The 114,964-nt window shown below is 68.4% G+C and carries 108 protein-coding genes (1 of these 108 cut by a window edge); 20 read left to right on the top strand and 88 right to left on the bottom strand.

All coding sequences use genetic code 11. The annotated features are described in order from the left end of the window. On the bottom strand, positions 1-480 hold the 5' end (the start) of the coding sequence (locus tag Strain318_RS04105) for a hypothetical protein (protein WP_367887261.1). It extends 699 nt beyond the left edge of the window; 480 of the gene's 1,179 nt are visible here — the first part of the coding sequence; it begins with the start codon at positions 478-480; the stop codon falls past the left edge of the window. A gap of 109 nt (positions 481-589) precedes the next feature. Here Strain318_RS04105 and Strain318_RS04100 point away from each other — a divergent pair, with 109 nt between their 5' ends. From Strain318_RS04100 to Strain318_RS04080, 5 genes are read left to right on the top strand one after another with little or no spacing between them, the layout of a single operon-like run. After that, complete coding sequence (locus Strain318_RS04100) at positions 590-889, top strand: helix-turn-helix transcriptional regulator (protein ID WP_367887260.1); 300 nt, start codon at positions 590-592, stop codon at positions 887-889. Next, on the top strand, positions 886-1,368 hold the full coding sequence (locus Strain318_RS04095; protein WP_367887259.1) for a hypothetical protein: 483 nt from the start codon (positions 886-888) through the stop codon (positions 1,366-1,368). Before Strain318_RS04100 ends, Strain318_RS04095 begins: the two co-directional genes overlap by 4 nt. After that, positions 1,361-2,722, top strand: a complete 1,362-nt coding sequence (locus Strain318_RS04090; protein ID WP_367887258.1) for a S41 family peptidase — start codon at positions 1,361-1,363, stop codon at positions 2,720-2,722. The genes Strain318_RS04095 and Strain318_RS04090 overlap by 8 nt, the downstream gene beginning before the upstream one ends. A 42-nt stretch (positions 2,723-2,764) precedes the next feature. Further along, entirely contained in the window at positions 2,765-3,508 is a 744-nt protein-coding gene (locus Strain318_RS04085) for a hypothetical protein (RefSeq protein WP_367887257.1), read from the top strand. A gap of 2 nt (positions 3,509-3,510) precedes the next feature. Beyond that, a complete protein-coding gene (locus tag Strain318_RS04080) occupies positions 3,511-4,467 on the top strand; it encodes an alpha/beta hydrolase family protein (RefSeq protein ID WP_367887256.1) in 957 nt (318 codons plus the stop codon). Here the strand turns inward: Strain318_RS04080 and Strain318_RS04075 are convergent. The 9 genes from Strain318_RS04075 to Strain318_RS04035 all read right to left on the bottom strand — a co-directional run bounded on the left by Strain318_RS04075 (position 4,427) and on the right by Strain318_RS04035 (position 14,265). Continuing rightward, positions 4,427-5,401 (bottom strand): threonine ammonia-lyase, encoded by a 975-nt coding sequence (locus tag Strain318_RS04075; RefSeq protein ID WP_367887255.1) that lies wholly within the window; start codon positions 5,399-5,401, stop codon positions 4,427-4,429. The two genes, Strain318_RS04080 and Strain318_RS04075, sit on opposite strands and share 41 nt — an antisense overlap. Positions 5,402-5,405: 4 nt before the next feature. Further along, entirely contained in the window at positions 5,406-7,139 is a 1,734-nt protein-coding gene (locus tag Strain318_RS04070) for a DUF885 family protein (RefSeq protein WP_367887254.1), read from the bottom strand. Positions 7,140-7,157: 18 nt separating this feature from the next. Beyond that, positions 7,158-7,595, bottom strand: a complete 438-nt coding sequence (locus Strain318_RS04065) for a c-type cytochrome (RefSeq protein ID WP_367887253.1) — start codon at positions 7,593-7,595, stop codon at positions 7,158-7,160. A gap of 81 nt (positions 7,596-7,676) precedes the next feature. Then, a complete protein-coding gene (locus Strain318_RS04060) occupies positions 7,677-8,372 on the bottom strand; it encodes an ABC transporter ATP-binding protein (RefSeq protein WP_367887252.1) in 696 nt (231 codons plus the stop codon). A gap of 7 nt (positions 8,373-8,379) precedes the next feature. Then, positions 8,380-9,624, bottom strand: coding sequence for an efflux RND transporter periplasmic adaptor subunit (locus Strain318_RS04055; RefSeq protein WP_367887251.1), 1,245 nt, complete (start codon positions 9,622-9,624; stop codon positions 8,380-8,382). A 7-nt stretch (positions 9,625-9,631) separates the two neighbouring features. Further along, positions 9,632-12,139: an ABC transporter permease gene (locus Strain318_RS04050; protein ID WP_367887250.1), complete on the bottom strand. Its 2,508-nt coding sequence runs from the start codon at positions 12,137-12,139 to the stop codon at positions 9,632-9,634. Between the two features lie 140 nt (positions 12,140-12,279). Continuing rightward, positions 12,280-13,341: a hypothetical protein gene (locus Strain318_RS04045; protein WP_367887249.1), complete on the bottom strand. Its 1,062-nt coding sequence runs from the start codon at positions 13,339-13,341 to the stop codon at positions 12,280-12,282. 125 nt (positions 13,342-13,466) lie between these two features. Beyond that, positions 13,467-13,709, bottom strand: coding sequence for a DUF4342 domain-containing protein (locus tag Strain318_RS04040; RefSeq protein WP_367887248.1), 243 nt, complete (start codon positions 13,707-13,709; stop codon positions 13,467-13,469). 58 nt (positions 13,710-13,767) lie between these two features. Beyond that, positions 13,768-14,265 (bottom strand): hypothetical protein, encoded by a 498-nt coding sequence (locus Strain318_RS04035; RefSeq protein ID WP_367887247.1) that lies wholly within the window; start codon positions 14,263-14,265, stop codon positions 13,768-13,770. Between the two features lie 275 nt (positions 14,266-14,540). Here Strain318_RS04035 and Strain318_RS04030 point away from each other — a divergent pair, with 275 nt between their 5' ends. Both Strain318_RS04030 and Strain318_RS04025 read left to right on the top strand, forming a co-directional pair. Further along, positions 14,541-15,896, top strand: a complete 1,356-nt coding sequence (locus Strain318_RS04030; protein WP_367887246.1) for a DUF3300 domain-containing protein — start codon at positions 14,541-14,543, stop codon at positions 15,894-15,896. A 93-nt stretch (positions 15,897-15,989) separates the two neighbouring features. After that, positions 15,990-17,150, top strand: a complete 1,161-nt coding sequence (locus Strain318_RS04025; RefSeq protein WP_367887245.1) for a PQQ-dependent sugar dehydrogenase — start codon at positions 15,990-15,992, stop codon at positions 17,148-17,150. Between the two features lie 31 nt (positions 17,151-17,181). Here Strain318_RS04025 and Strain318_RS04020 read toward each other — a convergent pair whose 3' ends face one another. From Strain318_RS04020 to dcm, 10 genes are all read right to left on the bottom strand, one after another. After that, positions 17,182-17,970 carry a rhomboid family protein gene (locus Strain318_RS04020; RefSeq protein ID WP_367887244.1) on the bottom strand — a complete coding sequence of 263 codons (789 nt, stop codon included), beginning with the start codon at positions 17,968-17,970 and terminating at the stop codon, positions 17,182-17,184. 13 nt (positions 17,971-17,983) lie between these two features. Further along, positions 17,984-20,062 (bottom strand): prolyl oligopeptidase family serine peptidase, encoded by a 2,079-nt coding sequence (locus Strain318_RS04015; RefSeq protein ID WP_367887243.1) that lies wholly within the window; start codon positions 20,060-20,062, stop codon positions 17,984-17,986. 88 nt (positions 20,063-20,150) lie between these two features. Continuing rightward, complete coding sequence (locus Strain318_RS04010) at positions 20,151-22,868, bottom strand: hybrid sensor histidine kinase/response regulator (RefSeq protein ID WP_367887242.1); 2,718 nt, start codon at positions 22,866-22,868, stop codon at positions 20,151-20,153. Beyond that, positions 22,865-23,257: a response regulator gene (locus Strain318_RS04005; protein ID WP_367887241.1), complete on the bottom strand. Its 393-nt coding sequence runs from the start codon at positions 23,255-23,257 to the stop codon at positions 22,865-22,867. The genes Strain318_RS04010 and Strain318_RS04005 overlap by 4 nt, the downstream gene beginning before the upstream one ends. 2 nt (positions 23,258-23,259) lie before the next feature. After that, on the bottom strand, positions 23,260-25,620 hold the full coding sequence (locus tag Strain318_RS04000) for a PAS domain-containing protein (protein ID WP_367887240.1): 2,361 nt from the start codon (positions 25,618-25,620) through the stop codon (positions 23,260-23,262). After that, positions 25,617-26,471, bottom strand: coding sequence for a PP2C family protein-serine/threonine phosphatase (locus Strain318_RS03995; RefSeq protein ID WP_367887239.1), 855 nt, complete (start codon positions 26,469-26,471; stop codon positions 25,617-25,619). The genes Strain318_RS04000 and Strain318_RS03995 overlap by 4 nt, the downstream gene beginning before the upstream one ends. Before the next feature lie 120 nt (positions 26,472-26,591). Continuing rightward, a complete protein-coding gene (locus Strain318_RS03990) occupies positions 26,592-27,224 on the bottom strand; it encodes a DUF4382 domain-containing protein (RefSeq protein ID WP_367887238.1) in 633 nt (210 codons plus the stop codon). Between the two features lie 89 nt (positions 27,225-27,313). Next, positions 27,314-27,844 carry a dihydrofolate reductase family protein gene (locus tag Strain318_RS03985; RefSeq protein WP_367887237.1) on the bottom strand — a complete coding sequence of 177 codons (531 nt, stop codon included), beginning with the start codon at positions 27,842-27,844 and terminating at the stop codon, positions 27,314-27,316. Between the two features lie 16 nt (positions 27,845-27,860). Continuing rightward, the gene (locus Strain318_RS03980) at positions 27,861-28,274 is read right to left on the bottom strand and encodes a very short patch repair endonuclease (protein ID WP_367887236.1); all 414 of its coding nucleotides are present in this window, start codon (positions 28,272-28,274) and stop codon (positions 27,861-27,863) included. A 75-nt stretch (positions 28,275-28,349) separates the two neighbouring features. Then, the gene (dcm, locus tag Strain318_RS03975) at positions 28,350-29,612 is read right to left on the bottom strand and encodes a DNA (cytosine-5-)-methyltransferase (RefSeq protein WP_367887235.1); all 1,263 of its coding nucleotides are present in this window, start codon (positions 29,610-29,612) and stop codon (positions 28,350-28,352) included. 54 nt (positions 29,613-29,666) lie between these two features. Here dcm and Strain318_RS03970 point away from each other — a divergent pair, with 54 nt between their 5' ends. Continuing rightward, complete coding sequence (locus Strain318_RS03970) at positions 29,667-31,004, top strand: MvaI/BcnI family restriction endonuclease (protein ID WP_367887234.1); 1,338 nt, start codon at positions 29,667-29,669, stop codon at positions 31,002-31,004. An 84-nt stretch (positions 31,005-31,088) separates the two neighbouring features. Here Strain318_RS03970 and Strain318_RS03965 read toward each other — a convergent pair whose 3' ends face one another. The 5 genes from Strain318_RS03965 to Strain318_RS03945 all read right to left on the bottom strand — a co-directional run bounded on the left by Strain318_RS03965 (position 31,089) and on the right by Strain318_RS03945 (position 37,672). Next, positions 31,089-32,234 (bottom strand): DUF262 domain-containing protein, encoded by a 1,146-nt coding sequence (locus Strain318_RS03965; protein WP_367887233.1) that lies wholly within the window; start codon positions 32,232-32,234, stop codon positions 31,089-31,091. A gap of 11 nt (positions 32,235-32,245) precedes the next feature. After that, complete coding sequence (locus Strain318_RS03960; RefSeq protein WP_367887232.1) at positions 32,246-32,995, bottom strand: FRG domain-containing protein; 750 nt, start codon at positions 32,993-32,995, stop codon at positions 32,246-32,248. A gap of 27 nt (positions 32,996-33,022) precedes the next feature. Then, positions 33,023-34,186, bottom strand: coding sequence for a DNA cytosine methyltransferase (locus Strain318_RS03955; protein ID WP_367887231.1), 1,164 nt, complete (start codon positions 34,184-34,186; stop codon positions 33,023-33,025). 105 nt (positions 34,187-34,291) lie between these two features. Continuing rightward, positions 34,292-36,784 carry a vitamin B12-dependent ribonucleotide reductase gene (locus Strain318_RS03950; protein ID WP_367887230.1) on the bottom strand — a complete coding sequence of 831 codons (2,493 nt, stop codon included), beginning with the start codon at positions 36,782-36,784 and terminating at the stop codon, positions 34,292-34,294. Positions 36,785-37,213: 429 nt separating this feature from the next. After that, on the bottom strand, positions 37,214-37,672 hold the full coding sequence (locus Strain318_RS03945) for a gamma carbonic anhydrase family protein (RefSeq protein WP_367887229.1): 459 nt from the start codon (positions 37,670-37,672) through the stop codon (positions 37,214-37,216). A 233-nt stretch (positions 37,673-37,905) separates the two neighbouring features. Between Strain318_RS03945 and Strain318_RS03940 the strand changes: the two genes are divergently transcribed. From Strain318_RS03940 to Strain318_RS03925, 4 genes are all read left to right on the top strand, one after another. Beyond that, positions 37,906-38,997 carry an FHA domain-containing protein gene (locus Strain318_RS03940; RefSeq protein ID WP_367887228.1) on the top strand — a complete coding sequence of 364 codons (1,092 nt, stop codon included), beginning with the start codon at positions 37,906-37,908 and terminating at the stop codon, positions 38,995-38,997. Beyond that, positions 38,994-40,823, top strand: coding sequence for a serine/threonine-protein kinase (locus tag Strain318_RS03935; RefSeq protein WP_367887227.1), 1,830 nt, complete (start codon positions 38,994-38,996; stop codon positions 40,821-40,823). The genes Strain318_RS03940 and Strain318_RS03935 overlap by 4 nt, the downstream gene beginning before the upstream one ends. Positions 40,824-40,923: 100 nt before the next feature. After that, positions 40,924-42,114: a Stp1/IreP family PP2C-type Ser/Thr phosphatase gene (locus Strain318_RS03930; protein WP_367887226.1), complete on the top strand. Its 1,191-nt coding sequence runs from the start codon at positions 40,924-40,926 to the stop codon at positions 42,112-42,114. Further along, positions 42,114-43,493, top strand: a complete 1,380-nt coding sequence (locus Strain318_RS03925; RefSeq protein WP_367887225.1) for a trypsin-like peptidase domain-containing protein — start codon at positions 42,114-42,116, stop codon at positions 43,491-43,493. Before Strain318_RS03930 ends, Strain318_RS03925 begins: the two co-directional genes overlap by 1 nt. Here Strain318_RS03925 and Strain318_RS03920 read toward each other — a convergent pair. From Strain318_RS03920 to murQ, 4 genes are all read right to left on the bottom strand, one after another. Continuing rightward, positions 43,490-45,295 (bottom strand): serine/threonine-protein kinase, encoded by a 1,806-nt coding sequence (locus Strain318_RS03920; RefSeq protein WP_367887224.1) that lies wholly within the window; start codon positions 45,293-45,295, stop codon positions 43,490-43,492. The genes Strain318_RS03925 and Strain318_RS03920 overlap by 4 nt on opposite strands. A gap of 68 nt (positions 45,296-45,363) precedes the next feature. Further along, positions 45,364-46,818 carry a glycoside hydrolase family 3 N-terminal domain-containing protein gene (locus tag Strain318_RS03915; RefSeq protein ID WP_367887223.1) on the bottom strand — a complete coding sequence of 485 codons (1,455 nt, stop codon included), beginning with the start codon at positions 46,816-46,818 and terminating at the stop codon, positions 45,364-45,366. Further along, complete coding sequence (locus tag Strain318_RS03910) at positions 46,818-47,960, bottom strand: anhydro-N-acetylmuramic acid kinase (protein WP_367887222.1); 1,143 nt, start codon at positions 47,958-47,960, stop codon at positions 46,818-46,820. The genes Strain318_RS03915 and Strain318_RS03910 overlap by 1 nt, the downstream gene beginning before the upstream one ends. Continuing rightward, on the bottom strand, positions 47,957-48,874 hold the full coding sequence (gene murQ / locus Strain318_RS03905) for an N-acetylmuramic acid 6-phosphate etherase (protein ID WP_367887221.1): 918 nt from the start codon (positions 48,872-48,874) through the stop codon (positions 47,957-47,959). Before murQ ends, Strain318_RS03910 begins: the two co-directional genes overlap by 4 nt. Before the next feature lie 18 nt (positions 48,875-48,892). On the opposite strand from murQ, the gene Strain318_RS03900 reads away from it, so the two are divergent. Both Strain318_RS03900 and ggt read left to right on the top strand, forming a co-directional pair. Beyond that, positions 48,893-49,567: a hypothetical protein gene (locus Strain318_RS03900; protein ID WP_367887220.1), complete on the top strand. Its 675-nt coding sequence runs from the start codon at positions 48,893-48,895 to the stop codon at positions 49,565-49,567. Continuing rightward, a complete protein-coding gene (ggt, locus tag Strain318_RS03895) occupies positions 49,567-51,291 on the top strand; it encodes a gamma-glutamyltransferase (RefSeq protein ID WP_367887219.1) in 1,725 nt (574 codons plus the stop codon). The genes Strain318_RS03900 and ggt overlap by 1 nt, the downstream gene beginning before the upstream one ends. A 57-nt stretch (positions 51,292-51,348) precedes the next feature. Here ggt and Strain318_RS03890 read toward each other — a convergent pair whose 3' ends face one another. Continuing rightward, positions 51,349-52,128, bottom strand: coding sequence for a hypothetical protein (locus Strain318_RS03890; protein ID WP_367887218.1), 780 nt, complete (start codon positions 52,126-52,128; stop codon positions 51,349-51,351). Positions 52,129-52,232: 104 nt separating this feature from the next. On the opposite strand from Strain318_RS03890, the gene Strain318_RS03885 reads away from it, so the two are divergent. After that, a complete protein-coding gene (locus Strain318_RS03885; protein WP_367887217.1) occupies positions 52,233-54,014 on the top strand; it encodes an ABC transporter ATP-binding protein in 1,782 nt (593 codons plus the stop codon). On the opposite strand, the gene Strain318_RS03880 is transcribed toward Strain318_RS03885, so the two are convergent. The 19 genes from Strain318_RS03880 to Strain318_RS03790 all read right to left on the bottom strand — a co-directional run bounded on the left by Strain318_RS03880 (position 54,001) and on the right by Strain318_RS03790 (position 73,085). After that, entirely contained in the window at positions 54,001-54,729 is a 729-nt protein-coding gene (locus Strain318_RS03880; RefSeq protein WP_367887216.1) for a cytochrome c biogenesis CcdA family protein, read from the bottom strand. The genes Strain318_RS03885 and Strain318_RS03880 overlap by 14 nt on opposite strands. 2 nt (positions 54,730-54,731) lie before the next feature. Then, positions 54,732-55,208: a Fur family transcriptional regulator gene (locus Strain318_RS03875; RefSeq protein ID WP_367887215.1), complete on the bottom strand. Its 477-nt coding sequence runs from the start codon at positions 55,206-55,208 to the stop codon at positions 54,732-54,734. Beyond that, positions 55,190-55,690, bottom strand: a complete 501-nt coding sequence (locus Strain318_RS03870) for a hypothetical protein (RefSeq protein ID WP_367887214.1) — start codon at positions 55,688-55,690, stop codon at positions 55,190-55,192. Before Strain318_RS03870 ends, Strain318_RS03875 begins: the two co-directional genes overlap by 19 nt. Before the next feature lie 60 nt (positions 55,691-55,750). Beyond that, positions 55,751-58,012 carry a replication restart helicase PriA gene (gene priA / locus Strain318_RS03865; protein WP_367887213.1) on the bottom strand — a complete coding sequence of 754 codons (2,262 nt, stop codon included), beginning with the start codon at positions 58,010-58,012 and terminating at the stop codon, positions 55,751-55,753. Then, entirely contained in the window at positions 58,009-58,989 is a 981-nt protein-coding gene (locus Strain318_RS03860; protein ID WP_367887212.1) for a serine/threonine-protein kinase, read from the bottom strand. Before Strain318_RS03860 ends, priA begins: the two co-directional genes overlap by 4 nt. Before the next feature lie 9 nt (positions 58,990-58,998). After that, a complete protein-coding gene (gene corA / locus Strain318_RS03855) occupies positions 58,999-60,048 on the bottom strand; it encodes a magnesium/cobalt transporter CorA (protein ID WP_367887211.1) in 1,050 nt (349 codons plus the stop codon). A gap of 41 nt (positions 60,049-60,089) precedes the next feature. Next, a complete protein-coding gene (locus Strain318_RS03850) occupies positions 60,090-61,013 on the bottom strand; it encodes a histone deacetylase family protein (RefSeq protein ID WP_367887210.1) in 924 nt (307 codons plus the stop codon). Next, a complete protein-coding gene (locus tag Strain318_RS03845; protein WP_367887209.1) occupies positions 61,010-62,128 on the bottom strand; it encodes a hypothetical protein in 1,119 nt (372 codons plus the stop codon). Before Strain318_RS03845 ends, Strain318_RS03850 begins: the two co-directional genes overlap by 4 nt. Further along, a complete protein-coding gene (locus Strain318_RS03840; protein WP_367887208.1) occupies positions 62,112-62,723 on the bottom strand; it encodes a DUF4159 domain-containing protein in 612 nt (203 codons plus the stop codon). The genes Strain318_RS03845 and Strain318_RS03840 overlap by 17 nt, the downstream gene beginning before the upstream one ends. Then, positions 62,723-64,786: a hypothetical protein gene (locus Strain318_RS03835; protein WP_367887207.1), complete on the bottom strand. Its 2,064-nt coding sequence runs from the start codon at positions 64,784-64,786 to the stop codon at positions 62,723-62,725. Before Strain318_RS03835 ends, Strain318_RS03840 begins: the two co-directional genes overlap by 1 nt. Next, on the bottom strand, positions 64,773-66,089 hold the full coding sequence (locus Strain318_RS03830) for a BatA domain-containing protein (protein WP_367887206.1): 1,317 nt from the start codon (positions 66,087-66,089) through the stop codon (positions 64,773-64,775). The genes Strain318_RS03835 and Strain318_RS03830 overlap by 14 nt, the downstream gene beginning before the upstream one ends. Further along, positions 66,086-66,949: a DUF58 domain-containing protein gene (locus tag Strain318_RS03825; protein ID WP_367887205.1), complete on the bottom strand. Its 864-nt coding sequence runs from the start codon at positions 66,947-66,949 to the stop codon at positions 66,086-66,088. Before Strain318_RS03825 ends, Strain318_RS03830 begins: the two co-directional genes overlap by 4 nt. A 2-nt stretch (positions 66,950-66,951) precedes the next feature. Then, a complete protein-coding gene (locus Strain318_RS03820) occupies positions 66,952-67,971 on the bottom strand; it encodes an AAA family ATPase (protein WP_437436322.1) in 1,020 nt (339 codons plus the stop codon). Further along, entirely contained in the window at positions 67,968-68,291 is a 324-nt protein-coding gene (locus Strain318_RS03815; RefSeq protein WP_367887204.1) for a hypothetical protein, read from the bottom strand. Before Strain318_RS03815 ends, Strain318_RS03820 begins: the two co-directional genes overlap by 4 nt. Further along, on the bottom strand, positions 68,288-68,545 hold the full coding sequence (locus Strain318_RS03810) for a hypothetical protein (protein WP_367887977.1): 258 nt from the start codon (positions 68,543-68,545) through the stop codon (positions 68,288-68,290). The genes Strain318_RS03815 and Strain318_RS03810 overlap by 4 nt, the downstream gene beginning before the upstream one ends. 95 nt (positions 68,546-68,640) lie before the next feature. Then, complete coding sequence (locus tag Strain318_RS03805) at positions 68,641-69,285, bottom strand: GAF domain-containing protein (RefSeq protein WP_367887202.1); 645 nt, start codon at positions 69,283-69,285, stop codon at positions 68,641-68,643. A 40-nt stretch (positions 69,286-69,325) separates the two neighbouring features. Next, positions 69,326-70,171, bottom strand: coding sequence for an aminotransferase class IV (locus Strain318_RS03800; protein WP_367887201.1), 846 nt, complete (start codon positions 70,169-70,171; stop codon positions 69,326-69,328). A gap of 3 nt (positions 70,172-70,174) precedes the next feature. Beyond that, a complete protein-coding gene (locus Strain318_RS03795) occupies positions 70,175-71,701 on the bottom strand; it encodes a hypothetical protein (protein WP_367887200.1) in 1,527 nt (508 codons plus the stop codon). 10 nt (positions 71,702-71,711) lie between these two features. After that, on the bottom strand, positions 71,712-73,085 hold the full coding sequence (locus tag Strain318_RS03790) for a glycine--tRNA ligase (RefSeq protein ID WP_367887199.1): 1,374 nt from the start codon (positions 73,083-73,085) through the stop codon (positions 71,712-71,714). A gap of 126 nt (positions 73,086-73,211) precedes the next feature. On the opposite strand from Strain318_RS03790, the gene Strain318_RS03785 reads away from it, so the two are divergent. Then, positions 73,212-73,970, top strand: coding sequence for an EAL domain-containing protein (locus tag Strain318_RS03785; RefSeq protein ID WP_367887198.1), 759 nt, complete (start codon positions 73,212-73,214; stop codon positions 73,968-73,970). A gap of 15 nt (positions 73,971-73,985) precedes the next feature. Here the strand turns inward: Strain318_RS03785 and Strain318_RS03780 are convergent, their stop codons facing one another. The 13 genes from Strain318_RS03780 to trpS form a co-directional block, all read right to left on the bottom strand. Further along, a complete protein-coding gene (locus Strain318_RS03780; protein ID WP_367887197.1) occupies positions 73,986-77,120 on the bottom strand; it encodes an AAA family ATPase in 3,135 nt (1,044 codons plus the stop codon). A gap of 68 nt (positions 77,121-77,188) precedes the next feature. Then, the gene (locus tag Strain318_RS03775; RefSeq protein WP_367887196.1) at positions 77,189-78,151 is read right to left on the bottom strand and encodes a DUF4384 domain-containing protein; all 963 of its coding nucleotides are present in this window, start codon (positions 78,149-78,151) and stop codon (positions 77,189-77,191) included. Further along, positions 78,138-79,010 carry a DUF4384 domain-containing protein gene (locus tag Strain318_RS03770; RefSeq protein WP_367887195.1) on the bottom strand — a complete coding sequence of 291 codons (873 nt, stop codon included), beginning with the start codon at positions 79,008-79,010 and terminating at the stop codon, positions 78,138-78,140. The genes Strain318_RS03775 and Strain318_RS03770 overlap by 14 nt, the downstream gene beginning before the upstream one ends. After that, positions 79,007-81,862, bottom strand: a complete 2,856-nt coding sequence (locus Strain318_RS03765; protein WP_367887194.1) for an Ig-like domain-containing protein — start codon at positions 81,860-81,862, stop codon at positions 79,007-79,009. Before Strain318_RS03765 ends, Strain318_RS03770 begins: the two co-directional genes overlap by 4 nt. Next, complete coding sequence (locus tag Strain318_RS03760) at positions 81,862-84,399, bottom strand: caspase family protein (RefSeq protein WP_367887193.1); 2,538 nt, start codon at positions 84,397-84,399, stop codon at positions 81,862-81,864. The genes Strain318_RS03765 and Strain318_RS03760 overlap by 1 nt, the downstream gene beginning before the upstream one ends. A gap of 21 nt (positions 84,400-84,420) precedes the next feature. Next, positions 84,421-85,110 carry a hypothetical protein gene (locus Strain318_RS03755; protein WP_367887192.1) on the bottom strand — a complete coding sequence of 230 codons (690 nt, stop codon included), beginning with the start codon at positions 85,108-85,110 and terminating at the stop codon, positions 84,421-84,423. 130 nt (positions 85,111-85,240) lie between these two features. Next, positions 85,241-85,807, bottom strand: coding sequence for a hypothetical protein (locus Strain318_RS03750; RefSeq protein WP_367887191.1), 567 nt, complete (start codon positions 85,805-85,807; stop codon positions 85,241-85,243). 253 nt (positions 85,808-86,060) lie between these two features. Next, complete coding sequence (locus Strain318_RS03745; RefSeq protein WP_367887190.1) at positions 86,061-87,341, bottom strand: adenylosuccinate synthase; 1,281 nt, start codon at positions 87,339-87,341, stop codon at positions 86,061-86,063. 197 nt (positions 87,342-87,538) lie between these two features. After that, positions 87,539-88,414 carry a dihydrodipicolinate synthase family protein gene (locus Strain318_RS03740; protein WP_367887878.1) on the bottom strand — a complete coding sequence of 292 codons (876 nt, stop codon included), beginning with the start codon at positions 88,412-88,414 and terminating at the stop codon, positions 87,539-87,541. A 1-nt stretch (position 88,415) separates the two neighbouring features. After that, the gene (locus tag Strain318_RS03735; RefSeq protein ID WP_367887189.1) at positions 88,416-89,480 is read right to left on the bottom strand and encodes a type IV pilus twitching motility protein PilT; all 1,065 of its coding nucleotides are present in this window, start codon (positions 89,478-89,480) and stop codon (positions 88,416-88,418) included. Between the two features lie 25 nt (positions 89,481-89,505). Beyond that, complete coding sequence (locus tag Strain318_RS03730; RefSeq protein ID WP_367887188.1) at positions 89,506-90,546, bottom strand: D-2-hydroxyacid dehydrogenase; 1,041 nt, start codon at positions 90,544-90,546, stop codon at positions 89,506-89,508. After that, on the bottom strand, positions 90,543-91,109 hold the full coding sequence (locus Strain318_RS03725; RefSeq protein ID WP_367887187.1) for an MgtC/SapB family protein: 567 nt from the start codon (positions 91,107-91,109) through the stop codon (positions 90,543-90,545). The genes Strain318_RS03730 and Strain318_RS03725 overlap by 4 nt, the downstream gene beginning before the upstream one ends. Next, positions 91,102-92,094, bottom strand: coding sequence for a tryptophan--tRNA ligase (gene trpS, locus Strain318_RS03720; RefSeq protein WP_367887186.1), 993 nt, complete (start codon positions 92,092-92,094; stop codon positions 91,102-91,104). The genes Strain318_RS03725 and trpS overlap by 8 nt, the downstream gene beginning before the upstream one ends. 23 nt (positions 92,095-92,117) lie before the next feature. Here trpS and Strain318_RS03715 point away from each other — a divergent pair, with 23 nt between their 5' ends. The 4 genes from Strain318_RS03715 (at position 92,118) to Strain318_RS03700 (ending at position 98,521) form a co-directional block, all read left to right on the top strand. Continuing rightward, positions 92,118-92,942 carry an inositol monophosphatase family protein gene (locus Strain318_RS03715; RefSeq protein WP_367887185.1) on the top strand — a complete coding sequence of 275 codons (825 nt, stop codon included), beginning with the start codon at positions 92,118-92,120 and terminating at the stop codon, positions 92,940-92,942. A gap of 165 nt (positions 92,943-93,107) precedes the next feature. Beyond that, positions 93,108-96,398 (top strand): type ISP restriction/modification enzyme, encoded by a 3,291-nt coding sequence (locus tag Strain318_RS03710; RefSeq protein ID WP_367887184.1) that lies wholly within the window; start codon positions 93,108-93,110, stop codon positions 96,396-96,398. A gap of 48 nt (positions 96,399-96,446) precedes the next feature. Next, positions 96,447-97,964: a glutamate formimidoyltransferase gene (gene ftcD / locus Strain318_RS03705; RefSeq protein ID WP_367887183.1), complete on the top strand. Its 1,518-nt coding sequence runs from the start codon at positions 96,447-96,449 to the stop codon at positions 97,962-97,964. Beyond that, positions 97,961-98,521, top strand: a complete 561-nt coding sequence (locus tag Strain318_RS03700) for a hypothetical protein (RefSeq protein ID WP_367887182.1) — start codon at positions 97,961-97,963, stop codon at positions 98,519-98,521. The genes ftcD and Strain318_RS03700 overlap by 4 nt, the downstream gene beginning before the upstream one ends. Before the next feature lie 46 nt (positions 98,522-98,567). Here the strand turns inward: Strain318_RS03700 and map are convergent, their stop codons facing one another. The 26 genes from map to fusA form a co-directional block, all read right to left on the bottom strand. Beyond that, positions 98,568-99,320: a type I methionyl aminopeptidase gene (map, locus tag Strain318_RS03695; RefSeq protein ID WP_367887181.1), complete on the bottom strand. Its 753-nt coding sequence runs from the start codon at positions 99,318-99,320 to the stop codon at positions 98,568-98,570. A 17-nt stretch (positions 99,321-99,337) separates the two neighbouring features. Beyond that, the gene (locus tag Strain318_RS03690; protein WP_367887180.1) at positions 99,338-99,976 is read right to left on the bottom strand and encodes an adenylate kinase; all 639 of its coding nucleotides are present in this window, start codon (positions 99,974-99,976) and stop codon (positions 99,338-99,340) included. Next, positions 99,977-101,308, bottom strand: a complete 1,332-nt coding sequence (gene secY, locus Strain318_RS03685) for a preprotein translocase subunit SecY (RefSeq protein WP_367887179.1) — start codon at positions 101,306-101,308, stop codon at positions 99,977-99,979. It lies immediately after the preceding gene. 3 nt (positions 101,309-101,311) lie between these two features. Beyond that, complete coding sequence (rplO, locus tag Strain318_RS03680) at positions 101,312-101,758, bottom strand: 50S ribosomal protein L15 (RefSeq protein WP_367887877.1); 447 nt, start codon at positions 101,756-101,758, stop codon at positions 101,312-101,314. Between the two features lie 19 nt (positions 101,759-101,777). Further along, the gene (gene rpmD, locus Strain318_RS03675; RefSeq protein WP_367887178.1) at positions 101,778-102,029 is read right to left on the bottom strand and encodes a 50S ribosomal protein L30; all 252 of its coding nucleotides are present in this window, start codon (positions 102,027-102,029) and stop codon (positions 101,778-101,780) included. Continuing rightward, positions 102,030-102,755, bottom strand: a complete 726-nt coding sequence (gene rpsE, locus Strain318_RS03670; RefSeq protein ID WP_367887177.1) for a 30S ribosomal protein S5 — start codon at positions 102,753-102,755, stop codon at positions 102,030-102,032. Beyond that, a complete protein-coding gene (gene rplR / locus Strain318_RS03665; protein ID WP_367887176.1) occupies positions 102,756-103,112 on the bottom strand; it encodes a 50S ribosomal protein L18 in 357 nt (118 codons plus the stop codon). Then, positions 103,112-103,651 (bottom strand): 50S ribosomal protein L6, encoded by a 540-nt coding sequence (gene rplF / locus Strain318_RS03660; protein WP_367887175.1) that lies wholly within the window; start codon positions 103,649-103,651, stop codon positions 103,112-103,114. Before rplF ends, rplR begins: the two co-directional genes overlap by 1 nt. 13 nt (positions 103,652-103,664) lie before the next feature. Then, positions 103,665-104,063 carry a 30S ribosomal protein S8 gene (gene rpsH, locus Strain318_RS03655; RefSeq protein WP_367887174.1) on the bottom strand — a complete coding sequence of 133 codons (399 nt, stop codon included), beginning with the start codon at positions 104,061-104,063 and terminating at the stop codon, positions 103,665-103,667. A 190-nt stretch (positions 104,064-104,253) separates the two neighbouring features. Further along, on the bottom strand, positions 104,254-104,559 hold the full coding sequence (gene rpsN, locus Strain318_RS03650) for a 30S ribosomal protein S14 (protein ID WP_367887173.1): 306 nt from the start codon (positions 104,557-104,559) through the stop codon (positions 104,254-104,256). A 7-nt stretch (positions 104,560-104,566) separates the two neighbouring features. Continuing rightward, complete coding sequence (gene rplE / locus Strain318_RS03645; RefSeq protein ID WP_437436321.1) at positions 104,567-105,175, bottom strand: 50S ribosomal protein L5; 609 nt, start codon at positions 105,173-105,175, stop codon at positions 104,567-104,569. A gap of 74 nt (positions 105,176-105,249) precedes the next feature. Next, a complete protein-coding gene (rplX, locus tag Strain318_RS03640) occupies positions 105,250-105,648 on the bottom strand; it encodes a 50S ribosomal protein L24 (RefSeq protein WP_367887171.1) in 399 nt (132 codons plus the stop codon). 2 nt (positions 105,649-105,650) lie between these two features. Then, a complete protein-coding gene (gene rplN / locus Strain318_RS03635) occupies positions 105,651-106,019 on the bottom strand; it encodes a 50S ribosomal protein L14 (protein ID WP_367887170.1) in 369 nt (122 codons plus the stop codon). A 13-nt stretch (positions 106,020-106,032) separates the two neighbouring features. Next, positions 106,033-106,314 carry a 30S ribosomal protein S17 gene (gene rpsQ / locus Strain318_RS03630; protein ID WP_367887169.1) on the bottom strand — a complete coding sequence of 94 codons (282 nt, stop codon included), beginning with the start codon at positions 106,312-106,314 and terminating at the stop codon, positions 106,033-106,035. Between the two features lie 20 nt (positions 106,315-106,334). Then, on the bottom strand, positions 106,335-106,541 hold the full coding sequence (gene rpmC / locus Strain318_RS03625) for a 50S ribosomal protein L29 (protein WP_367887168.1): 207 nt from the start codon (positions 106,539-106,541) through the stop codon (positions 106,335-106,337). Next, the gene (gene rplP, locus Strain318_RS03620; protein ID WP_367887167.1) at positions 106,531-106,959 is read right to left on the bottom strand and encodes a 50S ribosomal protein L16; all 429 of its coding nucleotides are present in this window, start codon (positions 106,957-106,959) and stop codon (positions 106,531-106,533) included. The genes rpmC and rplP overlap by 11 nt, the downstream gene beginning before the upstream one ends. A 12-nt stretch (positions 106,960-106,971) precedes the next feature. Beyond that, positions 106,972-107,634: a 30S ribosomal protein S3 gene (rpsC, locus tag Strain318_RS03615; protein ID WP_367887166.1), complete on the bottom strand. Its 663-nt coding sequence runs from the start codon at positions 107,632-107,634 to the stop codon at positions 106,972-106,974. Further along, entirely contained in the window at positions 107,634-107,993 is a 360-nt protein-coding gene (rplV, locus tag Strain318_RS03610) for a 50S ribosomal protein L22 (RefSeq protein WP_367887165.1), read from the bottom strand. The genes rpsC and rplV overlap by 1 nt, the downstream gene beginning before the upstream one ends. A gap of 3 nt (positions 107,994-107,996) precedes the next feature. Beyond that, positions 107,997-108,317: a 30S ribosomal protein S19 gene (gene rpsS, locus Strain318_RS03605; RefSeq protein ID WP_367887164.1), complete on the bottom strand. Its 321-nt coding sequence runs from the start codon at positions 108,315-108,317 to the stop codon at positions 107,997-107,999. A 15-nt stretch (positions 108,318-108,332) separates the two neighbouring features. Further along, positions 108,333-109,166 carry a 50S ribosomal protein L2 gene (gene rplB / locus Strain318_RS03600; protein ID WP_367887163.1) on the bottom strand — a complete coding sequence of 278 codons (834 nt, stop codon included), beginning with the start codon at positions 109,164-109,166 and terminating at the stop codon, positions 108,333-108,335. Positions 109,167-109,171: 5 nt separating this feature from the next. After that, the gene (rplW, locus tag Strain318_RS03595; RefSeq protein ID WP_367887162.1) at positions 109,172-109,459 is read right to left on the bottom strand and encodes a 50S ribosomal protein L23; all 288 of its coding nucleotides are present in this window, start codon (positions 109,457-109,459) and stop codon (positions 109,172-109,174) included. 3 nt (positions 109,460-109,462) lie between these two features. Beyond that, complete coding sequence (gene rplD, locus Strain318_RS03590) at positions 109,463-110,332, bottom strand: 50S ribosomal protein L4 (RefSeq protein WP_367887161.1); 870 nt, start codon at positions 110,330-110,332, stop codon at positions 109,463-109,465. 3 nt (positions 110,333-110,335) lie between these two features. Next, entirely contained in the window at positions 110,336-111,019 is a 684-nt protein-coding gene (gene rplC, locus Strain318_RS03585; protein ID WP_367887160.1) for a 50S ribosomal protein L3, read from the bottom strand. A gap of 161 nt (positions 111,020-111,180) precedes the next feature. Next, positions 111,181-111,489: a 30S ribosomal protein S10 gene (gene rpsJ, locus Strain318_RS03580; RefSeq protein WP_367887159.1), complete on the bottom strand. Its 309-nt coding sequence runs from the start codon at positions 111,487-111,489 to the stop codon at positions 111,181-111,183. 60 nt (positions 111,490-111,549) lie between these two features. Then, positions 111,550-112,752 (bottom strand): elongation factor Tu, encoded by a 1,203-nt coding sequence (gene tuf, locus Strain318_RS03575; protein ID WP_367887158.1) that lies wholly within the window; start codon positions 112,750-112,752, stop codon positions 111,550-111,552. A gap of 79 nt (positions 112,753-112,831) precedes the next feature. After that, complete coding sequence (gene fusA / locus Strain318_RS03570; protein ID WP_367887157.1) at positions 112,832-114,949, bottom strand: elongation factor G; 2,118 nt, start codon at positions 114,947-114,949, stop codon at positions 112,832-112,834. Between the last annotated feature and the right edge of the window lie 15 nt (positions 114,950-114,964).

Below are 114,964 nucleotides of genomic sequence, written 5' to 3'. Positions count from 1 at the left end.
GCGGCCGTGTCCGAGATCCTGCCCCGTCGTGATATGGATACCCGCGGTCCGCTCGCAGTCGGCCAAGCATTCCGCCGCCCAGGCCAGCATCTCGGCGTCGCGGGGATTGCCGACGCGCGATTCCGGCGTCGGCGCGAGCACGCACTTGCCGCCCACCACCCGCGTGAGGTCGCGCAACGCCAACGGCCCGCCGACGCGAATCACGCGTGACCAGTGGACCTTCTCCTCCATACCCATCGCGAGGGCGATGCTCTCGCGGTCGGTCGTGAACCCCGGCGACTCCGTGCGTTCCAGCGGCGCGATGCGGAATCCGCCCAACGAGAGCTTGCCGGAACCCGGCGGCGCGTGCGTCGCAATCGAGAGCGTCCACCCGGCCTGCGGGTGCGAATAGCGATAGACCCAGACGTTTGGGTTGCGGGTCTCGAGCAGCTCGGGCACGAGCGCGGCGCAGTCGGCGGGGGGGAGAACGGTGTGCGTCACGCCCTAAAGGTAGCAGACACAACGACTTCCGTTCATGCAGTAGTTGTTACAATACCTTCCATCCAATAATGTTGACATTTTGTTGTATGTATACAACATTACGTGCACCATGAAGACATCAAGCGCATCCAACGAAGGTCCGCGCATCCATAACCGGCTCGCGGTCCTCCGCGCCGAACGGGACCTCACGCGCCAGCAACTCGCGGAAGCCCTCGGTGTGAACTACCAGACGATCGGTTACCTCGAGCGCGGCGAGTACAACCCATCGCTCGATCTCGCGCTCCGCATCGCCGAGCTCTTCGCGCTGCCGGTCGAGGCGATCTTCTCGCGCCAGCCGTTCGCCCCGCTCTCGCAAATGGTCTACGCCCGCCCTGACGCCCTTCCCTCGGACCGAGGTACCCGTCCATGACCACGACGACCGCGACCATTCCGCCACTGCACGTCCGCCGCCGCAACATCCTGATCTTCGCGACGAGCTATCCGCTGCTCTCGGTGCTGCTGTGGATCACGATGCGCGACTCGAACTTCTTCGCGCTCACTCACCTGGCGATGACCATCCTGATCCTCTGGCAGTTCGCCATCGAACGCGTGGGCCGCGTCGGCAAGGCGATCGGCGATGACATCGACAGCCGGCTCGACGAGCGGCAGCTCGCCTTGCGCAACGCTGCATACCTGGACGCGTACCGAATCGCGTCCGGCATTGTCCTGCTCGGCGTCATCTGGATCGCACTCGGCATTGACCTCAAGCTGTGGTGGGTCCCCTCGACGTATGATGAGTGGAACATCATTTTCTCGGGGCTGTTCATCTACCTGCTCACCCTACCGAGCGCGATCCTCGCGTGGCGCGAGCCCGATCGCCACGACGACCCGGAGTTGCTGCGTGCCTGAGTCCATGCCGTTAGGGTCGCGCCACGCGCGCGTCGGAGTGCTCACCCTCGTGTGCGCGTTCGCGCTCACGGGCACGTCGCGCCTCGCGGCGCAGGAGATCGCACCGCTGGCGGTCTTCGACTCGGCGTGGAGTGCGATGGCCCGCACCTACTTCGACACCGCGTTGGTGAACGGTCGGTGGCGGGCTGCGCACGACTCGCTGCGCCGTGCCCTCGGCGCGTCGCCCACGCTCGACGAGGCGAGGACGGCGATACGCACGCTCATTCGCGTGCCGGGCCAGTCACACTTCGTGCTCATTCCGGCCGACGCGATTCCCAGCGCAACCAATACGCGTACGCCCGCGAGCGCGACACCCGGCACCGCGGGCATCGTCCCTCGCCTCGCCGGCGACACGCTGGTCGCGTGGCGCGTCGTGCCGGGCAGCGCGGCCGCGCAGGCGGGCGTGCGACCCGGGGACGCCCTCGTGTCCGTCGATGGCCTCGAGGTCGACTCCGTCCGCGTGCGTCTGCGGCGGGCCTTCGACAGCGGCGTACACGAAGCGAATACGTTGTTCCTGCAAGTGATGACGAGCCGACTCGACGGGCCGAGCGGCGATAGCGTCACGCTCGCCGTGCGCGGCCTCGACGGCGGTATGCGCCGCTACACGCTCGTGCGTGCGGCAGCGCCGGGCCGTCTCTCGCGATACGGCAACCTGCCGCCGATGATGGTGCGCGCCGCGCTGGACAGCACACCCGTGGCGACCCCGCGCGGTGCAGTCACGATTCCGATCATCAGCTTCAGCGGCTGGTTCCCCGTCGTCATCCAGGATTTGGACCGCTTTGCCTTCGCCGCGCGCACGGCACCAGCCGTGATCATCGACCTGCGCGGGAACGGCGGCGGCGCGGTAGGAATGATCGGCGGATTCGCTGGACATTTCTCGGACTCGACCTGGTCCTTGGGCTCCATGCGCGGGCGCGGCGCGGACCTGCGCCTCACCGCGAACCCACGCCGCGCGACGCCGGCCGGCGAACGCGTCGGCGTCATCTCTGCGCCCGTCGCCATCTTGGTGGATGGCATGACCGCCAGCGCGTCGGAGTTCTTCGCTGCGGGGATGCAGTCGCTCGGACGGGCCCGCGTGTTCGGTGAGACGTCGGCGGGACAATCCCTGCCGGCCGCCATGCTCCGCCTGCCGTCCGGCGACGTGCTGATGCACCCCATCGCCGATCACGTTGACGCCTCCGGGCGCCGAATCGAAGGCGTCGGGGTAGTACCTGACACTCGCGCGCCGCTGGTCCGTAAGGAACTCGCCGAGGGACGCGACGCCGCCCTCGAAGCCGCGCGAGCGTGGCTCGCCGAGTCGCTGTCGCGTCCGTAAACCCCGCACATCGCGTAGAACCCCACCTCCACAGGAGTACCGATGTCCCGCCGTATCCTCCGTTCCGCCCTTGCCGCCCTCGTGGCCGTCGCGGCCGCCGCGCCGACCCTCACCGCGCAGACGCCGACCGCCATCCTCGACCGCTACAACAAGGCGGTCGATCCCAGCGGCGCGCTGGCGTCGATCCAGGGCATGAAGTCCACCGTCAACATGGAAGCGCCGGCGATGGGCATGTCGATGACCATCAACGCCGTGGCCGCGCGCCCGAACCTCCTCGTCGTGGTCACGGAGATCCCGGGCCTCGGCACCATCAAGCAGGGGCATGACGGCAGCACCGCGTGGTCCACCGATCCGATGCAGGGCCCGCGCGTCCTCGGCGGGCTCGAGGCGGCGGCCCTCATCGAAGGCTCGACGCTCAACAGCATCGCGCGCAGTCCCGACCAGTTCTCCGCCATGGAGCCCGCCGGCACCTACGACGCGGCCGGTGACATGACGACCTGCGTGAAGTTCACGTGGAAGTCAGGCCGTGAGTCCACCGACTGCTTCTCCAACGCCTCGGGCCTGCTCGTGCGCTCGGTCACGAAGCAGATGTCGCAGGCCGGCGAGATCGAAGTCGAGATGTTCATGCGCGACTACAAGACGGTCAGCGGCCTCCTGATGCCGCATCGCATCGAGTCGAACATGATGGGCATGCAGATGACCATGACCACCACGTCGATGGAGTTCGGCCCGCAGGACGCGAAGCTCTTCGAGCTCCCGGCCGAGGTCAAGGCGCTCAAGCCCTGAGCGTGCGGCGCATCTGGCGTTGGATCGCTGGAAGCATCGCGGTGGCGCTGATCGGCGCCGCCGCGATGCTTGCATGGCTCCTGCGCGATCCCGTCCCGTACTTCGAGGCGCGGCGGGGCCAGGTCACGGCCATCGAGGAAGAGTCCACGACCGACTCCGCCGGTACGCGAGAGATTCACCTGCGCCTCACCTCGAACACCGGCCAGCGCATCGCGCTGGCCATCCGCCGCCCGATTCCCGCCGCGACCGAGCGGGATTCGACGCGGCGTCCGCTGTTCCTGATCCTCGGCGGCCACGAACGCGGCCGCGGCGCCGGCGCGCTGATCGGTGATACGCGGGGCGCCGTCTTTGCCTCGCTCGAGTACCCCTTCGAGGGCAACCACCGGGCCAAGGGCCTCGAGATCGTCGCGCAGGTACCGCTCATCAGGCGCGCGCTCTACGACACGCCGCCCGCGGTGCATCTCGCGCTCGACTATCTCCTGGCGCGTGCCGACGTGGACAGCACGCGCGTCGAGTTGGTCGGCGCAAGCTTCGGTGCGCCGTTTGCCACCATCGCCGCCGCACGTGACCCACGCGTCACGCGGCTCTGGCTCGCGCACGGCGGCGGCGACACGCACGCGATGATCGATCGCGGGCTGGAGAAGGAGATCCCGAATCGCTGGCTGCGCGCCCCGGTCTCGCACCTCGCGAACGTGCTGGCGTCTGGCCCGCGCTTCACGCCCGAACGCTGGATCGCGCAGGTCGCGCCGCGCCCGGTCGTGATGCTCAACGCCGAGGCGGACGAGAAGATCCCCCGGCGCTCGGTGGAGATCCTCTACGCGGCCGCGTTGGCGCCCAAGGAACTCGTGTGGCTGCCCGGCAACCACATGCAGGGCAATCGCCCCGACGTGCTCCGCCAGCTGGTCGACGCGATGATGGTCAGGGCGTATCCATCGTCCGCCGCAACTCCGCCAGACTGAGATTGCCACCGCACATCACGATGCCGACGCGCTGACCGGCGAGCTGTGGCGCCAGCACGCGCAGCCCCGCGAGCCCAGCCGCGCCGGCCCCCTCGGCGAGATTCCCCGTGTAGCGGAGCAGGTCGCGGATTGCCGCGCGCATGGCCTCGTCCGTCACTTGCACGAAACCCGCGAGTCCCTCGCGCAGCGCGTCGAAGGTGAACGCATACGCCGACCCCGTCGCGATGCCTTCCGCAAAGGTGTCGGACGCCTGACCCTCGAGGCGTTCGCCGCGGCGCCAGCTCTCGTACTGCGCCGGCGCGCCGGTCGCCCCCACGGCGTACACCTTGAGGGACGGCCGCAGCGCCGCGGCCACCGTGAGCGCCCCGACGGACTGCGAGCCTCCGCCGAGCGCCAGGATCAGCGCATCCAGCTCGGGCGCCTGCCGCAGATACTCGAGCGTCATGGTGCCGGCGCCGGCCACGACGAGCGGATCGTTCGTCGAGTGCAGCAGCGCGAGCCCTTGGGCCTCCTGGAGACGCCGGCACTCGGCGATCGTCTCGTCGTAGCGCGCCCCCGCCTCGATGAGCGTCGCGCCGAGCGCCCGGATCGCCGCGTTCTTCTCGGGATTGTTGCCCACCGGTACACAGACCGTGATGGGCGTTCCCGTCAGCCGCCCGGCGTACGCGATGCCGAGCCCGTGGTTGCCGGTGCTCGCCCCGATGCAGCCACGCGCGCGCTCCGGCGCGCTGCGTCCGAGCACCGCGTTGAGCCCGTTGCGGATCTTGAAGCTCTGCGTCGGGTGGTGGTTCTCATGTTTCACGAACACCGTGATGCCGTGGCCGATGTCGGCGTCGAGGCGCGGGTACTGCCGCACCGGCGTCGGCGTGAGGTGGGGGGCGAGCCGCGCGACGGCGGCCTCGACGTCGGCGAGACTGATGGGCGAATGGCGCATCACGTCAATTGTAGAAACGCCACGCCGGCTTCCAGTCGCGCGTAAGCGGCAGGTTCAGCATCCGCGCCCGCACCATCTCGACGGGCATCCGCCCACCCTGCAGGATAGCGTCGTGGAACTCCTTGTTCGTCATGCGCCCGCTCTTCACGAGCTCCGTATGCAACGCGCGGAACTGCAGGCCGCCGAGCATGTAGGCCGCCTGGTACATCGGCGAGTACGTGCCGTTGAACGAGCGCCGCACCTCTGCCTCGGCGTTCGCGCGTTCGTGGCCCACGCGATTCACCAGGAAGTCCACGGCTTCCTGCGGCGTCATCTGGCCCATCTGGAATCGCAGCGAGAAGATGATCCGCGCGGCGCGGTGCGAACGCCAGAACAACATGCCCATGCGGTCCTCGGGCGTCGGCGCAAACTGGTTGTCCCACAGCAGCATCTCCCACCACAGCGCCCAGCCCTCCCCCCAGAACGGCGTGCTGAACATCTGGCGGTGCGCATTGTAGCGCTGCGTCATGAAGCCCTGCAGGTGATGCCCGGGAATCAGCTCGTGGTGCACGGTCGCCAACGAGAAGTGCGGATTGTTGCCGCGCATCGCCATCAACTTGTCGTCGTGCTGCATCGAGTCGGTTGGATACGCGACCTGGATGATCTCGCCCCCGAGGAAGAACGGCGACACCAGCTGCTGCCGGGGCGGCATCATCTCCATACGCCACACCTCGTCGGCGAGCGGCGGCACGGTCACGAGGTCGCGGTCGGTGATGAACTTCACCGCCGAGCGCGCGAGGTCGCGCACCATGGCCGGCTGGTCGCCCGGCGGCACGAAGGCCTGCTTCACCTTCTCGAGCGCACCTCGCCAGTCGTCGCCGAAGCCCATCTCGCGCGCCGCCTTCCGCTGCTCGGCTTCGATCCACGCGAACTCCTTCTCGGCCAGCGCCAGCAGTTCCTGCGGCGTGTAGGCAATCATCTCGAACGCGAGGTCGGCGTTCACGCCGGCCACGCCGATCGGGTCGCCGATGATCGGCTCCTCCTCGCCCTGCTTCTGCCCAATCACGACTTCGCGGATGGCGCGCTGGTAGCCCGTGATGCCGTCATTCACGCGCCGGAACGGATCGGCCGTCCACCACGTGAACTCCGGATCGTAGCCCGACGAGAAGCGGTTCCAGTTGCGCAGCTGGGTCTGCAGGTCGCCGAGGTACTCGACCGTGCGCAGGCCGGTGATGCGCTCGGCGCGCGGGATCTGCGCGCTCTGCGGCGCGCGGGCGCGCACGGCTTTGGTCAGCGAGTCGATCTGCTTCGCCATGTCGGCCAGCGCACGACCGGCCAGCTGACCATTGGGCGTCTCGAGGCGACGGCGCGCCTCTTCGAATCCCGCGATGGTCGAAGCGAACGGCACGTAGGACTTCATCTCGGCGGCGAGACGGTCGTCGCGCTGGAGTTGATCGAGCTCCTGGCGAAGGCGGTTGTCGAGCAGGAGGTAGTCGATCCTGCCTTCCTGCGAGAGCCGCGCGAAGTCAATGCGTTGGAGTCGCGCGCGCCACTCCGTATAGAACGTGCGCATGCGCGCGGCGCGATCTACCGAGTACGGGACCGTCCAGCGCCGCAGCAGCGCGCCGCGGTCCTGGCCGTAGACGAGGATGGTGTCCCGCAGCTCGCTGATGGCGTTGGGCGACGGCGCGGCGAGCCGCTGGGCTTGCAGCGGCGCGATGGCGAGCAGCAGCGCGAACAGGGCCAGGGGCTTCGACATCGGGATGGAGTCCAAGGGTTAGCGCGCGGACTTGGCGCGTGAGATCGAAACGACGTAGGCGGCGAGGTCCTGCACCTGGGCGTCGGTGAGGTTCATCGGGCCGCCACGGGGCCGCATCGCAAACGGGCGCTCGCTGTTCTTGAACTCCTCACGCGGCACGCCGCGGGTGATCAGCGCCGCAATCTGCGCCTTCGAGCCGTCGACGTGCAGCCACGGACCGGCCACGAGACTCGGCCCGTTCTGGGCGCCCACACCCTTCTGGCCATGGCAGCGTTGGCACCCGCCACCGTTGAAGAGCGAGTCGCCGCGGGCGATGGCCGCGAGCTCTTCGGGGCTGGGCCCTCGGGCGGCTGCGGGCGCGGCCCCGGCGCTTGCGCTGCCGGACGTACCGGCGGCGCCGCCGCAGGCCGCGAGAAACAGGATCACCGGAACCAGCCGCAGCATGCCAGCACGCATACACGAACCTCGGGGTGAGCGTAGAGGGGACCCGCCGTTGCGCCCTCTACGCTGCACCCGCGCCGAGCGTTTGGCGAGGGGCTACGCGGCGCCCATCATCGCCGGCTGCACCACCTTACCGTCGAACAGATGCACCTCGCGCGAGGCATGCTGCGCGTAGCGATGGTCGTGCGTCACCATGCAGATCGTGCTGCCCTGCCCGTGCAGCTCCTGCAGCAGCGCCATCACGGCCTCGCCGTTTTTCGAGTCGAGGTTACCCGTCGGCTCGTCGGCGAGCAGGATCGCCGGGTCGCCGGCCACCGCGCGGGCCACGGCCACACGCTGCTGCTGACCGCCCGAGAGCTGCGCCGGGAAATGCTTGGCGCGATGGCTCATGCCCACGCGCTCGAGCGCGCGCGCCACGCGGTCCTTGCGCTCGCTGGCGCTCATGTCTTCGCGGTAGGTCAGCGGCAGTTCGACGTTCTCCGCCACCGTCAGGTCGCCGATGAGATTGAAGGCCTGGAAGATGAAGCCGATCTGCCGGTTGCGGACGCGCGCGCGGTCGGCCGGCGAGAGCGTCTCGACGCGGTGGCCCGCGAGTTCGTAGACGCCGCCGCTCGGGGCATCGAGCAGTCCGAGGATCGAGAGCAGCGTCGTCTTGCCGCAACCCGACGGGCCGGAGATGGCCACGTACTCGCCCTTGGTGATCGAGAAGTGGATGTCGGACAGCGCGTGCGTCTCGACCTCATCCGTCGTGAAGACCTTCTTGATGCCTTCCATGCGGATCAACGTCGTCATTCCAGCCTCACTTGATGCGTACGCGATCGACATTCGCGTACTGGGTCATGTCCGACAGCACTACGCGGTCTCCGGGCTCGAGGCCGCGGAGGATCTCGATCGTATTCACGGAACTGCGGCCCAGCTCCACCTGCACCCGTACGGCATGCACGCCGTCCGGTTCCAGCTTGAACATCGTGACCGAGCCGCTCGCGGCGCCAACCGCGGGGCGACCCGTGTAGAGAATGCCATTCATCTGGGCCACTTGGATCGTGCCATCGACCGAGAGGTCAGGCACTGCGCCCGCCGGCAGCGGCCCCTCGAGGGCGATGTCCACGAGCACTGATCCCCCCACCGCCGACGGGTCCTTGCGGGCGACGCGACCGCGGACGATGCCGTTGCGCGTATCCACGCTGGCTGGCTGGCCGATCGCCACATCCTTGGCCTGTGATTCGGGGATGCGCAGTTCGGCCTTCAGGCGGCCCGGCTGCACCACCTTCGCGAGCGCGGTCCCCTCGGGCACCCATTGCCCGAGCTCGAGATCGAGCTCCTGCAGCACGCCCGCATCGGGCGCGCGCACCGTCAGCGAGCGCAGCCGCGCCTGCTGGTTCGCCGCAATGGCGCGCAGCTGCTCCACCTGCCCCGCCTGCACGGCAATCTGGCTGTCGATGGCACCGGCCATCAGCTGCAGCCGCTCCTGCTCCAGGCGCAGGCGCGTGGTCATCTCCTCGGCCTGGGCGCGGCGGTTCCGCAGGTCGAACTCGCTCACCAGGTTGCGCTTGATGAGCGAATCGGCAGCGGCCGCCTCCTGCAAGGCGCTCACGTACTGCGTGCGCGTCGTCGCGACCACACCTTCCTGCGTGAGCAGCGCGCTCCGGAGGTTCGTCCGCAGGTTGAGCAGGTCGATCTCCGCCTGCCGCACCTGCTGCTCGGCCTGCATGGTCTGGATCTGCAGGTCGGGGTTCGACAGCTCGAGGATGAGCTGGCCCGCACCCATCGCCGCGCCGGACTGCACGTAGAGCCGCTCGACGCGCGCCGACGCTTGGGCCGTGATCCATCGGATCTGCTCGGGCACCAGCGACCCTGGTCCGCGCACCTCGCGCGTCACGTCGCCGCGCCGCACGGAGTCGATGATCACACCCGCGCGGGCCACGGTGGGCACCGCGGGGTCGAGCCTCGCGACGGCGATGGTCAGGAGCAGCACGGCCGCGATGCCGCCGCCGATGGCGACCTTGCGGCCCGTGCGCTTGGGGGGAGTTCGGACAATGTCCATTCAGGCGTCAGTCGTAACGGAGGGCATGCATCGGATCCACGCGCGAGGCGCGGCGGGCCGGCAGGTAACCGGCACCCAACGCCACTACGGCGAGGAGGGCCGTAGAGATTCCAAGCGCCACGGGATCGTAGGGCTGTATCTCGAACAAAAGAGACTGCGCCGCCCGACCCAGCGCAAATGCCGCCGCCAGCCCCACCGCGCCGCCGATCGCCAACATCCACGCGACCTGGCGCAGCACCAACGCCTGCACGCGGTCCGCGTCGGCGCCGAGTGCCATCCGCACGCCGATCTCGCGGGTCCGCTGCGTGACTGAGTACGCCATCACGCCGTAGAGCCCCACCGCCGCCAGCAGCGTCGCCAGCACGGCGAACGCGCTCGCCAAGATGCTGATCATGCGATCGAGGAACACATTCTCGCGAATCTGCTGCGGCATCGTCTTGAGGTCCTCCACCGGCAGCGACGCATCCAAGCGCTTCACCAGGGCCGGGATCTGCGGCAGCAACTGCTCCGGAGGCAGCGAGCTCCGCACGTACCAGTTCATGAAGGTCGTGCGTGCGTTCTGCCTCCACGGGATGTAGAACACCGGCAGCGGCTCGTCCTGGCGCACGTTGTTATACGCGATGTTCGGCACCAGGCCGACGATCAGGATGCGCAACGAATCGCCGTCGGCTCCGGCACGCCCCATGAACTTGCCCACGGCATCGCTGCCCAGACCGAACTTCTCGGCGAAGCGCTGGTTCACCACCGCGACCTGCGTGGCGCCCGCGATGTCCGATTCGGTGAAATCGCGCCCCGCGACCATGCGCACGCCCAACGTCGTGAAGAACTCCGGACCGACCTCGCTGTACACGGCATTGCAGTCCGTATCCGGCCCGCATTCGAAGCCCTGCACACGTACGTCGTTGCCCCAGTCATTGCCCGCGAGCAGGCCCACCATCGACGAGGTCACGCCCGTGACGCCCGGCAGGCTCTTCAACTCCTCCTCGAGCCGCCGATTGAACACCCCCGAGCGCAGCGTATCGTAGCCCACGCGGGCCGGCGACGTCGAGAAGGTGATGGCATCCTCGATCGTGATGCCGAGGTCGACCTTCGACACCTGACTCAAGGACTTCACGAACAGGCTGGCCGAGGCCAAGAGCGCCATCGACAGGGCGATCTGCACCGTCACCAGCGCGTTGCGGAGCCGCGCCGAGCCCTGCGCGCCGGCGATCTGTCCCGCGCCGGCACGGATGGCCGAGATGAGGTCGGCGCGGGTGCCCTGCAGCGCCGGATAGAGGCCGAAGACGAAGCCGGTGGCGACTGCGAGGATCGCCGCGAAGGCCATCACGCGCCAATCCACGGCAAAGGTCATCGATGCGGCGGCCTCGGGCGGCAGCAAGCTGCCGATCCCCGCGAGCGTCCAGCGCGCCACGAACAGGCTCACGACGCCACCGAGCGCTGACAGGAGGAGCGACTCCGTCATCAGCTGGCGCAGCAACGTCCCGCGTGAAGCGCCCAGTGCGAGGCGGACGCCCATCTCGGTGGCACGACCGGCGCCGCGGGCGAGCAAGAGGTTCGCGACGTTGGCGCAGGCGATCAGCAGCACCGTCCCCGTGATGGCGAAGAGCAGCAGGAGCGGGGTACGCGCCTCGGCGTGGATGCGGCTCTGGCCGCGGGCGCCCGGTTCGAGTTCAATGCGCCGCGCCTTGAAGCGCTCCAACGTCGCGTCGCTCATCCCGTCCTGCAGCGGCGCCTCGATTTCCGTCAGGATCGGCTGGTACAGCGTGTTGAGTGCGGCCTGCGCCTCCGCGAGCGTGCCGCCGGGCTTCAGCCGGCCGAACACGTACAGCGAGTAGTCCCGGCGATTCTCGTAGCCCTTGTATCCCGACGTCGAGAAGGCCCAGCGCATGGCCAGCGGGATGTACACCAGCGGACGCGAGCCCGCGGTGGTCCCGGTGAACGACTCCGGCAGCACGCCGACGATCTCCATGGAGCGTCCGTTGACGATCATGGACTTGCCCACGACATCCGCCCGCGACGCGAACCGGTCGCGCCACAGGGTGTGGCTGATTACCATGAGATCGTGGCCGTCGGGAATCCGGTCGTCGTCGGGGCCGAGGAGGCGGCCGAGCGCTGGCTGCACGCCAAGCGTCGGGAAGTAGCTGCCCGAGACCCACGCGCCTTCGCCGACGCTCGGCTCGTTATCGACGGAGAGGCTGGCCCCGAAGATCCGGCTCGCGGCGATGCCCGCCAACGCCGACTGTTTCTCGGCGAGGTCGCGGTACATCGGATACGAGAACGTCGCCGAGCACTCGCCCTGCTGGTTGCACGAGGTGCTGCCGGGCTTGGGACCTGGCGATGCCAAGCTCACCAACTCATGGGCGTTCGGCACCGGCAGCGCGCGCAGCAAGAGTTGGTCGAACATCGAGTAGATCGCCGCATTCGCCCCGATGCCGAGGGCGAGCGAGAGCACTGCGACCGCCGTGACGAACGGCGTCTTGCGCAGCATGCGCAGGGCGAGAGACAACTGGCGCATCGGGAGCCGGGGGTGGGAGAAAAACACTCAGGGGACCGCAGGGCGTCAGGTATCTGACAGCCCCGGTCCCCTGAGGGTTTGTTCGGAGGACATCCGGGCCTACGCCCCCGGCAGAACGGGGGTTTCGGCCCTCGGTCCGATCATTCCACGCCCAGCGCCGCGTAGACGGGATCGAGCAGCGCGTTGGACCACGTCAGGGACGACTGGAACCATTCGAAGATCAGTTCGAGCGTCGCCTCCTCCTCGGGCGTCAGCGGCTGGCCCTCGGCATTCGTGATGGCGACGCCGCCCGCGCCATCGAGCACCATGCGGGCGAACGTCCGGTCCCCGACCTTGACGGTCAACTGGCCGCCGAACTCGGTGTTGAACGAACCGCTGATCTCGACGCGTCGCAGGCCTCGTTGCATGACGCCGCGCAGCGTGATGGCGCCCGTGTTGGGATTGATGCCGAGCGTCGAGCGCGTGGTCAGGGCGCGGGTCGGGATCGTCGTGCGCCAGTCGGCGGTCAACGTCTGGTTCACGATGTTGACGCCGACGGTGAGGGAGAACGTCGCGGCGTTGGGTCCCACGCCGGCGTTGCCCGACACGTTGAACGACGGCACGGACTGCGTACCACCGAGCGTGGCGGTGTAGCTGAAGACGGACGTGCCGGCGGTGTTGCGCACGGTCAGCGCGGCGGACGGGCTGTTCGCCGTGCCACCCTGCGTGATGCTCACCGTCCCCACCTCGACCAGCGGCTCGGCGGGCTCACCCGTGATCGGATTGACGGTGTAGAGGACGAAGAGCACGCCGTTGACCGGCGCGCCCGTCCGGGCCGTCATCTCGTAGCGGTCGTCGACGACGTCCCACTCGAAGGTCTTGCCGAGGCTCGAGGCGGGCAGCGCGGTCATGGTACCGGCGTCCACCCCCTCAATCCGCTCGACGACGCTGCGACGCGCCGCGTGGGTGGCCACCGGTCCGGCCGCCACGACGGACGCCAAGGTCGCGCCGCCACCGGCGGCAATCAGCGCCTGGTCAATCTCCACGCCAAGATCGACGAGCGCCGTCGTCTGCGGCGTGTCGAAGGCGGCCTGCGTGAGTTCGATGTCTTCCGTCGCCTCGGCAGTCGCGAGATCGGTCGGCAGCTCTGTTTCCTCGCCGCAGGCGGCGAGGGAGAACACCGTCAGGACGAGAAGCGCACGGGAACGGAACGAGGCCAGCATGGCGAATCCGGCAGAGGGTGAAGGGGCCGGCCGCGACCGCGGCTGGCCGACGCTTGGATGATACACGATGGCGCAGCGCGAAGTGCTGCGCCTGTGACGGCCGTCACGCCGCCGTCACGCCGCCGTCACTTCGCGGGCGGGCCTTCGCGCTCGACGAGGATCGTGTAGTCGGTGGCGAGTACGGCGATGCTCGCGATCGCGGCCCAGAGGGGCAGCAGCGCCGAGGCCGCGATGCCGGCGTTGAGCGGCACATCCATGAGCACGCGCCCCTGCGGATTACGCAGCACGAGGCGCCGGACATTGCCTTCCTTGATGAGCGCCTTGACCTTCTCGAGCAGCTTGGCGCCAGTCACCTTGATCTCTTCCATCGCCGTCTCCGGTGGGGGTCAGCGGTGCGTACGGGGCGATGCCGCTGCGGGTGTCAGCTCAGCGCGGCCGTTCCGGCCAGTCGGCGTCAGGGCGCGCCGGTGCCGGCTGGTCAGCGTCGAGCCGGTCTACCCGCACGTCGGCAAAGATGAAGTTCTCGGGCGCCACTGGCGCGCCGCACATGCGCCGGAGCATCGCGAGCTGCCCGACGTGCGTCATGACGTCCGCCAACGGACCCTGCAGTACTTGCTCGGGCGTGAGGCTGCCCAGCGATCCATCGTCGGCGAGCGCGTCGCGGACCGCCGCGAGCATCTCGTGGAAACGCCGCTGCTCGGCGGTGAAGTCCTCGAGCGGTTCCGGCTTGATGGGATACGTCCCGCCGACCTTGAAGGTGCGCGCATAGCCCAGCACGCTGGTCATGTGGCGCAGGATCTCGACGGGTCGTCGCGCCTGTGCGCCGGCGTCGAACTCCGGATACGACGCCGGCGCGTCGCGCAGCGCCTTCTGCGTGCGATACGCAATCGCGGCCAACACGTGACTGACCAGCGCCTTCGACATCGCCGTGACTCCCCTGCCCGACTGCTGCGTCAGGCGCGTTCCACGAGTGCAATCTGGTAGACGGACGTGCGCTCCCAGCGGACGAGACGGCCCGCGGGCTTCAGGAAGCTACGGAACCGCGCTGGCGTCCAGAAGTTCACTTGGCCGGGATCCTGGCCGACCCCCAGGGCTACCGTCGCTGAGGTCTACCCCATGCGGCGGGCGGTCATGGAACTCGCGGAACACCCCCGGCGGGACGGGTATCACCCGGCGACCGCGCTACTCATGGAGGCCGTATGCGGCGCTCGACTCTCGGTTGGAAACTCGTCTCGGCGCTTGTCCTCGCGGTGCCGACTGCAGCGCCGGCGGCGCAGGATGCGTTCGCTCAGGGGGCGGCGGCGGACTCGTGGACGCAGGAGGAGCTCGACAACCTCCTCGCGCCGATCGCGCTGTATCCGGACCCCATCCTCGCACAGGTGCTCGTCGCCGCGACGTATCCCGAACAGGTGCTCGCCGCTCAGGCACACGTGAAGGCCTTCGGCGCGGACAACATCGACCAGATGCCCTGGGAGATCAGCGTCAAGGCGGTGGCGCGCTATCAGCCGGTGCTTAACCTCCTCGCCGACGGCGAAGATTGGATGACGGCACTCGGCCAGGCCTACGCCACGCAGCCGACGGACGTGATGGATGCCGTGCAGCGCTTGCGCCGGATGGCCAGCGCCCAGGGCAACCTGCAGACCACGACGCAACAGCAGGTGGTGGTCGAGCGGGAGGTGATCCGCATCGTCCCGGCGGAGCCGCGCGTGATTTACGTGCCGACCTACGACCCGGCGGTGATCTACCATCGGCCGGTCTACATCGCGCACGCGCATCCCGCGTACTGGAGCTGGGGCATCGGGCATCCCATCGGCGTGTGGCTCACCTACGACGTCGACTGGTGGGGCCATCGCGTCTACCACCACGGCTGGCACACGCATGGCCCACGCTGGGCGGTCGTGGCGCGTCCGTGGATCGTCGTAAATCCGATCTATGTGGCACCGCGGCATACGATCATCGTCGTGAACCGCGGCGTGGTGCATCGCCGCTGGGATACGCGCTACGTCCGTCGCTACGGCGTGGTGCATCGGAACGCGGGCTTCGAGCGCCATGACCGCGGATTCCGCCGCGATGGCGACGGGCGCGGGGTGGCCGAGCGCCGAGCGGTGCCGCGCGACGACGCTTACGGCCAGCGCGCAGTGCCGACACCGAGTCGTGGGTACGATCGAGGGGCACCGAGTGCACCGAGCGCACCCCGTGCGCCAGTGACGCGCAGCGAGCGCCGCGAGGCGAGCGCACCGCGGGCATCGAGCGAGCGCGCGACAGCGCCGCGGGCTTCGACGCCGCGGGCTTCGACGCCGCGGGCTTCGACGCCGCGGGCTTCGACGCCGCGGGCTTCGACGCCCCGAGCTTCAACGCCACGAGCTTCAACGCCACGAGCTTCAACGCCACGAGCTGAACGCGAATCCGCCCCCCGCGCGAGTGCGCCACGCGACGGCTCGGCAGCGCCCCGCGCCTCGGCGCCGAAGTCGTCCGGGGGCAGCTCGGCGCGCGGTGGCGAGCGCGGCACGCGCGGCACGCGCGGCAGTTCACGCGAGAAGCCCCGCGGGAACTGAGCGGCCGCGCGGCGGGTTGGGCTGGCGCGCGCTTGCCTCCGGGCCGGCGCGCGCCAGTTTTCGTGCATCCTCCTCCCGCATCCTGGAGTCTTGATGTCGATCCGCCTGCTGTCCGCCGCAGCCCTCGCCGGCGTGCTCCTCGCTCCGTCGCTCCCGGCGCAGGACGCGCCGCTGCGCTCGATCTACCATCCGTATCGCGTGGTCACGGTTGCCGAAGGGTTGGTCAACCCATGGTCGATCGCCTTCCTCCCCGGCGGCGACATCCTCGTCACGGAGCGTGCCGGCCGCCTGCGCATCGTACGCGGCGGTCGCTTGCTCGCGGAGCCGGTGGCGGGTCTGCCGGCGATCCGCGTCGGCAACCAGGGCGGCCTGCTCGACGTCGTACCGCATCCGGACTTCGCGCGCAATCGATTGCTCTACATCTCCTATGCGAAGCCGAACGCAGCCGGCGACCAAAGCACGACGGCGGTGATCCGCGCGCGGTTCGCCAACGATCGCCTGAACGACGTGCAGGAAGTGTTCGAAGCGAACGCGTGGTCGCGCGGCCAAGGCCACTACGGCTCGCGCATCGCGTTCGACGGCAAGGGCTACATGTTCATCACGGTGGGCGACCGGCAGGTGCCGCCGCAGGGCGACCTCGCCGCGCATCCGGCACAGGACCTGAAGGTGCACAACGGCAAGGTGATCCGCCTGCACGATGACGGCCGCGTGCCGACGGACAATCCGTTCGTCGGGCGCACCGACGCGCTGCCGCAGATCTGGAGCTACGGGCACCGGAATCCGCAGGGCCTGCTCATCGACGCCGCCGGCAACGTGTGGGCCACCGAGCACGGCCCGCAGGGCGGCGACGAGCTCAATCTCATCCAGCCGGGCAAGAACTACGGCTGGCCGGTCATCGGCTTCGGCGTGAACTACCGCAGCGGCACGAACATCCACGAAGGCACGACGCGCGCCGGCATGGAGCAGCCGGTGAAGGTGTGGGTGCCGAGCATCGCGACGTCCGGGCTGATGCAGTACCGGGGCACGGCGTTCAGCGGCTGGCAGGGCCATGTGTTCTCGGGCGGCCTCGTGGGCGAGGTGCTCTGGCGCCTGAAGATCGAGGACGGGCGCGTCGTCGAGGAAGAACAGCTGTTCTCGCGCCGCGGTCGCGTCCGCGACGTGCGTCAGGGGCCGGACGGCTTCGTCTACCTCGCCGTCGAGGATCGCGCAGGGGGCCCGACGAACCTCGTGCGGCTGGAGCCCGCCGGCCGCTGACCGACCACGAGCAGCGAAAGCCCCTGCCGCCCTACGCGGGCGGCAGGGGCTTTCTGTCGTCCATGGGCGCGAAGTTCGAGAGGAAGCGCAACTCCTCGGGCGTCAGGCTCTCGATCCCGCCGGCGTTGATCTTGTCGAGGATCCGGTTCACTTCGTCCCGCGTGAGCTCGTGCACGCCCTGCAGATCGAGCTGGTCCCGGTGCACGGCCACCTGTCGCTTCACCGACGGCTCGACGCGAGTCATCTGCGCCTTGAACCGCCGCTGGGCGCTGTTGCGCTGCAGGTACCAGAGGTAGGCGTACGCGCCCACGTAGCCCCCCAGGTGGGCGAAGTGCGCCACGCCGCCGCCACGGCCACCGAGACCGGCGAACAGCGCGAAGGCCGTCGTGACGAGCACGAGGATCCGCGCCTCGACCGGAATCACGCCCCAGATGTAGATCTTCTCGTGCGGCCAGAACATCGCGAAGGCCATCATGACGCCGAACACGCCCGCCGAGGCGCCGATCACGGCCGCATTCGGTGTGAAGATGAGCGAGGCGATCGCCCCGAAGATGCCGCTCACGAGGTAGAGCGTGATGAAGCGCCGCTCGCCCAAGCGCTGTTCCACGCGCGAGCCGAAGAAGAACAGGCCCAGCATGTTGAACAGGATGTGCGAAAGGCCGCCGTGCAGGAACATGTACGTCACCACCGTCCACGGCCGCGTGAGGATCGCGCGCGGCACGAACACGAGCAGCTCGGTGACGAAGCTCGGCAGCACGGTATAGGTCAGGGCGAACATCGCGATGTTCGCCACGAGGAGCCGCGTTACCCAGGGGGTCATCGCCGGCTCCGCATCACGGGGTGTCCATGAGCTTGCGGGTCAGGTAGGTGTACTCGAGCGCATTACGCCGTGCACTCTCAACGAGATTCGCCGCGGCGGAGTGCCCGCCGTCGACGTTCTCGTAGTACAGGTAGGGATAGCCCAGCGCCTCGAGCCGCGCCGCCGCCTTCCGCGCGTGACCCGGATGCACGCGGTCATCCTTGGTGGACGTGAAGATGAACGGCTCGGGATACGCCTTGCCGGCGGCCAGTGCCTGATACGGCGAGTACCTGAGGATCCACGCCCGCTCCTCGGCGATCTCGGGGTTGCCGTACTCGCCCATCCAGCTCGCACCGGCGAGCAGCAGATGGTAGCGCAGCATGTCGAAGAGCGGCACGCCGATGATGACGGCGTTGAACAGGTCGGGACGCCGCGTCATGGCGACGCCCATGAACAACCCGCCTTGCGAACCGCCCTGGATGCCCAGCCGACGCGGCGAGGTGAACCGCTTGGCGACCAGATCCTCCGCAACGGCGAGGAAGTCCTCGTGCGCGCGATCGCGATTCACGCCGATCGCGGCCTGGTGCCAGGCCGGGCCGAACTCCCCGCCACCGCGGGTGTTCGCGACGGCGAAGGCCCCACCCCGCTCGAGCCAGAGCTTGCCGCGGATGGCACTGTAGCTCGGCAGTTGCGAGACCTGGAAGCCGCCGTACCCGTAGAGCAGCGTGGGCGTCGTGCCGTCGCGCGGCGCATCGGCACGGCGCACGAGGAAGTACGGGACCTTCGTGCCATCCGCGGATGTGGCCTCGTGCTGCTCAACCACAAGACCCGTGGCATCGAACTTGGCCGGCGCCTGCTTCACCACGGTGGCCGTGGCCGCCGCCGCATCAGCGAGGTACAGCGACTGCGGGGTGAGGAATCCCGTGATCGATACGAACAGCCGGTCGCTCCCGCGCTCGACGGAGCCGAGCGCCACCGTCACGTTCTCCGGCAGCGGCAAGCGGGTGCGCGTCCAGCCATTCGTGCCGCGTTGGTAGGCATAGGCCGAGCCACGCACGTGCTCGTAGAGCGCGACGACGAGCCGGGACTTCGTGGTGACGACGCCCTCGATCGATTCACGGGGTCCCGGGCGCAGCACGAGTTCGGCCTTGGCCTGCGCCGGCTCGCGCAGCAACGCCGCCAGGTCGTAGCTCAGCACATCGCCCGCCTTGAAGCCGTTCCAGTCCTCGTTCGCCGTGAACAGGAGCTGGCCATCGACGAGCCCGTGCAGGCTCTGCCGCGCCGGAAACGGCAGGCGCCGCGTGCCGCTCGGCGTCAGCTGATGGATCTCGCTCTCCCAGAACGTGCGCCCGCGGTAGAGCAAGGTCGCGGCGACGCGGCCGTCGGCGTCGCGCAGCGCGAACCCGGAGGCCGACACGTCGGACTTCTCGCCGCGGAAGACTTCCACGGCGCGCTCGATCGGCTGCCCCCGCGTCACGCGCTTCACGACGTAGGCGTAGCCGGAGTTGGTCATCTCGCCCGGCGCCCACTCGCGGGCCACGAGCAAGGTGTTGCGATCGATCCACGCGACGCTCTGCTTGCCCTCGGCGAAGCGGAATCCCCCGTCGATGAAGCGCCGCTCGACGGCGTCGAACTCGCGGATCTCCACGGCGTCCTTGCCGCCATCGGAGAGCTGCACGAGACAGTAGCGCTCGTCCGGCTCGAGGCAGTCGCCGCCGCGGAATACCCAGTTCTTCCCTTCGCTGCGCGCGAGCGCGTCGACGTCGAGGACCGTCTCCCAGACGGGCGCGACTGACGCATACGAGTCCACCGAGGTACGGCGCCAGAGGCCGCGCACGTTGACGGCATCCTGCCAGAAGTTCGAGATGCCGCCGGCCCAGAAGCTCGGGGCGGGAATGCGGTCGGTGGCGTTGACGATCTCGAGCGCCTGGGCGTTCAGCGTCGCGAACCGCGGGTCACCCTCGAGCACCACCAACGAGCGGGCGTTGCGCGCACGCACCCACGTGAGGGCGCGCTCGGACTCCACCTCTTCCAGCCAGAGGAAGGGATCGTTGGGGTTCGACGGCGTGAGCCCCTGGGCGTCGAGCGACGCGGAGGCGGCAAGCAGGGTCACCAGTGATCCAAGCAGGACAGGGGTTCGCATGGCAGTCCCAGAAGAAGGGAGAACACGCCTCGAAAGATACCCCAGGGCCCGCGGCGATTCAGCGGCCGACGAGCACGCCGCGCAGGGTCGTCAGCAACGTCTCCGCCGAGAACGGCTTGGAGACGAAGAACTCGGTGGCGACCTCGAGCAGGCGCCCCGCCCCTTCGTCGGTGACGTAGCCGCTGGCGACGATGATGGGGACGTCCGCGCCCTCGGCGCGCAACGCGGCGATGAGTTCCGGACCGTCCATGCCGGGCATCGCGACGTCCGTGATGATGGCATCGAGCTCGGTGCGGTGCTCGCGCCAGCGCTCCAACGCCTCGTGGCCGTCGGCCGCGGTCGCCACGCGATAGCCATGCCGCGTGAGGATGCGATCGGCCACCGCGCGGATGCTCGGCTCGTCGTCCACGACGAGGATGAACTCTCCGTCGCCGCGCGGCAGCCGGCGTGCCGGATTCGGCGCCGAGGGTTGTTCATCGTCTGCGCCGACCAGCGGGAACCAGCACGAGAAGATGCTGCCCTTCCCGAGCTCGGATTGCAGCTGGATGGCCCCGTCGTGCCCGCGCACGATGCTCTGCACCGTGGACAGCCCGAGCCCGGTGCCGTGCCCCACGTCCTTGGTCGTGAAGAACGGCTCGAAGATGATCTCTTGGTGCTCGGGTGAGATGCCCGCGCCGCTATCGGCGACCGCGACGCGCACGTAGCGGCCGGGCGCGAGGTGGAGCTGCACCGCAGCCGCACCCGAGAGGTCTTCGCGCGAGACGACGATGCGGAGCTGGCCGCCCTTCGGCATGGCATCTCGGGCGTTGACGGCGAGGTTCATCACCACCTGGTGCAGTTGCGTCGGATCTCCCATCAGGCGGGCGGGCGCATCCGGCACTTCGACGACGATCTCGATGCGCTTGGGGAACGTCTCGCGGAGCACGGCCTCGATCTCGCGGACCACGGTCCGCGCATCCACGCGCTCCTTGCGCCCATCGAGGCCGCGGGCGAAGGACAGCACCTGCCGCACGAGGTCTGCACCGCGTCCCACGCTGCTGCGGAGGCTCTCGATGAGATCGTGCCCCTGTGGGCCCGCGAGATCGCGGAGCAGGTCCAGCGACATCATCACCGGCGCGAGGACGTTGTTCAGGTCGTGCGCAATGCCGCCCGCGAGCGTGCCGATGCTCTCCAGCCGCTGCGCCCGCAGGAACTGCTGCTCCAGGTTGCGACGGTCGGTGACGTCCGTGTTGATGGCGAGGACGGATTCCGGTTCTCCGGCGTCGTTGCGGACCAGCGTCCAGCGGCACTCGGTGACGACGCGCCGCCCATCGCGCGCGACCTGGCGCAGCGTGCCGGTCCACTCGCCCCGCGACATCAGCTCGCGCTTCGCCTCCACGAACTCGGCGGAGCCGTCGTTCACCAACTCATGCGCGTTGCGGCCGATGGCTTCGTCGGCCGTCCAGCCGTACAGGCGCTCCGCGCTCTTGTTCCAGTATAGGATCGTATCGTCGAGGCCGCGGACGAGGATCGCGTCCTGCGCCTTGTCGAGCATCGTGGCCTGCTGTGCCAGACGACGGTCGGCCTCGCGCCGCGCCGTCACGTCACGGAAGTAGACCACGAGCCCGTCGTCCGTCGGATACGCCGTGACGTCGAACCAGGTCTCGAGCGGCGTGAAGTACTCCACGAACTGCACGCGGCTGCGGGTGCGGACCGCGCGCTCGTACTCGACCTGGAACGTGCTGCCCACCGCCTCGGGGAACTCCTCCCACACGACCTTGCCGAGCAGCTCGGCACGCGAGCGGTGCAGCAAGCGCTCGCCCATCGGGTTCAGGAAGACGACGCGCCACGCGGGATCGAACATCAGGACCGCATCGGACATGCTCTCGAGCGTCTGCTGCAGCCGGAGGGCCAGGTCGCGACGCTCGCGTTGCGCACGCCGGATCTCCGTCACGTCCTGGAAGGCCCCTTGGATGCGGGACACCCGCCCCATGTCGTCCCGCACGGCCTCGCCGATCACCCGCACGTTGAGGTGCCGGCCATCGCGGCTGTGCAGTTCGAGCTCCAGGTCCCACGGCGTGCCGTCGGCGAAGCAACGCTCCACCGCCCGCCGGATGATCGGCCGATGCCGCTCCTCGTAGTACGCGATCGCCCGCTCGACATCGGGCGCCGTGCCCTCCGGCTCCCCATGGATGCGGCACACCTCGTCCGACCAGACGACGTGGCGCGCACCGCGGTCCAGCCACCAGCCCCCGAGGCGCGCGAGACGTCCCGCCATCTCGAGCTGCATCGTCGAGCGGCCGAGGCGGCGGTTCGCGTCCTCCAATTGCAGCGACTTCTCCTCCAGCTTGCGGATCAGCGCTTCGCTGTAGACCTGGAGGATCTCCTCTTGGTCGGCCACGGGCCGCCGCGGTTCCGTGTCCGAGGTGCCGCGCGAGAGCACCGCCGCGAGCTCGGCGAGGAAGTCCTCGGGTTCCGACGGCTTGAGGATGAAGGCATCCGCCCCGAGATCGCGGGCCAGCTTCGCGTCTTTCTCCTCAGTGTACGTCGCGGTGTACACGATGAACGGTGCCCGCCGCAAGGTCGCGTCGGCCTTCCAGTACCGCAGCAGCGTGTACCCGTCCATCACCGGCATGAGCAGGTCGCTGACGACGACATCGGGCGGGTGGCTGCGCGCCACCACGAGCGCCTCGGCGCCATGCCGCGCCTCATCGACCACATAGCCGTGTCCGCCCAGCAGCGCCCGGAGGTAGTAGAGGTTCTCGTCCTTGTCGTCGACGATCAGGACGCGCGTCACTGATCGGCCCGGCGCGACGGCGGGAAGCCGGCCATCGCCTCGATGGTCGCCACGAATGTGTCGGGGTCGATCGGCTTCTCGAGGTAACCGTCGCAGCCCGCAGCGAGCACCTTCTCGCGGTCGCCGACCATGGCGTACGACGTAACCGCGATAATCGGCACGCGCGCGAGCGTCGGGATGCCCCGGAGCGTGCGCGCCACCGCGTGGCCATCCATACCCGGGAGCTGGATATCCAGCAGGATGAGGTCCGGTGGCGCCGTCGTCGCGGCGTGGACGCCTGAGCGCCCATCGACGGCCATCTCCACCCGATACCCGTGGCGCTCCAGGAGGAAGGTCGCGAGGTAGCGGTTCTGCTCGTTGTCCTCGATCAGCAGGATGCGTTTGGTCACGGTCAGGAGTCGAGCCGCAGGGGGAGGACCACGGTAAAGGTACTGCCGACACCCACTTCACTCACAACCCGGATCTCCCCCTGCAGCAGCTCGCAAAGCCGCTGGCAGATCGAGAGACCGAGGCCCGTGCCTTCGTGCTGCCGCGACAGGCCGGAGTCGACCTGACGGAAGGGTTCGAAGAGCGCGGCGAGATCCCGTTCGGCGATCCCGATGCCGGTGTCCCGGACAAGGACGCGCAGCGCCGGTACCGCCGGCCCACCGGGCTCCCGGCGGTAGTCCGCAAGAGTATCGGCTCGCAGCGTAACTTGCCCGCGCTCCGTGAACTTGACGGCATTGCTGAGCAGGTTCAGCAGGACCTGCTCCACGCGGCGCCGATCGCTGTCCATCGTGAGCGGCGCCTCCGCGGCGTCCAGCCGCAATGTCAGTCCCTTGCGGTCCGCCTGCGGGCGCAGCGTCGCCATGAGGTGCTCCAGCACCGGCGGCAGGGCAAACGTCTCGGAGCGGACCTCGAGCTGGCCGGCCTCGATCTTCGAGATGTCGAGCACGTCGTTGATGAGGGCGAGCAGGTGCCGTGCGCTGTTGCGGACCATGTCGAGTTGCCGACGCTGTTCGTCATTGAGCGGCCCCGCGAGCTGCTGCAGCAGGATGCCGGTGAAGCCGATGATCGAGTTGAGCGGCGTCCGCAGTTCGTGCGACATCGTGGCGAGGAACGCCGACTTGATGCGATCGGCCGACTCGGCCCGGAGTACCGCATCGCGGAGCTCGCGCGTCCGGGTCTCGACGCGCGCCTCGAGGCCCACGTTCAAGTCGCGCAGTTCCTGCTCCTGGCGACGCCGCTGCGTCACGTCGGTCATCGTCACGAAGGCGAGGCAGGCACCGTTCTCCAGCGTCACGCAGCGGCCGGAGTAGCTCAGGCGGCGCTCGCCGGGACCGCCCCTGCGGCGCACGCGTACCTCGAAGTCGTTCAGGACCTCGCCACGGCGCACACGCGCCAGCGGCCACTGCTCCGCAGGGAGCGTGATGCCGTCCGTCGTGGCCACGTCAAAGAGCTGGGAGAACTCCGCCTGGCGCTCGCGCCCCTCGTCGGGATCGTCGAATCCGATCAGGCGCAGCGCCGCGGGATTCCAGTGCACGAAGCTCGCATCGGGATCGGTGATGATCAGGCCTTCCTTCAGGTTCTCGACCACGACCTCGAGGCGGGTGCGCAGCGCGGCCAGCTCCTGCTCCATCCGCTTGCGGGGCGTGATATCGATCGCCACGCCACCGAGGTACCGCTCGCCGACCGAGTTGCGGAACGGGAACTTGACGGTGTTCCACCATCGCGGCTGCCCGCCGTACTCGGTGCGATCCTCGGGGATGTGCACGGGCGCGTCGCTGCGCATGACCTCGACGTCGGTCGCGCGGATGCGTGCCGCGACATCGGCCGGCACGAGCTCTTCGGCGCGATGGCCGATGAAGCGCTCGCGATCGAGCCCGAACGCGGCGCTCCACGCGCGGTTCATCCAGAGGTGGCGCCCCTGCTCGTCGGTCACCCACGCGATCGCCGGCGCCGCCTCCATGAACGCCACGAAGCGGTTCTCCGACTCGTGCAGCGCCTGCTCCGTGCGCGCCCGACTGATCGCGATCGACGCGAGCTGCGTGGCGACGTCGATGAGGCGACGATGGTCCGGCGTGGGCAGCGCGACGCGGCGGTAGTACATGGCGAAGGTGCCCAGCACGCGTCCTTCGGCATCGAAGATGGGCGTCGACCAGGAGGCCCGCAGGCCATGCGGGAGCGCCAAGTCCTTGTACGCGGCCCAGCGCGGATCCGTGGCGATGTCCTCCACGTACACGGGCTCGCGCGTGAACGCTGCCGTGCCGCAACTGCCGGCCATCGGGCCGATGGGCGAGCCGTCGATGGCTTCCATGTACTCGGGAGGCAAACTCGGCCCGGCGCCGTGCCGCACGGTCTTACCGTCGACGTTGAGCAGCAGCACGGAGCACTGCATGCCGGGCGCCTGACCCTCGATGAACCGCACGATCTCCTCGAGCGAGGTGCGCAGGGCCGACCCGTGCGCGACCCCCTCGAGGATGCGTTGCTGCCCGGCGACAAGCTGGTCGTGGCGCTGCCGTTCCGCCGCCTCGCGGCTTACGACCGTCCCGATGAGTCTCCGCATCAGCAACCACAACAACGCCGAGGTCACCGCGACGAAGGCGAGCCCCTTGTAGACGCTGAGGGCGACCAACTGGGCGGGATCGCGCACCAACTGGCCCAGCAGCGCGTCCGAGAAGTAGATCCAGAGCGCGGCAAACACCGCGTAGGAGAGCGTGACCGTCTGCAGCGGCCGCTGCAGGCGATCCGCCAGCGTCCGCCGCGAACTCATCCGCGTCCTGGCTTCGGCGCCGTGCGGCCGACGACGATCGTGATGTTATCGGACCCGCCGCCGTCGAGCGCCTCCTGCAGCAGTTGCTCCGCCGCCTGCTTGGCGCTGGTCATCGACCCTAGGACCTCGGCGATGCGCGCGTCACTCACGTGCTTGGTGAGCCCGTCGCTGCACATGAGGTGCGCAGTGCCCCACTCCGACCGCAGGCGCGTCACCACCGGCGTAGCTTCGTCTCCGCCGATGGCCGAGGACAGTACGTGCGCCAGTTTGGTCTTCTGCGCCGCCTCCGCGGTGAGGACGCCGCGGTCGACGAGATCCTGTGCGACCGTCTGGTCGCGCGAAACCTGCGTCAGCGTACCGTCGCGGTAGAGGTAGTAGCGGGAATCCCCCACCTGCACCAGGTAGTAGGTGGGCCACACGCCCATGTAGATCGTGAGCGTGGTCGCCATCTGCCCATGCCCGTCGGCGGCCGCGCGATCCTTCACGGCCTGGTGCGCGCGCATCGCCGCGGCCACCAACTCGCGCTCGAACTCGTCCGTGCCCGCCTCGGCCCGGTAATAGCAGTCGGTGCTCTCTCCGAGATAATGGAGCACCGCCTCCAGGGCCGTCGCGCTGGCCTCTTCGCCACTCTCGAGCCCGCCGACACCGTCCGCCACCATGGCGACGAAGGCCAGGCGATCCTCGCGCGCGGTCACGGCCTCGATCGACAGACTGGTCGAGAGCACGCGGATCCGCTTGTGAATCGCGGCGAGCAAGAAATGATCTTCGTTCACGGGCCGGACCTTGCCCGGATGGGTGAGCCCGTACACGTCGATCTCGTCATCGAACGGCTTGCGTGGCGCCTGCGTCATACCGGGGGCTCCGACGAATCAGGGTCCGGCCCCAAGATGGGGGCCGGACCCTGATCTCGCTATACCATCAGAGGGCGGATTGGCGCCTGCGGCCTGGGCTGGCCCCCGGCAGCCCTCGTGTTACGGTGCCGTCGACGGCAGCTCGCCGCGCAGCACCGGCGACATCACCCACATGCCCGATCCGCCGGCGAGCCGGCCGAAGCTCTGGGCCACGTCGAAATCCACGACCAGCGACACCGTCCCGTCGTCGGCCACGACCAAGGCATCGTTCGGCAGCGTCACCTTGAGTCCACTCTGCGCAAAGCTCGGCATCTGGAGAGTCCCCGTCACGACCGCGCCCGCCGGCAACGCGGCGTAGCTCGGGCTCGACGCGTAGATCTGCGTCGTACCGCCTTCGCCTTCCACGACGATGTAGGCCCCACTGATGACAAATCGCAGTTGGCCGTAGCGACCCGCCGGGATCTCGACGCCTTCGATGAGCGCCTGCGTGGAGTCCACCAACGTGAGCAGGTCGGTGGTCACGTCTTCCTCACGCAGGATGATGCGACCGCTGGCGTCGTTGGAGTCCGCCTGCAGGTAGATGCGATCGATGGTCACGACCGCCGACAGCACATCGCCGGGCGCGTCGGTGAGATACAGGTTCAGCGTGCCGGAGCCGAGACCGGTAGGCGAATCACATGCGGCGACGCCGGCGAGCAACCCGGCGGCGGCCGTCAGCGACAAGATCGTGGAACGAAGCGTCGAGCGTGACATCACAGTCTCCCGTGGAGAGGTTCATGCGAGAGACTGCAGCGTTGGCGCGATGCGTCACCGCTGCGACGCGCCCGAACGCGTGATGCTCGTCACAGCGCGCGATACTCGCTCTGCACCAGCCCCGAGGGATACGCCTGCGTGCGCACGTGCGCGAAGCGAACATCTCGCTCGACGGCACCGAAAAGCGGGAGACCGGTGCCCAGTACCACCGGTACGCGCGTGACGATGAGGCGTTCGATCAGCCCGGCGCGCAGGAAGCGCTGGATCGTGACGCCGCCGTCGATGTACAGATGCTGCCAGCCGCGCTCGGCGCAGGCCGCCATGATCTCCGCGGGTTCGCCGGCCATCGCGACAATCCTGCCCGCGAGCTCGGGCGCAATGCGCACCTGGCCGCTACTGAGCACCACCACGGGCTTCTCGAACGGCCACGCACCGAAGGTGAGGACCGTCTCGTAGGTGTTGCGACCCATGACGATGGCATCGATACCCGCCATGAACGCGGAGTAGCCGTGATCGTCCACGTCCGCGTCGCCGCTGGGTTGCGGGAGCCAATCGATGCCGCCGTCCAGGCGGGCGATGTATCCGTCGAGCGAGGTCGCGATGAAGACGTGTGCTGGCATAGTGGTCTGCGGTTAGTCACCGGATAGCGCGCCGGCGTTGCTGCAGGACGCGCACCAATCTGCGCAGCGGGGCCTCTCGCTTGAGCTCACACTCCCAGATCACGTGCACGTGCCAGCCGGCCGCCTTCAAGAAGTAACGCACGCGCCGGTCTCGCGCACGGTTGGCCTCGAACTTCCGCTGCCAGAACGCGGCGCGGGTCTTCGGCTTGCTGGTCTGGCAGGAATGCGCGTGCCAGAAGCAGCCGTGTACGAAGACGACGGTCTTGATGCCGCCGAGCACGATGTCAGGGCGTCCGGGTAGGTCGCGATGGTGCAAACGAAACCGCAGGCCTGCGGCGTGGATGGCGCGGCGGACCTGCAGTTCCGGCTTGGTGTCCTTGCCGCGGATGGCGGCCATGATGCGGCTGCGGACGGCGGAAACGCGGGGCATCAGCGAAAGCTATTGCAGTCACGACAAGAACACCGCGAGCCTCCTCAAGACGTCATAGAAACCGTGCCGTCGATGCTACCCTGCCGCTAGCTCCATCTCCTGTTGCTTCAGCGGGAAGAGCTCCGGACGCAGCAACCTCGGAACCAACTCCTTCGCGATTGCCCGAACCACCGGCACTGCCACGGAGTTTCCTAACTGCCGATAAGCCTGAGTGTCGGAGACCGGAATCTTCATGCGACTCCCCTCGCGAGTCTCAAAGCCCATCAGACGAGCACATTCTCGCGGCGTCAGTCGCCGCGGGTTCTTGCCCTGCTGCCCGATCAAGATCTCGCTGCCGTCCTTGTGATACCGTGCGGACAGGGTGCGCGCGACATCCTCCGGACCGAACACGGAGCAGCCAAAGCCATTGCCCTTGTCACGATGCTTCGCGGCATACGCCTGCAGGTACTGCCACAAGTGATCGCTCAGGGTGTACCGCTCGTGAACGACGGTCCTCCCACGCACAACCTTCGTGAACGGCGCCTCTGGCTCTTCGTCTGCCGAATGCAGGATGTCACCGAGCTTTGGCTTCTTCTTCGGCACCTTGATCGAGTCGAAGTCGAAGTGGACCTTCATCGAGCGTCTGAAGCCGACCAGGAACACGCGTTCACGCCGCTGCGGCACCCACGAGGCCGCCGAAATCACCTTCGGCTCTACGCGGTATCCAAGCTCACTCAGCGCGCCCATAATCACCGTAAAGGTTCGTCCTCCATCGTGGCTCTGGAGATTCTTCACATTCTCAAGCAAGAACGCCTTCGGCCGCTTCGCCTTAAGGATTTCTACGATATTGAAAAACAGCGTGCCCTGAGTCTTGTCGAGGAAGCCGTGCGCCCGGCCTAGGCTGTTCTTCTTCGAGACTCCCGCCAGGCTGAACGGCTGGCAGGGAAACCCCGCAAGCAACAAATCGTGGTTGGGTACCTCTGACGGATCCTTCTGGGTGATGTCACCCCAGATTTCGTGGCCATCCGGAAAGTTCGCCGTGTATGTGCGCGCGGCGTGCGCATCCCACTCGGAAGTGAAGACACATCTGCCATTCAGCTCCTCGAAGGGTCGCCGGAGGCCGCCGACGCCAGCGAACAAGTCGATGAATGTGAAATCGGGCTGGCGCGGACGCTCGTCTCGTGCTAGCTCATCCTCAATGCCCTTGATGACTCCCCACTTTGGCACCGACTCTCCCGCCACCCATCGCCGCACCGTCCGCGGCTGCACGCCGGCTCGTTCGGCCAGTTCCGCTTGGGTCCAAAAGCGGAGCGCGTGGTGCACCGTACGCAGTGCCGGGTTTTCTTCGGCGGGAGACATAGAGGTCAATATGTCCTCATTTTCTCCCGCCGTCAAGGGTTAGCGGAGGGCTGTTTGAGCGCGCTTTCACTCGCTGCTGCGAAGCAGATGCTTCGCGACCACGGAGCTCGCCGAATTTACGCGAAGGCGCTGGCACCGAACGACAACAGCAAGAACCAGGTCTACCTCGGCGGCGACTTCGAAGTGCTGCAGGTCATTCCGGGTGGCGAACCCGTTCCGGGTGTCAGCGGTACGCACGGCGAACCGATCTTCAAGTCGGCGCTGACGTTCTCGTGGCTCGACGACGAGGGTCGTGCCTTCCCCGCTCCGGCGGCTCAACTCATCCTCTATCCGCAGTATCCCGAAGTACGGATGTCTGGATTCCTTCGGGGAGCTCAGTGGGCACCGAATGATGTGCTTACCGTGCGAGACAAAGGACGTGTGCTGCTGCTCGGCGTCACGGCGACTGACCAGATCCTTGGTATCGCCGCAGGCGCCGCCACTTCGCTGGCGCACGAGATACGTGCGCTCGGCGACTTGCCAACCATCGGCGTTCTACTTGACCTCGGCGTTCCCGGCGGCCTTAGCGCGAAGGAAACGACGCACGAACTCTTGCGGCGCGTCGACGCGATCTCGAAGAAGGGATGGATCGAGTCATGGCGTCTCCTCCCGGATGGAAGTCGAGCCCCGTGCACCGGCAGCAACTGCGGCGGGGTCACGCTGGAATCGGAACTCGGCATTCTTGCCAACGGCCGGGCGGAGCCGGATTTCCTCGGCTGGGAGGTGAAATCGGCAACGGTGGCCAACCTCAGCCAGCCACGCATCGGTACCGTAACGCTGATGACACCGGAGCCCACAGGCGGCTTCTATCGGTCTGAAGGCGTGGAGGCTTTCGTACGAAGGTTCGGCTACCCTGACAAACTGGGCAGGCCGAAGAGGCTGAATTTCGGCGGCATACATAAGTTTGGCGTTACGCACGCGAGCACCGGGCTGCGACTGACCGTAAATGGGTTCGATGTGGAAAGCGAAACGCTCGTCCGCGCTGACGGCGCACTCGAACTCTTGGACCCGACTGGCATCGTTGCAGCATCGTGGTCTTTTTCCCCGCTCCTCGCGCACTGGAACAGCAAGCACGCTCACGCCGCATACGTACCCTCGGTTCGGCGGAACCACCCGAGCCGCTCGTACGCGTACGGCGCATCGACACTACTCGCGGAGGGTACGAGCTTTCTGTCGTTCCTGCTCGCCGTTGTTCGAGGCGCAGTGTACTACGATCCGGGAATCAAGCTCGAGACTACCGACACCGGAACTCGCACTAAGCGGCGGAGCCAGTGGCGCATCTCAGGTCGCGAGCTTGGAACACTCTATCGGTCCTTTGGCTGGTACAGCGCGGTCAACACCGCGCGATCGTAGCTGCGCGCGCCGTTCCAGCAACTTGTACGTCTGCCTCACTCCCCTGTGTCCTGTCTCGATTCAGCCACTCCGGCGGCAGACCAATCAGGCAGTCACCTTCCTTTCTAGCTCCTTCGGAAGTCGCTCACGAAACTGCGAGTCGCGCAGGAACGCTTGAAGAATCTTGAAGCGGTACTCCAATGCCTGCCCGTCGTTCGGGCTTTGCATCAGTCGGTCAAAGATCGCGAGATCCTGTCTTACGGTGCGCTCTCCCCCAGCCGTTTCGCCCCGCGCGATTGCGGCCTGCTGAGCGCGAAGCACGGACCGGTTGTGACGGCGGAGCGCATCGAATTCAACCAAGCGTGACCGTACCATCAGACTCGAGCCGGTCGCCCGCTTCTCCTCGAGCAGGAACGCCATGAAATAGACCGTGACCAAGCCGACAGATGAGAGCAACTCATCTTGTTCCTCGAAGACCGAGGCCATCCGATCCAGAGTGTGACTCACACGACTCAAAAGTCGGCGAGCCTCTGCCAATCGAACAGGGCGACCCTTTGTATCACGATACTGCCGCACGAAGTCATCGAGATCGCGACGTTTCGTTGCTACAAACTGACCAGCGTGCGCCAGGTAAAGGAACTTGGCTGCCAAGTCATACTGGCGGTATCGGCTATTCTCGATTGGGAGATGTCTTCGGAAGAACCTGTGGCGCTTCACGAGCCTTCTGATTATCGGCGGAATCGCACCACCGATCGCATTGCGCTTCTCCGGTGCATTCAGAGGTACGGCCTCGTTCAACCTAGAGAACAGCTCCTCGATGACTTCTTCCTCGTCGGTCTCGATAACAACCACATCAAGCGACGCCTTTGAGAACCGAGCCGCAAGCGCAGGTTGCTCCTTTGAGAGCTGCCGATACCCCATTCCGGCCGCAGCGTCTTCGTTCTTGTTGGCGGTTGCATCTAGGAAATCAAGACTGAGATCAAAGTCGCCGTCTCGAAATCCGCGAACGGTCTCCAGACGCTGCTTGCCATCAACGATGGCGTAGCGCGCAGACGAACCCCCACTTCTACTCAGCAGGTGGAAATACAACTTTGGAACGTCGTACCCATTGATGAGGGAATCAACAAAAAGCTGTCGCTTCTCGATGCTCCAAATTCCGGACTGTCGCTGGTAGTCCGGCTCAAGGTTGAACTTCTCCATCTCACCAATGAGATGCTCCACCGTGGATTGCTCGGAAGGCATCTTGGTCATCCGAAATCGACTCATCGAGCCCCTCCCACTGCAAGGCTTTGAAGCTCTGGATACAGCGAAAGCCGACTGTATCCGAGCAACTGAAGCGCACTACGAATCCGCGTCTTCGCTCCAGCCGGAACTCGAACGCGCGCGAGGAGCGAGTCATCGCGGATAGCGTCGAGCGCAACCGGGTTGCGATGGGTAACCGTGAACACCCCTTGCTGAGCAACCAGACGGGGGAACGAACGCGGAGCAATGAATGCAAGCGGCTGAAACAACACGTCGTCCGGTGAGGTCTTCACGGATTCTATCGTGTATGAGTCCAGAGTGACATCTAGCCCGGCACAGTGGATCTGTCGGCCCGAACCCGCCAGTTCATTGAGACGAACTGGATCGAGGCACCAAACCACCCCTCCGCGATTGTCGTTCTCCGGCTTCTCCACTGCGAAGTAGAGTGCGACCAGCGCACTCTCGGACCAGTCGAGCAGCCGAGTGTCTATACCGTAGTGTCGCATGTAAAACATCCAATCCCACGCGGAAAGCGACGAATGCGGCAGGAATGCGGAGGCATTCTGCCGAAAACGCTGATATAGCCCCCATTCTCGCTGGACGGTCGATCCAGCTCGCGAGATAGATGGCAGCAAGGACCCACGCTTCCGAGCCTTGCCCTCACCTCTGAACCAGTGATTCGCCAGACTCGCGAATCTGCCTCCCTTCTCAAAGAGTGCTACGAATTGCGCGAGGCTGGACACACTCTCGTCGGCCCAATAGAAGCTCATTTCGTGCTCCGAACGTCGTTCGTCTCCCTATGCGGCCCCTGCACGCTTCACATCAATCAGCGAGCGAGCCACGCTCTCGACAACGGCTTTCGCGAGTTTGACCGGGACGGCGTTGCCAATTTGCCTGAATGCACGCGACCACGAAGGTGCGAACTCGTAGCCGTCGGGGAAGTCCTGCAATCTTGCGGCCTCCCGGACCGTCAGGTATCGAACACGGCCGTTCGTAGGATGTCGAAGTGTATTCTCGCCCCCAGGAACTCCGTGAACTCCGGCCTTGATCGTTTTTGAAGGCCAATCCACGTCGCTACCAGAGTGACCAGGGTACGTCCTAGCCCCGCCCACGAACACGTGCTGCAGGCTAGGAATACCTGACGATCGCGGGTCTGGCAGTCCTTTGAGGCAATCACGGACTGTTACCCACGGCTCATGGGTGCAGCCTGCGACCTCGCAAGAACGATTGGCCCGACGTCGCTCAGCTGTTCTTCGAACCCTGATTCCGTGTCGGCGCCAGTACGCGCCGTCGTCGACTTGCGCTCGAATCAGCGCCGACGCGCAGTGGGTCCTGACCGGGGGCGACCATTCAACATCCTCATCGTTCCGGAACGCGACGATGAAGACGCGCTGCCTAACTTGGGCGCTTCCGAAGTCGGCTGCATTGAGAAGAACTGGGGGATAGACGGTGTACCCTTTTGCTCTGTTCCTGCCAGATCGGCCCCGGGCAGCGCCACGGTCACTTCCAACGATCTGGAGAAGTTGAGGAGAAGAAAGCCACTCGAGCAGCTGATTCCTATACTGCAGGAACTTCGGTCGAATCAGGCCTTGTACGTTCTCGATAACAATCGCCCGCGGCTGTATCTGTGCGATCGCTCGGACCACATGTGCGAATAGGTTCCTAGCATCGTCTGGCCCTCTGTGGCTACCAGCTAGGGACCAAGGCTGGCATGGTGCACCGGCGAGCAGGATATCTGCGCGTCCCTTGAAATCGCTGAAATCGACGGACTCGACATTCTCATCTCGAATCGAGTTCGGATGAATCCCATGCACGCCTATGGCATTGCGTCGAAGGGTTGCACACGCTTCCACGTCGTTATCAAACAACGCTATGGGGCGAATACCCGCCCAGCTTGCACCGAGCGAGAGCCCACCTGCTCCCGCAAAGAGCTCAATCGCCGAAAGACTCGTATTCGCCAAAGCGGAATCTCCGCATCGTTTGCGATTGGGGGACCGTCACGTACGACGAGACGGGCACCCGGCTGGGGATGCCCGTCTCGCTGGATGAGGTGCGCGACTACAGCTTCACCCGCACTCGCTAAACCCGCACACGTGGCACTTCACGCAGCCTTCCGCGAACTCCAGCTGCGAGCCGCAATCCGGGCAGGTGCCGATGAAGTTCTCGCCCGTGTTCACGGACTCGAAGGCCATCTGCGTGCCCCCGGCGGTCACGGTCTGCTGCACCACCGGCTTGGCGCCCGGCGCGGCCAGCGTCTCGGCCGTCGTGAGCAGCTCCTGCTGCACGCCCTGCTTGGTGCGCATCCAGTCTTCCAGCGCGAGGCCGATCGCGTCCGGCACGGAGAGCACCTTGTTGGGGCCGAGGCCCACGGCGCGGTCCGAGGAGATGCCGCGCAGCTGACGGTGCACCTGCTGGATCGGGATGCCCGAGCGCAGCGAGAGCGAGATCAGGCGGCCCATCGCTTCGGCGTCGGCCATGGCGGAACCACCGGCCTTGCCGAGGTTGATGAACACTTCGAAGGGCTGACCCTTGTCGTCCTCGGTGATGTGCACGAACATCGTGCCGAGCGGCGTCTCCTTGCGGATGGCCGTGGACTTGAGGACGTCGGGGCGCGCGCGCTTCTGGCGGCGCTGGAGGTTCTCGGCCTCGGCGTCGAACAGCAGCTTCTGCAGGCGCTGGTTGGCGGCCGTGACTTCGGCGAGGCGCTCGTTCAGGTCCGCGAGCTCCTGGCGCGAGGCTTCGTCGGCCTTGCCATCACGCTTGGCGGCGGCTTCGGCGGTGGCGCCGGTCGAGAGCACCTGGCCGTCGCGCGAGCCGTCGCGATACACGGTGACGCCCTTGCACTTCATCTCGTACGCCAGCTCGTAGATCTTGCGCACGTCGTCCTGCGTGGCGGCGTGCGAGAAGTTCGTGGTCTTCGAGATGGCCGAGTCGCAGTGCTCCTGGAACGCGGCCTGCATGCGGATGTGCCACTCGGGCGCGATGTTGTTCGCCGTGGCGAACACCTTCTGCCACTTCTCCGGCACTTCCGGCTGGATGACCGAGCCCGTCTTGGCGATGCGCTCCATGAGCGCGTCGGAGTACCAGCCTTCCTTCTTGGCGATGGCGACGAAGTCTTCGTTCACGTCCGGCATCATGACGCCGGCCTGGTTGCGCATGAAGGCAACGGCGAAGAGCGGCTCGAGACCCGACGAGCAGCCGGCGATGATGGAGATCGTGCCCGTCGGCGCGACGGTGGTGACGTTGCAGTTGCGCAGCTTGAGCTCGGGACGGATGCGGTTGCCGTTCTCGTCACGCGCGCAGGTGGCGTCGGGGCCCCAGATGGACTGCGCCCATTCCGGGAACGCGCCGCGCTCTTCGGCGAGGCGGGCCGACTCCTTCTTGCCCTCGACGTCGACGAACTCCATCACCTTGCGGCCGAACTCCACGCCTTCCGGCGAGTCGTAGACGATGCCGAGCTTGATGAGCGCGTCGGCGAAGCCCATCACGCCGAGGCCAATGCGACGGATGCGCTTGGACAGCGCGTCGATCTCGGGCAGCGGGTATTTGTTGGCGTCGATGACGTTATCGAGGAACTTCGTGGAGAGGTGGATGTCCTTGGCGAAAGACTTCCAATCCATCTTCCCGTCGTTCACGTAGTAGCCGACGTTGATCGAGCCGAGGTTGCAGACGTCGTACGGGAGCAGGGGCTGCTCGCCGCAGGGGTTGGTCGCCTCGTAGGCGCCGAGGTGCGGCACCGGATTGTAGCGGTTGGCCTCGTCGATGAAGAACACGCCGGGCTCGCCCGTGCGCCAGGCGCCCTCGATCATCTTGTCCCAGACTTCCTTCGCGTCCATCTGGCCGACGACCTTCTTCGTCGCCGGGTCGATGAGGTCGTACGACGTGCCGGCCTTCAACGCCTCCATGTACTTCGTCGTGATGGCGACGGAGATGTTGAAGTTCGTGATCTTCGTGAGGTCTTCCTTGGACGTGATGAACTCCATGACGTCCGGGTGATCGACGCGCAGGATGCCCATGTTGGCGCCGCGGCGCGTGCCACCCTGCTTCACCGCGTCCGTGGACGCGTCGTAAAGCTGCATGAACGAGATCGGGCCGCTGGCGACGCCGGTGGTGGATCGCACCATCGACCCGCGCGCGCGCAGCCGCGAGAACGAGAAGCCCGTGCCGCCACCCGACTGATGGATGAGCGCCATCGAGCGCAACGTGTCGTAGATGCCCGACTGGCCGTTGGAGAGCGCGTCATCCACCGGCAGCACGAAGCAGGCGGAGAGCTGGCCCAGCGGACGGCCGGCGTTCATGAGCGTCGGCGAGTTCGGCTCGAAGCGACGCTGCGTCATCAGTTCATAGAACTGGTTCGCCGTCTTCTCGATCTGCTTGTCCGTCGCCCCGTACTTGCGATCCGCCTCGGCGATCGTCGTCGCGACGCGCCAGAACATGTCTTCTGGCGTCTCGACCGGCTTGCCAGACTTGTCCTTGACGAGGTAGCGCTTCTCGAGAACGGTACGCGCGTTCTGCGAGAGCGTCGCCGGCGTGGCGGGCGGGTTTACGGGGAGCGGCATAGCAACTTCTCCAACGAAGGGTATTGGGCCAAACCTGGGGCGATTCCGGCAATGATCCGTCGAGGATCTGTCCGGCCCAGGGGTCGAGGGCGTCCAAGCTACCGCGCCTGTGATTCCGCGCAAGAACTTGGTAAGCCACTCAAAGGGAACGACTTATACGACTAGCATCACGAAACGGTCACGGGACTCGGCTTTTCCACGCCCGAGTCGCTGGCCCTTGCACCCTCAGTCCAGCGACACCGACGCGACACTTCACCCGTCACCAGCTAAATATCGCATCTCATTACAAATCAACAACTTAGCGATTCGTTCCCCGCACAGCGTTTCGGGTCCCGTTCGCGATGGGGAGGCAACGTACCCCGAACCTTCCCGGCCCGCTAGTCCCTTGTGATTTGCCTGCTCGCACAGTACCCACACCATACCGACGCGTCAGCCGCGCGCACGATACAGCTCCTTGAGTTTCACATAGGTCACGAAGCCGCCACGCACGCGCGTCCGCTGCTCGTCCGACAACGGTCGCCGCACACGCGCCGACACGCCCACCACCAAGGAGTCGGGCGGAATCACCTCCCCTTCGCCCACCACGGCACCCGCGGCCACGAGCGAGCCCGCCCCCACCACCGCACCGTTGAGCACGATCGCGCCAATGCCGATGAGCGCGCCGTCCTCGATCGTGCAGCCGTGCACCACCGCGCGATGCCCGATCGTCACCCGCGCCCCGATGCGACACGGCATCCCCGGATCGCAGTGCAGCACCGCGCCATCCTGCACATTGGTCTCGGCGCCGATCACGATCGCGTCGCGATCCCCGCGCAGCACCGCGCCAGGCCACACGCTCACGTGCTCGCCGAGCGTCACGTCCCCGATGATGGTCGCCGCAGCATGCACCCACGCCGTCGCGGGAACCCGAGGCGCACGCAGCAGACCCGGCGCATGAACGGGTACGGAGTCGTGAGCGTGATGTGAGTCGTGAGGCACAAGCGATGAGAGCGATGGGTTGAGCGCAGCGACCATTCGCGCGCCTCTTACAGCTTACAGCTTACAACTCACATCTGCAGTTAGAAGCCAACCCCTCTCGCCCCCACCGCCCCCCCGCCCTATATTCGCAAGATTCCACCCTCATGCCCACCGTGATTCGCTGCACGTTCTGCGGCCGTGACAACGACCCCGCCTCCAAGTTCTGCCTCGACTGCGGCAAGCCAGTCGTGGCGAACGGCGCGCGGCTCATCCCCGTCCCGAACATCGGCGGTGGTGGCGTCGTGCCGGACACGCGCGTCTCGGCCAAGGTCGACGCGAGGCCCGGCGGTGCCTCTGGCGTGAAGACCCCGTGTCGCTACTGCCAGACGCCTGTCGATCCGGCCCTGCCCTTCTGCCCGAAGTGCGGCGGCCGCGTCGCGGCAGAAGCGACGCCAGCGAAGAGCACCGCCGTGTGCGGCTCGTGCATGAACCCGGTGACGCCGGGCGCGGACGTCTTCTGCGCACGCTGCGGTGCACGCGTCGCCGGTGCGCCAGAGCCGCCGCCCACGCCCGCCATGGGGACCGCCGTCTTCTCCGCGCGCGCCGCCGTCTCCGGCCCGAAGATCTCGATCCTCGACAGCACTGGCCAGACGGTGAAGTCCGTCACGATGGAATCGAGCGAGTCGACCATCGGGCGTGCCGACGGCGAGCTGCGCTTCCCCGACGACGTCTATATGAGTCCGGTGCACGCGCAGCTCTCATTCCGTGACGGCCAGCTTTTCCTGCGCGACCTCGGGTCCCGCAACGGCACCTGGCTCTACGCCACCGAGCCTTACAAGCTGCAGGACGGCGACTCCATCCTCGTCGGCTCGCAGATCATCCGCTTTCGCCGGCTCGGATACCCGGGCCCGAATCCCCCCGAGGCCGACGCGACGCGTCGCCTCGGATCCGCGACGCCGAGTGCCGACGTCGCGGTGTTGCAGCAGCTGCGTGCCGATGGCTCGGCGCGCGACAGCTGCCACTTGTCTCCTGCACGCTCCGTCGTGGTGGGCCGGGCAGAGGGCGACTGGCTGTTTCCGTACGACCAAACCATGAGTGGCCGCCACGCCGAGATCCGCAGCGAGGATCTCGAGTTCATCGTGCTCGACCTCGGCAGCCGCAACGGCGTCGCGGTCGCGGTGCGCGGTGAGCGGCCCGTGAAGGCCGGCCAGAAGATCCTCCTGGGCGACCAGACCCTCCGCGTGGAGAGCTTGTGAGCGAACAGAAAGTCTGTCCCACCTGCGGCACCGAGTATCCCCTCAGCGAGCGATTCTGCCCGCGGGACGGCACGGCGCTGCGTTCCTCGAATACGGGTGGAGACCTGCTCGGCTCGGTCGTCGCCGACCGCTACCATGTGATCAAGAAGCTCGGCGAAGGCGGCATGGGTGCCGTGTACCTGGCCGAGCACGTGAAGATGGGCCGCAAGAGCGCGCTGAAGGTGATGCACCCCGGGATGAACTCCGATCCGGATGCCATCGCGCGGTTCAACCGCGAAGCGAGCAATGCGTCACGGCTCTCGCATCCGAACATCTGCGGCATCTATGACTTCGGCGAGACGCCCGACGGGCTGATCTACCTCGCGATGGAGTTCATCGAGGGCAAGGCGCTCACGGATCTCATCGAGGCGGGCGGCTCGCTGCAGCCGGCGCGCGCGGCGAGCATCGTGCACCAGGTGGCCGACGCGCTGCAGGTCGCGCATGACGCGGGCATCGTGCACCGCGACCTGAAGCCCGACAACATCATGGTCGCGAAGAACCGCGACGGCTCGGACTTGGTGAAGGTCGTGGACTTCGGCATCGCGAAGGCCAGCTCGAGCGATGCGCAGAAGGTGACGAAGACGGGCCTCGTAGTTGGCACGCCGGAGTACATGAGCCCCGAACAGCTCGCGGGCGACAAGCTCGACGGCCGCAGCGACATCTATTCGTTGGGCTTGGTGGCGTTCAATTGCCTCACGGGCAAGCTGCCGTTCCCGAGCGAGTCGGCGCAGGAAGCGATGATCATGCGGCTCACGGACCGTCCGCGCACGCTGGCGGAGATCCGGCCGGATGTGTCGTGGCCCGAGGAGCTGCAGGCGGTGCTCGACCATGCGCTGGCCCGCGATGCGGCGGAGCGCTACCAGAGCGCGGCGCAGTTCGGCCGCGAGTTCGCCGAAGTGGTGGCGGCGCTGCCAGCGACGCAGGCCGCCGAGGGCGCGACGATGGTGATCGGCGCGGCGACGGCCGCCGCCAAGACGCCGGCCGCGAGGACCGCCGCGACAGCGCCGCCGCCGACGCGGGTGGCAGGCAAGGGTGCCGCGGCGCCAGCGAAGGCCGCACCGGTGGCCGTCGAGAAGAAGTCGCCGATCGTCCCGATCGTCGGTGGGGTGGCGGCGGTGGCGGTGATCGGCTTCTTCGCCGTCAAGCAGTTCACGGGCTCACCCGCGGGCGAGATCACGGGCGACACTGCGGGCGTGACGCAGCTCGCGGGCGCGACCGGCGCGGACACCGGTGGCACGACGAACATGAGCAATCAGCTGCCGGACAACGCGCCGACGCCGAACCCGACGGGCACGAACGCACCGACGAACACGGGTACGAACACGCGTCCCCCGGCGAACACGAACCGACCCGGCCCGTCGACGAACACGCAGACGCCGCCGCAGAACACCGGAACGCAGACCCCGCCGCAGAATACGGGCACGCAGACACCGCCGAGTGGCGGCGGAACCACGGGTGGGGCGACACAGCCGAATCCGGCGCCGACGACGCCGCCGGCTCCTGCGGGGCCGCCGGTGCGCGATCGACTCATCGCTTGGCAGCGCACCCTGCTCAACGCAGAGGTCACCGAAGCCGACGGCATGCGTATCGCGCGGGAGTCTGCACCCCTCCGCGCGAACCTGACCGGAGTCGACCTCGGGCAGTGGTACGTGGTGCAGATGCTCGCGTACGGCCTGTACGATCTCGATCGCGGCTGTGCATACGCTGACTCAGTAATCAGAGCATTCCCGCCGAACGACGGGACGGCGAAGGCGGCTGCGGAAATCAAGAGTACCAACTGCCAGTGACGCACATCACCACCGTTCGGGTCGCAGCAACCTCGCGCCCCTCGCAGGTGCCCCGTAAGTTTTTCCAGCCGCGTTCCACTTCACCTCGCACCCGCGTCTCGTGACGGGCTCTCCGACTCCCAACGGCAAGGTCATCGTCCACGTCTTCGGACGTACGGACGTGGGCCGCACGCGCGAGCACAACGAGGACACGTTCGCCGTCGCCGACCTGACGGCGTTCAACGCGACCCTGCAGCCCGAGGTCCGCACCCACGTCTGCGGCGAGCGCGGGTCGCTGTTCATGGTGGCCGACGGCATGGGCGGGGCCGCCGCGGGTGAAGTCGCGAGCCAGATGGCGGTGGAGACCATCCTGGCCGAACTCGACGCGCGCTGGCGCCAGTCGCAGTCCACCGACTCCGAGACCTTCGCGCATGCGCTCAAGGCCTCCACCGAGACCGCGAACGCGAAGATCCACGGATACGCCGCGGCGCATCCCGAGAATCGCGGCATGGGCACCACGGCGACCATCGCCGGTCTGCTGGCCGACACGCTCTACCTCTGCCAGGTCGGCGACTCGCGCGGCTACATCGTGCGCGACGGCCAGGCGATCCAGATCACGAAGGACCAGTCGCTGATGCAGAAGCTGATCGAGGCGGGCGAGCTGACGCCGGAAGAAGCCGAGGTCAGCGAGCGGCGCAACATCATCCTGCAGGCGCTGGGCCCCGAAGCGAAGATCAAGGTGGACCTCACGTCGCAGCAAGTGAAGCGCGGCGACGTGCTGATTCTCTGCTCGGACGGCCTCTCCGGCCAAGTGCGCGCCAACGAGATCGCCGACGTCGTGAAGAGCGAGCCGGATCTGGTGAACGTCTGCAAGCGCCTCATCGACCTCGCCAACGAGGCCGGCGGCCCGGACAACATCACGGTGGTGGCGGCGCGATTCGAAGGCGAGGGGCTGCCGGACGCGGGCGCGGAGTCGCTCGCGCACCGCGTGTACCGCGGCTCGCAGGAGCGTCCCACGGTACCGCTCGACCGCAGCTCGATCCCGCAGCTCAGTGCGCTGGCCGATGACGACGACGCCCCCGCCGAAGCGCCGACGGTGGAGGCGGAGACTCTCGCGCCGCCCAAGGTGGCGGTCGGGAGCGCCGGCCGCGGCCCGACGGCGGAGATCGCGCCGCCGACCGTGCGCGCGAAGCTGCCGGAACCGCCGCCACCCGGCGGCCGCATCCCGGCGAACACGCTGCGCATCTACTTCGGCGCCCTCGCATTCCTCGTCGCCTTCGTCGCGCTGTTCATGTGGTGGCGCCGCGGCTGATGGCCGTCGAGTTCCGCATCACCAAAGGCGCGCGCGCCGGCGCGCGCGAGCGCTTCGAGAAGTCCATCGTCGCCATCGGGCGGCACCCCATCAACGACCTGCGCTTCGACGCCGAACGCGACCTCGATGTCTCGTCGCGGCATGCGGAGCTGCGCATCGTCGGCGATCGCCACGTGCTGGTGGACCTCGGGTCGACCAACGGCACGTTCGTGAACGGCCAGGCCGTCTCCGGAGAGCGCGCGCTGGCCGACGGCGACGTGGTCACCTTCGGGGCCGACGGTCCGCAGGCGGAGTTCCGCATCGTGGGCGAGCAACCGAGCGTCTCGCCGTCGCGCGGCATGCCGACCGCCGCCGCGGCGCCGAGCGCGCCGCGCCTGAACACGACGGAGCGTGTGGCGATCGCCGTCGAGCAGCAGACGGGCGCGCTCAAGCGCATTGTGGCGGGGCTGGCGGTGGTGGTGATCGCCGGCGCGCTCGTCGCCGTATGGGTGACGCGGAAGAGCGCCGCGGAGACGCGGGCGCAGCTCGCGTCCCTCGTCGCGGCCAACGACTCGCTCTCGCGAGCCCTCGAGGCGCGGCTCGGCGAGACGGGCATCGCCGATGCGTCCTTGGCGGCGGCGCGCGCGGAGTCGGAGCGGCTCTCGCGCGAGTTGCGCGAACAGCAGGCGCGCGGCGGCGATCTCTCGGCGGCCGCGGCGGCGGTGCGCGAGTCGCAGACGCGCACCGCGTCGCTGGCGGGCATGGACTACGCGGCCATCGCCGATGCGAACCAGCGGGCGATCGTCTTCCTGGTCGTCGAGTTCCCCGATTCGTCCAAGGCTACCGGCACGGGCTTCAACGTGCTGCCCAGCGGGTTGATCGTGACCAACCGCCACGTGGTGCAGCGCCCCGATGGCACGCGCGCGCAGCGCATCGCCGTCGCGTTCGACGGCACGACTGGGCAGTGGAAGCGCGCGAGCATCGAGCTGGTGAGCGAGAGCGACGAACTGGCGTTCCTGCGTCTCTCGACGGCCGGCACGTATCCGGTGGTGAACGGCGTCGCGCGCGACGATGCGACCACCGGCGTGGGCCGCCCGGTGGCGATCCTCGGGTATCCGCTGGGCACGGGCACCGCGGGCATGAGCGGAAGCATCAACACCTTGACGCCCTCGGCGACGCTCAGCGTGGGCACGGTGAGCAAGCGCGTGCCGGAGACGGTGCAGCTCGACGCGTTTGCGGCGCAGGGATCGAGCGGATCGCCGGTCTTCGACCGCCGCGGCATCGTCGTCGGCGTCATCTACGGCGGCGCCACGGAGAGCGGTGGTCGCATTGTCTACGCCGTGCCGGCGTCGCGCCTCGCGGCGCAACTGCCCACGGACGCGCGCGCGGTCCTGCGCTAAGGCACGTTCGGCGTACGGGGCGGTGCCGGCGGCGCGCTGATGCCGTCGATCACGCGCACCCGCGTGCCCGCGGGGCCAGGGCGCTGACGCGCCGCGCGTTCCATCTCGAACAAGGTGCGCTGCACGTCGCGAGAGACCTCAGCGGCACCGCGCGTCGGATCCGTCTGCGGTACGCGCGACGGAATGATGCGGATCTCGCTCCGTCCGTCGGCGACGCCGAGGTCGCGCACCTGCAGCAACCGCGTGATGGAATCGTCCGGTGTGGGAATAAACGAGAGCGAGATGATGATGTCGGCGTCGAGGGCCTCGCGTACGGCATCGACGGTGCGCGAGCGCTGCAACGCCGCCTCGACGGAATCGTGCGGCACGACGGCGAAGCGCGGATTGCGCGCGAAGCCGGCGTTGAGGGAATCCACGAGCACGTCCGCGGCGACGTTGAGGTCGGGGCGCCCGCGCGACGGCCGCGGTGGCGCGACGACCACCCGGCGGACCGGAGGCGCCGACCCGCGGACCGCTGCGGCCTCCCGGGCCATCACCTCCGCCTCGGCCGCCATCGCCGCGGCGTCGGCGGATCGCAGGGTCGGCACGCGCATGCCGCGCATCAGCGAGTCCAACACCACGCGCTGGATCTCGCGGCGGATGGAATCCGCGAGCAGCGTGAGCGACACGCTATCCCGTCGCTCGGCGGGCGCCACTTGCGGCCGCTCGGCGATGCGCTGCGTCACCGCGGCGGCAATCGCCACGGAGTCCTCGCGAGAGAGCATGGTCGCGGCGGGGGCGACGGCTTGCAGCGACTCCGCCAGTGCGATCGAATCGCGCATCTGCGAGCTCACCACGGCCTCGCCGCGGCGCTGGCCGGCCAACCAGGCCGACGCGACCAGCAGCACGCCGGCCGTCGCGATGGCGACCAGACGGCCCCGGCTGGGCGCCATGGGCGGCATGGCCAGCGTTTCGCCGGAGCCACTGCCCATGGCATCGAGGGCGGCGACGACCTCTGACGCACTGGCCGGCCGGTCCGAGGGCGCCTTCTGCAGGAGGCGCGAGAGCAGTGCGCGCAGCGCGACCGGCACGTCCGGCCGCGAGCGCTCGACCGGTTCCGGCTCGCGGGTCAGCTGGGCGGCCATCGTCTGCTGCGGCGAGGCTTCCTTGAACGGCACCTTGCCCGTGAGCAGCTCATAGCCGAGCAGCCCGAGCGCGTAGAGATCCATGCGATGATCGGCCGCAGGATCCGCGGCGATCTGTTCCGGCGCCATGTACGCCGGCGTCCCGATGGCCATGCCGGCGCTGGTGTAGCCGGACTGCGGCATGGCCGCCGAGATGGCTTTGCTCACGCCGAAATCGGTGACCAGCGCGTGGCTCCCCTGCATGAGCACGTTGCCCGGCTTGATGTCGCGATGGATCACGCCCATGCCATGCGCATATTCAAGCGCCTCGGCCACCTCGTGCAGGATGCGCACGACCTCGCGCACGGAAAAGCGGTCGCCGCGGGCGAGCGCCTCGCGCAGCGACAGGCCGTGGATGTACGGCATCGTGTACCAGATGAGCGTATGCTGCTCACCGGCGCTCAGCAGCGGCACGATGTGCGGATGCTGCAGCTGCGCCGCGACCTGGATCTCGCGGCGGAAGCGCTCGTGGTTGACGCCGGCGGCGAGCTCCGGCGGCAGGACCTTGATGACGACCTTGCGCCCCAGCGTGGTATCCGTGGCCACGAACACGCGGCTCATACCGCCGCCCGTGAGCTCCCGCTCGAGCGTGTAGCTCGGGGCGAGGGCGGCTTGCAGCTGGGCGGTGAATTCGGACACGGTGTGAGCGGGCGGGTACAGGATAGTGTATCTACGGGTGCAGCGAGCCGCGAGGTTCTGCGACCACGTCAGGCCAGTCGTCGTGCGGCAGCTTCCTGCATCGCCCGGTCGGCACTCCAGGCGCAAATCACGTTCGGGACCTCCGGCAGTTCCTCCGCGAGCGCCGGCGGCCCGAACAGCACCGCGACCACCGAGCGTCGCGCGGCGCGTGCCTGCTGCACCAGCTCGGCGACGCGCGCGCGCGTCGCCGTGTGATACCCCGCACGTCCGCGCCCGGGTGCCGGTGCGCCCCGGACCGCGAGGCACACGGCACCGCGTCCTTCGTCGGTGGGGCCGTCCACCACGCGCGGTCCGAGCCCAACCGCCTGCAACGTCGCGAGGAACGGCGCGAAGGCCGCGATGTCCGCACGCGACGACGGCGCATCGTCGTCTACCAGTATGACGTCCACCACCGGCCCAACGTTCGCGAAGACACCCCGGGGGGCGTGCACGACCGTATCGCTCACCTGGCGCGCCCAGAGCACCTCGTCCAGCGTGGGCTCGCGCAGCACACCGCCACGGCCCCAGGCGGCCCAGAAGGCACGCCGCCGCGCACTGGCGTCGAGTGCCTCCCACTCGAGACGACCGGCGTCGAGCGCGCGCTCGATCGCCTCGTGCACGCCGACTACATCATGCGGGGCCAGCAGCAGGTCGCAACCCGCGGCGAGCATCGCCGCGGCGACCTCGCCTTCGTCGCCGCGCACGCGCAGCGCCGCCGTGCTCGGCGGCGGCGCCACCAACAGGCCCTCGAACTGCAGTTCATCGCGCATCAGCTCCCGGAGGATGACGCGCGAACACGCGGCCTCCGCTCCTGTCGTATCCAGTCGAGGATACGACACCGCCGAGGCGAGAACCGTTGCCACGCCGGCATCCACCGCCGCGCGGAACGGCACGAGATCCGTGCCCCACAACCCGGCGCCAGGCGCGTCGATCGCGCTGGGGCCGACGGCCGGATCGCTGCGTGCGCGACCTTCGCCCGGCAGGTGCATCGCCGTCGCCAGCACGCCCTCGGCTTGGGCCGCGTCGATCCATGCGACCACCCACTCGGCGACTCGCTGCGCATCGTGGTGCAGCGCGCGCGCGCCGATGAACGGATTGGCCGGTTCGACCGCAAGATCCGCACAGGGGGCGAGCGCCCAGGTGACGCCCGCCGTGCGCAGCTCTCGCGCGGTGAGGCGTGCGGCGCGGCGCAGCACATCCTCGTCGCGGAGCGCGCCCAGTGCGGCGAAGGGCGGCAGGCCCGTGCCGCCCTCCAGCGCAGAGGCTGCACCACGCTCCGCGTTCGCGGCGATCAGCAGCGGATGCGGCGACGCCTGCTGCAGCGACGCCGCCAGCTCCGCGACGCGCTCCTTGGGCCCGTTGGCAATGACGAAACCGCCGACGCCGAGCTCCAGCGCGTCGTCGATCAGCCCTTGCTGGTGCGAGAAGCCGTGATCGCGATCCCAGCGCAGCTCGGGGATGAGCAACGCGCCGAACGGATGCATCAGGCGGGATACAGCGCGCCAAGCACGCGCGGACCGCGAGCGCCCGTTGCGCCGCGCACGTTCCCGGCGCGCCGTCGGAGGTGCAGCCAGCCGAGGAAGGCGAAGGCCACCGCCTCCTTGGCGTCGCCGTCGAAATACAGCTCGCCGAACGGCCGCACGAGGCGAGGCGACAGCGTCATCGCGATGGCCTCGCGCAGGGCCGGGTTGCGGGCACCGCCGCCGGACAGCAGCACGTCGCCCACGTCCTGCGGCACGAAGCGCTGCACGGCGAGCGCGATGCTGCGTGCGGTGAACCAGACGGCGGTGGCGACCACGTCCTCGTCGCTGCAGCCGGCGCGCGCGGCGCGGCAGCGCGCCACGAAGTCCCCGATGAACGCCGCCGTATACCGCTCGCGGCCCGTGCTCTTGGGCGGCGGCGCGGCGTACCATGGGTCGCGCAGCAGCTCCTCGATGACCGGCTCGATGGCGCGCCCTTGGAGCGCCAGTACGCCGTCGCGATCGAAGGCCAGGCCGGGGCGCAGCAGGCGAACCGCGCCGTCGACGATGCACACGCCGGGTCCGGTGTCGAAGGCGCGCACGGCGGTGAGATCGGCGTCGGGGCCGCTGAGCGGTGGCAGGACGGTGACGTTTCCGATGCCACCGAGGTTCTGGAGGAGGCGCCACGCATCGGGCCGCGAGAACAGCAGCGCGTCGGCGATCGGCACGAGCGGAGCGCCTTCGCCACCGGCCGCGACGTCGCGCACGCGGAAGTCGGCGATGGTGTCGAGCCCCGTGCGCTCGGCGATCACCGCGGGTTGCCCGAACTGCCAGGTGCCCTGGCTGCCGAGGTGCCACACGGTGTGTCCGTGCGACGCGACGGCGCGGATGTCGCCGCGCGCCACGCCAGCCTCGGCAATGGCCGCAGTCGCGGCGTCAGCGAGCCACCCCCCGAGCGCGAAATCGAGCCGCGTGTATTCCGCCGCCGAGGCGCCTTGCATCGCCGCGGCGAGGCGGGCACGCTGGCCGGCCGCGTACGGACGCTCGACGTGCGCCAACAGCTCCGGCGTGACCGCGCCGTTCTCCGCCTCGACGAACCGCACGACGACGGCCGTGATGCCGTCGAGCGAGGTGCCCGACATGAGGCCAACGAGCACGTCGCTCACGCGCGCTCCACCGGTGGCGGGGCCTCGGCGATGACGCGGCGGATCACACCGCCGGCCGCGTCGAGCCGCGCGCGCGCAGCGTCGGCGTCGAGGCCGAGCTTGCGCATGACGATGGCGAGCTTCACATGGCCGTCGGCGCGTTGGAGCAGCCGGCGGGCCTCGTCGCGCTCGACGCCGCAGGTGCCGATGACGAGGCGCTCCGCGCGGTCGCGCAGCTTGTCGTTCGTGGCGCGCAGGTCGACCATGAGGTTGCCATAGGTCTTGCCGAGCCGGACCATGGCGCCGGTGGTGATGGTGTTGAGCACCAGCTTCGTGGCTGTCCCGGCCTTGAGCCGCGTCGAGCCCGTGACGACCTCCGGACCGGTTATCGGCAGGATGGCGACATCGACGCTGGCGAGCAGCTCGGCCGGCGGCGGCGAGCAGGCGAGGATGACCGCGCGCGCGCCGATCGACTTGGCATGCGCGAGCGCCGCGCGCACGTACGGCGTGGTGCCGCTGGCGGCGATGCCGACGACGACGTCACCCGCGCGCACCCCCGCGGCCGTGAGATCCTCGCGTGCGCCGTCGGGACGGTCCTCGGCGCCTTCCTGCGCCCGCGTGAGCGCCGCCGTGCCGCCGGCGATGATGCCCTGCACCATCTGCGGATCGCTGCCGAAGGTCGGCGGGCACTCGGCGGCGTCGAGCACGCCGAGGCGGCCGGAGGTCCCCGCGCCGACGTAGAATAGGCGATGGCCGTCACGGAACGCGCGCTCGACGAGAGCGATGGTCGCGGCGATGGGTTCGCGCTGCGTCGCGACGGCGTCGGCGACCGTGCGATCCTCGGCGTTCATCAGGTCCACGATCTCCAGCGGAGTCGCGAGGTCGACGTCGGCGCTGCGCGGGTTGCGGCGCTCGGTTACGCGCGGGTCAAGCATTGGCGTAAGTTACTTGTCGTGACTCCGACTCGCACCCGACGGCGTGGGGTTCCCGCCGCGATCCTTGGGCTGCTCGCCGCGGCGATGGCCCTCCCGTTGCACGGCGCGACGGCCCAGCTCATCAAGGTGCCGATGGCCGACGCGCGCCGCATGCCGGTGAGCGTGCACGCCTCGGGCGGCTACTTCATCGCGCAGAACCGCTTCGACGGCATCAGCGGCGTGAACTGGTTCCTCGGCGACACCTGGCAGTACCGCGCGGGCGTGGACGTCGGGCTCAAGTCCGGCGCGATCGGCGTGAGCGGCACGTTGGCCTCGGTGCCGATCCAGCGCGGCAACAGCACGAGTTCGCGCGGGGACATCCAACTCCGACAGGTCCTGGCGACGTTCCGCTCGCCCGAGCCGCGCAGCTTCGGGCAGCTGTTCGAGATCGGCGTGGGGCTCTCGCAATGGGCGAACTACTCCGGAACGGATGCGCTCAGCGACGCCGAGGCCAAGGCGCAGAACGCGTTCGCGATTGCCATCAGCTACGGGTTCGTGATGCCGCTCGGTGAGCGGTTCGCGCTGCAACTGATGCAGGACTACACGACGGCCATCGGATCGCGCGAGGGTCTGCCGGTCGGCGCCCGTCGGTCGCAGGAGCAGTATACCACACGGATCGGCCTGCGCTGGCGGGCCACGGGAGTCGAACGGTGATGCGTCGCACGCTGTGGAGCCTGACCCTTCTCGCGGTCGCGCTGACCGCCTGCCGCCAACCGAGCGCCGGCACCGACGCGCGACTGAGCGGCACGTATGCGGGTGGCTGGCGCTTTCCCGAACTGCGGGAGCCGGTCACGGGGGCCAACGCGATGGTCTCGAGCAACAGCGACTTGGCGAGCGCCGCGGGGGCGGAGATCATGCGCGCGGGCGGCAACGCGGTCGACGCCGCGGTCGCCGTGGGCTTCGCGCTCGCGGTGACCTATCCGTTTGCCGGGAACATCGGCGGCGGCGGCTTCATGACCATCCGCATGGCCGACGGGCGCACGGCGGCGCTGGACTACCGCGAGGTCGCGCCGCTGGCGGCGACGCGTGACATGTACGTGGACAGCACGGGCAAGCTCACCGACCGTCGCCTCACGGGCCATCTCGCGAGCGGCGTGCCCGGCGCGGTGGCGGGCATGGCGGCGGCGTTGGAGCGCTACGGCACGAAGTCGCTGGCCGAGGTGATGGCGCCGGCGATCCGGCTCGCGCGCGATGGCTTCCCGGTGGACAGCGCGCTGTTCCTCTCGCTGCGCGGCGCGCAGCGGCGGCTCTGCGAGTTCGCCGGTTGCGCGACGTTCTATCCGAACGGTGCGCCCCCGGCGCCGGGCAGCACGCTGCGGCAGCCGGAGCTCGCGCGGTCGCTGCAGCTGATCGCCGAGCAGGGGCCGAAGGCGTTCTACGACGGACCGGTGGGCGAAGCGCTGGTCGAAGAGATGCGGCAGGGCGGCGGCATCATCACGCGCGAGGACTTGCGGCGCTACGAGCCCAAGTGGCGCGAGCCGATCCTCACCACGTACCGCGGCCATACGCTGATCACGATGCCACCGGCGAGTTCGGGCGGCATCACGATGAGTGAGACCTTCAACATCCTCGAGCGCTTCGCCCCGCTGCCGCCATTCGGCAGCCCCGAATACGTGCACCTGTTGGCCGAGGCGTTCCGGCGCTCGTTCATGGACCGCAACGCGAAGCTGGCGGATCCGGACTTCGTGCCGGTGCCGCGTGAGCAGCTGGTGAGCAAGGAGTACGCGGCGGGGCTGGCGTCGCAGATCAGCCGCCGACGCGCGTCACGGACACCGGCGTTCGAGAGCGGTCCGGAGCCCGAGCACACGACGCACTATTCGGTGGTGGACGCGCGGGGCAATGCCGTCGCGACCACGACGACGATCAACGGCGGCTATGGCAGCGCGGTGTGGGTGCGCGGCGGTGGGTTCTTCCTGAACAACGAGATGGATGACTTCGCCGCACAGCCGGGCACGCCGAACATGTTCGGCCTCGTGCAGGGCGAGGCGAACGCGATCCAGCCGGGCAAGCGGATGCTGAGTGCGATGTCACCGACGATCGTGCTGGATCCGCAGGGCGACGTGCTGCTTGTGGTGGGCGCCGCGGGTGGCCCGACGATCATCACGGCCACCACGCAGGTGATCTTGAACGTGATCGAGTTCGGCATGCCGCTCACCGAGGCGATGCGCGCACCGCGCATGCATCACCAGGCGCTGCCGGATGCGATCCGCCACGAGTCGCAGGGCTTCGACGACCGCACGCTACGGCGCCTGCGACGGATGGGCCACGAGCTCACGGCGCAGGGTGGCATTGCGAACGTGAATGCCGTCATGCGCAGTGGCAGCGTGTGGCACGGGGTGCACGAGCCGCGCGGCAGCGGCGGCGCGGTCGGGTACTGATGCACGAAGGGGGGAGGCGCCGCGCGGCGCCTCCCCCCTTCGTCGACGGCGGAGGGCTTAGCCGCGCACCGTCAGTTGCTCCGTGAGCGTGATCGTGAGCGCCGCGTTGGCTGCAAGGCAGCCATGGTAGTCGGTGGTCGCGGCGGCAACCGCGCCACCCGCGGCGGCGCCCACCGCAGCGCCGATCACCGTGCTCTTGGTGTCGCGGCCTGCGACCTGGCCGGCGATGGCACCGACCGCAGCGCCTGCCGCGACCTTGCCCGCCTGCGTTGTATTGCTCTGCACGCGGTCGTACTCCAGCGCCGCAACGCGCGTGACGTCCGCCGTGAGGTTGCTGCTCGCGCCGCGCACGGAGATGGAAACGGGCTTGAAGGCCAGCTTCACGTTGTCACGGCCGTTCTGGCCGCGCGCGGACTCGACGACTTCCAGCGTGACCTCAGAGCCGGCTGGGATGGTGACGCCGTTCGTGGCCTGGACATCGGCCGTGGTGGTCGCAGTGAAGCGATCGCCGACCTTGTGGGTGTTGGTGCAAATGCGCGAACCCGAGGCCAGCGCGAGCGTGGCGCCCGCGGAGAGGGCGCCGGTGCGGGCGGTCGCCGCGGCCGGGGTCGATGTCGTGGGCCGCGCCGCAGCCGTGGACCGCGCGGGAGCCGGTGTGGCGGGCGTCGGCGCGGCGGGGGCAGCGGTCTGCGCCGGTGCGTCGCTCAGCGCGGCGCCCGAATCCGCGGGCGCGAGCTCGATCTCGCGCGCCGCCTCGGACGAGTCACCGCCGCCGCAGGCGGCAACGGCCACGACGGCCAGCGCGAATACGGACTGCCGGATAGAATTCTTCAGCATATGCCATCTCCTGGTGTGGGGGTCCCGCGTTGCGGTAGAACTTCGCGCTTGGACCGCAGTTCCTCAACCGCCGTGGCGGGACTGTGACCTCGCTCACGCGGGTTTTGCCCTGGGTCAAACCGTACCGCTGGCGCATCGCGTACGGGCTGCTCTGCGTGGTGCTCTCCACCGCGATGTTCAGCTGGCTGCCGACGCTGATCCGGCACGCGCTGGACGCGATGGCCGCCGGCGCGCCTCTCCGCGACATCCTCAAGACCGCCGCCACGATGGTCGGCGTTACCCTGGGGATGGCGGTATTCCGGTTCCAGATGCGCGAGATCCTCAACGGCGTCTCGCGCATCATCGAACACGACCTGCGCGAGGACCTGTTCGCGCACCTCGCGCGGCTCGACCCCGGTTGGTACGGGCGCACGCGCACGGGCGAGCTGATGGCCAAGCTCACGAACGACATCGGCGCGGTGCGCATGGCCGTCGGGCCGGCCATCATGTACCTCACGAACACGATCTTCGGCGGCGTGTTCGCCCTGTCGTTCATGATCGCCATCTCGCCGCGGCTGACGCTCATTGCCCTCGCGCCGATGATCGTGCTGCCGCTGATCACACTGCGACTTGGCAAGGCGATCCACGACCGCTTCGAGCGCGTGCAGGCCCGCTTCGGCGACCTCACCACGCTCGTGCAGGAGCACCTCTCGGGCCTCCGCATCATCCGCGCCTACCGCCAGGAGGACGCCGAGCAGCGGCGCTTCGACGACATCTCGCGCGACTACCTCGAACGGAACGTCGCGCTGGTGCGGCTCAATGCGATGATGGGTCCGAGCTTCACGTTCTTCGCGGGCCTCGGCGCGGCCGCCGTGCTGGGGTTCGGCGGCGCGCAGGTCGTGGCGGGGACCATCAGCGTGGGCGCGTTCGTGGCGTTCGGCCTGTATCTCGCGAACCTCACCTGGCCGCTGATCGCGTTGGGCTGGGTCACCAGCCTCTTCCAGCGCGGCGCGGCGTCCATGACGCGCCTGCTCGACATCCTCGATGCCACGCCGGCCGTCGCCGATCCGGCGCCGCCGCGCGTCGCCGTGCCGCTGCCGCCAACCAGCGGCGGACGCGGCATCACGCTGGAGCACGTGCGCTTTGCCTACCCGGCACGAGAGGGCGAGACGCCGCGCGAGGTCCTCCAGGACATCTCGGTGACGGTACCGCCGGGCGCCACGCTCGGCATCGTCGGCGCGACGGGCTCGGGCAAGTCCACGCTGCTCGAGCTCATTCCGCGTCTCGCCGACGTCACGGGGGGCCGCGTGCTCATCGACGGCGTCGACGTGCGGGACATCCCGCTCGCCGTGCTCCGCCAGGAGATCGGCTTCGTGCCGCAGGAGAGCCTGCTCTTCAGCGAGACGCTTGCGACCAACCTTGGCTACGGCAGCGAGAACCCGGACGATGCGCGCTGGGCTTCCGAGGTCGCGCAGCTGCGTGAGACGATCGAGGGGTTTCCGGGCGGCTGGGACACGATGCTCGGCGAGCGCGGCATCAACCTCTCGGGCGGACAGAAGCAACGCGCCTCGCTCGCCCGCGCCTTGGCGCGTCGGCCAAGCGTCGTGATTCTCGACGACGCGCTCTCGGCGGTGGACACGCACACCGAAGCGGCAATTCTCCGCGAACTACGCCACGCGCTGGCCGGCCGCACGGCGATCATCGCGTCGCACCGCATCACGGCGATCCGCGATGCGAACTGGATCCTGGTGCTCGACGAGGGCCGCGTCGCCGAGCAGGGCACGCACGACGAGCTGCTGCGGCGGCAGGGGCGCTACTGGACGCTGTTGCGGCGGCAGCAGCTGGAGGACGAGATCGAGGGCGACCCGGCGGGCCGCCCCGAGGAGCCCGCGCTCAGATCCGGTTGAACAACCACTCCGGCGTGAACGCCTGGAGCCAGTTGGCGAGGATCGTGAAGCGGTTCGTGAGCATGAGCACGCCGACGAACACCAGCAACGTGCCGGCGAAGCGGTTCACCCAGATCATGTGCCGCCGCACCTTGGCGAAGACCTCGAGGAAGCGCTCGACCATCAGCGCCGAGGCCACGAAGGGAATCGCCAGGCCCGCCGAGTAGGCGCCGAGCAGCGTGAGCCCGCGGCTCACGTCGTTCTCGTTCGCGGCCATCGTGAGGATGGCGCCGAGGATGGGGCCGATGCACGGTGACCACCCGGCGCCGAAGGCGATGCCCACCACGACGCTGCCGAAATACCCCAGCGGTTTATCGGCCAGGTGCAGGCGCGTGTCCTTCATGAGGAACGAGAGGTTGAACGCGCCGAGCAGGTAGAGGCCGAACACGATGATGAGCACGCCACCGATGCGGCTGATGATGTCGCGGTTCTGGATCATCACCTGTCCGAAGACGGTCGCGCCGGCTCCCAAGGCGAGGAAGATCAGTGAGAAACCGACCACGAAGAGCAGCGCATGGATCAGCGTGTCCTTCCGCGAGCCCTGCAGGTCTTCGTAATTCATGCCCGTGATGAACGTGATGTAGCTGGGCACGAGGGGTAGCACGCACGGGCTCAGGAAGCTCAGGATGCCCGCGCCGAAGGCGATGGCAAGGCTCAGCGAGGCAGCAGTTTCCATGGTTAGCGACGCCCCCAAGGCGACGGCGAAGGTGTGGCGGCGCCGCCGCGCTGGCAGTCGCGGCACACACCGTGGATCACGAGCCGATGGCTCTGGCGAGCGAAGCCGCGCGACTCCGCCACGATCGTGGTCATGCGTTCGAGCCGCTCATCGCGGAACTCCTCGACCTTGCCACAGACGGAACACACGAGATGCTCATGGTTCGGGACGTCGCGCGCCGGCTCGAAACGACGAAAGCCCTCGCCGAAGTCCCGCTCGACGATGAGCCCGCTCTCCAGCAGCGTGTCGATGGTGCGATACACGGTGGCCGTGCCGACCTTGCGGCCCTGCGCACTCACTTCGGCGGCGACGTCCTCGGCCGAGAGATGGCGGTCGGCACTCAACAACACCTCGGCGATCGCGAGCCGCTGCGCCGTCACGGGCAGATTGTGCTCGCGGAGATACCGCACGAAGGCGGAGGTTACGCCGTCTTCGGCCACTGCCGCTGGGCCTCGGCCACCATCGCGCGCACGGCGTCGCCGTCGATCTTCTGGACCTCGAGCGGCTCGCTGGCGCGCCGCTGCACGCCCTGCACCACGGCCTCGACGGTGATCAACGGCGCGTCGGCCTCCGCGATCACCTCGCACTCCCACTTGCCGCGCTCCGGACCCTTGCGGGTCCAGCGGTAGCGCGCCGAGTAGACCACGTGGCGCGAGGAAATGCGCGCGCCCTCGGGGAAGGCGGGAGCGCTGGCTTCGGCCAGGGCCTCGGTGTCGCTGGAATCACCAGACACCGGCTCAGTTGGCTGCGGGTCCGCCCCCTCGGGCAGCGCGGCCAGCACGCAGACGCCCGTCTCGATCTGCCCCTGTCGAAGCGGCGCGAAGAAGTACGCCTCGACAATGCGCTCCGGCGCCAACACGTTCGCGATTTCCAGGACGAAACGCTCGCGTGCGTCCGAGCCGAGGGGGATGGTCTGCGTCATGGGTGAAATCTCGCCCCGGAGGGGGCTGGAGGGAACCTCAGGACGCCCTCCCGACGCCGGTCAGAGCAGGCTGACCGGGTCGCGATCCGCCACGAGGCGCAGGTCGTGCCGCGCTGGCACCTCAATCCCCGTCAGCAGGCCGCGCAGCAGCCGCGTCAGCGGCGCCTGCCGCTCGCTCTTGAGCAGCACATGCCAGCGCCAGCGGTTCTTGATGCGCTCGAGTGGGCAGGGCGCGGGTCCGAGCAGCGTGACGCCGAGGCCGAAGCGGAGCTCCGCCTGCGTGAGCCAGTCCGCCACCTCCGTGGCGAACGCAGCGACCGCCGCTTCGTCGAGTCCGCTGACCACGACATTCGCCAGCCGGAGCGTCGGCGGATACGGCGGCGAATCGCGCGCCGGCAGCTCCTCGTTGACGAAGCCGAGGTAGTCGTGCGTCATCGCGCAGCGCACGGCATGATGGCTCGGCGCGCGCGTCTGGATGAAGACTTCCCCGCCCTTCGGCCCGCGCCCGGCACGGCCTGCGACCTGGCTGAGCAGCTGGAACGTGCGCTCAGAACTGCGAAAGTCCGGCAGGTTGATGCCGATGTCCGCATCGATCACGCCCACGAGTGTCACGTTCGGGAAGTCGAGACCCTTGGCGATCATCTGCGTGCCGAGCAGGATATCGACCTCGTGACTCGCGACGCGATCGAGGATCGCCGTGTGCGCCCACTTGCCGCTGGTGGTGTCGACGTCCATCCGCGCGATGCGCGCGGTGGGGAGCACATCGCCGAGCAGGCGCTCCACCTGCTGCGTCCCGAGGCCTCGCTGCCGCTTGAACGGCAACCCGCAGTCCGCACAGTTTGACTCGGCGGAGGCCTGGTGCATGCAGTAGTGGCACACCAGGCGCTCGGGCGTGCGGTGATACGTCAGCGAAATCGAGCAGTTAGGACAGGTCGCGACATGGCCCTCGTCGCACTGCACGAAGCTGGCGTAGCCGCGGCGGTTGAGCAGCAGGATGCTCTGCTCGCCGCGGGCGAGGCGATCGTGCAGGGCGCGCTCGAGCGGCACACTCAGCACGCTGCGAAGGGCCCGCTGGGGTGCGGGCGCCGCGCGGAGTTCCTGGCGCAGGTCCACGACGCGTACGGGGGGCAGCGCGCCGCCACCCACGCGTTCGGGCAGCGAAATCTGGCCGTAGCGTCCGTCGCGCGCATTCACCCACGTCTCCAGCGCCGGGGTCGCCGAGCCGAGCACGCAGCGCGCGCCGGTCTCGCGGGCGCGCATGATGGCGACCTCGCGCGCGTGGTAGCGTGGCGTCTCGGCTTGCTTGTAGCTCGCCTCGTGCTCTTCGTCGACGATGATCGCCCCGAGGTTCTCGAGCGGCGCGAACACCGCGGAACGCGCGCCGACGGCGATGCGACGCTCCCCGCGCTGCAAGGCGCGCCAGGCATCGAGGCGCTCGCCGTCGCTCAGGCCGGAGTGCAGGACGGCGACCTGGTCGCCGAACACGGCCCGGAAGCGATCCACAGCCTGTGGCGTCAGCGCGATCTCCGGCACGAGCACGATGGCCGACTTCCCCTGCTGCAGCACCATCTCCTTCAGGACTTCCAGATACACGAGCGTCTTGCCGCTGCCCGTGATGCCATGCAGCAGCGTCACGGCGCCGGGCGGGCTCGCGACGATGCGGTCGATGGCCTCGCGCTGCGCGGGCGTCGGCGTCGGCAGGGCTGCGCGCGCGACGCTGCGGTCGGCAAAGGGGTCGCGCAGGCGGCTGGCCTGCTCAATGCGCACGAGGCCGCGCTTCACGAGTCCCGTGACGACGCTTGGCGTGCACCCCAACTGTTCGACGAGATGCGTGACCGCTGCACGACCGCCCAGCTGTTCGAGCAACTCGTAGAGCTGGCGCTGCTGCGGCGCGCGCTTGAAGGCTTCGTCGCGGCCGAGCAGGGTTGGCAGTTCGCCGCTGAGCACGAGAATCCGCTCCTGCTTGCCGGGTGCGTCGGGCTTGGTCGCGCTGCCGAGCGCGGCCGGGAGCACGGCACGGCAGACGAGCCCGAGCGGAGCGACGTAGTACTCGCTGATCCACCGACAGACGGCGAGCAGGTCCGGCGGCAGCGCGGGTGTCGCATCGGGGACGTCGAGCAGCGCCTTGGCCTCCTTGCCGCCCAGCTGCGCACCATCGCTCTCGCCGACGCAGATGCCGATGACGCGCTTGCCGCGCACGGGCGCGACGACGCGGCTGCCCGGGAGGAGCGGATGCCGTGTCCGCTCCGGCACCGCGTACGTGAAGGTGCGCAGCAGCGGCAGCGGGAGCGCGACCTCAACGAGGCGCGCGGCTACCGTCATTGCGGTCGCGCGGCGCGCACCGGGGGCTCCTCGCGGATCCCGGTCTCGTGCATCCAGTGGTAGATCGCGTCGGCGAGATCGTGCCCGCGCTGGTAGCGCGCGTTCGGGTCCTTCTCGAGCAGGGCCATCACGATGGCGGCGAGCCCTGGCGGGACCTCCGGCGCGACGCTGGACAGCGGCTTCGGCCGCTCGTGCACGTGCTTGTAGCCGATCGCGTAGCCATCGGGGCCGTCGAAGGGCGTGGCGCCCGTGAGGCACTCGTACATCATCACGCCGACCGCGTAGAGATCGGCGCGCCCGTCGACGAAGCGGCCCATCGCCTGCTCGGGCGCCATGTAGTGCGGCGTCCCCATCGCGCGGCCACCGGCCGTCATGCGGCCATGGAAGTACGCGGTCGCGATGCCGAAGTCCGTGAGGATGCCGTTGCCGTCGGCATCGAAGAGCACGTTGTCCGGCTTGACGTCGCGATGGATGACGCCCTGCCGCGCCGCGTAATCGAGCGCGGTCGCGACCTGCGCGGCGATGCGCGCCGTCCGCGCGGCGTCGACGGTGCGCTCCCGCATGAGGTCGTCGGCCAAGCAGCCACCACCGAGGAACGGCAGCACGAGATACACGGCGTCCTCGGTCTCGCCGTAGTCCAGCGGCGCGCAGATGAACGGGTGGCCGAGCCGGCTGGCGGCCTCGGCTTCGCGCCGGAAGCGCTCGCGCATCTCGCGGTCCCGCGCGAGGTGGGCATGCATGACCTTCACGGCCAGCGGCCGGTTCAGCTGGTGGTGCCGTGCCTCGTACACATCCGCCATGCCACCCGCGCCGATCCGCCGCACGATGCGATAGCGCTGGCCCGTGGCGTGCCGCAGCGAGGTGATCAGGTGGTCCGGTGCATCCACCGCCGACGGCAGGTCGGGCAGCGCGCGGTTGCACTGCGCGCAATGGCGCAGGGCGCTCCGGTTCCAGGTACCGCAGTCAGGGCAGAACACGAGTCAAATCTAGAGCCAACCGTTGCGGCGCAGCAGCCATACGAGGCCGCCGCCCAACCCCAGCTGCACCGCCAGCATCACCCAGAACCCGTGCGGCCAGTCGGAGAGCGGGATCTGCGCGAAGTTCATGCCCCACATGCCGCTCACCACGACGAACGGCACGCTGAGCGTCGCGACCACCGTCAGGCCCTTGGTCACCAACCCCATGCGATTGGAGATCTGCGTCAGGTACGAGTCGAGCGTGCTCGAGAGCAGGTCGCGGTAGGTGTCGAGGTTCTCGTTGAGCCGGATGACGTGGTCGTACACGTCACGGAAGTAGACCTGCGTGTCCGGCGATACGTGCGGCGACGGACGACTCTGCAGCACGTTGAACACCTCGCGCATGGGCGAGAGGTGGCGGCGTAGCGTGAGGACCAGTCGCTTCACCGAGAAGATGTCCCGCAGCGCCTCCTGGTCGAAGTGCACGAACACGCGTTCCTCGAGCCCGTCCACGAAATCATCGAGCTGGTCGACGATCGGGAAGTAGGCATCGACCGTGGCGTCGAGGATGTGGTGCATGAGGCGCCCGGGACCGCGTTCGAGCAAGGTCGGATCGCGCCCGAGCCGGTCCACGGCGGCATCCACGCCGGGCGCGTGCGGGCCGTGGACCGTGACCACGAAGTTGCGCCCGACGAAGGTCCAGAGATTGAACGTCTCGATGTCGTAGAGGTCCTCCGTCTCGGCGACGAAGCGCACGCCGCGCACCACGACGAGCATGTACTCGGGGAACTCCTCGACCTTGACGCGACCCTCGGCAGAGGTGGTGTCCTCGATGCTCAGCGGGTGGAACTTGAAGACCGTGCCGAGGAGCGCGCGCTGCTCGGCGCTCGCCGCCTGGACGTCCACCCACAGCAGGCCCTCGCCCGACGCGACGGCGCGGCTGAGCGCGGCGTGCTCGAGGTCGCGGTGCACGCGTCCCTGCGCGTCGCGGAACCAGCTGCGCGGCGTGGATTGCGTCGGCGGCGCATGGTGGCGTTCGTGCCGGTGCAGGCGGAGCGAGGCGCGGCGCTTCTTCGGCATGTGGGGAAGCTACGGCGTCCCGGCTCCGCCGCCAGACGGCCTCACTGCAGCGCCTGCAGGTGGGCAATCACGCCCGCCCCGACGCGTGCCGGCTCGTACCCGCCCTCCAGCGCACTCACCAACCGCCCGCCACACCAGCGCTCGGCCCGTTCGACCAGCCCGCGCGTGAGCGTGGCGACGTCCTCGAGCTCCAGCGTGAACCCGCCAAGCGGATCGCGCGCCATGGAGTCGAAGCCGCTCGAGACCAGCACGAGGTCAGGCGTCCAATGCGCGGTGGCGGCATCGACCGCGCCGAACAGCGCGTCGAGATAGCGCTTCGGCGCGAGCCCCGGCCCCATCGGGACGTTCCACACCGTGTTGCGCGGGCCGCGGTCCTCCGCGGCGCCCGACCCCGGATACCACGGCCACTGGTGCATGGACACGAAGTGGATCCGTGGGTCGTCTTCGACGAGCGCCTGGTTGCCGTTCCCATGGTGTACGTCCCAATCCACGATGAGCACGCGCCCGGCGCCGCGCACCAACGCATGCTTCGCCGCGATGGCGACGTTGCCGAAGAGGCAAAACCCCATGCCCTGCGCGCGCAGCGCGTGATGCCCCGGCGGGCGCACCGCGCAGAAACTGCGCCGGTTGCGACCGTCCATCGCACGCTCCACGGCCTCGAGCACGCAGCCCACGCCGGCGCGCGCGGCGTCCCAACTGCCCTCGCTCACCGCGGTGTCAGCGTCGAAGCGGCCGCCGCCCGCCTCGCTCAGTGCGCGCACGGCGTCGATGTACCCGCGGTCATGGCACAGCGCGAGCTCCTCGACGGTGGCGTGCCGCCCTTCGAGCAGCTCCAGCGCCATGAACAGCTCGGGATGGTACTTGAGGGCACTGGTAATCGCGCGGACGCGACCGACGTGCTCGGGATGCTTCCATCCGTTGTCGTGGCGGCCGCAATCGGCGTGCGAGATGAACGCGAGACTCATGGAACTCCACGGCGGCGCCTGGACGCCCACTCGGCGAACAGGGCCAACAAGATGAGAGGGCCCAACCACCACGGAAGGGTAGCGGGCGTGGGCACGGAGCGGCGCGCGTCGGGACGCTCAGGGCCCAGCGCCTGCGTCAGGGCGGCGCGCGGCGCGGAGGCCCTCGCGTCCGCTTGCGGCGCGCCGAGCGCGGCGGGAGCGGCCATGCCGACGAAGCTAGACCAGAAACGGCGGTGCTCCTCGACCGCCGCGCCTTCGCCTTGCATGCGCCAGCGCCAGGTCTCCGCTTCCGGCAGCGCGAGCACACGGCCACGCCCCACGCGGCGCGCACGCGCGACGACGCTGCTGTCTCCACGGGAAAGAATCACGGAATCGGCGCGCGCCGGCAGCGCGCGGCTCGCGGCTGCCGAGCCGGCCAGGATCACTCCGCCTCCCGCGCGCACGAAGCGCTCGAGTGCGGCCGCATCACGGCGCGCGGTCGCGCTGTCGAAGACCACGACGACGCCATGCCGCGCTCGGTTCGGTGTCGTTGCACCCTGGGTGACGCTGCGGCCGCGGCCTAGCTCGAGACGCGCGTCGACGGACCACCCGAGTTCTTCCAGCGCCGCCATCGCAAAGCGCGTTTCCCAGCCCACGAGACCCAGCACGAGTACGGACTGTGGCGCGGCAGGGGTCGGCATGCCGGCGAGCGCCACGGACGCGGCCTCGCGCAGCTGCGGCGCGCCGCGGGTCGGCTCAGTGACGACCACGCCCGCCACGTTGAGCGAGTCCAAGACGTCGAGCGAATCGCGCAGCTCCAAGGCACTATCGCCGACTGCCGCGATGCGCCAGGCAGGGAGCGGCTCGCGCAGCGGCTCGGCCACGGCCATCACCGCCCGCAGCGGCCCGGACCACGTGATGGCGCGGCCGGCGCGCGCGAGCGCGGCCAGTGAGTCGCGCAGCACCGCATCGGGTGCGCCCCCGAGTTCCGCGTGCCGCGTCGTCGGCACATCGCTGCCGCGGCGCAACTGCCAGAACGATGCGGCCACCGCCACGGCCAGCGCCGCCAGCGCCGCGCCCCGCAGCAACCCCTCGATGCGCCACGCGCGCCGCAGCGACTCAGCGGGTGAGCGCATACACCACCACGTTCACGCCGAAGCGCGTGTTGTCCTGCGACATGAAGCGCTTGTTGTCGGGATGGTAGTTCCACTCCGACGCGTAGTCCTTGCTGCTGTAGAGCACGGCGATGCGCCCGTCGAGCAGCACGGCCTGCAGGTGCTTGTGCACGAGGTTGTCGCCCCAGCCGTTGAGCTCGTGGCTGGTCGTCGGCGGCCCGTCGCGGAACTCGAAGAACGCACGATACAGCTCGTGGTCGTTCGGCAGGTCGCGCAGCGGGCCGACGGCGCGCGCGATCTCCTCCCAAGCGGTGCGGTGGAACTCGCCGTCGATGTCGTGGTTATGGTCGTCCACGAAGAGCAATCCACCACGTCGGCAATACTCGCGCAGCGTGTCGCGCTCGACGTCGCTGAAGCGCACGGGCAGGTGGCCGGTGAGGAACACCAGCGGATACTTGAACAGGTCGCGCGAGCCGAGCGGGACGACCACGCCAGTCGGCGCGACATCGATCGTCGTGTAGCGCGCGATCGAGTCGATGAGATTCGGCGCGACCATCGGCGCCGAGTCCCAGTCGCCGGAGTCGTATTGCGCGGTGGCCCAGTTGAACTCGGCCATCACTGCCCCCACGCGCCGAGCGCCCCGCGACGCGGAGGCGTCGCGACCAAGGCACGACGGGCAGCACTCAACGCCGCCGTCACGTCACCACCGCGCCGCAACGCGTTCGCCGCGGCATCCAAGGCCGCGGCCTCACGGCGCGCGGACTCCGGCAGGCTGACGCGCAGCATCAGGAGCGAGTCCGCGGTGGCAGCTGGCGCGGCGGTGACGAGTCCGAGCACGCGGTCAAAGCGCGCCAGCCGCTCGGCGCGCGTCGGATCGGCAACCGGGCGCGCACTGCGGCCGGTCGGGGCGCCCTCGTCCTTCCCGGCAAGGCGCACGCGCGCGAGATCCACCACCACGGGCGAGGGACGGCCGCGCAGGTAGATGCGTTCGGCCGCGCGTGCCGCCTGGAGCGCGGCGATGGCGCGTTCCATCCACGGAATCGCGGCCGCCGGTTCGCCGAGCTCGAGCTCGGACGCCGCACGCCACATGTGGTTGTAGGCCTCGAGCAACGGGCGATTCAGCGCCACGATCGGCGTCTCTTCCCCGTGATTGTCGAGACTGCGCGTCGGGTCCGCGTTCGCGGCGCGCTCCGCCGCGGCCAGGATATCGTTTGGATCGAGCGGACGCTCCTCACCGTGTGCATGGCCGTCGCCGGGAAAGTGCGCGTGTTCGCCTTCGTTCTCGCCAAGGCGCTCGAACACGACGCGACCGACCCGCTGCCGCAGCTTGGTCTGGTCCACAGCGATGATGCGGGACTCGCGCACGACGGCGCTGCGCGAGAGCCGCGGCACGCGCGCGACCAACTCGCGGGTCTGTTGCAGGATCATCCGCTGCGAGAGGGCGTCCTTCTCGGGCTCGGACGGCGGCGCGGGATCCACGGCGACGCTGTCGTACTCATCGGCGCGGGCGAGACGGATCGTGCGTGTCTCCGACACGCCTCGGCCCGGGCCCGTGACGTCGTTGCGGTCGGTCGCGACGGCGCGCAGGTGCAGGATGTCGCCGGGCTTGAGGGCGAGCGAGTCGAGATTCAACGCGCCCGCGATACGGTCGTCGCGCGTGGCATCCGCGAAGCGGCGTGCCGACAACGTGAGGGAGCGGAACTCGTACAGCTCGCCGTCCCCGCTGCTGATGATGACCTCGAAGCTCGCCGCGGCGAGTCCAAGATCGTCGTGCAGCGTGGCGGCGATCGGCAAGCCGCCCGTGGCGCGCCGCATCACGCTGTCGCGCTGCGGAGTGTCCAGCCGCAGCACCGGCACCGAGTCCGCCAGCGGGTCGAGCAAGAGCACGCGCTCCTCGGCGCCCGCACGGAGTCGCATGGCGGTGGGACGCTCCGGCATGGTCACTAGGACCGCCCAGCCGCTGCCATCGGGCGCCGCCGCAAGCGCGGGAGCTTCGCCAAGGCTGGCGCGCACGTCGCCTCCGAACCCGCGAACGCGGATGCGGCTCCCGACCAGCGCCGTGAGCGCGGCGGGATCGTCGACGCTCGTCGACGCGAGGCCACTGTACGGCGGCGGCGACACGTCGGCCACGATCGTCGCCAGCGGATTGCTGACGGCGCGCGCCGCCGCACCCGGGCGCGCGAGCGCGTCGCCGGGGCGTGGGCTCGCGATGCGCGCCACCGCGCCGCTGGGCATGAACCAGAGCAATGCAACGCCAACCACCGCCGCGATCGCCGGCGGACGCAGCGCCGCCCGGGCGGCGCCGCCGAGGACGGTCTCCAGCGGCGCGTCGGCAATCCGCGCATCGAGCGACGGCAGCGGGGCACCGAGGCGCGTCACCAGTGCGTACTGCAGCTCGGGAATGCGCGCCTCGAACCAGAGGGCGAGCGCTTCATCGTCGGTGCGATGGACGTTGCGCACGGCGCGGATCGCGCCGACGCCAAGCACCAGCGCTGCCAGCGCCCACGGCAGCGACGTGGTCACGGTTCGCAAGCCGTGCGGCAGCCCAATCGCCACATCGAGGAGCAACAGGAGCGCGAAGCTGGCGAGCCCGGCCACCGCGCCGAGCAGCAGGGCACGGAGCAGCAGCGCGCCGAGGATGCGCGTGCGGGCGGCCGCAAGGCGCTTAGCGAGCGTCATCGGCCTGATCCCGGCGGCGCCACCACTGCTCGAACAGGAGAAGGACCAATGCCAGCAGCAACAACCACGGCGTGAGTGCCGACGTCGCCTGCGAGCCCGCGAATGCGGTGGCAGCAGCAAGCGTGCCCGAGCCGGCAAAGGCTGCTAGCACGGAGTCCTCCGGCGACGGCGACCGCTGGCCACCGCAGGGTTCCACCAACACGCGCAGCAGCTGCAGGAACGGCGCACGGAGCGTGAGGTCCCCGCGCGCGGGGACGCCGATGCCCACCTCGCGCAGGCAGCCCTGCCCCAGCGCGCGTTCGGCTGCAGCGGGTTCGCCGTCGCGCCAGCGGGCGATGATGCGGTTCGCCGCACGGTCGGCGGATCCCGTCGCGGACATCGTGAGGTCGAGGCGCGCCAGCGGCGCCACGAGCGCAGCCTCTTCACCGAGCGTCCCCAGGACGCCATCCGCTCGCACGGGCCGCGTCGTATCGTCTGGCCACGCCAGCAACACGCCGCCGGCCGTACGCTGCAGCCAGAGCGAATCCTCAGAGCCGACGGGGCCGCGCTGCACCCGGACGGCATGCGCACCGCGCTGCCTCAGCGCACCGGGAGCGGCGGACGCATCGTCGAGCGACGCGACGCCGGCCGCGACGGGATCGTCCGTTCCGATCGACGCAAGCTGTGTCGGCGGCGCCACGAGCGTGTCGACCGCAGCCGCGAGCTGCACGAGCTCCACGCGCCCCGGCCACGTCGCGCGTAGCGCCGGAGTCGCGGCGTCCCATGCCTCGGAGGGGAACGCGCTCAGCACGGTCACCGCGAGCGAATCCGCCCCCCGCGCAATCGTCGCCGCCGCATCACGCACTGCGACCAGCATCGGCGAGAGCGCAGCCGCGCGCACCGTCGGGAGCGCGAGACCCTCCAGCGAGGCTGCCGGGAGCACGCGGGCCGCCGTGTCGAACACCACCAAGGCATCGCCGTCGCCCAGCAGCGCCGCTGCGCGCGTGCGGGCCGCGTCGGCGTCGACGAGCGCGGTCGTCCACTCGAGAGCCACCACCCGGCGCACCGCCGGCCCCGGCGCATCGGGAATCGGCTGCGCAAACGCTGCGGCAATCAGCAGCACCGCGAGCACGCGCAGCGCCAGTAAGAGCAGGTCTGTCGGCCGCGACGTGCGCGACACCGCGCGCACGTCAGACTCAGGCACGAAGCGCGCCGTCGGCAGCGGACGAACGGGCGGACGCTGTGTGCTCAGCAGGTGCAGCGCGACCACGCCGGCCGCCGTCGCAACCCCGAGCGCGAAGACCCACGGCAGCACAAACGTCATCGCGCGGTCTCCGGCGGACGCGCGATGCGCCGCACCGCCGCCTCGCTCGGCTCGTCATCGCGCACCTCGACGTACTGCACGCCATCCGCTCGCAGCGCGCGGGCCGTCGCCGCCCGGAACTCCGCGAACTGCGCCTGATACCCGGCGCGCGTCGCCGCGAACAACGGCCGCTGTCGACTGGCATCCTCCGGGTCCACGGCGAGCATCGGATCCGCGGCAGGCTCTAGCTCTGCCGCGGAGACCACATGCACCAGCCACGCCTCACCGCCCCGTGCGATATGCCGCGCGAGCGCCCGGCGCAGCATCTCGAGGTCGCCGAGGCAATCGGTCACCACAAGGACACGCGCAGCCGCCGAGGTCACCGCATCGGCGAGCGGCGGCGCACCACCGGGTTGCACGACGTCGACGCTGCGCGCGATGTCGCCCACGATACCCGCGCGCGTCCGCGGCTCCAAGCGCCGCAGGCCGTCCGCCGTGGCAATCGACACGCCAACCGGATCGCCACTGGCGTGCGTCACCGCCGCGAGCCCCACGACGAGGCGCTTCGCCTGCAGCCACTTGTTCGGCTCACTCTCCGGGAACGCCATCGACGCACTCGCGTCGAGCAGCAGCGTGGTGCCGAGCACCGCGTGATCGGGCGCGAGCCGCACGAAGGCCTTGTCGCTGCGGGCGAGCAGTTTCCAGTCCAGTCGCTTCGGATCATCGCCCTGCCGATACGGCCGGTACTCGGCGAACTCCGGCGCGACGCCGCGCGAGCGGGCTTGGTGCGCCCCAGGCGCGCCCTGCGCGACCGGCCGCCGCGCGGGCCAACGCACGCCGCGCACGGCGTCGAGCAACGCGCCGTACGGGCCGACCGGCATCGTCAGATCCCGGTGAGGCCGCGGGGTTCGGGCACGCGCTCGAGCAGGTCCTCGACGATGCGCTCCGCCGTGATCCCTTCGGCCTCGGCCGCGAAGTTCGGCAGCACGCGATGCCGCAGCACCGGGCGCGCGACGCGACGGATGTCCGCCGGCGCCACATTCGGCCGGCCGGCGAGCAGTGCCGCTGCCTTCGCCCCGAGAATCAGCGCCTGACCGGCGCGCGGCCCGGCGCCCCAGCGGACATACTGCTTCACGAGCGGCGTCGCTTCGTCGCCGGACGGCCGCGTGGCGCGGGCGAGCGCGGCCGCGTAGCGCAGCGCCGCATCCGCGGCGGCGACCTCACGCGTCATGCGCTGCAGGTCACGCACTTGGTGGGCATCGAGCATCGGCGCGAGCGGCGCGTTGTCGACGCCCGTCGTGGCCCGCAGGATCGCGACTTCTTCGTCCGCCCCGGGATACCCGATGCGAATGTCGAAGAGGAAGCGGTCGAGCTGCGCCTCGGGCAGCGGGTACGTGCCTTCCTGCTCGATGGGATTCTGCGTGGCGAGCACGAAGAACGGCTCCGGCAGCGGCATCGTCGCGCCAGCCGCCGTCACGCGATGCTCCTGCATGGCTTCGAGCAATGCGGCCTGCGTGCGCGGCGGTGCGCGGTTGATCTCGTCCGCGAGGACGATGTTCGCGAACACCGGGCCCTGCACGAAACGGAACGCGCGATGGCCCGTCTGCGTGTCCTCCTCCAACAGCTCGGTTCCGGTGATGTCGCTGGGCACCAGATCGGGCGTGAACTGGATGCGCCGGAAGTCGAGGGACATGGCCTCGGCCACCGAGCGGATCATCAGCGTCTTCGCGAGCCCGGGCACGCCGACCAGCAGCGCGTGGCCGCCGGCAACCAGCGCCATCAGGATCTCGTCGAGCACCTCATGCTGCCCGACGATGCGCTTGCCGACCTCCGCGCGCAGACGCTGCGCGGCGGCCAGCAGGGCGTCGCGATCAGGCTGCGGGGCGACGGATGCAGCGCTCAGCGGACCGGCCGCCGATGGCGGTAGGTGAGCAGGAACGTGGAGCCATCGCGTGCGCCGGCCACATCGAGCGGCTGCGACTCATCGAGTACCTCGAAGCCGCGCAACTTCATCACGAAGTCCACGGTCGGCTGGTGCACGGGCAGGAAGGCGTCGAGCGCGGCCTGCTTGAGCGCGAGCACGGAGGTGTCCGGCGCGCAGCGCACGGCCAGCGTGTCCCAGAGTTCGGGCATCTGCACGCGCACGGTGATGGCATTCGGGGCCTCGGCGCCGAGCGCGAGCACGCCGGGGCGTGCACGCAGCATGTTGACGGCGGCGCTCACGCGACGGACCCGGCCGTCTCGACGGCCGGCGGCAGGGTCGAGAGGAACTGGGCCACTTGGGCGTCGAACATGTAGCTCGACGCGCTCACGGCGGTGCCGCCGGCCTCTTCGGTGGCGGCGATGACGATCTCCTCGCCGCCCTGGCCGCGCAGGCTCATCCAGTTCGGGCCCTGCTTCTCGAGGAACGCGGCGTAGATGCCGGAGCGTCGGGCAAAGAAGTCGCGCGCATGCGCGAGGACGTCGGCGGCGGGCATGGCGGTGCGCTGCTGCTGCCAGCGTGCGGCCGGACTGCTGATGACGAGACACGTTGGGGGGTTCTCCTGAGAGGTGCCGATGAGACACCTCAAATCTACACGTCGGTTGCTTCGCTGTCCCCTCTACGCGGCGCCACCGCGGAGCGTTCGTCCTCGAGCGCGGCCTCGGCGAGCCGCAACTGGCGTCGGAGCCTCTCCAACTCGTGGGCCGTGGCCAGGAGGTCGCCGACGACGCGGAGCATGGCCTTCGTCCCCGGGCGCTGCGCCCCAGGCGTCGCGAAGTAGAAGCTGGCCGCTCCGGCGAGGCCAGCCGGGCCGGCGAGGGGCACGGAGACGATGCCGTGGAAGCCGAGTTCGCGCGCCACGTCCTGCCAGTCCTCGAGCGCGGGGTCGGCGAACACGTCGCCGACCTCGATGAGGCGGCGCTCGGCGGCCGCCTCGCCGGCCGGCCCGAAGCCGACACGCACACGCATCTCCCCCAGCCAGCGGCGCCAGCGATCAGGCCAATTGTGCGCGGCCACGGGGCGCATGACCTCGGCGGCCCCCTCCAGGAGGAACACCGCCCCGAGCGCCGCCCCGACGGCCGGGCAGGCGCGATCCAGCGCGAACTGGTACGCGTCGCGGGCGTCGTTGGCGTTGAGGACGGCGTGGGCGATCTCCGCCAAGACGCGACCCGTCGAGTCCTCGGCCGCCGGCGTGGGCGGCGCGTCGGGGAGTTGCCAGCGCTTGCGGCGGGGCATCAATCGCCCAGCGGTCGGAACGCCGTGGATACCATGCGGCTCAGCGGCCGTATAGCCGCTTGGCAAACAGCTCGCGGATCGCCACCGTCGTCGGTCCCGGCGCTCCATCGCCCACCGGCTGCCCATCGAGCGTCACGACCGGTTGCACGTCCGTCGTCGTGCCGCAGACGAAGATCTCGCTTGCCTTCCGCAGGTCCATCAGGGTGTATGCACGCTCCTCGCAGCGGATCCCCGCTCCGCGGATGATCTCCATCAACACCGCGCGGGTGATGGACGGCAGCAGGTAGTTCGAGAGCGGCGTGGTGCGCAGCACGCCATCGATCACCGCGAAGCAGGTGGTCGCGGCACCTTCCGTGACCATGCCATCGCGGTGCAGGATCGCCTCGTACGCGCCCTGCTCCACCGCGGCCTGTCGCGCCAGCACGGGCCCGAGCAGGTTCACGGTCTTGATGTCGCAGCGGGCCCAGCGCTGGTCGGGATACGTGATCGCCTTCACGCCTTTGTTGCGCATCTCCATGTTCGGTACGAAGCGCGACGCCGAGGCATAGACCGTGTTCGCGGTGCCCGCGGGCGGGAAGTAGTGCGTGCGCGGCGCGGCGCCGCGGCTCACCTGGAGGTACAGCGTGGCCTCGCCCTCGGTGAGCGCATTGTCGCGCAGCAACTGCAGGCAGACGTCGCCAAGCGCGTCCGTGCCCGTCGCATCGATGCGCAACTCGCGCAGCCCATAGGCGAGGCGCTCGGCGTGCGCCGGCCACTCGAAGAGTCGGCCGCCGATGGCACGCACCACCTCGTAGATGCCATCGCCGAAGACGAACCCGCGATCCTCCACCGAAATCATCGCTTCGCCCTTCGGGACGAACTTGCCGTTCAGGTACACCGTCGCCATGGCTCAGCCCAGCATGCGTTCGATGCCGGCAATGACCGGCGCAAAGGACAGCCTCTTCCCCGCCACCCGCTCCGCCTGCTCGTGCGCCAGCTCGCGCTGCCCGTGCGCGAAGAGCTCCTCGACCATCCACGGTCCGCAGCGCGGATTGCGCCACCAGTCGTCGTCGAAGCGCTCGCGCAGCGATTCATCGAGCAAGGCCTGCAGCTGCCACGCGCGCAGGTAGCGCGCAGCATAGTAGCGGGCATCCACATCCACGAACGCATCGCTGCGCTGGTAGCGGAACCCCGTCGCCTTGGTCAGCGTCTCGACATACAGGTCCGGCAGCGCCGACCACGCAACCGCGCCGCTGTGGAGCTCCGTCTCGTAAATGAGCTTCGCGCAGTAGCGCCGGACGAAGTGCAGCTCCTCGAAGCCCATGTAGCGGAGGAACGCCGGCATCGCCTTCTTGTCGAGCCCCGAGTAGCGCGCGAGCCAGCCGCGGTCCTTGAGCCGGTGATCGAAGAGCATCGCGTAGCCTTCGGTCACGGAATTGTCGCCGAGCCAGCGGAACTCGAAGGGCAGCGTGCGGTGCATGTTGGCGAAGTGCAGCGCATGGCCCAGCTCGTGGAGCAGCGTCATCCAGTCGTTCTGGCCGCCGTGCGGGCGCAGCACGAGATGCACCACGTCGGGGATGCGCACCGGCGCGCAGAAGGCCCGCGGCCGCTTGCCTTCGCGTTCGCCGGTGTCGTAGCGCACGCGGCCCTCGGCGTCCGGCGAGATGCCCATCTCCGTCACCTGGCGGCGCACCTGGCGCTCCATTGCCTCCGCGGTGAAATAGGCATCGAACTCGGGCGCGCGCATCAGCGCGGCCACGTCGGCGCGCGTCGCCTCGTCGGGCGTGATGCCGAGTCCCTTCTTCAGGAACTCGGGGAAGACGTCGTCCCACACGTGCTGGGTGCCACGCAGGAAGGCTTCGCACTCGGCACGCAGCGCGGCGAGAGAGATGCCGCTCAGGGTCTCCCAGGTCGCATTGTAGCTGCCGGCGATGCCGAGCTTTGACACGACCTCGTGCTCGCGCTCGAGCTTTTCTTGCCGCATCGGCGCGAGCTCGGCCAGGACGAGCTTGGCGCGCGCATCGTCGAGCGTGTGCCTCGCCTTCGCGTCGCGCGTGTTGCCCAGCGTGATCGGCACGCGCTGGTACGGCTCCTGCGTGCCATCGGGTAACGACACGACGGCGGCGTTCTCCCAGGCGATCTCGCGTTCGTCGAGCGCGGCGAGTTCGCGCCCGACGCGCGATTCGAGCAGCCAGTCCACGAGCAGGCGCGCCGAGCGACGGTCTTCGCTCCCTTCGGCGGAGCCGCGCAGCAACTCGAGCGCCTGCGCAAACGCCTCGTCACCGTAGGCCGCCGCGTGTGCGGCATAGATCGGCTGGATCTGCGGCGCGGCCTTGAGGCCGGCGTACGCCGCGTGATACTCCGCGGAGATGGCCTCGAGGAAGGCCTCGCCGCGCGCACGCAGCGCGTCGAGCGGACTGGCGTCGCTGGCGGACATGCGGCCTGCCTCAGCCGACCAATGCCGAGTCGGCCGTCTTGTGATCGGCCTCGAGATACTTCGCGATCACTTCCACGACCTTGTCCGCCCCGACGCGGATCTGCCCCATGTTGTCGCGGAAGCGGATCGTCACGTCGTTGTTCGCGGTGGAGTCCCCGTCGATGGTGATGCCGAACGGCGTGCCTGCCTCGTCCTGCCGGCGATAGCGACGCCCGATGGCGCCCGCCTCGTCGTAGAACACGTTGAACTTCTTGCGCAGCGCCGCGGCGAGCCTCTCCGCCATCTCCGGCTGGCCGTCCTTCTTGGTCAGCGGGAAGACGCCGGCCTTGATGGGCGCCAGCGCCGGGTGGAAGCCCATCACCGTGCGTCCTTCCTGCTCGCCGGGGACGGCCTCTTCGCGCAGCGCGTTCACCATGATGGCCAGCGTCACGCGGTCCGCGCCCACCGACGTCTCGATCACGTACGGCACATACCGCTTGTTCGCCGCCTGATCGACGTACTCGAGCTTCTTCGTGGAGAACTGCTGGTGCTGCGTGAGGTCGAAGTCGCTGCGGTTGTGCACGCCCTCGATCTCCTGGAAGCCCAGCGAGCCGCCGAAGTCGAAGTTGATGTCGAAGGCCGCACGCGCGTAGTGCGCCAGCTCCTTCTCGCCGTGCTGGTGGAACTCGAGGCGGTCGCGGTCGAGGCCCAGCGCCAGGTGCCAATCGAGGCGCGCCTGCTTCCAGCGCTCGAAGTGCTCCATGTCCGTGCCCGGCTCGACGAAGAACTGCATCTCCATCTGCTCGAACTCGCGCGTGCGGAACGTGAAGTTGCCCGGCGTGATCTCGTTGCGGAACGCCTTGCCGATCTGCGCGATGCCGAAGGGCACCTTCTGCCGCGTCGCCTGCTGCACATTCAGGAAGTTCACGAAGATGCCCTGCGCCGTCTCGGGACGCAGGTACACGACGGCCGCCGAGTCCTCGACGGGGCCCATGAACGTCTTGAACATCAGGTTGAACTGCCGGGGCTCCGTGAGCTGACAATCCGTGTGCTCGCCCGGCTTCTTGCTCGGCTTCCGCGGGCACTGGGCATCGGCGAGCTTGTCGGCGCGAAAGCGCGCCTTGCAGGCCTTGCAGTCCACCAGCGGGTCGGAGAAGCCGCTCACGTGACCGGACGCTTCCCAGACCTTCGGGTGCATGAGGATCGCGGCGTCGAGGCCCTCGACGTCATCGCGCTCACGCACCATCGCATTCCACCAGCGCGCCTTCACGTTGTTCTTGAGCTCGACGCCGAGCGGGCCATAATCCCACACCGAGCCCGTGCCGCCGTAGATCTCGGAGGACTGGAAGATGAAGCCGCGGCGCTTGGCCAGCGAGACGAGCGTTTCGAGGACGTCGGGACGCATACGAGAGCGAAAAGTCGGGCGTGGGAGAGCGGGCGACCAGCCGAAATCTAACGCGCAGCGTATCGGCCCGGGGTCCGAGCCACGCGCCATCTGGCACCATCGCGGCGTGCTGCCGATACTTCCCCTGTGCCCGCCCTGCCCTCCCCTCCGCCCGCCCTGAGCTGCCGCGCCTGCCGAGACGGCGCAGGCCTCGACTTCGCCATCACCATGGCCTTCCAGCCCATCGTGGACGTGGAGGCCAAGACGGTCTTCGCGCACGAGGCGCTCGTGCGGGGCCTCCACGGCGAGGGCGCCGCGGACGTGCTGGCGAAGGTCAACGACCACAATCGCTATCGCTTCGACCAAGCCGCGCGCGTGGCGGCGATCAGCGTCGCCGCCGAGCTGCAGCTGTCGACGCCGGTCTCGATCAACTTCCTGCCGAACGCGGTGTACCGCCCCGAGACCTGCATCCGCGTCACACTCGAGGCCGCCGCCGAACTCGGCTTCCCCACCTCGCAGATCATCTTCGAGGTCAACGAAGCCGAACCCATCGGCGACCGGGCGCATCTCAAGGGCATCTTCGCCGAGTACAAGCGGAAGGGCTTCAAGACCGCCATCGACGACTTCGGGGCCGGCTACGCGGGCCTTGCCCTGCTGGCGGATTTCGAGCCCGACCTCATCAAGCTCGACATGGCCTTGATCCGCAACATCCACCAGGACCGCACGCGCCGCGCGATCATCGCGGGCACGCTGCAGACCTGCGCGTCACTCGACATCACGGTGATCGCCGAGGGCGTGGAGACGGACGACGAGGTTGCCGTGCTGCGCGACATGGGCGTGCGGCTTTTCCAGGGCTACCGCTTCGGGCGGCCAGCGACGCGCGCCATTCCTGAGCCGACCTGGTAGGCGCCGAGCGGCCGCTCAGCGCACGGGGCGCACGCGAACGTGGATGGCACGCCCGATGGCCCATTCCCACCCCTCTTCACGCGACGGGCTGACCGTCACGTTCACCGAGTCGCCGACGCGCACATCCGCCTGGCGTGTGCGTAGCCGCCCGCGCATGGTGTGGCCCACCTTCGCGCGCCCGAGGAGGCGTAGCTCCTCGTAGAACTGCGGCGGTTGGTCCTGGATGTCATCGCCGTCATTCCAGCGCGGCGCGCCGAACATCCAGTTCGTACTCGCGAACATGTGCTCGACGGTGTCGTCCAAGCCGAACAGCACCACGACGTAGTGATTGCCCGGCGCCGACGGGGCACGCAGGCTGAACGTGACGTGGCGCCACGCCTCGTGCACGGGCCGCGGCAGTCCAGCGAGGCGGATCGAGGCGTCCTCGCGAGGCTCCCATGTCGCCGCCGCCCCGACGAGGTAGTTCGCCGTCGCGCGCACGGTGGTGTACTGAAAGGTCAGATCCACCAGCAGCGAATCCCCCGCCGCGACGTCCACGATCAACGAGTCGCCGACCGGCACGCGGTTCACCTCCAGCTTGGTGATCCGGAAGTCATCGCCGACCGTCCCGGTGAACACACCGGTCATGGGCGCCCGCGCGGCGCGGACGAACCACGGCCCGGTCACGAGCAGATGCACTTGGCGCGCCGGCTCCGACGCCTCGACTGCGTCGAGCTGCAAGGCCAGACGCTCGAACTGCGCCGTGCCGTCCCGTGTGGTCCGTATGGTATCGCCAAAAAGCCGCCCCGCATCCGTGCGCACCGCGACGGCAAGTGGCGTACGCCAGGGTCGTCCGAATCCGTCTTCAACGCGCACGCGCGGCTGTACCTCGAGCGGCATCGCGATCTTGATGCCCGATTCCGCCATCGGCGGCGTCAGCACGACCACGCGCGGCTGCAGCCGCAACGCGAGCCACGAGACAGCGCCCAACAGGAGCATGCCACCAACCGTCGCGAGCACGCGTGCGCGCTCCGATTGGCGTCCCCAGAAGCCGAACCCTCGGAGGATGCGCCCTTCCCACTCCGGCCGGCCACACATGCGCGCGAGGCGGCGCCCCAAGGCGCGGCCGCGCAGTCCCGACTCGCGCACCTTCGGGGCTTCCAGCGCCGCGCGCCCCAACCGCACCGCCATCGCCGACGATTCATCACGCCCGGCGATCAGGGCGAGTTGGCCCAGCACCGCCACGGTGAGTCGCTCGGCGCTCCGCCAGTAGCGGAACAGCAGCTCCGCCGGCGATTCCGCCGCCACCGGCGCCGGCACACTGCGCAACTCATCGGCGATGGTATCGTGCGCCAGGGCCCAGGTGAGGTCGCGGGACTGCGCGAGCCCCAGTCCTTCGAGATGACGCAGCGCTTGGCGCAGGGCGTCCTCCGTGGGAGGCGCCGTGCGACTCTGCATGGTCCCGATGAAATCGCGCTCCTCCAGCGGACGTCCCCAGGTGGCGAGCACCTCGAGCGAGAGGCGCGCCAACGGGTCGAGCCCCGCGACGAGCGCCGTCGTGCCCGCCGTCTCGTTGGCCATCGCCAGCAGTGCGTCGGGCCGATCGCTGGTCCACGCCCCTCGCTCGACGTGCAGCAGGCGCGCCGCGCCGAGCGAGCGCACCATGGCGAGCACGAGCTGCGGCACGCCGCGCGAGCGCCGTTCGAGGGCGACCACGAGGTCGTCCGCCCAGGGAATCTCCGGCAGCGTGGCCACCGCCGAGAGCAGCGCGCGGATATCGTCGACGCCGAAGGGCAAGACCTCGATCACGCTGAGGTCGGTGCCCACCGCGGTGTCCGTCGAGTTGCGCGAGGTCCACAGCTGCAGCAGGCGGCTGGTGGCGATGGGCCGTGTCCCGCCGATCACCAGCAGCGATTCCTCGTCCGCGTGGTGCAGGTTGTCGACCATCACGACGACCAGACGTTCCTCGGACACCGACGCCAGCAGGTCGGCGAGCGCATCCTGCAGCGCGCGGCGGCGGTCGGCGTCGCTCCGCACCGCACGAGCGATCGTCGCGCCGGGAAATCGCTCGCGCAGTTCCGGCACGATGCCGATGAGCTGCGTCGCCGAGAGCTCCGTGATGCCGAGGGCACCCGGCAGCGCGCACAGCGCGCGCACCAGGTCCACCAGCGCGGCGAAGCGCACGTCCTGCATGGCCGGCTGCACGCTCACGCGCACCACGCGGGCGCCGCGCAGCCGCAGGCGTGCCTCCAGCTCGTCGAGCACGCGCGTCTTGCCCACGCCCGCGGGCCCGTAGAGCAGCACGCGCTGCACCGCGCCCGCGCGCGACTTCTCCGCCATGCGCGAGAGCTCACCGAGCAACGGCTCGCGGCCCACGAGCTGTTGGCCGACCGTCGCGAGCGCCATCGCCGGCCCCGCCGGCACGTGCGCCGGATCCGCCGCCGCACGCCGCGCCCGCGCGATGCGCTCGGCCAGCGGCGGCGGCAGCGACATCTCCTGCGAGGCCAGTCGCGCGCCGTGGGCGCTCAGGCGCTCGATGGCCTCCATGCGATTGCCCGTCGAGACCAGCGCGTCGAAGAGCTGCACGACGACTTCGGAACGGTCGGGGAACAGGCGATCCAGCTCGCGCGCGACGTGCAGCGCGGCCTCGCTCTCGCCGGCCGCCAGTCGCGCCGGGATGACACCAGCGGCTTGATCCAACAAGAGCCGTTCCAGGCGCAGCCGCTCGGCGCGCATCCAGCGTTCGAACTCCACCGCGCCGCCGATCGGCAGCCCGTCGCAGAAGGCACCGCCGTAGGCGGCGAGCATCGCGTCGAAGTCGCTGCGACGCGAGGCGGCGAGGAAGGCGTGGCGGTCGCTGGGCAGCCGCTCGATGTCGACGGAGAGGAACTCGCGGTCGCTACGGAGGATCTCGTCGCCGAGGGCTTGCTTGAGCGCGTAGACGGCTTGGCGGAGCGAGGCGCGGGAGCGGTCCGGGGATTCGTCGCCCCAGAGGAGGTCGGCGAGATGTTCGCGGGTGTCGGGGCGGCCGTCGAGGGTGCTGAGGTAGATCAGCAGGGCGAGGGGTTTGCCGCCGCGGAGGACAGCGTGCGCCACCCCGTCCTCGAGTCGCTCGAGTTGAGGTGCCCCGAACGACTTCAGGTGCACGGGCAGGTCAGCGGAGGTCGGCATTCGCGAACGAACGTAACTCCGGCCGCACGCTGCCCGTCAACTGAGATGCCTAGGGCAGGCGCAACGTGCTATCGCGCGCGAATCTCGTAGCCTGCCACCGCGCGGCTGCGCTCGGCGCGCGGGATGCGGAGCAGAACCCGATTGATCTGCTCCAGCGAGAACTTCGCCGTAAACGCATCCTGGGCCCGGAACGGCGCCGGACCATCGCCGGTGTAGAAGATGGCGAAGAGGAGTTCGGATTGCGCGGCGCCGAAGCGCGGCTCGAGTTGCGCCTTGAGTTCGTAGTTGGCGCCCGGCCTCGGGATGGACCGTCGCGTCCCCGGCGCGAGCCGATTCGACGAATCCGCTTGGTTGGGGAAGATCAGCCACGCCGACCCATCCTGCAGCACCGAGAACAGGTAGAGTCGCGTGGCGTCGGACGCCTCCGCCGTGATGCGGATGCCATCACCCTCTCGGTACACCAGCTGGTCCGTGCTCACCGACGCCGTGAGGCCGGCAGCCTCCGTGCCCGCGTCGCAGGCGACGCGGGCCTCGTAGAACACCGTGATCGAATCCGCGTGCGGCCGCGCCGCACGATGCCGTTCCTCCACGATGACGCCGGCGGCGTCCTGCGAGTAGAGCTCGAAGAAATGGTCCCGGTACTCGCGGCTCTCGCCGTTCGCCATCGCCTCGTACTGCGCCCGCGAGGTCGTCGTCGCGATCGTGATGCCGACAGCCTGCTGCACCGCCAGCACGCGAGCCTCGCTGAGCAGCACCTGCTCCATCTGCGCGCGGGAGCGGTCCGCCGGCACGAAGCGGGCGAGCCGGATGCGCTGCCACTCCTGTTCGAGGGTCGGCCCGCAGCTCGCGCTTCGCGGTTGCCCGGAGGACGCGGGCCAGGGATCCGCAGCGGGCGCCGCCGCGGGCGCGGGGCGCGCAGCAGGCGGCGACGAGCAGGCGAGGCTCAGGACCGCCGTCGAAGCAGCGGCCGTGAAGAGCACCCGATGCAGGCAGCGCGACAAGGCGCAGCCGCGCCGCTCAGCGGTCGGCACGGCTGCGGATCTCGTACCCGGCCAGCACGCGACTGCGCTCCGACCGCGGCACGCGCAGCAGCACGCGATTGATTTCCTCGAGGGTGAACTCCTTCTGGAACGCGTCGGCACTCCGGAAGAGCTCGGGGCCGCGGCCGCGGTAGAAGATCCCCATCAGCATCTCGCTTTGCGACGGCCCGAACCGCGAATCGAGTTCGGCGGTGAAGCTGTACGGCGCGCCGGTGCGCGGGACGAAGCGGGCGTCGCCGGCACCGAACGCGTTGTTCAGGTCCACGCGGTTCGGGAAGATGAGCCGCGCCACGCCGTCCTGGGCGATCGAGAACAGGTACACGCGCGCGGAATCCGACACCTCGACGCGGATCGTGATGTAGTCCTTCTCGCGGTACGTGTCTTGATTCGTCGAAACGGACGCGGTGAACCCCGCGGCCTCGGACCCGGACTCGCAACCGACGCGAGCCTCGTAGGCGATCGACAGCGAATCCGCCCCGCGGCTGGTGGTCGTGTGCTTCTCCTCGACGATCAGGCCGGCCGCATCCTGCGAGTAGAGTTCGAAGAAGTTGTCGCGGTACTCACGCGACTCCCCGTTGGCCATCGCCTCGTACTGCGAGCGCGTGGTGCTCGTGGAGACCGTGATGCCGACGGCTTGCTGCACCGCCTGCCGCCGCGCCTCACCGAGCAGCACCTGCTCCATCTGCGCGCGCGACTTGTCCGGCGGAATGAACCGCGTGACGCGCAGGCGCTGCCACTCCTGCTCGACGCCCGGCGAGCAGCGCCCGGCCTGGGCGCCGACGGGTGCGGCGCCCAGGAGGAACAATCCGATGATGGCGACCCCGACCTTCATGTCACCGACTGGCCTCACTGCCGCCCTCGGTGTCGCGCAGGAGCCATGAGCGGCGCACCCATGTTCACGGATGGCGAGAGCAGCGACGGCGCCTGGATGCTCAGCGGCGACGTCGAGATGGTGAGAGTGTACGTCCCCGTCTGCGCCGTGCTGCTGAAGTGCGTCGTCTTGATCTCGAAGAAGCCACCGGTGCTGGCCGTGTAGGTCATGAGCGAGTTCGTGCCGCCCGCACCGTCATCGTCGAACGCGACCTGCGTGGTGACGGTGTCCGCGTTCGTCGCCCAGAGTTCGAGGTACGTATCGATCGTGGACGACATGCCGACCGTGATCTGCTGTCCGGCGTTCAGGCGCACGCGGAAGCGGCCCTCGCGCTTGCCCAGCCGCGTGCAGGATGACGCATCCCAGCTGCTGCCGATGCTGATGCCGTTGCCGATGATGGTGAACAACGACTGGCAGGCCGGCGGCACGCTGGTCGCCACCGACGAGCTGAGCGAGTAGCTCACGGGCGGCGTGGTCGCGTTCCCGACCGCGAAGATGAAGGTCCCCGAGCCGAACAACCGATTCGCAGTGCCCGCGGCGCTGAAGCGCGTCCAGAAGTATGGCGTGCCCGTGCCCGCGCTGTTCTGCGTGGTGTACGTGACGAGGTCCACGGTCCCACCCGAGGGCGTCACCGGGAAGGTGATGTAGGCACTCGACGCCCGCGAGAACGAGAACCGGTCTTCCCAGAAGTTCGTCTCGAACAAGCAGTCGCTCGTCGTGACCTGGCCGTTGATGGTCGAGCCCAGCGTGTACGCCGTCGCCGTGCACGGATTGACGGTGATGTTCACGGTGGCCGTTGCCTGGCCGATCACGCCCTCGACCGTGGCACGGATCGTGGCGGTGCCGTTCGCCACCGCCGTCACGAGGCCGCTGGCGCTCACCGTCGCCACGGCCGTGTTGAGGCTGCTCCACGTGACCGTGCGGCCCGTGAGCGAGACGTTCGACGCATTGCGCGGGTCAGCGGTCAGCTGCTGCGTCGCGCCTGCTGCATTGAGCGTGAAGGTGGACGGCGTCACGACCACCGCGTTGACGTCGGTGGTGACCGTGATGGCACGCGTGCCCTGCACGCCCTCGCTGGTGGCGCGGATCGTCGTCGAACCCACGCCGACTCCCGTCACCACGCCCGTCGCGCTGACGGTCGCGATGGACGTGTTGTCCGAGGACCACGTGACCGTGCGACCGGTGAGGACGTTGTTGGAGGCGTCGCGGGTCGTCGCGGTGTACTGGATCGTCTGGCCGCGCACGACTGAGGTTGCGGCACTCGTCACGGTCACGGACGCCACCGCTGCCTGGGCGATCGTGAACGTGGCACTGTATGCGCCCGACGTGCCGGCTACCGCCGCCATCGTGCGCACTTCGTAGTTCCCCGTCGACGGCGCGGTGTACACGAGGCGCGCATTGACGCCGCCGCCACTGTTGTTGTCCGAGGCAAGATCCACGCCGCCCTGCGTGATGTACACGATGGGATCGATTGCCGTGGAGTTCTGCGTGACCGTGATCTGCTCGCCGGCCTGCAGCGCGACAAGCCACGAATGGAACAGTCGCGACGACGACTGGCAGTCCCCAGCCGCCAGTGCGCGGTTCACCGAAATCGTCGTGGAGCCGTAGATGATCGGGATCGTCCGGCAGGCAGCCGCCGGCCACGACGCGGACTGCGCCGGATCGGAGGCCGGCACGTTGAACTCGTAGTTGAACGGCAACGCGAAGCCGCTCGTGCGGATGCGGAACCGCGTCGTGCCGCCGCCCGCGACGGTATAGGCGAAGTTGCCGCCGCCCGCCGGCAGTGCATCGCTCGTGACCACGCCAGGCCGCAGCTCTCGCAGTACGGAGACCTGACCGGCGGCCGTCGGCTGCGGCATCGCCCAATAGATGAGCCGAGTGCTCGGCTCGGTGGACCGGAAGAGATCCTCAACGCCGCCGCCCGCCACCCCACAGTCGCCGGAGACCAGGGACCCGTTGACCGTGGGCCCGAAATTGTACGGGGTGGGGAAACACACGTTCACGTTCGCCGTTGCGTTGCCATTCACCCCATCCACCGTCGCCCGGATCGTCGTCGACCCCGGACGCACGGCCGTCACCAGCCCACTCGCGCTCACCGTCGCGATGGTCGTATCCAAGCTGGACCACGTGACGGTAAGGCCCGTCAACGCCGTGTTCGCGGCGTTGCGCGGCGTAGCCGTGTACTGCTGAGTCGGGGTCGTCTCCGTCAGGGTCGCCGTGGTCGGCGCCACCTGCACCGTCGCGACGTCCGTCGCCACGGTGATCGTCAACGTACCATTGATGCCGTCAACGGTCGCCGTGATGACGGCCGACCCGACCCCAACGGCCGACACGAGCCCAGACGTCGACACCGTCGCCACCGACGGGCTCGCCGACGACCAGTTCACCGTGCGACCCGTCACGACCGCACCGCCCGCCGTCCGCGGCGTGGCCGTGAGCTGCACGGTCTGCCCGCGCACAATCGATGAATCCGGCGCCGTCACCTGCACCGACGCCACCGGCGGCGCCACCGTGACCGCCACCGATCCGGCTCGGCCGAGTACCGTCGCCGAGATGTTGGCGGTTCCCGCGCCCACACCCGTCACCAACCCGGTGGGGCTCACGGTCGCAATGGAGTTGTTCGACGACGACCACGTCCTCGGCTCGCTCGTCAACGCACGACCGCGCGTGTCGACGGCATTCGCCGTCGCTTGCGTGGTGCCACCCTGAAGGATCGTCGACGATGCGACCGTGACAGTCACCGTTCCCGCCTCCGGCGGCTCCACCGTGATCTCCGGCACGCACGAGATCAACGCAACCGCGGCCACGAGGCCCCACCGAAGCTGACGCATTACGGCTGCCCGCCGGCCGGTGCCGGACGCAGCACACGGCTGCCGGTGCCGAACACCTGAGGCGTCTGATCGCGCCCGTGCAGGCGGCGCGCCTCGTATGGGATGCCGTACGACTGGTCCGTCAGGAAAGCCTTCATCTCGTCAACCGTCACGCCGTTGCCATCCTTGTCCGCGGCACCCTGCAGCCCCTTCAGGAAGAAATACGTCAACAAGCCGTGGTTCTTCTCGTCGTACCAATTGGCCAGCTGCTGGCCCTCGGCGGCCGCGATGATCGTCGCATTCCCGCCCTGGAAGCGCTGCGCCGGATCATTGACCTGGATGCCGATCGGTGAGGCCGACCGAATGAGCATGTCGCCGTTGCCCGTTGCACCCGAGAAGCACGCATCGAGCACCACGGTCACGTGCTTGGCTCCCATCGCCGCCAGGTTCTCGTAGAGCACATCCACGCTGAAACCGGTCGTCGAGAGGAACGACGCGTCGGCATCGGACGGCATGATGTAGGCCTTTCGCTCGCTGGCGTCCGGTGCCCCGTGACCCGAGTAGAAGACGAAGACCTCGCTCACGCCCGGACGGATCTGGCTGCGCAGGCGACCGTTCGGATTGTTCTGCACGCCGAAGGTCGTGCGCAGCTGGGTGCCGGTGGCATTGTTCAGCCGAATGATGTTCCCGGGGCGGATTCCCAGTGCCTTCTGGGCGTACTGGGCCATGACCTCCGCATCGTTCGCCGCGAACTGCACCGGCGGAATGTCGCCCTGGTACGTTGCGTTGCCGATGATCACGGCGATCGCGTTGGGGTTCTCGGCCACGGTCGGGATGTTCTGCAGGAGGTCGGACCCGAAGCTCCCCGCGGCCGCCGACGCGCCGCCCGGCACGGGCCGCGGTGCCTGCACCGCGACCACCTGCGCCATGCCGCGCGAGGCGCTGTTCAGCGCCAAGCCGAGGTCGCGCGCCGGCACGTTGTAGCGCCCCGAACCTTCGGTGACGGCCGCCGTCAGCGCGAACGCCGTCGCGCGGTTGTTCGGCAGCACCTCGACCTTGATGTCCTCGTACTGCCCCGGACGCATCGTGCCGAGCTCGCGCGTGATCGTCGGCGCCTGGAAGTCGTCCGTGAAGAACACGTTCTCGCCGCGGGCGATCGTCACCCGCACGTTCTCCGCCTTGCCCTCGCCGCGGTTCTGCACGCGCACCGTGACCGTCGCCTGCGTGCCCGGCGCGATGATCGTCTTGCCTTCGCCATCCACCGCCTGCGCACCGAGGATCTGCAGGTCCGGTGGCCGATACGCCAGCACCGGCACCTGGAGCTGCAGCGGCTGCGAGTCGAAGCCATTGCCTTCGACGGCGATGATCTCCAGCGCCGCCTGCTCGTCAATCACGTCCTGCGTGGCCACCACTTCGATCACGGCCTCACGGACATCGCCCGGCGCGACCGCGCCGAGCTGTCCCGGCTGGAAGCGCAGGCGCGAATTCGACTTGGCCTCGACGCGCACGTTCACGCCGGCCCCGCGCCCCGAGTTGCGGAGCCGCACGCGCACCGTGGCGCGCTCGCCGGCGGAAATGATCGAGTCTCCGTCCGCATCGGCAAACGACACGTTCTCGATGCGCAACTGCGGCGGCTGCGAGTTCGTCCGCCCGCCGACCACCTGCGTGCGCTGCGTGTTCAGGAACGTCACGAGCGGAAGCTCTTGGTTCGCGCGGATCGCGCGATCGTTCGCCGAAGCCACTTCGCGGCGACGCGACTGGTCCTCGTCGAGCGACTTCTGCACGTCGTCCTTGATGCGCTGCTCCCGCTGCTGCACCGCACGCTCGTAGGCGGTACGCTCCGTGGCGTACTGCGCCTGGTCCCGCGTGAAGCTCTCCTGCTTCCCACGGTATCCGCCGCGGCGGATCATGTGGATCACGCCCGTGCCGACCAGCGCACCGATGCCGGCCGCGCCCGCCCGGCAGCTGGCGAGCGGTCCGAGCGAGTGCTGCCCCGGCGCATAGTACTGCCCGTTGACGTAGCCGCCCGACGGCGACGGCGACGTGAACTTCTGGTCGCACAGCGCCGCGGAGCCCGCGAACGCCGCACCGCCGGCCAGCGCACCGCCGATCAGGACGCTGCCGAAGAACCCCGGCCGACGCGGCTGCACCGGCGCGACCGGCTCGCGAGGCATCGGATACGCATTCGACGCCAACAGCTGCCGCTGGACCTCCGCCTCCGTGCGCACCGGTGGCAGCGGCTGCGTATCGCGCGGCATCGTCATCTCAACCTTGATCCGCGAGCCCGCGGGTACGTCGAGCGACAAGCCGCGCATCCGCGCGCCGCGGCCCACCTCGATGCGCACGCCGTTGCCCGGCTGGATGCGCAGCGTGGACGGCGTCGTCCCCAGTTGCCGGCCGTTCACCAGCACCGGCTGGCCGACGCTGTCCGCGATGACCTCGATCTCGGCGGTGTTCGACTGCTGCGCCGCGAGGGTGAGCGGGGCAACAAGCACCAGCAGTGCCGCACGGAGCGCGCGACCAGTCAAGGTGACGTAGGTGGGGACCATGGCAGTCATCCTCTCCAGCAGTGGGGAACCTTACCGCGTCCGAACGGCCAATACGCGGCCGCGGACCAGCACATAGCAGTTGTTGGCATCACGCCAGCGCGACACCACGGACACCGAACCCAACTCAACGGCCGTGCTGACCTGCAACACCGCGCGCTGCTCTTCTTCCGTCTGCTCCATCAACGAACGCATACGTGCACCGGCGTTCAGGGCCAGCGTTTGCCGCCCGTGGCGCTCGGCTTCATCCCATCCATAGTACTCCCGGAAGTACGCAGTTGACACCCCTACCGCGTACCACCAGTCGCCGTCGGCCGCCGGCGGCACCTGGATCCAGCCCGGGGGCTCCGAACCCAAGGTCACCAGCCCGCTCGGCAACCCCGGGCCCGTGGAGTCTGGGGTCACCGCGACCACGTGCATGCCGCCCACGGTCACGCTGCCTTTCACGAACACCGGGAAGCTGTCGGCGAGGGGCGTTTCCTGGCTGTCCTCGCCCTGACTTTCCAGTGTCTCTCCAGCCACCGCCTCGAAACCCTTCTCCACCACCAGCCGCATCCGGCTCGTCAGCCGAGCCCGCGCGTGCGCATCGATGACCGCCACGCTCTCCGCCGCCGCCTTCGTCGTATAAGCCGGGGCATAGCCCACCGTCAACCCGCTCACCCCACCCCCCTGCACGAACCAGACGGGGTACGCGTAGCTGACCGGCGCCGCGCGAAGCGTCACCGTGGCCGGCTGACGGGGTCCCCCAGCACAGGCAAGTCCCGCCAGCAGCAGAGCCACTGTCGTCAGCGGCAGCCACCGGCGGGACCAGCGCGTCTCCATCTGAAGAACTGGTACGACTACAACCGAACGCTTACGGATTGCCGCTGCGCTGCGACTCCTCGTAGGCCTTCACCTGACGATCCAGCTCCTCGAACGCCTGGGCCGCACGGAAGCGCGTGTACATCGCCTGGTTGGAGCGGATGCGCTGCATCAGCGCCTGGTTCGCGGCACCGATCGGCATTTCCACCAACACGAAGGCGCGGTACGTCACGCCGTTCTGCTTGATTTCCTGACGGCTCACGCGCGACCCGTTCAGCGTCTGGTTCACGACGCCGCGGTAGGCCGTGCGGAACTGGTCAAGCAACTCGGACTCGGCGCCCAGGCCCGTCTCTTCCTGGAAGCGCTCGGAGAGACCCTGGAACTTCGTCTCCATCTGCTGCGCGATGCCGTTGCGGCCGTCGGCCGTCGCCTTGTTCACCGCAAGCTGCAGGTCACGCGACTCGGAGGTCGCCGCCTGATACAGCATATTCGGGTCCGTCGGGATCGACGTGTACCACGTCGGGATGTCCGGGTTCGGCGTCGGACCGGGAGTCGCGCCGCCACCACCACAGGCAGCAGTCACGAGCACGAGCGAGGCAGCGAGTACAGCGCGCTTCATACAGTCCCTCCAAGGACATGTGGGGCGGGCGTTCACCCACGGCGACGACGCGGTGTCGTCGCCGGGGTCCCAACCGAGGCTAAATGTTTCCCGCAGTGTGGTGCGGCGCAAGATGCGCAGGGGACTGCTATTGGGCTGTGAGCGGCCTCACACGGGGCGGCACTCGGCGTCGCGAAAGTGCTTGAGCGTCAACCGACCGTCAGCCAGACGTCACGCCGACACCGTGCCTGGCGCACGCCGGCCGGCGTGCGCCCTACAGCCCGATGATCTGGTCCCGCCGCGTCCCCACGCTCACGTACTGCGCCGGGCACTCCACCAGCTCCACGATCCGGTCGAGATACACCCGCGCCGCCCGCGGCAGGTCGCTGAGCTTGCGCGCCGTCGACGTATCCGACTTCCAGCCGTCGAACCACTCGTACACGGGCTCGATTCCCTCCAGCTCCGCGAGGTCGCCAGGGAACTCGGACATCACCTCGCCACCGACCTTGTAGCCCGTGCACAGCGCGATCTTCTCGAAGCCGTCCAGCACGTCCAGCTTGGTGATCGCCAGCCCGGTGAGGCCGTTCACGCGCACCGCGTAGCGCACGACCACGGCATCGAACCAACCGCAGCGCCGCGGACGTCCCGTCGTGGCGCCGAACTCGTTGCCGACCTTCCGCAGTTCCTCACCGGTGGCATCCGTAAGCTCCGTGGGCATCGGACCGCCGCCCACGCGCGTCGTGTAGGCCTTCACCACGCCGATGACGGCATCGAGGGAGCGCGGGCCGATGCCCACGCCGATCGCCGCGCCGCCCGCCGTCGTGCTTGAGCTGGTCACGAACGGATACGTCCCGTGATCCACGTCGAGCAGCGAGCCCTGCGCGCCCTCGAGCAACACCGCCGCGCCCTGCTTCTGCGCACGGTGCACCGCGAGTCCCACATCCTCGGCGATCGCCAGCAGCCGCGGCGCGATGCGCTCCAGCTCGGAGAGCGTGAACGCCGCGTCAGCGCGCTTGCTCGAGCCGAAGCCCGAGAGGATGTGATTCGCGTGGGCGGTTCCCCGCTCCACCAGCGCCTTCAACCGCGCCGGGTTGCGGAGGTCGAGCACGCGCACCCCGCGCCGCGCAACCTTGTCCTCGTACGCCGGCCCGATGCCGCGGCCCGTCGTGCCGATCGCCTTGCTCGCCGCGCTCTCCTTGTCCACCAGCTTGTGGTACGGCATCACGAGATGCGCGCGGTCGCTCAAGTAGAGGCGCCCCGCGACGTCCACGCCGTTCGCCACCAGCGCGTCGACTTCCTCGAACATGCCCTCCGGGTCCAGCACCACCCCGTTGCCGATCGCGCAGCGCACGCCGGCATGCAGGATGCCGCTCGGCACCTGGTGCAGCACCGTGGACTCATCGCCCACGTGCACCGTGTGGCCGGCGTTGGCGCCGCCCTGGTAGCGCACCACCCAATCGGCGCGCTCGGCGAGCACGTCCACGAGCTTGCCCTTGCCCTCGTCGCCCCACTGGGCGCCGACAATGACAATGGTACGGGTCTTGGAATCGAACATGTTCGGTCAGGCGGAAGACGCAGCCAGGCCCCACGGACGGGCACAAAAAAACGCCCCGCGGATGCGCGGGGCGTAGAAAGAATCTATGGCGTGAAACGGCGAACGGCAACTGCAACCGCCATTACCACGAAGGCACGGAGACACGAAGGAACCAGTCCTTCGTGTCTCCGTGTCTTCGTGGTGAAGTCGTTTGGGGTTCAGCCGGCGAGCGCGGCAGCGACTTCGGCGCGCCCCGCCGCATCCAGCGGCAGCAACGGCATGCGCGGCATTCCACCCACCTTGCCGACGGCCTCCATCGCCGCCTTCACGCCGGGCACGCCAAGCTTGGCCACGATCACATCGGCCATCGGCTTGAGCCGCGCCTGCGCCTTCGCGGCGCGCTCCGGCTCGCCGCCGCGCACGGCCTCGAGCACCTCGAGCGCAAACCCTGCCGCGAACAGCGAGACCGCGAGGATGCCGCCACGCGCCCCGGCCTCAAGCCCCGCCTGCAGGCCGCTGCCGCTGCCCGTGAGCACACTGAAGGTGGGCGACTGCGCCTTGAGGAATCCCTTGAGCATGTCGAGCACGCCCGAGCTGTCCTTGATGCCGATTACGTTGCCGTGCTGCGCGAGTTCCGCCACCAGCTCCGCGGACAGCGCGAAGTGCATGTACTTCGGGATGTTGTAGAGGATCACCGGCAGCGGCGATTCGTCCGCCACGCGCCGATAATGCGCGCGCAGCACCTCCTCCGTCATCGCATTCGCGTAGTAGTGCGGCGCGACCACCAGGACGGCATCGGCGCCGCTCGCCTTGGCCTGCTGCGTCCGCGCCACCGTCTGCCGCGTGCTCTCGCCGCCGCAGCCCGCGATGACCAGCTTGCCCGCCGGCGTGTGCTCGCGAGCCGTCGCCACCAGCGCCCCGCGCTCGGCTTCGCTGAGCAACGCCGCCTCACCCGTCGAGCCCGCGACCACCATGCCGTCCAGGCCCTCCGCGATGTGCGAGCGCACGTTCGCGGCGAATCCGTCGAGATCGAGGTCCTCGGAGCCCGCGTGGAAGGTGGAGATGACCGGCGCGAAGATTCCCTGCAGCTGCATCTCAGCCACCCATGTTGAACTTGAGCGCCAGGTCTGACGGGCGCGTCGAGGCCGCCAGCGCGACCTTGAGGTCGATGACGTCCTCCTTCACCAGCTGCTCGAGGTGCTGGTCGAAGGTCTGCATGCCGTACTGCTCGTGGCCCGCGGCGATGTAATCGCGGATCTCATTCACCTTGTCGCGGTCGAGCATCAGGTCGCGGATCGTCGGCGTGACGATCATGATTTCCAGCGCCGCCACGCGCCCGTTGCCGTCCTTCCGCGGGAGCAAGCGCTGCGAGATCACTGCATGCAGCGACTCCGCCAACCGCACGCGCACCACGTCCTGTTCCTCGGGCGGGAACATGGCCATGATCCGCAGCACCGTGCTCTGCGCATCGGGCGTGTGCACCGTCGAGATCAGCAGGTGCCCCGTCTCGGCGGCCTTCATCGCCGTGTCGATCGTCTCGGCGTCGCGCATCTCGCCGATCAACACGACGTCCGGATCCTGGCGCAGCGCCGCGCGCAGCCCCATACGGAAGCTCTCCGTGTCCACGCCGATCTCGCGCTGCGTGACGGAGCTCTGCAGGTCGCGGTGCAGGAACTCGATCGGGTTCTCCAGCGTCACGATGTGCTTGTTGTGATGCTGGTTGATGTGGTTGATCATCGCCGCCATCGTCGTGCTCTTGCCCGAGCCCGTGACGCCGGTGACGAGGATCATGCCGCGTTCGGCCTCCGACACCTGCTTCAGCACGCCGGGCACCGCGAGGCGCTCGAAGCTCGGCACCTCGAACGGGATCACGCGCATCACGATCATGAAGCTCGAGCGCTGCCGCAGGATGTTCACGCGGAAGCGCCCGATGCCCGGCGCGCCCCACGAGCAATCGTAGTCGTTGATCTTGTCGATGCGCGCGCGGTCGTCTTCGTTGGCGATGAGCCGCAGCGCGATCGCCTTCGTCTGGTCGGGCGTCAGCGCCTGCTTGGTGAGCGGCACCAGCTTGCCGTCGATGCGCGCACGGAACACGTCGCCTGCCTTGATGTGCAGGTCGCTGGCCCCACGCTCGACTGCCGCCTTGATGATCTTTTCCATCGCGCCCGTTGGTGCCTAGTGGTGCTCAGTAACCGGCGCGCTTGTCCACCAGGTTGCGGAGGGGATCCCCCGCCCGGTAGCGCGCCCAGTTGTCGAGGATCAAGTCCTGCAGCCGGTCCCAGAACCGGCGCGGCGAGACGCCGCTCACATGCGGCGTCCAGACGACCCGTGGAAGCTGCCACAGCGGGCTATCCGCCGCCAGCGGTTCCTTGGCGAACACGTCGAGCACCGCGCCGCGGATGCGGCCCGCCACGAGGCCGTCGACCAGCGCGGCCTCATCCAACAGGGCGCCGCGCGCCACGTTCGCGACGATCGCGCCGGGCTTGAGGCCCTTCATGCGCCGGGCATCCAAGACCGATCGCGTCTCCTCCGTCAGCGGCGTGGCCAGCACCACCACGTCGGCGAGCGGCAGCAAGCCATCGAGCTCGCTGAGCCCGTGGATGGCATCGAACCCCGGTGGCAGGCCGAGTCCCGGCCGTCGGCGCACGCCGCTGACACGCGCCCCAAGCGCGGAAAAGCGACGGGCAATCTCGCTACCCAAGCCGCCCGCACCGACCACGAGCACGTGCAGTTCATCCACCTCGCGCACCAGCGCGCGCGGCGTCGCGAAGGCGCTCTGGTCCCAGACCTTCTCGCGACGCATCTCCTCGGCGAGATCGAAGGCCCGCAGGAAGTGCAGCACGCCAGCCAACACATGCTCGGCGATCGTCGGGCCATAGAGCCCCGCCGCGTTCGTGAGTTGGCACGCGCCGTTCCGCATCTCGTCGAACAGGAGCGTCGCCACGCCCGCGGTTCCGGTCTGCACCCAGCGGAGCTTCGCGCCCGCCAAGAACAGCGCCCGCGGCATGCCGAAGCCCACGTAGACCTCGGCGTCAGGAATCACGCGCAACGACTCCTCGCTCGGCGCCTGCGCGCCGTCACCGAAGGAGTCCGTGACTGCCGAGACGATGTGCACGCGCCAGCCCGCGGGCGTGGCATCGGTGATCGCCTGCGCGACGCGGTCCGGCAGGTTGAAGGCCTGCGCCGTGGAGCGCAGGTCCACGACCATCAGGCGCTCGCCGCTCACGCGTCGTCGCCTTGGTGCGGGCGATCGCTCGCCCGCCGGCGCTGCGAAGCATCGCCACCACGCCGTCCGCCGGTCCGCGCGTCGAACTCGTCCGGTGGAATGCCCTCAGCGGTATCGCTGGGCCGGTCCAAGAAGCGCCGCTCGATGTAGCCCATGCCCTCGAGCACGACCATCACGGTGATCGTCGCGGCCAGCGCCTCGAAGAGGAACCCGGCGCCCGCCGTGAGACCGATCGCCGCGACGACCCAGATGGTCGCCGCGCTCGTCAGGCCGGTGATCGTGCCGCGCGTGTGCAGGATCGTCCCCGCGCCGAGGAAGCCGATGCCCGTCACGACCTGCGCCGCGATGCGGCCGGGATCGCCGCCGCTTGGGCCGGCGATGCGCATCGAGAGGTCCATGAGCAGCGCCGATCCGAGGCAGATGAGGATGTTGGTGCGCAGGCCCGCCGGCTTGTGCCGCAGCTCGCGCTCAAGCCCGATGGCGCCGCCCGCGAGGATGGCGATCAGCAGCTTCGCCCCGAGGTCGAGGCGAAACACCTCGATCCACTGCGCGAATTCATCCACGCGCGTCGAGCCCCATCTTGTCCTTCACCGTGCGGATCGTCTCCTGCGCAACCGCCCGTGCCTTGCGACCGCCCTCGGCGAGCAACGCGTCCACCTGCTTGGGATTGGCCTGCAGCGCCTCGGCCCGCGTGCGGATCGGCGTCAGCTCGGCCACCATGTTCGCGTGCAGCACCTTCTTGCAGTCGATGCAGCCCCACTTGGCGCCGCGGCAGTTCTCGTCCACTTCCTTCACCGTCTCGGCGCTCGAGAACGCCTTGTGCAGCTCGAAGACGGTCTTGCAGTTCTCCGGCGTGCCGGGATCGGTCTTCCGCTGCCGCGCCGGGTCGGTGATGGCCGGCCGCAGCTTGTTCCACATCTCGTCCGGCGTCTCGAGCAGGCCGATGGTGTTGCCTAGCGACTTGCTCATCTTTGCCTGGCCGTCGAGCCCGACGATGCGCCGCGTCGGCGTGAGCTTGGGCTGCGGCTCCGGGAAGTACGGCGCGTCGGGCGAGAAGCGGGCGTTCCAGTTGCGGGCCACGACGCGCGAGAGTTCGAGATGCTGCACCTGGTCTTCGCCGACGGGCACCGTGTCGGCGAGGTACAGCAGGATGTCCGCCGCCTGCAGCACGGGATAGTTGAGCAGGCCGGCCATGACTTGCTCCTGCTTGCCCGCCTTGTCCTTGAACTGCACCTGGCGCTCGAGCTCGCCCAGCGGCGTGACCGTGTTGAAGATCCACTGCAGCTCGGTGTGCTCCGGCACGTCGCTCTGGACGAACAGCGTGCACTTGGCCTCGTCGAGGCCGGAGGCCAGCAGCGAGATCGCCATGTCGCGGGTGCGGCGACGCAGGTCGTCCGGCAGGTACGCCACCGTGATGGCGTGGTAGTTTACGATGCAGAAGAACGACTCGTGCTGGCCCTGCAGCGCGACCCAGTTCTTGACGGCCCCGAGGTAGTTGCCGATGTGCAATTCGCCCGAGGGCTGGATCCCGCTGAAGACACGCGTCATCCCACGAAGTTACGGAGACTGAGATGGGGCTTCAACAGGAGCGCACGGACTGGCTGGCGGTGGCGGTGCGCGCGGCAGCGGCGGGCGCGGCGGTGATCCGCGATGCCGCGCCGGACATCCGCAACCTCGACTGGCGGTCGAAAGGCCCCACGGACTTCGTGTCCGAGGTGGATCTGGCGGCCGAAGCGGCCATCCTCGCGGTGATGGGCGAGGGCGTCCCGCGGGCCACCGTGCTCGCCGAGGAGAGCGCGGCCAGCGTCCCGCGCGAGCTGCTCGAGCATGGGGTGGCGATCGTCGTGGACCCACTCGACGGCACGACGAACTTCCTGCACGGCTATCCCGAGTACGCGGTCAGCATCGCGATCCTGGTGGACGGCGAGCCAGTCGTCGGCGTGGTGCACGACGTGCCCGGTGATGAAGTCTTCACGGCGCGCGCCGGCGGCGGCGCTCAGCTCAACGGCCAGCCAATTCGCGTATCGGACATCACCGATCCGCAGCGCGCGCTGATCGGCACGGGGTTCCCGTTCAGGGACCCGAACGACATCGACCCCTACCATCGCCAGATGGCGGCGGTCATGGCGCATGTGAGCGGCGTGCGCCGGCCCGGCGCGGCGAGCATCGACTTGGCCAGCGTGGCCTGCGGACGCTTCGACGGCTTTTGGGAGATGATGCTGTCGCCGTGGGACTTCGCGGCGGGCATGCTGCTCGTGCGCGAGGCGGGGGGCCGAGCCACCGACATGAGCGGCGCGCATCTCACGGCCTTCGGCCCGAGCGCCGTGCTTGCGGGGAATCCGGCCATGCACCGGTGGCTGCAGAACAGGCTGAACCAGAGCCTAAGAACGAACTGAACAGCGAGTGGCTGGCGCAGACGTGCCCCTGAGTTAGAATGTGCCAGGGGGCGAGACACTGATACCACGTGTCGCCCGCCAGCGGCTTTCGTCAAGCAGACTGACCCTGCCACTACCGCTCCGATGCCCCCAAGTCGCCGGAAGGTCCCGACCGCACCACCCGAGGTGTCTGACATCGGCGTTGACGAAACGCTTGTCGAGACTTTGCGCGCGTACGCGGACGGACTGAAGCGCGGCTTCGAGAGCAAAGGGCGATACCAGCCAGAAGACCAACTGAAGCCACCCGTTAGCACGTTGCTGCAGGCGGCTGGCAGTCTCTTCGGGCTAGAAGTGCGTACGCACACTGAGATCCTCGCCGACGATGGACTGGGCCGCCCCGATATCGGCGTGTTCACCTCGGGACTCCTCACAGGCCACGTCGAGCTGAAGGCCCCTGAGAAGCCAGCCGACCCAACTCGGCTCCGCGGAGGCGATCGCCAGCAGTGGGAGCGGTTCAAAGGCTTACCCAACTTGCTCTACTGCAACGGGCGCGAGTTCGTCCTGATGCGGTCCGGCGAGCGAGTGGCGAGCGCAACTATCGGTGAGGATCCGATCACCGAGGGTGCGAATGCCGTGAGCGCACCCGCGGCAGCGAAGCTCACTGCAGTTCTGCGGGAGTTTCTGCGGTGGGAGCCGATTGCACCCTCGTCGCCCAAGCAGCTCGCCGCCACTCTCGCACCGTTATGCCGCTTGCTGCGCGGCGCCGTGCTCACAGCAGTGAAGGCGGAGAACGAGGAGCTTACCGCTCTCGCAAAGGACTGGCGACGCTACCTGTTCCCATCCGCGAGCGATGAGGAATTCGCCGACGCGTACGCCCAGACGCTGACTTACGCGCTCCTGCTTGCGCGCATCGAGGGCGACACCGCGTTCTCCATCGACGCAGCGGCCAAGTCGCTCGCGACGGGACACTCGCTGCTGGCCTCAGCCTTGAAGATCCTGAGCGACGAGCAGGCCCGTCAGCATCTCGCGATTCCCTTCAGCTATCTCGAGCGCACGATCTCGGCGGTGGACCCGGCTCAGCTAATGAAGAAGAGCAAGGGTGACCCGTGGCTCTATTTCTACGAAGACTTCCTGGCGGCCTACGACCCCGAGATGCGCAAGAACCGGGGCGTGTACTACACGCCGATCGAAGTCGTGCATTGCCAGGTGCGCTTGGTAGCCGAGCTGTTGCGCGATCGCTTCGACGCCGATCGCGACTTTACCGATCCTCAGGTCATAACGCTCGACCCTGCGGTGGGAACTGGAACGTACCTGCTGGCAGCGTTGGAGCACTCGTTGGACGCTGTCGAAGCGCGCTCTGGTACCGGGGCTCGGCGCAGCGCGGCCAGCACCGCAGCAAAGAACCTCCACGGTTTTGAGCTATTGGTCGGGCCGTACGCCGTCGCGCACCTGCGATTGACGCAGATGATTCACGCCGAGAACGCCAAGCCAGGATCCGATGGCGTGCGCGTGTACCTGACGGATACCCTTGAGTCGCCCCACAAGGAGCCGCCAGAGCACCTTCCGCTGCTCTACAAGGAACTCGGCGAAGAGCACGAACGCGCGCGTAGGGTGAAGGAAAGCACTCCAGTGATGGTTTGCATCGGCAACCCACCTTACGACCGTGAACAGCGCGCGCAGAACGCCGCTGCCGGTCCGCGCAAGGGCGGCTGGGTGCGGTTCGGCGATGGCGGTGACGACAGCCGTCCTCTGCTCCAAGACTTCATTGAACCCCTCTCGGACCTCGGCTACGGGGTGCATGCCAAGAACCTCTACAACGACTACGTCTACTTCTGGCGCTGGGCGCTGTGGAAGGTGTTCGAACAGCAAGGCGGGGCGGGCAAGGGTATTGTCAGTTTCATCACTGCTTCGTCCTATCTGCTCGGCCACGCGTTCGCTGGCGTGAGGGCGACAATGCGCTCCACGTTTGAGGAGATGTGGATTCTCGATCTCGGCGGCGAGGGGCGCGGAGCGCGGAAGTCCGAGAACGTCTTTGCGATCCAGACGCCAGTGTGCATTGCCATCGGCGTGCGCCGTGGCCCAACCGATGGTGCCTGCAAGGTGTGGTACCACGCGATCGATGGTAGCACTGCGGAGAAGCTCGCTGCACTGGAGTCGATCCGGTCATTGGCCGATGTGCCCTGGATTGCGGTGACAGCGAACGAGCCGCACGAGCCAATGTTGCCGAGCACTGGGGGCGCATGGAACACTTGGCCGCGACTGACGGATCTGTTTCCGTGGCAGGAGAGCGGACTGCAATTCAAGCGGACGTGGCCGATCGCTGCGGACGTTGGGACACTGGACGTCCGCTGGCGCACGCTGCTTGCTAGCAGCTCGCGTGCCCTGGTCTTCAAGGAGACTCGCGACCTCAAAATATCCAAAGAGGTGGCACCGCTGATCGCCGGTTCACCGAAGCTCACACCGCTTGGCTTGCTCACGCCGGATGAGCCCATGCCAAGCTCGCAACCGTACGCGTATCGAAGCTTCGACATCAGGAGCGCGATTATCGACCCTCGTGTCGGTGACTATCTCCGCCCCTCACTGCAGCATTGCCACAGCGAGCGTCAGGTATACTTAGCGACGAAGTTCACGCTTCAGCTCGGAACTGGAGGAGCAGCGTCTGCAACATGCTATTTGCCGGATCTGGACTACTTCAATGCTCGAGGCGGGCGCGACATAGTCCCCCTCTACCGCGATCGCGACGGCCGCGAGCCCAACATTGCAACCGGCATCCTCGCGCTGCTGACCGCTCGCCTTGGCCAATCCGTCTCGGCCGAGGACTTCTTCGCCTACTGTTACGCGATGCTCGCGGGGCCGGCCTATGCCGAAACGTTCGCCGATGAGTTGAGCATTCCGGGCCCTCGCATTCCCCTCACGACGAACCCGCGCCTCTTCGACGAGGCCGTCGCGTTGGGCCGCGAATGGCTCTTCCTGCACACCTACGGGGAACGGTTCGTGCCTACCAGTCGTCGCGCCGGCCGCATTCCCGCCGGCGCCATTAAGTGCGCGAAGGGCACCTCTGATGATCCAGCCGAGTATCCAGAATCGTTCTCGTATGATGCCGCGAAGCGAGAGCTGAGGGTGGGTGATGGCCGCTTCACTGGCGTCTCACCCGAGGTCTACGAGTTTCAGGTCAGTGGCTACAAGGTCGTCCAGCGTTGGTTGGCCGGCCGCATGAAAGAGCGCTCGGGGAAGCGCTCGTCCCCGCTCGATGACATTCGACCGGAGCGCTGGACCTTCGACAACGAACTCCTGCAGTTGCTCTGGGTCCTTGAACACAGCTGCGCAAAGTTCGCGACCCACGCAGCACTCCTCGTTCGCATTCTTGGGTCGAAGTTGATCAGCGCGGATGAACTCGCGGAGCCTACCTTCGAAGATCGCGCCGGCCCGAGACCATCGCGGCGCGGCAATACCGTCCAGGAGACGCTAAACCTCTAGGACCGACACTAGATTTCGGGTTCACCCCCGAACCCGACCGCGAGCGCCATGTCTCTCGTTGAGTGCGTCCCGAACTTTTCCGAAGGCCGCGACCAGTCCACCATCGACGCCATCCGTGACGCCATCGCGTCCGTAGACGGCATCGTCGTCCTTGATGTGAGCTCGGACCCGAGCCACAACCGCACCGTCGTCACCTTCGTCGCGCCGGTCGAGAGGGCCGCCGAGGCCGCGTTCCGCGGCATCAAGGTCGCGAGCGAGCGCATCGACCTCACCAAGCATTCGGGCGAGCACCCGCGCATCGGCGCCACCGACGTTTGCCCCTTCATTCCGCTCGAAGGCGCGTCCATGGAGGACTGCGTCGTGCTCGCGCGCACGCTTGGCGAGCGCGTCGGCAAGGAGCTGGGGATTCCGGTCTATCTCTACGAGCGCGCCGCCACGCGGCCCGACCGCACCAACCTCGCGGACATCCGTCGCGGCGAGTTCGAGCTCGCACGGACGGAGATCGGGACGAACCCGAATCGCGTCCCGGACTTCGGGCCCAACAAGATCCACCCCACCGCCGGCGCGACCGTCATCGGCGCGCGCCCCTTCCTCGTCGCCTACAACGTCTACCTCGGCGGCAAGGAGAACCTGCAGGTCGCCAAGAACGTCGCGAAGGCCGTGCGCGGGTCGAGCGGCGGCTTGAAGGGTGTGAAGGGCCTCGGCATGGAGGTCGATGGTCAGGCGCAGGTCTCGATGAACCTCGTCGACCTCGACGCCACGCCCCTGCACCGCGCCTACGAGATGGTGAAGATGGAAGCCGAGGCGCAGGGTGTCACGCCCACGTGGAGTGAGATCGTGGGGCTGGTGCCCGAGCGCGCGCTGTTCGAAGCCGCCGCGCGGCACCTGCGCTGGCGCGACTACAAGCCTGACTTCGTCCTCGAGCGCAAGGTGCGTGCCGCCATCAGCGGCGGCGAATCGCTCAGCGGTTTCATCGGCGATGTCGCGAGCTCGGCGCCGGTGCCCGGCGGTGGATCGGTTTCCGCGTTGGTGGGTTCGCTCGCCGCTGCACTCGCGCAGATGGTCGCGGGCCTGACCGTCGGCCGCAAGAAGTACGCGGCCGTCGAAGACGAGATGAAGGAACTCGGCCTCCGCGCCAACGCGCTGGTGCGCCGCCTGCATGCGCTGAAGGACGAAGACGCGGCAGCGTACGCCTTGGTGAGCAACGCCTACAAGCTGCCGAAGGACACGCCGGAGCAGGATTCGGCGCGCACCGTGGCGATCCAGGCGGCCTTGATGAAGGCCGCGGAAGTCCCGTTGGAAACGGCGCGCTGGTGCGCCGAGGTCGCCGAGCTTGCGGCCATCTGCGCGACGAAGGGCAACACCAATGCCGCCTCCGACGCCGGTGTCGCCGCGCTGCTCGCCGAGGCGGCGGCGAAGGGCGCCGCGTACAACGTGCGCATCAATGTCGTCGGGATGCCCGACAAGGCGGCGGGTGCGCCGATGGCCGAGGAGGCGAAGCGTTTGGTCGCCGCTGCATCGAGCGCGGCGACGCGGGCCACGACGGCGGTCGAGGCGCAGCTATGAGGTCGTGGCTGGCGTGGATGGGCGTCGCGCTTGTGTTCGCGATGCCGCTTGCGGCTCAACCCGGCAGCTCCGCCGGCGCACCGGCCCCGAGCGAGCGCCTCGTCGGCCGATTCGTGCGTGACGCCGCAGCCAGCGACGACGTACCGGCCGCCATCGAGCGCGCCGTCGCGCAGATGAGCTTTGTCACGCGCGGCATCGGCCGCAGCCGCCTCAAGGCGACCAACCAACCACCCGCCGACGTGCGCTTCGCGCTGCCGCCCGATTCCATCGTCGTGCAGTACGCGGGACAGCCCGAGCTGCGCGCGCGGCGCGACGGCAGCCCGCGCGAGTGGCGCAACGCCGCCGGCGAACCCTTTCAGGCGCGCGTGACCGTCGCGACGTCTCCCGACGGCAGCGTTACGGTGCGGCAGGTCTTCGAAGCCGAGGACGGTCGTCGTGAGAACGCCTGGCGCCTCGAGGCGGCCGGCACGACACTGACGCTCGATGTCACCGTCAGCTCGCCGCGCTTGCCGCAGCCGCTGCGGTATCGGCACGTCTTCCGCAGCGCCGCGCGGTAGCTGTCACCGGCGCCGCTGAGCAGCGCCGGCAGCGCCGGCAGCGCGACTACAGGGTCGTTAGGATCCGCGGCCCGTCGGCGGTGATCGCCACCGTATGCTCGAAGTGCGCCGACAGCGCCCCATCGAGCGTCACGATGGTCCACTTGTCGGCGAGCGTCTTCGTGGCCGGCCCGCCCGCGTTCACCATCGGCTCGATCGCCAGCGTCATGCCCACCTGCAGGCGCGGGCCGCGCTTCGGCTTGCCGTAGTTCGGCACCTGGGGCTCCTCGTGCATCACGGCGCCTACGCCGTGCCCGACGAGGTCCTTCACCACCGAGTACCCGGCCTTCTCCACCACGGCCGAGCAGGCGGCTCCGAGGTCGCCGATGTGGTTGCCGAGCTTGCACTCCTTGATGGCCGCGTAGAGCGACTGCTCCGTCACATCCATCAACCGCTGCGCCTCCGGCGTGATCTGCCCCACGGCGTAGGTCCACGCGCTGTCCGTGTGGAAGCCACCGTAGTACACGCCGATATCCACCGTGATGATGTCGCCCGACTTGAGGATGCGCTTGGCACTCGGGATGCCATGCACGATCTCCTCGTTCAGCGAGATGCAGGCCGAGCCGGGGAATCCGTAGAGCCCCTTGAACGACGGCGTCGCGCCCGCATGCGAGCGGATGAACGCCTCGACCATCTTGTCGATGTCGAGCGTCGACGCGCCGGGCAAGAGCGCCGGCTTGATGTGCTGGTGCGTCGCGGCGAGGATGCGGCCACCGGCCGCCATCGTCTCGAGCTCGCGGGGACTCTTGAGTTGGATCACGGGAGGCTTCGCCGCGACTAGCGGCCGACGGCCTTGAGCGCGCGCGCGAACACGTCGTCGAACGAGCCGACCGCGTCGATGTGCTGCACGTTCGCGCCCTGGCCCACGTACCAAGCGAGGACCGGCTTCGTCTGCGCGTGATACACGCTCAGCCGGTTGCGGATGGCCTCCGGCTCGTCATCCTTGCGGCGCATGAGCGTGCCGCCGCATTGATCGGGGCACGGCGTCCCGGGCTGGAGGCCCGTGAACGGCTTCTGCTCCTTGTCGCAGGTCGTGCGGCCCGACAGGCGCGAGACGAGCAGCTCGTCGTCGATCTGGAAATCCAGCACGACATCGACGCCCTTGCCGATCTCGGCGGTGAGGCGCTTCAACCCCTCGGCCTGCGGCACCGTGCGCACCACGCCATCGAGGATCGCGCCCTTCGCATACGCCGGCGAGAGCAGCGCTTCCTTGATGATGCCCAGGATGACGCTGTCCGGCACGAGGTCCCCGCGGTCCATGAAGCCTTTGGCCTCGAGCCCGAGCTTCGTGCCCTCCTTGACGGCGGCACGAAGCACATCGCCGGTCGCCAGCTTGGGGATGCCGAGGGCGGCGGCGATGCGCTCCCCCTGCGTTCCCTTGCCGGCGCCCGGGGGCCCAAGCAGGACCACGATCACTTAGAAGCCCTGCTGGACGTTGCGCCCGCGGAACCGCACGCGCGCACCCTTCTTCATGAAGCCATCGTACTTGCGGAGCAGCAGGTGCTGCTGCATCTGCGCCATCGTGTCGAGCGCGACGCCCACCACGATGAGCAGCGACGTGCCGCCGAACTGGAACGGCACCGCGAACAGGTCCGCGAGGAAGATCGGCAGGAGGGCGATCGCCGTGAGGAACGCGGCGCCCGGCAGCGTGATGCGCGTGACCACCTGGTCGATGTACTCGGCCGTCTTCGCACCCGGCTTGATGCCCGGGATGAAGCCGCCCTGCTTCTTCAGGTTCTCCGCCAGCTCCACCGGATTGAAGATGATGCTGGTGTAGAAGTACGTGAAGAACATGATCAGCACGGCCGAGAGCACGAAGTACACCCAGGTACCCGGCGCGAAATACTCGCTGAACTGCGCGAGGCGCTGGTTGCCCGAGAACTGCGCGATCGCGCCCGGCACGACAATGATCGACTGGGCGAAGATGATCGGCATCACGCCCGCCGTGTTGATGCGGAGCGGGATGAAGTTCTTCGCCGCCTCGCGCTGACGGCCCTTGGCCATCGTGCGCTGCGGGATCTGGATGGCGATGCGGCGCGCCGCCAGCGTCATCGCGACGACGCCGGCGACGACCAGCGCCATCACCGCCGTCATGCCGAGCAGCGAGAGCAGCGACACCGCGCCCGTCGCCACGAACCCGAACGTCTGGAAGATGCTCGGGATGAAGCGCTCGACGATCGAGAAGAAGATCAGCAGCGAGGCGCCGTTGCCGAGGCCGCGCTCCGTGATCTGCTCACCCAGCCACATGACGAACAGCGCGCCCGTCGTGAGGAAGAGCACCATCTGGAAGATGAAACCCGAGCCCGGGTTGACCACTGCCCCGGTGATGCCCGACGTGAACAGCGCATAGCCGTAGCCCTGCACCGCCGCGAGGCCCACCGTGCCGTAGCGCGTCCACTGCGTGATGCGCTTCCGGCCCTCTTCGTCCTTGTTCAGCTTGTCGAGCGCCGGGACCACCGCGGCCGCGATCTGCATGAAGATCGAGGCCGAGATGTACGGCATGATGCCGAGGGCGAAGATCGTCGAGCGGGAAAGATTCCCGCCCACGAACAGGTCGTACAGCCCGAGCAGCCCGCCACCCTGGCTCGCGAAGAAGTCCATCATCGCCGTCACGTCCACGCCGGGGGCGGAGACGTGCGAGCCCACCCGGTAGATCACCAGGCAGAGGAACGTGAAGGTGATCTTCTGCCAGAGCTCCGGCGTGCGGTAGATGTTGCCTGCCGCCGCCAGCGGATTCGCCTGGGCCATGTCTTACGCCTCGACCGCGCCGCCGGCGGCGACGATCTTGGCCTTGGCGGCGGCGCTCACCTTGAGCCCCTTCACCGTATAAGCCTTGCCCACCTCGCCGTTGGCGAGGAGCTTGGCCGGACCCTTCGACGCCTTGGCGAGACCGGCGGCCTCGAGCGTCTCCATGGTCACTTCGCTGCCCGTCACGAGAGCGAGGTCGTCGAGGCCGATGACCTGCGCCTCGACGCGGAACGGATTCGTGAAGCCACGCTTCGGCACGCGACGCGTGAGCGGCATCTGGCCGCCTTCGAAGTGCGGCTTGTTGCCGCCCGGGCCGTGGTGGCCGGCGCGGGCCTTGATGCCCTTGTGACCCTTGCCCGACGTCTTGCCCGTGCCGGAGCCCGGGCCGCGCCCGAGGCGCTTGCGGTTCCGGTGCGAGCCCGGCGTACGCGCCAGGGTGCCCAGGGTGATCTTCTCGTCGCTCATGGTATTACTCCTTGACCGGCGTCACTTCAACCAAGTGACGCACGCGCTTGATCATGCCGCGCAGAGCCGGCGAGTCCTGGTGCACCACCGAGTCCTGGTGGTGCCGGAGGCCGAGGGCCTCCAGGGTCGCGTTCATGCGCTTATCGTGGCCGATGCCCGACCGCACCTGCGTGATGCGGACCTTGCCTTCGGTGAGCGTATTCGGCTCGGTGTGCTGCGGACCGCGGGTGCGGTGCCAAACGAACGTGCGTGGCATTTACACAACCTCCTTGGACTTCGCGCGCGACTTGTAGGGCAGCGCCGAGACTTCGACGCCGCGCTCGCGGGCGATCTGCTCCACCGTCGTGAGGGCCGTGAGGCCATCAAGGGCGGCAAGCACCATGTTGTGCGGGTTCGTCGAACCCAGCGACTTGGTGAGGATGTCGTGGATGCCGACGCATTCCAGCACCGCACGCACCGCGCCACCGGCGATCACGCCGGCACCGGGCGCCGCCGGCTTCATCAGGACCTTGCCGGCCCCGTGCTTGCCGACGATCTCGTGCGGGATGGTCGCGCCCGTCATCGGGACGCTCACCATCCGGCGACGCGCGGCGTCCACGGCCTTGCGGACCGCTTCCGACACTTCGTTCGCCTTGCCCGTCGCCACGCCCACCTTCCCCTGCCCGTCGCCGACGGCGACGAGCGCGTTGAAGCTGAACCGACGGCCGCCCTTCACGACCTTCGCGACGCGATTGATGGCAATCACGTTCTCGAGGAGATCCGAACCCTCGCGCTCCTGCTGCGGGGCGTTGTCGCGGCCGCCGCGGCCACGGCCTTCACCGCCGCGCCCGCCGGGACCGCCCGGACCGCCGCGGCCGCCCGGGCCACCCGGCCCGCCACGCCCGCGCCCGCCGCCCGGACCACCACGTCCGCCGCCCGGACCACCGCGACCACGGCCACCCTGGCCGCCGCCATTGCCGAAAGCACCACTCTGTTCAGCCATTTAGAACTCCAGCCCGCCTTCGCGGGCTCCGTCGGCCACCGCCTTCACGCGGCCGTGATACTGGTAACCCGCACGGTCGAACACGACCTTCGTGATCCCGGCCGCCTTCGCCTTCTCGGCGACGCGCTTGCCGACTTCGACCGACTTCTCCGTCTTCTTGCCCGTCAGGCCGCTGTCCGTCACGGTCATGAGGGTCTTATGCTGCACGTCGTCCACCAGCTGGGCGGTCATGTGCTTGAGCGAACGGAACACCACCAAGCGCGGACGCTCGGCCGTACCCGCAACCTTCGCCCGCACGCGGACGTGACGGCGCGCGCGGAGCCCCGCACGCGTCTTCGGTACACGCTTCCCCGGCATTACTTACCTCCCGCCTTGCCGGCCTTACGCCGGATGACTTCGCCCTGGTACTTGATGCCCTTGCCCTTGTAGGGCTCCGGCTTGCGCAGGTTGCGGATCTCCGCAGCCACCTGGCCCACGACTTCCTTGTCCGCGCCCTCGATCACGACCTGCGTCGGCTGCGGCGCCGACAGCTTGATGCCCGCCGGGGCCTTGTACTGGATCTGGTGCGAATAGCCCAGCGCCAGCTGCAGGCCGAACGGCTTCGGCTCGGCCTTGAAGCCGACGCCCGTGATCTCCAGCGTCTTCTGATAGCCCTTCGAGACGCCCTCGACCATGTTGGCGATGAGCGTGCGCGAGAGGCCATGCAGCGACTTGTGCGCGGTCTCGTCCGACGGGCGCTCCACCGTGATGGTGCTGCCCTCGAGCGCGACCTTCATTTCCGGGTGGATCGTCCGCTTGAGCTCCCCCTTGGGGCCCTTCGCGGAGACCACATTGCCTTCCACCTTCACCGTCACGCCCGCAGGCACGGTGATGGGAAGCTTGCCAATACGCGACATGTGCGTGGTCTCCTTACCAGACCAGGGCGAGCAACTCGCCGCCGGTGCGCTGCTGGCGCGCCTCGCGGTCCGTCATCAGGCCCTTGGAGGTGGACAGGATGGCCACGCCGAGGCCGTTGCGCACGCGGGGAATCTCCGCGGCGCCGACGTACTGGCGCAGACCGGGCGACGAGACGCGCTTGAGCTCGCGGATGACCGGCGTGTTGCCGGCATACTTGAGCGCCACGCGGAGGACCTTCTTGCCCTCGGGGGTCTCGATGGTCTTGTAATCGGTGATGAAGTTGCTCTCCTTGAGCAGGCGAGCGATTTCCACCTTCATCTTGGACGCCGGGATGTCCACGCGGCGATGCTTCGAACCGACAGCATTGCGGATCCGCGTGAGCATGTCGGCGATCGGGTCAGTCATGCTCATACTGAGTACCTAAGCTCCTCTGGTTTCCGGCGAGCGCCGGACCTGTAGGAATGGAAGAAGGGGGTTCCCATGGCGTTGTGCCGGTGGGCCTACCTTCTGAGAGAACTACAAACTGCAGTTGGAAGTAGGGAGTTGAGAGTTGTGAGAGCCGTTACTTCCAACTCCCTACTCCCAACTCACTACTGCCCCTTTACCACGACGCCTTCTTCACCCCGGGAATCAAGCCCTGCAGCGCCATCTCGCGGAACGCGATGCGGCTGAGGCCGAAGGCCCGGAGGTTGCCGCGCGAGCGGCCGGTCATCTGGCAGCGGTTGCGGATGCGGGTCTTGGCCCCGTTCCGCGGGAGCTTCTGCAGCGCCACCTGGGCAGCGCGCTTCTCCTCCTCCGTCGCCGTCACGGACTTCACGATGGCACCGAGCGCCCGGCGCTTCGGGGCCTGCTTCGCCGCCATCTGCTTGCGGCGCTCGTTCTTGTTGATCGTGCTCTTCTTGGCCATGGTTTCCTCAGCCCTGGACGACGATGGGCTTGTCATCGCCGCGGAACGGCATCCCGAGCTCGCGCAGCAGCGCGAACGCGAGGTCGTCGCGGTTCGTGGTCGTCACGAACGTGATGTCCATCCCGTGGATCTGCTCGACGAGGTCGTAGTTGATCTCCGGGAAGATCATCTGCTCCTTCACGCCGAGGCTGTAGTTGCCGCGCCCGTCGAAGGCGCGGGTCGAGAGACCGCGGAAGTCACGGATGCGCGGGATCGCCGTCGAGATGAAGCGGTCGAGGAACTCCCACATCCGGGCACCGCGCAGCGTCACCGACACGCCGATCTCCTGGCCTTCGCGCTGGCCGAAGTTGGCGATCGACTTCTTCGCCTTCGTGCGCAGCGGCTTCTGGCCGGTGATCGTCGCCACCTCGTCCACGATCGCGTCGAGGATCTTCGGCTGCTTGATCGCCTCGCCCATGCCCACGTTCAGCACGATCTTCGTGAGGTTCGGCACCTGGTGCGGGTTCTTCAACCCGAACTGCTGCATCAGCTTGCCGCGCACCGTCTTCACGTAGTAGCCGTGCAGGCGCGGGGCCGGGACCGGAAGGCCCGCGCCCTTGTGCTCCTTCGGGAGCATCGACGCGCGCTTCTCGCCCGCGCCACCCTTCTTCTTTTCCTGCGTCTTGGTCGTCGCCATTGGTCAGTCCTCGCTCAGCGGCCGCGCGGGATAGCCTGCCCGCTCTTGGCGCTGATGCGCTCCTTCGTACCGTCGGCGTCGATCCGCGCGCGGATGCGCGTGGGCTCCCCCGACTTCGGGTCCAGCAGCATCACGTTGCTCAGCGCCACCGGGGCCGGCATCTCGATGATGCCCGACTGCTCCTCGGCCGTGCGCGCGCGCCGGTGCCGCTTCACGATGTTGATGCCTTCGATCGTCACGCGGCCCTTCTTGAGGTGCACGCGGATGACCTTGCCTTCCTTGCCCTTGTCGTCGCCGCGCAGCACGCGCACCGTGTCACCCTTGGTGATCGACGTCGTGACGCGCTCGGCGTTGCGGGCATGACGCAGGACGCTCTTCTGTCCCGCGGTCTTGCGCTGCTTGAGAATCCGCATGGTTACAGCACCTCAGGGGCCAGCGATACGATCTTCATATAGCGCTTCTCGCGGAGCTCACGGGCCACCGGCCCGAAGATGCGCGTGGCGCGCGGTTCGCCCTTGTCATCGATGATGACCACGGCGTTCTCATCGAACTTGATGTAGCTGCCGTCCTTGCGGCGCACTTCCTTCACCGTGCGCACGACGACGGCCTTCGCCACGTCGGACTTCTTGACGGTGCCGTTCGGCAGCGCGTCCTTCACCGCCACCACGACCTTGTCGCCAAGGCCGGCGTAGCGCTTGCGCGTGCCGCCGAGGACGCGGATCACGAGCGCCTTCTTGGCACCCGAATTGTCCGCGACCTTCACGACCGATTCCTGTTGGATCATTGGTCAGTTCCCCTTATCGCGCGCGTTCGACGATCTCGAGGAGGCGGAACCGCTTGTCCTTCGACAGCGGGCGCGTCTCGACGATCCGGACGGTGTCGCCGACCTTCGCCGAGTTCGCCTCGTCGTGCGCCTTCAGGCGCTTGGTCTTCGTCACCATCTTCCCGTACACCGGGTGCGGCACGCGACGTTCAATCGCGACCACGATGGTCTTGTCCATCTTATCGCTCACCACGAGGCCCGTGCGCACCTTGCGGGACGTGCGGGTCGGGGCGGCGGTCTTTTCCGTTTCAGCCATTCTTCATATTCCTGCGCGCGTTAGCGCGCAGCCTCCGTACGCTCCGCCTTCTCGCGGAGGACCGTCTGAAGCCGCGCGATGTCGCGGCGGATCGTGCGCAGCCGGAGCGGATTGCTCAGCGGCTCCGTGGCGCCCCGGAAGCGGAGCCGAAAACGCTCCTCTTCCAGCTCGGCCAGGCGGGCGTGGATTTCATCCGCGCTCAGCTCCCGGATCTGGTCAGCCTTCATTGCCCTGCGCCTCCTCACGCGCCACAAACTTCGTCTTCACGCCCAGCTTGGCGGCGGCGAGCCCGAGCGCCTGCTGAGCGATCTCCTTCGTCACACCTTCGATCTCGAACAACACGCGGCCCGGCTTCACCACGGCCACCCAGAGTTCCGGCGAGCCCTTGCCCTTACCCATGCGGGTCTCGGCAGGCTTCTTCGTCACCGGCTTGTCCGGGAAGATGCGGATCCAAACCTTACCACCACGCTTGATGTGACGCGTCAGCGCCACACGAGCCGCCTCGATCTGACGGGCGGTGATCCACGCCGGCTCCTGCGCCTGCAGGCCGAACGTGCCAAACGCGACCGTCGCGCCGCGACGGGCGAGACCCGTCGTGCGACCCTTGAACATCTTGCGGAACTTGACCCGCTTCGGTGCTAGCATCGGTCAGTCTCCTTACGCGTCGGAGGAGTACGTGGACCCGCCACGACGCCCCTCGACGACCTCACCCTTGAAGATCCACACCTTCACACCGATGGTGCCGAAGGTCGTCTTCGCGGTCGACGTCGCATAGTTGATGTCAGCGCGCAGCGTATGAAGGGGCACACGACCCTCGTGATAGCCTTCCACGCGCGCGATCTCGGCGCCACCGAGGCGACCCGAGCACTTCACCTTGATGCCTTCCGCGCCCATGCGCATCGCGCTCTGCACCGCGCGCTTCATCGCGCGACGGAACGAGATGCGCTGCGCCAGCTGCGCGGCGATGTTGTCGGCGACGAGCTGCGCCTCGATCTCCGGGCGCTTGATCTCCTCGACGTTCACACCGACTTCCTTGCCGGTCAGCTGCTGGAGCTCCGTCTTGAGCTCCTCCACCGCCTGGCCCTTCTTGCCGATCACCACGCCCGGGCGGCCCGTGTGGATGGTCACGACGACCTTCCCCGGCTTCCGCTCGATGGTGATGTCGCTGATGGCCGCGCCGCCCAGGCGGGCCTTCAGGTACTTACGCAGCAGCGCGTCTTCCTTCAGCAGCGCCGGGAAATCCTTCTTGGCAAACCACTTCGAGCGATGCGTCGTGCTCACGCCGAGGCGGAAGCCGATCGGATGCGTCTTCTGTCCCATTATCGACCTTCCTTCTCGGCCACGATGATCTCCACGTGGCTGGTTCGCTTGTGCATCGGCGTCGCCCGGCCCATGGCCGCCGGCGTCCACCGCTTGAGCTTCACGCCTTCGTTCACGATCGCATGCTTCACGTACAGCGCGTCCACGTCGAGCGACGTGTTCGCGTTGCGCGCCGCCTGCTCGGCGTTCGCGACGGCGCTGTTCAGCACCTTCGCGATCTCATGCGACGCGTGCTTCTTGCTGAACTTGAGCAGCGCGAGCGCGTCGTTCACCGCCAAGCCGCGGATCTGGTCGATGACCAGACGCATCTTGTAGGGCGACTGCCGCGTCGACCGCTGGATGGCCCGTGCTTCGGTCATGGCTTACTTGCCTCCCTTGGCCGGGGCCGCCGCTGCTGCCGGCGCCGCCTTCTTGTCCGTCTTGTTGTTGCCCGTGTGACCACGGAACAACCGCGTCGGGGCGAACTCGCCGAGCTTGTGCCCGACCATGTTCTCCGTCACATACACCGGGATGAACTTGTTCCCGTTGTGCACCGCGATCGTGTGTCCCACGAACTCCGGGATCACCGTGCTCGCGCGCGACCAGGTCTTCACGACCTTCTTCTCGTTCTTCGCGTTCATCGCGACGACGCGCTTGAGCAGCGCATCCTGGATGAACGGTCCCTTCTTGATTGAGCGTGCCATGATGTCGTATCCCTGTTAGCTCTGGGTGGCCTTGCCGCGCTTCCGGCCACGGACGATCAGACGCTGCGACGCCTTCTTCTTGTTGCGCGTCTTGACGCCCTCCTTCTTGCCCCAGGGGCTCACCACGTTCCGGCCGCCGCGCGTGCGGCCACCGTGCGGGTGATCGACCGGGTTCATCACTTCACCGCGGACCTTCGGACGGCGACCCAGCCACCGGGTCTTGCCGGCCTTGCCCCACGAGATCAACTCATGCTCGGCGTTGCCGACCTCGCCGATCGTGCCGAGGCAGTCGCCGTGGATCATGCGCATTTCCGTCGAGGCCATGCGCAGGGTCACGTACTCGCCTTCCTTCGCCACGACCTGCAGGCTGGTGCCGGCCGAGCGGGCCATCTGGCCGCCCTTGCCCGGCTTGAGCTCCACGTTGTGCACCGCGGTGCCCAGCGGGACCTCCCGCAGCGGCAGCGCGTTGCCCGTGCGCACGTCGGAGCCCTTGCCGCTGACGATCGTGTCGCCCACGGCCAGACCCTTCGGGTGCAGGATGTAGCGCTTCTCGCCGTCCGCGTACTCGACCAGCGCGATGCGCGCCGAGCGGTTCGGGTCGTATTCGATATGCTGCACGGTCGCGATCATGCCGTGCTTGTTGCGCTTGAAATCGATGATGCGGTACTTGCGCTTGTGACCGCCGCCGAGGCGGCGCATCGAGATGTGGCCGTGGTTGTCGCGGCCGCCGCTCTTCTTGAGCGGTTCGGTCAGCGACTTCTCCGGCGTGCTCCGCGTGATCTCGGCGTTATCCGAGACCGAACGGAAGCGCGTCGCGGCGCTCACGGGCTTGAACTGACGGATTCCCATTGGTCTTAGCCCTCGAAGATCTCGATCGAGTCGCCCGACTTCAGCGTCACGATCGCCTTCTTCCAGCGGGGACGCAGGCCGGCCGACGTGCCGACGCGCCGCGGCTTCCCGCGCTGCTGCGAGGTCCAGACGCCCGTCACGGTGACACCGAACAGGCGTTCAATCGCCTGCTTGATGGCCGTCTTGTTGGCCGTCGGATGGACCTCAAACGTGTATTCGCCGCGCTCCTGGTACGCCGCCGACGACTTCTCGGTGACGATCGGGCGCACGATGGTGCGATGCAGAGTTGCCATCGGTTACTTCCCCTTCTTCTTGGGGGCCGCCTTCGCGGCCTTCTCGGCCTTGGCCGCCGCCTTCTTCGCGGCAGGCTTCGCAGCAGCCTTCTTCGCCGGCGCCTTCTTGGCAGCGGCCTTCGGGGCGGCCTTCTTCGCCGCCGACTTCTTGGCCGTCGCCTTCTCGGCCTTCTCGGCCTTCGGCGCCTTCTTCGACGCGGCCTTCTTCACCTTCACCTTCTCCACGGCCTTCTCCGCCACCGGCGAGAGCTCGTGGCCGATCGCGCCAGCCTCGACCAGCACCACATCCGACCAGAGGATGTCGTACGTGGAGGCGTCGCTGTACGGCATCACGACGACGTTCGGCAGGTTGCGGCCGGAGAGGTAGACCATCGGCTTCACGCCGTCGGTCAGGATCAGCGCCTTCTTGTGCGCGACCTCGAGACGGGCCAGCAGCTGCACGAGCTGCGCCGTCTTCGGGGCATCGTACGCGAAGCGGTCGATCACCATCACGCTGTTCTCGCGCGCGCGGGCGTTCAGCGCGGACTTGCGGGCCAGCGCCTTGATCTGGCGCGGCACCTTCTGCTCGTAGCCACGGGGCTGCGGGCCGAAGACCGTGCCGCCGCCGACGAAGTGCGGGGCGCGCGTCGAGCCCTGACGGGCGCGGCCGGTGCCCTTCTGCTTCCACGGCTTCTGGTTACCGCCGGTCACCCAGCGGCGCGTCTTGGTGGCGTGCGTGCCCTGGCGCTGGTTGGCGAGCATCGCCTTCACCGCCTGGTGCATCACCGGCATGTTCACGGTGCCGTCGAACGTCGCCGTCGGCAGCTGCACCGCATCGCGCGGGGTGCCGAGCGCCGTGAAGGCCGCCGCCTGGAAGTTATTGGTTTCAGACATCGGTTATCCCTGCTTGCGGACGAGCACGATCCCGTTGGTCGGGCCGGCGACGGAGCCGCGGATGTAGATCAGGTTACGCTCCGCATCGATCTTCTCGACGCGCAGGTTGATCTGGGTGTGACGCTCGGCGCCGTAGTGGCCCGGCATCTTCTTGCCCTTGATGACGCGCGACGGGTCGGTGCCCGGTCCGATCGAACCCGGACGGCGATGCTTCGTGTTGCCGTGCGTGTTCGGACCGCCGCCGAAGCCGTGGCGCTTCACCACGCCCTGGAAGCCACGCCCCTTCGACGTGCCGGTCACCTTCACCAGTTCACCCGGCGTGAAGATGTCGACCTTGATCACGTCGCCGACGTTGTACGTCGGAACTTCCGGGTTCTTCCCGGGCGCATCGTCGAGCCGGAACGACCGCAGGACGGCCGGCGGCACCTCGAGCCCCGCCTTCTTGGCGTGCCCGACTTCCGCCTTCGTCGCGCGACGGCCCTTCGGCGTGCGCTCGCCCTTCTTCGACTCGCGGGCCAGGCGCTGCGCGCCGTAGCCGAGCTCCACGCTGGCAAAGCCCGCCTGCTCCGGCGTGACGACCTTCGTCACCGGATTCGGCGTGGCCTCCACCACCGTGCAGGGGATCTGCTGCCCCTGTGCGTCGAAGATCTGGGTCATCCCCAGCTTCTTGCCAATGATACCGATCATGAGTTGCTCGCTTGATTCGTTAGTCGCGGCCCGGTGCTGCCCTTTGCAGCATCCGTTGAGGCCGGAGGACTGTCGACGGGCAGTTGTGAGTTGGCAGTAGGGAGTTGGCAGGAACTACTCCCAACTCATGACTCCCAACTTTCAACTGCAGTCCGTCGTTGCTACTCCACCTTGATCTCGACATCCACGCCAGCCGGCAGATCGAGCTTCGTCAGCGCGTCCACCGTGACAGCCTTGGAGTCGAGGATGTCGATCACCCGCTTGTGCGTCTTCAGCTCGAACTGCTCGCGGGACTTCTTGTCCACGTGCGGCGAGCGGAGGACGGTCCAGCGCTGCGTCTTCGTGGGGAGCGGGATCGGACCGGAGACCTGGGCCCCCGTCTTCTCCGCGGTCCGCACGATGTCCGCCGAGGCCTGGTCGATCACGGCGTGATCGAATGCCTTGAGACGGATGCGAATACGTCCAGCCATTGATTCTCCACTGGGTCAGCCGGGGGCGGCGTTCACCGCCCCGGCGTTCCCCGTTCGTTGTTAGGCGAGGATCTTGGTCACGACACCCGCGCCGACCGTACGGCCACCCTCGCGGATGGCGAAGCGCAGCTGCTCTTCCATGGCGATCGGGATGATGAGCTCGATCTTCATCTGGATGTTGTCGCCCGGCATCACCATCTCCGTGCCTTCCGGAAGCTCGATCGCGCCCGTCACGTCCGTCGTGCGGAAGTAGAACTGCGGACGGTAGCCCTTGAAGAACGGCGTGTGGCGGCCGCCCTCTTCCTTCGTGAGGACGTAGACTTCCGCCTCGAACTTCGTGTGCGGCTTGATCGAACCCGGCTTGGCGAGCACCATGCCACGCTCGATGTCCTTCTTGTCGATGCCGCGGAGCAGGAGGCCGACGTTGTCACCGGCGAAGCCCTCGTCGAGGAGCTTGCGGAACATTTCGACGCCCGTCACCACCGACTTCTTGTCGGAGTTGTAGCCGACGACTTCGACTTCCTCGCCGACCTTGATCTTGCCGCGCTCGATACGGCCCGTCGCGACGGTGCCGCGGCCGGTGATCGAGAAGACGTCTTCCACCGGGAGGAGGAAGGGCTTGTCGACTTCACGCGTCGGCTCCGGGATGAACGTGTCGAGGGCGTTGTAGAGCTCCTCGATCGTCGCCACCCACTTCGGGTCGCCGGCGATGGCGTTCGACGCCGAGCCACGGATGACCGGGGCGTTGTCGCCGTCGTAGTTGTACTTCGAGAGCAGCTCGCGGACCTCGAGCTCGACGAGGTCGAGGAGCTCGGCGTCCTCGACGAGGTCGCACTTGTTGAGGAAGACCACGATCTTCGGCACGTTCACCTGGCGGGCCAGGAGGATGTGCTCGCGGGTCTGCGGCATCGGGCCGTCCACGGCCGACACCACGAGGATCGCGCCGTCCATCTGCGCGGCACCCGTGATCATGTTCTTGACGTAGTCGGCGTGGCCCGGGCAGTCGACGTGCGCGTAGTGACGGTTGACCGTCTCGTACTCGACGTGCGACGTGGCGATCGTGAGGATCTTCGTCGCGTCACGACGGCCCTGCGACTCGGACGCCTTGGCGACCTCGTCGTAGGCGACGTACTTGGTGTTGCCGAACTTGTCCGCCGAGATCTTGGTCAGGGCGGCCGTGGTGGTCGTCTTGCCGTGGTCGACGTGACCGATCGTGCCGACGTTCACGTGCGGCTTGTTCCGCTCAAACTTAGCCTTGGCCATTGTTGCGTCCTGAGTTGGTTGAAAGTGTTGTTGCAGGTGCGGTTACTTACATCTCACATCTTACAGCTTACATCTGCCGTTACTTGACCTTGGCGATGATTTCATCCGCCTTGGCCTTCGGCACCTCTTCATAGTGCGAGAACTCCATCGAGTACACCGCGCGGCCCTGCGTCATCGACCGCAGGCGCGTCGAGTACCCGAACATCTCGGAGAGCGGCACCGTGGCGCCGATCACCTGCGCCTCGCCGCGCTGCGTCATGCCGCCGATCTTGCCGCGGCGGGCCGAGATGTCGCCGAGCACGTCGCCGAAGAACTGGTCCGGCGAGACGACCTCGACCTTCATCATCGGCTCGAGGATGACCGGCTGCGCCGAGCGCGCCGCTTCCTTGATGGCCATCGAGCCCGCGATCTTGAACGCCATTTCCGACGAGTCGACGTCATGGTATGAGCCGAACACCAGCTCGACCTTCACGTCCACCATCGGGTAGCCGGCGATCACGCCGTTCTCGAGGGCTTCCTTGATGCCCTGCTCGACCGGCTTGATGAACTCACGCGGGATCACGCCGCCGACGATCTTGTCCTCGAAGACGTAGCCCTGGCCCGGCTCGGCCGGCATCGCGTTGATGACGACGTGGCCGTACTGGCCCTTGCCGCCGGACTGACGGACGAACTTGCCCTCGACCTTGTCGACGCGCTTCTTGATCGTCTCGCGGTAGGCCACCTGCGGACGGCCCACGTTCGCCTCGACCTTGAACTCGCGCAGCATGCGGTCGACGATGATCTCGAGGTGCAGCTCGCCCATGCCGGAGATGATCGTCTGGCCCGTCTCGGCGTCCGTGTGGACGCGGAAGGTCGGGTCTTCTTCCGCCAGCTTGTTGAGCGCGATGCCCATCTTGTCCTGGTCGGCCTTGGTCTTCGGCTCCACGGCCACGTCGATGACGGGCGTCGGGAACTTCATGGCCTCGAGGATGATCGGCTTGTCCTCGTCGGAGAGCGTGTCGCCCGTGCGCGTGTCCTTGAGGCCGATGGCGGCGGCGATGTCGCCGGCGCGCACTTCGTCGATCTCGTCACGCTTGTTGGCGTGCATCTGCAGCAGGCGGCCGATGCGCTCGCGCTTGTCCTTCGTGCTGTTGTAGACGTGGGCGCCGGCCTTGAGCACGCCGGAGTACACGCGGAAGAACGTCAGGCGGCCGACGAACGGGTCCGTGGCGACCTTGAACGCCAGCGCGGCGAACGGCGCCTCGTCCGAGACCTCGCGCGTGTCCGGCGTCGCGTCGTGCTGCGGCGCGTGGCCTTCGATGGCCGGCACGTCGTTCGGGGCCGGGAGGAAGTCGATGACCGCGTCGAGCAGCGCCTGCACGCCCTTGTTCTTGAACGAGGCGCCGCAGAGGATCGGCACGAACTTCATCGAGCAGGTGGCGACGCGGATCGCGTGGCGGATCTCGTCGTTCGTCAGCTCCTCGCCGCCCAGGTACTTCTCCATGAGGGCTTCGTCGTGCTCGACGACCTTGTCGACCAGCGCGTGACGCGCGGCCTCGACGGCGTCCTTGAACTCGGCCGGCACGTCGACGACGGAGAAGGTCTTCCCCATCGTCTCGTTGTCGAAGATGTACTGCTTGCGCTCGATGATGTCGATGTGGCCCGTGAAGAGCTCACCCGACCCCACCGGGAGCTGGATCGGCAGGGCGTCCTTGGTCAGGCGGTCCTGGATCATCGACACGCAGCGCTCGAAGTTCGCGCCGACGCGGTCCATCTTGTTCGAGAAGATCATGCGCGGGACCTTGTAGCGGTCCGCCTGGCGCCACACGGTCTCCGTCTGCGGCTCGACGCCGGCGACGGAGTCCAGCAGGGCCACGGCGCCGTCGAGGACGCGGAGCGAGCGCTCCACTTCGACGGTGAAGTCCACGTGCCCCGGGGTGTCGATGATGTTGATGCGGTATTCCGGCCCCTCGCCCTTCTTGTCCGACTGGCCGTGGCGCATCCAGAAGCAGGTCGTCGCGGCCGACGTGATCGTGATGCCGCGCTCCTGTTCCTGCTCCATCCAGTCCATCGTGGCCGCACCATCGTGCACCTCGCCGATCTTGTGCGACTTCCCCGTGTAGTAGAGGATGCGCTCCGTCGTCGTGGTCTTGCCGGCATCGATGTGGGCCATGATGCCGATGTTGCGATAGTACTTCAGGTCGGTCGTGCGAGGCATCGAATCAGTCAGGCT

This window comes from Pseudogemmatithrix spongiicola (assembly GCF_030623445.1).
Lineage (GTDB): Bacteria > Gemmatimonadota > Gemmatimonadetes > Gemmatimonadales > Gemmatimonadaceae > Pseudogemmatithrix > Pseudogemmatithrix spongiicola.
The sequence above is the reverse complement of the archived record's forward strand: the minus strand, read 5'-3'. Positions and strand labels throughout refer to the sequence as shown.

Excerpts from the sequence above, each read along its gene's own strand:
- Strain318_RS04100 (WP_367887260.1), top strand. The coding sequence starts at position 590 with ATGAAGACATCAAGCGCATCCAACGAAGGTCCGCGCATCCATAACCGG.
- Strain318_RS04095 (WP_367887259.1), top strand. The coding sequence starts at position 886 with ATGACCACGACGACCGCGACCATTCCGCCACTGCACGTCCGCCGCCGC.
- Strain318_RS04085 (WP_367887257.1), top strand. The coding sequence starts at position 2,765 with ATGTCCCGCCGTATCCTCCGTTCCGCCCTTGCCGCCCTCGTGGCCGTC.
- Strain318_RS04075 (WP_367887255.1), bottom strand. The coding sequence starts at position 5,401 with ATGCGCCATTCGCCCATCAGTCTCGCCGACGTCGAGGCCGCCGTCGCG.
- Strain318_RS04070 (WP_367887254.1), bottom strand. The coding sequence starts at position 7,139 with ATGTCGAAGCCCCTGGCCCTGTTCGCGCTGCTGCTCGCCATCGCGCCG.
- Strain318_RS04065 (WP_367887253.1), bottom strand. The coding sequence starts at position 7,595 with ATGCGTGCTGGCATGCTGCGGCTGGTTCCGGTGATCCTGTTTCTCGCG.
- Strain318_RS04060 (WP_367887252.1), bottom strand. The coding sequence starts at position 8,372 with ATGACGACGTTGATCCGCATGGAAGGCATCAAGAAGGTCTTCACGACG.
- Strain318_RS04055 (WP_367887251.1), bottom strand. The coding sequence starts at position 9,624 with ATGGACATTGTCCGAACTCCCCCCAAGCGCACGGGCCGCAAGGTCGCC.
- Strain318_RS04050 (WP_367887250.1), bottom strand. The coding sequence starts at position 12,139 with ATGCGCCAGTTGTCTCTCGCCCTGCGCATGCTGCGCAAGACGCCGTTC.
- Strain318_RS04045 (WP_367887249.1), bottom strand. The coding sequence starts at position 13,341 with ATGCTGGCCTCGTTCCGTTCCCGTGCGCTTCTCGTCCTGACGGTGTTC.
- Strain318_RS04040 (WP_367887248.1), bottom strand. The coding sequence starts at position 13,709 with ATGGAAGAGATCAAGGTGACTGGCGCCAAGCTGCTCGAGAAGGTCAAG.
- Strain318_RS04035 (WP_367887247.1), bottom strand. The coding sequence starts at position 14,265 with ATGTCGAAGGCGCTGGTCAGTCACGTGTTGGCCGCGATTGCGTATCGC.
- Strain318_RS04030 (WP_367887246.1), top strand. The coding sequence starts at position 14,541 with ATGCGGCGCTCGACTCTCGGTTGGAAACTCGTCTCGGCGCTTGTCCTC.
- Strain318_RS04025 (WP_367887245.1), top strand. The coding sequence starts at position 15,990 with ATGTCGATCCGCCTGCTGTCCGCCGCAGCCCTCGCCGGCGTGCTCCTC.
- Strain318_RS04020 (WP_367887244.1), bottom strand. The coding sequence starts at position 17,970 with ATGACCCCCTGGGTAACGCGGCTCCTCGTGGCGAACATCGCGATGTTC.
- Strain318_RS04000 (WP_367887240.1), bottom strand. The coding sequence starts at position 25,620 with ATGAGTTCGCGGCGGACGCTGGCGGATCGCCTGCAGCGGCCGCTGCAG.
- Strain318_RS03995 (WP_367887239.1), bottom strand. The coding sequence starts at position 26,471 with ATGACGCAGGCGCCACGCAAGCCGTTCGATGACGAGATCGACGTGTAC.
- Strain318_RS03990 (WP_367887238.1), bottom strand. The coding sequence starts at position 27,224 with ATGTCACGCTCGACGCTTCGTTCCACGATCTTGTCGCTGACGGCCGCC.
- Strain318_RS03985 (WP_367887237.1), bottom strand. The coding sequence starts at position 27,844 with ATGCCAGCACACGTCTTCATCGCGACCTCGCTCGACGGATACATCGCC.
- Strain318_RS03980 (WP_367887236.1), bottom strand. The coding sequence starts at position 28,274 with ATGCCCCGCGTTTCCGCCGTCCGCAGCCGCATCATGGCCGCCATCCGC.
- dcm (WP_367887235.1), bottom strand. The coding sequence starts at position 29,612 with ATGTCTCCCGCCGAAGAAAACCCGGCACTGCGTACGGTGCACCACGCG.
- Strain318_RS03965 (WP_367887233.1), bottom strand. The coding sequence starts at position 32,234 with ATGACCAAGATGCCTTCCGAGCAATCCACGGTGGAGCATCTCATTGGT.
- Strain318_RS03960 (WP_367887232.1), bottom strand. The coding sequence starts at position 32,995 with ATGAGCTTCTATTGGGCCGACGAGAGTGTGTCCAGCCTCGCGCAATTC.
- Strain318_RS03950 (WP_367887230.1), bottom strand. The coding sequence starts at position 36,784 with ATGCCGCTCCCCGTAAACCCGCCCGCCACGCCGGCGACGCTCTCGCAG.
- Strain318_RS03940 (WP_367887228.1), top strand. The coding sequence starts at position 37,906 with ATGCCCACCGTGATTCGCTGCACGTTCTGCGGCCGTGACAACGACCCC.
- Strain318_RS03925 (WP_367887225.1), top strand. The coding sequence starts at position 42,114 with ATGGCCGTCGAGTTCCGCATCACCAAAGGCGCGCGCGCCGGCGCGCGC.
- Strain318_RS03915 (WP_367887223.1), bottom strand. The coding sequence starts at position 46,818 with ATGCATCCGTTCGGCGCGTTGCTCATCCCCGAGCTGCGCTGGGATCGC.
- murQ (WP_367887221.1), bottom strand. The coding sequence starts at position 48,874 with ATGCTTGACCCGCGCGTAACCGAGCGCCGCAACCCGCGCAGCGCCGAC.
- ggt (WP_367887219.1), top strand. The coding sequence starts at position 49,567 with ATGCGTCGCACGCTGTGGAGCCTGACCCTTCTCGCGGTCGCGCTGACC.
- Strain318_RS03890 (WP_367887218.1), bottom strand. The coding sequence starts at position 52,128 with ATGCTGAAGAATTCTATCCGGCAGTCCGTATTCGCGCTGGCCGTCGTG.
- Strain318_RS03880 (WP_367887216.1), bottom strand. The coding sequence starts at position 54,729 with ATGGAAACTGCTGCCTCGCTGAGCCTTGCCATCGCCTTCGGCGCGGGC.
- Strain318_RS03870 (WP_367887214.1), bottom strand. The coding sequence starts at position 55,690 with ATGACGCAGACCATCCCCCTCGGCTCGGACGCACGCGAGCGTTTCGTC.
- priA (WP_367887213.1), bottom strand. The coding sequence starts at position 58,012 with ATGACGGTAGCCGCGCGCCTCGTTGAGGTCGCGCTCCCGCTGCCGCTG.
- corA (WP_367887211.1), bottom strand. The coding sequence starts at position 60,048 with ATGCCGAAGAAGCGCCGCGCCTCGCTCCGCCTGCACCGGCACGAACGC.
- Strain318_RS03850 (WP_367887210.1), bottom strand. The coding sequence starts at position 61,013 with ATGAGTCTCGCGTTCATCTCGCACGCCGATTGCGGCCGCCACGACAAC.
- Strain318_RS03845 (WP_367887209.1), bottom strand. The coding sequence starts at position 62,128 with ATGCGCTCACCCGCTGAGTCGCTGCGGCGCGCGTGGCGCATCGAGGGG.
- Strain318_RS03840 (WP_367887208.1), bottom strand. The coding sequence starts at position 62,723 with ATGGCCGAGTTCAACTGGGCCACCGCGCAATACGACTCCGGCGACTGG.
- Strain318_RS03835 (WP_367887207.1), bottom strand. The coding sequence starts at position 64,786 with ATGACGCTCGCTAAGCGCCTTGCGGCCGCCCGCACGCGCATCCTCGGC.
- Strain318_RS03830 (WP_367887206.1), bottom strand. The coding sequence starts at position 66,089 with ATGACGTTTGTGCTGCCGTGGGTCTTCGCGCTCGGGGTTGCGACGGCG.
- Strain318_RS03825 (WP_367887205.1), bottom strand. The coding sequence starts at position 66,949 with ATGCCGGTCGGCCCGTACGGCGCGTTGCTCGACGCCGTGCGCGGCGTG.
- Strain318_RS03810 (WP_367887977.1), bottom strand. The coding sequence starts at position 68,545 with ATGCCCGCCGCCGACGTCCTCGCGCATGCGCGCGACTTCTTTGCCCGA.
- Strain318_RS03805 (WP_367887202.1), bottom strand. The coding sequence starts at position 69,285 with ATGCCCCGCCGCAAGCGCTGGCAACTCCCCGACGCGCCGCCCACGCCG.
- Strain318_RS03800 (WP_367887201.1), bottom strand. The coding sequence starts at position 70,171 with ATGGCGACGGTGTACCTGAACGGCAAGTTCGTCCCGAAGGGCGAAGCG.
- Strain318_RS03795 (WP_367887200.1), bottom strand. The coding sequence starts at position 71,701 with ATGTCCGCCAGCGACGCCAGTCCGCTCGACGCGCTGCGTGCGCGCGGC.
- Strain318_RS03790 (WP_367887199.1), bottom strand. The coding sequence starts at position 73,085 with ATGCGTCCCGACGTCCTCGAAACGCTCGTCTCGCTGGCCAAGCGCCGC.
- Strain318_RS03780 (WP_367887197.1), bottom strand. The coding sequence starts at position 77,120 with ATGCCGACCTCCGCTGACCTGCCCGTGCACCTGAAGTCGTTCGGGGCA.
- Strain318_RS03765 (WP_367887194.1), bottom strand. The coding sequence starts at position 81,862 with ATGCGTCAGCTTCGGTGGGGCCTCGTGGCCGCGGTTGCGTTGATCTCG.
- Strain318_RS03760 (WP_367887193.1), bottom strand. The coding sequence starts at position 84,399 with ATGACTGCCATGGTCCCCACCTACGTCACCTTGACTGGTCGCGCGCTC.
- Strain318_RS03750 (WP_367887191.1), bottom strand. The coding sequence starts at position 85,807 with ATGAAGCGCGCTGTACTCGCTGCCTCGCTCGTGCTCGTGACTGCTGCC.
- Strain318_RS03745 (WP_367887190.1), bottom strand. The coding sequence starts at position 87,341 with ATGTTCGATTCCAAGACCCGTACCATTGTCATTGTCGGCGCCCAGTGG.
- Strain318_RS03740 (WP_367887878.1), bottom strand. The coding sequence starts at position 88,414 with ATGCAGCTGCAGGGAATCTTCGCGCCGGTCATCTCCACCTTCCACGCG.
- Strain318_RS03735 (WP_367887189.1), bottom strand. The coding sequence starts at position 89,480 with ATGGAAAAGATCATCAAGGCGGCAGTCGAGCGTGGGGCCAGCGACCTG.
- trpS (WP_367887186.1), bottom strand. The coding sequence starts at position 92,094 with ATGACGCGTGTCTTCAGCGGGATCCAGCCCTCGGGCGAATTGCACATC.
- Strain318_RS03715 (WP_367887185.1), top strand. The coding sequence starts at position 92,118 with ATGGGGCTTCAACAGGAGCGCACGGACTGGCTGGCGGTGGCGGTGCGC.
- ftcD (WP_367887183.1), top strand. The coding sequence starts at position 96,447 with ATGTCTCTCGTTGAGTGCGTCCCGAACTTTTCCGAAGGCCGCGACCAG.
- Strain318_RS03700 (WP_367887182.1), top strand. The coding sequence starts at position 97,961 with ATGAGGTCGTGGCTGGCGTGGATGGGCGTCGCGCTTGTGTTCGCGATG.
- secY (WP_367887179.1), bottom strand. The coding sequence starts at position 101,308 with ATGGCCCAGGCGAATCCGCTGGCGGCGGCAGGCAACATCTACCGCACG.
- rpmD (WP_367887178.1), bottom strand. The coding sequence starts at position 102,029 with ATGCCACGCACGTTCGTTTGGCACCGCACCCGCGGTCCGCAGCACACC.
- rpsE (WP_367887177.1), bottom strand. The coding sequence starts at position 102,755 with ATGGCTGAACAGAGTGGTGCTTTCGGCAATGGCGGCGGCCAGGGTGGC.
- rplR (WP_367887176.1), bottom strand. The coding sequence starts at position 103,112 with ATGCCGGGGAAGCGTGTACCGAAGACGCGTGCGGGGCTCCGCGCGCGC.
- rplF (WP_367887175.1), bottom strand. The coding sequence starts at position 103,651 with ATGTCGCGTATTGGCAAGCTTCCCATCACCGTGCCTGCGGGCGTGACG.
- rpsH (WP_367887174.1), bottom strand. The coding sequence starts at position 104,063 with ATGAGCATGACTGACCCGATCGCCGACATGCTCACGCGGATCCGCAAT.
- rpsN (WP_367887173.1), bottom strand. The coding sequence starts at position 104,559 with ATGGCCAAGAAGAGCACGATCAACAAGAACGAGCGCCGCAAGCAGATG.
- rplE (WP_437436321.1), bottom strand. The coding sequence starts at position 105,175 with ATGCTCCCGAAGGAGCACAAGGGCGCGGGCCTTCCGGTCCCGGCCCCG.
- rplX (WP_367887171.1), bottom strand. The coding sequence starts at position 105,648 with ATGCGGATTCTCAAGCAGCGCAAGACCGCGGGACAGAAGAGCGTCCTG.
- rplN (WP_367887170.1), bottom strand. The coding sequence starts at position 106,019 with ATGATCCAACAGGAATCGGTCGTGAAGGTCGCGGACAATTCGGGTGCC.
- rpsQ (WP_367887169.1), bottom strand. The coding sequence starts at position 106,314 with ATGGCTGAAACGGAAAAGACCGCCGCCCCGACCCGCACGTCCCGCAAG.
- rpmC (WP_367887168.1), bottom strand. The coding sequence starts at position 106,541 with ATGAAGGCTGACCAGATCCGGGAGCTGAGCGCGGATGAAATCCACGCC.
- rplP (WP_367887167.1), bottom strand. The coding sequence starts at position 106,959 with ATGCTAGCACCGAAGCGGGTCAAGTTCCGCAAGATGTTCAAGGGTCGC.
- rpsC (WP_367887166.1), bottom strand. The coding sequence starts at position 107,634 with ATGGGACAGAAGACGCATCCGATCGGCTTCCGCCTCGGCGTGAGCACG.
- rplV (WP_367887165.1), bottom strand. The coding sequence starts at position 107,993 with ATGACCGAAGCACGGGCCATCCAGCGGTCGACGCGGCAGTCGCCCTAC.
- rpsS (WP_367887164.1), bottom strand. The coding sequence starts at position 108,317 with ATGGCACGCTCAATCAAGAAGGGACCGTTCATCCAGGATGCGCTGCTC.
- rplB (WP_367887163.1), bottom strand. The coding sequence starts at position 109,166 with ATGGGAATCCGTCAGTTCAAGCCCGTGAGCGCCGCGACGCGCTTCCGT.
- rplW (WP_367887162.1), bottom strand. The coding sequence starts at position 109,459 with ATGGCAACTCTGCATCGCACCATCGTGCGCCCGATCGTCACCGAGAAG.
- rplD (WP_367887161.1), bottom strand. The coding sequence starts at position 110,332 with ATGTCTGAAACCAATAACTTCCAGGCGGCGGCCTTCACGGCGCTCGGC.
- rplC (WP_367887160.1), bottom strand. The coding sequence starts at position 111,019 with ATGATCGGTATCATTGGCAAGAAGCTGGGGATGACCCAGATCTTCGAC.
- rpsJ (WP_367887159.1), bottom strand. The coding sequence starts at position 111,489 with ATGGCTGGACGTATTCGCATCCGTCTCAAGGCATTCGATCACGCCGTG.
- tuf (WP_367887158.1), bottom strand. The coding sequence starts at position 112,752 with ATGGCCAAGGCTAAGTTTGAGCGGAACAAGCCGCACGTGAACGTCGGC.
- fusA (WP_367887157.1), bottom strand. The coding sequence starts at position 114,949 with ATGCCTCGCACGACCGACCTGAAGTACTATCGCAACATCGGCATCATG.